Annotated in this window: 111 protein-coding genes, 3 tRNA genes and 5 pseudogenes (1 of these 119 running past the window's edge); 39 read left to right on the top strand and 80 right to left on the bottom strand. The window is 59.0% G+C overall.

Translation table 11 applies throughout. The features are described from left to right. A protein-coding gene (dapE, locus tag MHK04_RS06455) for a succinyl-diaminopimelate desuccinylase (protein ID WP_239208049.1) crosses the window boundary here: on the bottom strand, positions 1-17 show its beginning. It extends 1,072 nt beyond the left edge of the window; only the first 17 of its 1,089 coding nucleotides appear in the window; it begins with the start codon at positions 15-17; its stop codon lies off the left edge, out of view. A gap of 89 nt (positions 18-106) precedes the next feature. Between dapE and MHK04_RS06450 the strand changes: the two genes are divergently transcribed. From MHK04_RS06450 to MHK04_RS06440, 3 genes are all read left to right on the top strand, one after another. Then, complete coding sequence (locus MHK04_RS06450; protein WP_239208048.1) at positions 107-1,465, top strand: amino acid permease; 1,359 nt, start codon at positions 107-109, stop codon at positions 1,463-1,465. Between the two features lie 17 nt (positions 1,466-1,482). After that, a complete protein-coding gene (gene dapD, locus MHK04_RS06445; protein ID WP_239208047.1) occupies positions 1,483-2,454 on the top strand; it encodes a 2,3,4,5-tetrahydropyridine-2,6-dicarboxylate N-succinyltransferase in 972 nt (323 codons plus the stop codon). A gap of 99 nt (positions 2,455-2,553) precedes the next feature. After that, positions 2,554-3,885: an amino acid permease gene (locus MHK04_RS06440; protein WP_239227024.1), complete on the top strand. Its 1,332-nt coding sequence runs from the start codon at positions 2,554-2,556 to the stop codon at positions 3,883-3,885. A 349-nt stretch (positions 3,886-4,234) separates the two neighbouring features. Here MHK04_RS06440 and trpS read toward each other — a convergent pair whose 3' ends face one another. From trpS to MHK04_RS06420, 4 genes are all read right to left on the bottom strand, one after another. After that, positions 4,235-5,248, bottom strand: coding sequence for a tryptophan--tRNA ligase (gene trpS / locus MHK04_RS06435; RefSeq protein WP_239208118.1), 1,014 nt, complete (start codon positions 5,246-5,248; stop codon positions 4,235-4,237). Between the two features lie 166 nt (positions 5,249-5,414). Next, positions 5,415-5,990: a recombinase family protein gene (locus MHK04_RS06430; protein ID WP_239208119.1), complete on the bottom strand. Its 576-nt coding sequence runs from the start codon at positions 5,988-5,990 to the stop codon at positions 5,415-5,417. Beyond that, complete coding sequence (locus tag MHK04_RS06425) at positions 5,990-6,253, bottom strand: hypothetical protein (RefSeq protein WP_239208120.1); 264 nt, start codon at positions 6,251-6,253, stop codon at positions 5,990-5,992. Before MHK04_RS06425 ends, MHK04_RS06430 begins: the two co-directional genes overlap by 1 nt. Before the next feature lie 132 nt (positions 6,254-6,385). Beyond that, positions 6,386-7,195 (bottom strand): pentapeptide repeat-containing protein, encoded by an 810-nt coding sequence (locus MHK04_RS06420; RefSeq protein ID WP_239208121.1) that lies wholly within the window; start codon positions 7,193-7,195, stop codon positions 6,386-6,388. Positions 7,196-7,267: 72 nt separating this feature from the next. On the opposite strand from MHK04_RS06420, the gene MHK04_RS06415 reads away from it, so the two are divergent. After that, complete coding sequence (locus MHK04_RS06415; protein WP_239208122.1) at positions 7,268-7,567, top strand: hypothetical protein; 300 nt, start codon at positions 7,268-7,270, stop codon at positions 7,565-7,567. 95 nt (positions 7,568-7,662) lie between these two features. On the opposite strand, the pseudogene MHK04_RS06410 reads toward MHK04_RS06415, so the two are convergent. After that, a pseudogene (locus MHK04_RS06410) lies at positions 7,663-8,959 on the bottom strand (IS3 family transposase). Positions 8,960-9,088: 129 nt separating this feature from the next. Between MHK04_RS06410 and MHK04_RS06405 the strand changes: the two are divergent. The 3 genes and pseudogenes from MHK04_RS06405 (at position 9,089) to MHK04_RS06395 (ending at position 14,109) form a co-directional block, all read left to right on the top strand. Further along, positions 9,089-10,236: pseudogene (locus MHK04_RS06405) on the top strand (putative PEP-binding protein). A 140-nt stretch (positions 10,237-10,376) separates the two neighbouring features. Next, complete coding sequence (locus MHK04_RS06400) at positions 10,377-11,945, top strand: YfcC family protein (RefSeq protein WP_239208123.1); 1,569 nt, start codon at positions 10,377-10,379, stop codon at positions 11,943-11,945. A gap of 955 nt (positions 11,946-12,900) precedes the next feature. Then, a complete protein-coding gene (locus MHK04_RS06395; RefSeq protein WP_239208124.1) occupies positions 12,901-14,109 on the top strand; it encodes an IS110 family RNA-guided transposase in 1,209 nt (402 codons plus the stop codon). A 258-nt stretch (positions 14,110-14,367) separates the two neighbouring features. On the opposite strand, the gene arcC is transcribed toward MHK04_RS06395, so the two are convergent. The 10 genes and pseudogenes from arcC to MHK04_RS06345 form a co-directional block, all read right to left on the bottom strand. After that, complete coding sequence (gene arcC / locus MHK04_RS06390; protein ID WP_239208125.1) at positions 14,368-15,306, bottom strand: carbamate kinase; 939 nt, start codon at positions 15,304-15,306, stop codon at positions 14,368-14,370. Positions 15,307-15,322: 16 nt separating this feature from the next. Then, entirely contained in the window at positions 15,323-16,318 is a 996-nt protein-coding gene (gene argF / locus MHK04_RS06385) for an ornithine carbamoyltransferase (protein ID WP_239208126.1), read from the bottom strand. 117 nt (positions 16,319-16,435) lie between these two features. Next, positions 16,436-17,722 (bottom strand): dihydroorotase, encoded by a 1,287-nt coding sequence (locus tag MHK04_RS06380; RefSeq protein ID WP_239208127.1) that lies wholly within the window; start codon positions 17,720-17,722, stop codon positions 16,436-16,438. 24 nt (positions 17,723-17,746) lie between these two features. After that, positions 17,747-18,682, bottom strand: coding sequence for an aspartate carbamoyltransferase catalytic subunit (locus MHK04_RS06375; protein WP_239208128.1), 936 nt, complete (start codon positions 18,680-18,682; stop codon positions 17,747-17,749). A 5-nt stretch (positions 18,683-18,687) separates the two neighbouring features. Beyond that, positions 18,688-19,245, bottom strand: coding sequence for a bifunctional pyr operon transcriptional regulator/uracil phosphoribosyltransferase PyrR (pyrR, locus tag MHK04_RS06370; protein WP_239208176.1), 558 nt, complete (start codon positions 19,243-19,245; stop codon positions 18,688-18,690). 95 nt (positions 19,246-19,340) lie between these two features. Beyond that, positions 19,341-20,637: pseudogene (locus tag MHK04_RS06365) on the bottom strand (IS3 family transposase). 428 nt (positions 20,638-21,065) lie between these two features. Continuing rightward, the gene (locus tag MHK04_RS06360) at positions 21,066-22,130 is read right to left on the bottom strand and encodes a PDDEXK family nuclease (protein ID WP_239208129.1); all 1,065 of its coding nucleotides are present in this window, start codon (positions 22,128-22,130) and stop codon (positions 21,066-21,068) included. A 73-nt stretch (positions 22,131-22,203) separates the two neighbouring features. Continuing rightward, positions 22,204-23,019: a TIGR02391 family protein gene (locus MHK04_RS06355; RefSeq protein ID WP_239208130.1), complete on the bottom strand. Its 816-nt coding sequence runs from the start codon at positions 23,017-23,019 to the stop codon at positions 22,204-22,206. Positions 23,020-23,665: 646 nt separating this feature from the next. Next, the gene (locus MHK04_RS06350; RefSeq protein WP_375545487.1) at positions 23,666-25,168 is read right to left on the bottom strand and encodes a recombinase family protein; all 1,503 of its coding nucleotides are present in this window, start codon (positions 25,166-25,168) and stop codon (positions 23,666-23,668) included. Beyond that, the gene (locus tag MHK04_RS06345) at positions 25,147-26,520 is read right to left on the bottom strand and encodes a cell division protein FtsK (protein WP_239208132.1); all 1,374 of its coding nucleotides are present in this window, start codon (positions 26,518-26,520) and stop codon (positions 25,147-25,149) included. The genes MHK04_RS06350 and MHK04_RS06345 overlap by 22 nt, the downstream gene beginning before the upstream one ends. 151 nt (positions 26,521-26,671) lie before the next feature. Here MHK04_RS06345 and eccD point away from each other — a divergent pair, with 151 nt between their 5' ends. Then, positions 26,672-28,099 (top strand): type VII secretion integral membrane protein EccD, encoded by a 1,428-nt coding sequence (gene eccD, locus MHK04_RS06340; RefSeq protein WP_023020599.1) that lies wholly within the window; start codon positions 26,672-26,674, stop codon positions 28,097-28,099. Continuing rightward, positions 28,096-29,295, top strand: coding sequence for a S8 family serine peptidase (locus MHK04_RS06335; RefSeq protein WP_239208133.1), 1,200 nt, complete (start codon positions 28,096-28,098; stop codon positions 29,293-29,295). Before eccD ends, MHK04_RS06335 begins: the two co-directional genes overlap by 4 nt. Here the strand turns inward: MHK04_RS06335 and eccB are convergent. The 12 genes from eccB to secY form a co-directional block, all read right to left on the bottom strand. Then, positions 29,285-30,571 carry a type VII secretion protein EccB gene (gene eccB / locus MHK04_RS06330; protein ID WP_239208134.1) on the bottom strand — a complete coding sequence of 429 codons (1,287 nt, stop codon included), beginning with the start codon at positions 30,569-30,571 and terminating at the stop codon, positions 29,285-29,287. The genes MHK04_RS06335 and eccB overlap by 11 nt on opposite strands. A 75-nt stretch (positions 30,572-30,646) precedes the next feature. Beyond that, complete coding sequence (gene truA / locus MHK04_RS06325; protein ID WP_408922461.1) at positions 30,647-31,528, bottom strand: tRNA pseudouridine(38-40) synthase TruA; 882 nt, start codon at positions 31,526-31,528, stop codon at positions 30,647-30,649. A gap of 147 nt (positions 31,529-31,675) precedes the next feature. Further along, positions 31,676-32,173, bottom strand: coding sequence for a 50S ribosomal protein L17 (gene rplQ / locus MHK04_RS06320; RefSeq protein WP_023020595.1), 498 nt, complete (start codon positions 32,171-32,173; stop codon positions 31,676-31,678). A 72-nt stretch (positions 32,174-32,245) separates the two neighbouring features. After that, entirely contained in the window at positions 32,246-33,256 is a 1,011-nt protein-coding gene (locus MHK04_RS06315) for a DNA-directed RNA polymerase subunit alpha (protein ID WP_005322760.1), read from the bottom strand. Positions 33,257-33,370: 114 nt separating this feature from the next. Beyond that, complete coding sequence (gene rpsD, locus MHK04_RS06310; protein ID WP_005322762.1) at positions 33,371-33,976, bottom strand: 30S ribosomal protein S4; 606 nt, start codon at positions 33,974-33,976, stop codon at positions 33,371-33,373. 21 nt (positions 33,977-33,997) lie between these two features. Continuing rightward, positions 33,998-34,402: a 30S ribosomal protein S11 gene (gene rpsK / locus MHK04_RS06305; protein WP_005322764.1), complete on the bottom strand. Its 405-nt coding sequence runs from the start codon at positions 34,400-34,402 to the stop codon at positions 33,998-34,000. A gap of 3 nt (positions 34,403-34,405) precedes the next feature. After that, a complete protein-coding gene (gene rpsM / locus MHK04_RS06300; RefSeq protein WP_005322765.1) occupies positions 34,406-34,774 on the bottom strand; it encodes a 30S ribosomal protein S13 in 369 nt (122 codons plus the stop codon). A 183-nt stretch (positions 34,775-34,957) separates the two neighbouring features. Next, positions 34,958-35,176, bottom strand: a complete 219-nt coding sequence (gene infA, locus MHK04_RS06295; RefSeq protein WP_004566852.1) for a translation initiation factor IF-1 — start codon at positions 35,174-35,176, stop codon at positions 34,958-34,960. 300 nt (positions 35,177-35,476) lie between these two features. Further along, complete coding sequence (locus MHK04_RS06290; RefSeq protein ID WP_239208136.1) at positions 35,477-36,328, bottom strand: L,D-transpeptidase; 852 nt, start codon at positions 36,326-36,328, stop codon at positions 35,477-35,479. A gap of 65 nt (positions 36,329-36,393) precedes the next feature. Continuing rightward, positions 36,394-37,188: a type I methionyl aminopeptidase gene (map, locus tag MHK04_RS06285; protein WP_239208137.1), complete on the bottom strand. Its 795-nt coding sequence runs from the start codon at positions 37,186-37,188 to the stop codon at positions 36,394-36,396. A 2-nt stretch (positions 37,189-37,190) separates the two neighbouring features. Then, complete coding sequence (locus MHK04_RS06280; protein WP_023020592.1) at positions 37,191-37,736, bottom strand: adenylate kinase; 546 nt, start codon at positions 37,734-37,736, stop codon at positions 37,191-37,193. Further along, positions 37,736-39,061 carry a preprotein translocase subunit SecY gene (gene secY, locus MHK04_RS06275; RefSeq protein WP_049360584.1) on the bottom strand — a complete coding sequence of 442 codons (1,326 nt, stop codon included), beginning with the start codon at positions 39,059-39,061 and terminating at the stop codon, positions 37,736-37,738. Before secY ends, MHK04_RS06280 begins: the two co-directional genes overlap by 1 nt. A 376-nt stretch (positions 39,062-39,437) precedes the next feature. Here secY and MHK04_RS06270 point away from each other — a divergent pair, with 376 nt between their 5' ends. Together MHK04_RS06270 and MHK04_RS06265 are read left to right on the top strand one after the other, a co-directional pair. Next, positions 39,438-40,745 (top strand): class I SAM-dependent methyltransferase, encoded by a 1,308-nt coding sequence (locus tag MHK04_RS06270; RefSeq protein WP_239208138.1) that lies wholly within the window; start codon positions 39,438-39,440, stop codon positions 40,743-40,745. An 11-nt stretch (positions 40,746-40,756) separates the two neighbouring features. Beyond that, positions 40,757-42,259: an FAD-binding oxidoreductase gene (locus tag MHK04_RS06265; protein WP_239208139.1), complete on the top strand. Its 1,503-nt coding sequence runs from the start codon at positions 40,757-40,759 to the stop codon at positions 42,257-42,259. A 108-nt stretch (positions 42,260-42,367) separates the two neighbouring features. On the opposite strand, the gene MHK04_RS06260 is transcribed toward MHK04_RS06265, so the two are convergent. From MHK04_RS06260 to rpsH, 7 genes are all read right to left on the bottom strand, one after another. Next, positions 42,368-42,856, bottom strand: coding sequence for a hypothetical protein (locus tag MHK04_RS06260; RefSeq protein WP_023020588.1), 489 nt, complete (start codon positions 42,854-42,856; stop codon positions 42,368-42,370). A 239-nt stretch (positions 42,857-43,095) separates the two neighbouring features. Further along, the gene (gene rplO / locus MHK04_RS06255; protein WP_005322777.1) at positions 43,096-43,542 is read right to left on the bottom strand and encodes a 50S ribosomal protein L15; all 447 of its coding nucleotides are present in this window, start codon (positions 43,540-43,542) and stop codon (positions 43,096-43,098) included. Positions 43,543-43,545: 3 nt separating this feature from the next. Then, a complete protein-coding gene (rpmD, locus tag MHK04_RS06250; RefSeq protein WP_023020587.1) occupies positions 43,546-43,731 on the bottom strand; it encodes a 50S ribosomal protein L30 in 186 nt (61 codons plus the stop codon). A gap of 3 nt (positions 43,732-43,734) precedes the next feature. Then, positions 43,735-44,358 (bottom strand): 30S ribosomal protein S5, encoded by a 624-nt coding sequence (rpsE, locus tag MHK04_RS06245; RefSeq protein ID WP_023020586.1) that lies wholly within the window; start codon positions 44,356-44,358, stop codon positions 43,735-43,737. 40 nt (positions 44,359-44,398) lie between these two features. Beyond that, positions 44,399-44,800: a 50S ribosomal protein L18 gene (gene rplR / locus MHK04_RS06240; RefSeq protein WP_005322788.1), complete on the bottom strand. Its 402-nt coding sequence runs from the start codon at positions 44,798-44,800 to the stop codon at positions 44,399-44,401. A gap of 3 nt (positions 44,801-44,803) precedes the next feature. Continuing rightward, positions 44,804-45,340, bottom strand: a complete 537-nt coding sequence (rplF, locus tag MHK04_RS06235; protein ID WP_023020585.1) for a 50S ribosomal protein L6 — start codon at positions 45,338-45,340, stop codon at positions 44,804-44,806. Between the two features lie 15 nt (positions 45,341-45,355). Continuing rightward, entirely contained in the window at positions 45,356-45,739 is a 384-nt protein-coding gene (rpsH, locus tag MHK04_RS06230; protein WP_005322799.1) for a 30S ribosomal protein S8, read from the bottom strand. Between the two features lie 355 nt (positions 45,740-46,094). Between rpsH and MHK04_RS06225 the strand changes: the two genes are divergently transcribed. Next, entirely contained in the window at positions 46,095-46,343 is a 249-nt protein-coding gene (locus tag MHK04_RS06225; protein WP_049358612.1) for a DUF6457 domain-containing protein, read from the top strand. Further along, positions 46,343-47,161, top strand: a complete 819-nt coding sequence (fdhD, locus tag MHK04_RS06220; RefSeq protein ID WP_239208140.1) for a formate dehydrogenase accessory sulfurtransferase FdhD — start codon at positions 46,343-46,345, stop codon at positions 47,159-47,161. The genes MHK04_RS06225 and fdhD overlap by 1 nt, the downstream gene beginning before the upstream one ends. On the opposite strand, the gene MHK04_RS06215 is transcribed toward fdhD, so the two are convergent. Then, positions 47,158-47,943, bottom strand: a complete 786-nt coding sequence (locus MHK04_RS06215; RefSeq protein ID WP_239208141.1) for a formate/nitrite transporter family protein — start codon at positions 47,941-47,943, stop codon at positions 47,158-47,160. The two genes, fdhD and MHK04_RS06215, sit on opposite strands and share 4 nt — an antisense overlap. Before the next feature lie 390 nt (positions 47,944-48,333). On the opposite strand from MHK04_RS06215, the gene MHK04_RS06210 reads away from it, so the two are divergent. Then, positions 48,334-48,681, top strand: coding sequence for a hypothetical protein (locus MHK04_RS06210; protein WP_239208142.1), 348 nt, complete (start codon positions 48,334-48,336; stop codon positions 48,679-48,681). 47 nt (positions 48,682-48,728) lie between these two features. Next, on the top strand, positions 48,729-48,965 hold the full coding sequence (locus MHK04_RS06205; RefSeq protein ID WP_239208143.1) for a hypothetical protein: 237 nt from the start codon (positions 48,729-48,731) through the stop codon (positions 48,963-48,965). Between the two features lie 110 nt (positions 48,966-49,075). On the opposite strand, the gene rplE is transcribed toward MHK04_RS06205, so the two are convergent. Genes rplE through rplN form a run of 3 tightly spaced genes read right to left on the bottom strand, consistent with a single transcriptional unit; the run spans position 49,076 to position 50,317 of the window. Further along, positions 49,076-49,627: a 50S ribosomal protein L5 gene (rplE, locus tag MHK04_RS06200; protein ID WP_023020566.1), complete on the bottom strand. Its 552-nt coding sequence runs from the start codon at positions 49,625-49,627 to the stop codon at positions 49,076-49,078. A 2-nt stretch (positions 49,628-49,629) separates the two neighbouring features. Next, positions 49,630-49,944 (bottom strand): 50S ribosomal protein L24, encoded by a 315-nt coding sequence (rplX, locus tag MHK04_RS06195; RefSeq protein ID WP_023027809.1) that lies wholly within the window; start codon positions 49,942-49,944, stop codon positions 49,630-49,632. 4 nt (positions 49,945-49,948) lie between these two features. Next, the gene (gene rplN, locus MHK04_RS06190; RefSeq protein ID WP_049378875.1) at positions 49,949-50,317 is read right to left on the bottom strand and encodes a 50S ribosomal protein L14; all 369 of its coding nucleotides are present in this window, start codon (positions 50,315-50,317) and stop codon (positions 49,949-49,951) included. 530 nt (positions 50,318-50,847) lie between these two features. Here rplN and MHK04_RS06185 point away from each other — a divergent pair. Continuing rightward, positions 50,848-51,765, top strand: coding sequence for a hypothetical protein (locus MHK04_RS06185; RefSeq protein ID WP_239208144.1), 918 nt, complete (start codon positions 50,848-50,850; stop codon positions 51,763-51,765). Between the two features lie 218 nt (positions 51,766-51,983). Here the strand turns inward: MHK04_RS06185 and MHK04_RS06180 are convergent. Continuing rightward, positions 51,984-54,031: pseudogene (locus MHK04_RS06180) on the bottom strand (sucrose-specific PTS transporter subunit IIBC). A 133-nt stretch (positions 54,032-54,164) separates the two neighbouring features. Beyond that, a complete protein-coding gene (locus MHK04_RS06175; protein ID WP_239208145.1) occupies positions 54,165-55,373 on the bottom strand; it encodes a glycoside hydrolase family 32 protein in 1,209 nt (402 codons plus the stop codon). 20 nt (positions 55,374-55,393) lie between these two features. Between MHK04_RS06175 and MHK04_RS06170 the strand changes: the two genes are divergently transcribed. Together MHK04_RS06170 and MHK04_RS06165 are read left to right on the top strand one after the other, a co-directional pair. Further along, positions 55,394-56,353 (top strand): carbohydrate kinase family protein, encoded by a 960-nt coding sequence (locus MHK04_RS06170; protein ID WP_239208146.1) that lies wholly within the window; start codon positions 55,394-55,396, stop codon positions 56,351-56,353. After that, on the top strand, positions 56,275-56,667 hold the full coding sequence (locus MHK04_RS06165; protein ID WP_239208147.1) for a multidrug transporter: 393 nt from the start codon (positions 56,275-56,277) through the stop codon (positions 56,665-56,667). Before MHK04_RS06170 ends, MHK04_RS06165 begins: the two co-directional genes overlap by 79 nt. 36 nt (positions 56,668-56,703) lie before the next feature. On the opposite strand, the gene MHK04_RS06160 is transcribed toward MHK04_RS06165, so the two are convergent. The 4 genes from MHK04_RS06160 to MHK04_RS06145 form a co-directional block, all read right to left on the bottom strand. Then, entirely contained in the window at positions 56,704-57,546 is an 843-nt protein-coding gene (locus MHK04_RS06160) for an ABC transporter ATP-binding protein (protein WP_239208177.1), read from the bottom strand. Positions 57,547-57,631: 85 nt separating this feature from the next. Next, positions 57,632-58,666: a FecCD family ABC transporter permease gene (locus MHK04_RS06155; RefSeq protein ID WP_239208148.1), complete on the bottom strand. Its 1,035-nt coding sequence runs from the start codon at positions 58,664-58,666 to the stop codon at positions 57,632-57,634. 3 nt (positions 58,667-58,669) lie between these two features. Next, complete coding sequence (locus MHK04_RS06150) at positions 58,670-59,767, bottom strand: FecCD family ABC transporter permease (protein ID WP_239208149.1); 1,098 nt, start codon at positions 59,765-59,767, stop codon at positions 58,670-58,672. Further along, positions 59,768-60,715: an ABC transporter substrate-binding protein gene (locus MHK04_RS06145; protein ID WP_239208150.1), complete on the bottom strand. Its 948-nt coding sequence runs from the start codon at positions 60,713-60,715 to the stop codon at positions 59,768-59,770. A gap of 100 nt (positions 60,716-60,815) precedes the next feature. On the opposite strand from MHK04_RS06145, the gene MHK04_RS06140 reads away from it, so the two are divergent. Continuing rightward, entirely contained in the window at positions 60,816-61,637 is an 822-nt protein-coding gene (locus tag MHK04_RS06140; protein ID WP_239208151.1) for a siderophore-interacting protein, read from the top strand. A 72-nt stretch (positions 61,638-61,709) separates the two neighbouring features. Here the strand turns inward: MHK04_RS06140 and rpsQ are convergent, their stop codons facing one another. From rpsQ to rpsJ, 11 genes are read right to left on the bottom strand one after another with little or no spacing between them, the layout of a single operon-like run. Next, on the bottom strand, positions 61,710-62,018 hold the full coding sequence (rpsQ, locus tag MHK04_RS06135; protein WP_023020554.1) for a 30S ribosomal protein S17: 309 nt from the start codon (positions 62,016-62,018) through the stop codon (positions 61,710-61,712). A gap of 2 nt (positions 62,019-62,020) precedes the next feature. After that, a complete protein-coding gene (gene rpmC, locus MHK04_RS06130; RefSeq protein WP_005322842.1) occupies positions 62,021-62,251 on the bottom strand; it encodes a 50S ribosomal protein L29 in 231 nt (76 codons plus the stop codon). Then, on the bottom strand, positions 62,251-62,667 hold the full coding sequence (gene rplP / locus MHK04_RS06125) for a 50S ribosomal protein L16 (RefSeq protein ID WP_023020553.1): 417 nt from the start codon (positions 62,665-62,667) through the stop codon (positions 62,251-62,253). Before rplP ends, rpmC begins: the two co-directional genes overlap by 1 nt. A gap of 3 nt (positions 62,668-62,670) precedes the next feature. After that, positions 62,671-63,414 carry a 30S ribosomal protein S3 gene (gene rpsC / locus MHK04_RS06120; protein WP_023027807.1) on the bottom strand — a complete coding sequence of 248 codons (744 nt, stop codon included), beginning with the start codon at positions 63,412-63,414 and terminating at the stop codon, positions 62,671-62,673. Further along, positions 63,414-63,776: a 50S ribosomal protein L22 gene (gene rplV, locus MHK04_RS06115; protein ID WP_005276938.1), complete on the bottom strand. Its 363-nt coding sequence runs from the start codon at positions 63,774-63,776 to the stop codon at positions 63,414-63,416. Before rplV ends, rpsC begins: the two co-directional genes overlap by 1 nt. 3 nt (positions 63,777-63,779) lie before the next feature. Then, positions 63,780-64,058, bottom strand: a complete 279-nt coding sequence (gene rpsS, locus MHK04_RS06110; RefSeq protein WP_005276936.1) for a 30S ribosomal protein S19 — start codon at positions 64,056-64,058, stop codon at positions 63,780-63,782. A gap of 13 nt (positions 64,059-64,071) precedes the next feature. Further along, complete coding sequence (gene rplB / locus MHK04_RS06105; protein WP_023020551.1) at positions 64,072-64,908, bottom strand: 50S ribosomal protein L2; 837 nt, start codon at positions 64,906-64,908, stop codon at positions 64,072-64,074. Positions 64,909-64,943: 35 nt separating this feature from the next. Next, entirely contained in the window at positions 64,944-65,246 is a 303-nt protein-coding gene (gene rplW / locus MHK04_RS06100; protein ID WP_023020550.1) for a 50S ribosomal protein L23, read from the bottom strand. Then, entirely contained in the window at positions 65,246-65,899 is a 654-nt protein-coding gene (gene rplD / locus MHK04_RS06095; protein WP_005322847.1) for a 50S ribosomal protein L4, read from the bottom strand. The genes rplW and rplD overlap by 1 nt, the downstream gene beginning before the upstream one ends. Then, a complete protein-coding gene (rplC, locus tag MHK04_RS06090; RefSeq protein ID WP_023020549.1) occupies positions 65,896-66,552 on the bottom strand; it encodes a 50S ribosomal protein L3 in 657 nt (218 codons plus the stop codon). The genes rplD and rplC overlap by 4 nt, the downstream gene beginning before the upstream one ends. 23 nt (positions 66,553-66,575) lie before the next feature. Continuing rightward, positions 66,576-66,881 carry a 30S ribosomal protein S10 gene (rpsJ, locus tag MHK04_RS06085; protein ID WP_003848085.1) on the bottom strand — a complete coding sequence of 102 codons (306 nt, stop codon included), beginning with the start codon at positions 66,879-66,881 and terminating at the stop codon, positions 66,576-66,578. Between the two features lie 719 nt (positions 66,882-67,600). On the opposite strand from rpsJ, the gene MHK04_RS06080 reads away from it, so the two are divergent. From MHK04_RS06080 to amaP, 6 genes are read left to right on the top strand one after another with little or no spacing between them, the layout of a single operon-like run. Then, positions 67,601-68,080, top strand: coding sequence for an Asp23/Gls24 family envelope stress response protein (locus MHK04_RS06080; protein ID WP_023020548.1), 480 nt, complete (start codon positions 67,601-67,603; stop codon positions 68,078-68,080). 5 nt (positions 68,081-68,085) lie between these two features. Then, positions 68,086-68,433, top strand: a complete 348-nt coding sequence (locus tag MHK04_RS06075; protein WP_239208152.1) for a hypothetical protein — start codon at positions 68,086-68,088, stop codon at positions 68,431-68,433. A 2-nt stretch (positions 68,434-68,435) separates the two neighbouring features. After that, the gene (locus MHK04_RS06070; RefSeq protein ID WP_023020546.1) at positions 68,436-68,630 is read left to right on the top strand and encodes a DUF2273 domain-containing protein; all 195 of its coding nucleotides are present in this window, start codon (positions 68,436-68,438) and stop codon (positions 68,628-68,630) included. After that, positions 68,630-69,595, top strand: a complete 966-nt coding sequence (locus MHK04_RS06065; RefSeq protein ID WP_239208153.1) for an Asp23/Gls24 family envelope stress response protein — start codon at positions 68,630-68,632, stop codon at positions 69,593-69,595. Before MHK04_RS06070 ends, MHK04_RS06065 begins: the two co-directional genes overlap by 1 nt. Then, entirely contained in the window at positions 69,588-70,154 is a 567-nt protein-coding gene (locus MHK04_RS06060; protein WP_239208154.1) for a DUF6286 domain-containing protein, read from the top strand. Before MHK04_RS06065 ends, MHK04_RS06060 begins: the two co-directional genes overlap by 8 nt. Continuing rightward, the gene (gene amaP / locus MHK04_RS06055) at positions 70,147-70,722 is read left to right on the top strand and encodes an alkaline shock response membrane anchor protein AmaP (protein WP_239208155.1); all 576 of its coding nucleotides are present in this window, start codon (positions 70,147-70,149) and stop codon (positions 70,720-70,722) included. The genes MHK04_RS06060 and amaP overlap by 8 nt, the downstream gene beginning before the upstream one ends. Here amaP and MHK04_RS06050 read toward each other — a convergent pair. Continuing rightward, positions 70,711-71,409, bottom strand: a complete 699-nt coding sequence (locus MHK04_RS06050; RefSeq protein ID WP_239208156.1) for a hypothetical protein — start codon at positions 71,407-71,409, stop codon at positions 70,711-70,713. The two genes, amaP and MHK04_RS06050, sit on opposite strands and share 12 nt — an antisense overlap. 332 nt (positions 71,410-71,741) lie before the next feature. On the opposite strand from MHK04_RS06050, the gene MHK04_RS06045 reads away from it, so the two are divergent. From MHK04_RS06045 to MHK04_RS06030, 4 genes are all read left to right on the top strand, one after another. Then, positions 71,742-72,725 carry an ABC transporter permease gene (locus tag MHK04_RS06045; protein ID WP_086589068.1) on the top strand — a complete coding sequence of 328 codons (984 nt, stop codon included), beginning with the start codon at positions 71,742-71,744 and terminating at the stop codon, positions 72,723-72,725. Further along, positions 72,726-73,718 (top strand): ABC transporter permease, encoded by a 993-nt coding sequence (locus tag MHK04_RS06040; RefSeq protein WP_239204665.1) that lies wholly within the window; start codon positions 72,726-72,728, stop codon positions 73,716-73,718. Continuing rightward, positions 73,715-75,619, top strand: a complete 1,905-nt coding sequence (locus MHK04_RS06035) for a dipeptide ABC transporter ATP-binding protein (protein ID WP_239208157.1) — start codon at positions 73,715-73,717, stop codon at positions 75,617-75,619. Before MHK04_RS06040 ends, MHK04_RS06035 begins: the two co-directional genes overlap by 4 nt. Positions 75,620-75,728: 109 nt before the next feature. Next, positions 75,729-77,423 (top strand): ABC transporter family substrate-binding protein, encoded by a 1,695-nt coding sequence (locus MHK04_RS06030; RefSeq protein ID WP_239208158.1) that lies wholly within the window; start codon positions 75,729-75,731, stop codon positions 77,421-77,423. A 230-nt stretch (positions 77,424-77,653) separates the two neighbouring features. On the opposite strand, the gene tuf is transcribed toward MHK04_RS06030, so the two are convergent. The 15 genes from tuf to rplJ all read right to left on the bottom strand — a co-directional run bounded on the left by tuf (position 77,654) and on the right by rplJ (position 97,254). Next, the gene (gene tuf, locus MHK04_RS06025) at positions 77,654-78,844 is read right to left on the bottom strand and encodes an elongation factor Tu (protein WP_023020538.1); all 1,191 of its coding nucleotides are present in this window, start codon (positions 78,842-78,844) and stop codon (positions 77,654-77,656) included. Between the two features lie 392 nt (positions 78,845-79,236). Next, positions 79,237-81,366 carry an elongation factor G gene (gene fusA, locus MHK04_RS06020; protein ID WP_239208159.1) on the bottom strand — a complete coding sequence of 710 codons (2,130 nt, stop codon included), beginning with the start codon at positions 81,364-81,366 and terminating at the stop codon, positions 79,237-79,239. A 322-nt stretch (positions 81,367-81,688) separates the two neighbouring features. Further along, positions 81,689-82,156, bottom strand: a complete 468-nt coding sequence (gene rpsG, locus MHK04_RS06015; RefSeq protein ID WP_005322865.1) for a 30S ribosomal protein S7 — start codon at positions 82,154-82,156, stop codon at positions 81,689-81,691. A 6-nt stretch (positions 82,157-82,162) separates the two neighbouring features. Beyond that, the gene (gene rpsL / locus MHK04_RS06010; RefSeq protein WP_005322866.1) at positions 82,163-82,534 is read right to left on the bottom strand and encodes a 30S ribosomal protein S12; all 372 of its coding nucleotides are present in this window, start codon (positions 82,532-82,534) and stop codon (positions 82,163-82,165) included. A 232-nt stretch (positions 82,535-82,766) separates the two neighbouring features. Continuing rightward, positions 82,767-83,318 carry a nucleoside/nucleotide kinase family protein gene (locus MHK04_RS06005; protein WP_023027806.1) on the bottom strand — a complete coding sequence of 184 codons (552 nt, stop codon included), beginning with the start codon at positions 83,316-83,318 and terminating at the stop codon, positions 82,767-82,769. 26 nt (positions 83,319-83,344) lie between these two features. Further along, positions 83,345-84,115 (bottom strand): energy-coupling factor transporter transmembrane component T family protein, encoded by a 771-nt coding sequence (locus MHK04_RS06000; protein WP_239208160.1) that lies wholly within the window; start codon positions 84,113-84,115, stop codon positions 83,345-83,347. After that, the gene (locus tag MHK04_RS05995; RefSeq protein WP_239208161.1) at positions 84,108-85,535 is read right to left on the bottom strand and encodes an ABC transporter ATP-binding protein; all 1,428 of its coding nucleotides are present in this window, start codon (positions 85,533-85,535) and stop codon (positions 84,108-84,110) included. The genes MHK04_RS06000 and MHK04_RS05995 overlap by 8 nt, the downstream gene beginning before the upstream one ends. Positions 85,536-85,549: 14 nt before the next feature. Then, positions 85,550-86,161, bottom strand: a complete 612-nt coding sequence (locus MHK04_RS05990) for an ECF transporter S component (RefSeq protein WP_239208162.1) — start codon at positions 86,159-86,161, stop codon at positions 85,550-85,552. A 291-nt stretch (positions 86,162-86,452) separates the two neighbouring features. Further along, a complete protein-coding gene (locus MHK04_RS05985; protein WP_023020532.1) occupies positions 86,453-90,448 on the bottom strand; it encodes a DNA-directed RNA polymerase subunit beta' in 3,996 nt (1,331 codons plus the stop codon). Between the two features lie 107 nt (positions 90,449-90,555). Then, positions 90,556-94,050 (bottom strand): DNA-directed RNA polymerase subunit beta, encoded by a 3,495-nt coding sequence (gene rpoB / locus MHK04_RS05980; RefSeq protein ID WP_200288281.1) that lies wholly within the window; start codon positions 94,048-94,050, stop codon positions 90,556-90,558. 383 nt (positions 94,051-94,433) lie between these two features. Then, positions 94,434-95,450, bottom strand: a complete 1,017-nt coding sequence (pgfA, locus tag MHK04_RS05975; RefSeq protein WP_239204677.1) for a cell envelope lipid trafficking protein PgfA — start codon at positions 95,448-95,450, stop codon at positions 94,434-94,436. Positions 95,451-95,522: 72 nt separating this feature from the next. Then, on the bottom strand, positions 95,523-95,855 hold the full coding sequence (locus MHK04_RS05970; protein WP_023020529.1) for a HigA family addiction module antitoxin: 333 nt from the start codon (positions 95,853-95,855) through the stop codon (positions 95,523-95,525). After that, the gene (locus MHK04_RS05965; RefSeq protein ID WP_200288284.1) at positions 95,830-96,111 is read right to left on the bottom strand and encodes a type II toxin-antitoxin system RelE/ParE family toxin; all 282 of its coding nucleotides are present in this window, start codon (positions 96,109-96,111) and stop codon (positions 95,830-95,832) included. Before MHK04_RS05965 ends, MHK04_RS05970 begins: the two co-directional genes overlap by 26 nt. A 143-nt stretch (positions 96,112-96,254) precedes the next feature. Beyond that, the gene (rplL, locus tag MHK04_RS05960) at positions 96,255-96,644 is read right to left on the bottom strand and encodes a 50S ribosomal protein L7/L12 (RefSeq protein WP_005322882.1); all 390 of its coding nucleotides are present in this window, start codon (positions 96,642-96,644) and stop codon (positions 96,255-96,257) included. 88 nt (positions 96,645-96,732) lie between these two features. After that, entirely contained in the window at positions 96,733-97,254 is a 522-nt protein-coding gene (gene rplJ / locus MHK04_RS05955; RefSeq protein WP_239208163.1) for a 50S ribosomal protein L10, read from the bottom strand. Between the two features lie 313 nt (positions 97,255-97,567). Between rplJ and MHK04_RS05950 the strand changes: the two genes are divergently transcribed. From MHK04_RS05950 to MHK04_RS05935, 4 genes are read left to right on the top strand one after another with little or no spacing between them, the layout of a single operon-like run. Further along, entirely contained in the window at positions 97,568-98,872 is a 1,305-nt protein-coding gene (locus MHK04_RS05950; RefSeq protein ID WP_239208164.1) for a cryptochrome/photolyase family protein, read from the top strand. Between the two features lie 32 nt (positions 98,873-98,904). Beyond that, positions 98,905-99,921, top strand: coding sequence for a pyridoxal-phosphate dependent enzyme (locus MHK04_RS05945; protein ID WP_239208165.1), 1,017 nt, complete (start codon positions 98,905-98,907; stop codon positions 99,919-99,921). After that, entirely contained in the window at positions 99,918-101,219 is a 1,302-nt protein-coding gene (locus MHK04_RS05940) for an FAD/NAD(P)-binding protein (RefSeq protein ID WP_239208166.1), read from the top strand. The genes MHK04_RS05945 and MHK04_RS05940 overlap by 4 nt, the downstream gene beginning before the upstream one ends. After that, positions 101,216-102,604 (top strand): type III PLP-dependent enzyme domain-containing protein, encoded by a 1,389-nt coding sequence (locus MHK04_RS05935; RefSeq protein WP_239208167.1) that lies wholly within the window; start codon positions 101,216-101,218, stop codon positions 102,602-102,604. The genes MHK04_RS05940 and MHK04_RS05935 overlap by 4 nt, the downstream gene beginning before the upstream one ends. Positions 102,605-102,689: 85 nt before the next feature. Here the strand turns inward: MHK04_RS05935 and rplA are convergent, their stop codons facing one another. From rplA to MHK04_RS05900, 7 genes are all read right to left on the bottom strand, one after another. Beyond that, positions 102,690-103,394, bottom strand: a complete 705-nt coding sequence (gene rplA / locus MHK04_RS05930; protein ID WP_005322897.1) for a 50S ribosomal protein L1 — start codon at positions 103,392-103,394, stop codon at positions 102,690-102,692. A 68-nt stretch (positions 103,395-103,462) separates the two neighbouring features. Further along, positions 103,463-103,906: a 50S ribosomal protein L11 gene (rplK, locus tag MHK04_RS05925; protein WP_005327961.1), complete on the bottom strand. Its 444-nt coding sequence runs from the start codon at positions 103,904-103,906 to the stop codon at positions 103,463-103,465. A 172-nt stretch (positions 103,907-104,078) separates the two neighbouring features. Next, positions 104,079-105,017 carry a transcription termination/antitermination protein NusG gene (nusG, locus tag MHK04_RS05920; protein WP_023020523.1) on the bottom strand — a complete coding sequence of 313 codons (939 nt, stop codon included), beginning with the start codon at positions 105,015-105,017 and terminating at the stop codon, positions 104,079-104,081. 126 nt (positions 105,018-105,143) lie between these two features. After that, entirely contained in the window at positions 105,144-105,476 is a 333-nt protein-coding gene (gene secE / locus MHK04_RS05915; protein ID WP_023020522.1) for a preprotein translocase subunit SecE, read from the bottom strand. 223 nt (positions 105,477-105,699) lie between these two features. Next, a tRNA-Trp gene (locus MHK04_RS05910) sits at positions 105,700-105,772 on the bottom strand. Between the two features lie 139 nt (positions 105,773-105,911). Further along, positions 105,912-105,983 (bottom strand) — tRNA-Met (locus tag MHK04_RS05905). 37 nt (positions 105,984-106,020) lie between these two features. Further along, a tRNA-Thr gene (locus tag MHK04_RS05900) sits at positions 106,021-106,096 on the bottom strand. A 164-nt stretch (positions 106,097-106,260) separates the two neighbouring features. Between MHK04_RS05900 and MHK04_RS05895 the strand changes: the two genes are divergently transcribed. The 5 genes from MHK04_RS05895 (at position 106,261) to MHK04_RS05875 (ending at position 111,651) form a co-directional block, all read left to right on the top strand. After that, complete coding sequence (locus MHK04_RS05895; RefSeq protein WP_239208168.1) at positions 106,261-107,217, top strand: sugar-binding transcriptional regulator; 957 nt, start codon at positions 106,261-106,263, stop codon at positions 107,215-107,217. Positions 107,218-107,303: 86 nt separating this feature from the next. Next, positions 107,304-108,029, top strand: coding sequence for a purine-nucleoside phosphorylase (deoD, locus tag MHK04_RS05890; RefSeq protein ID WP_239208169.1), 726 nt, complete (start codon positions 107,304-107,306; stop codon positions 108,027-108,029). A gap of 93 nt (positions 108,030-108,122) precedes the next feature. Continuing rightward, entirely contained in the window at positions 108,123-109,412 is a 1,290-nt protein-coding gene (locus tag MHK04_RS05885) for an MFS transporter (RefSeq protein WP_411350902.1), read from the top strand. A gap of 10 nt (positions 109,413-109,422) precedes the next feature. Beyond that, entirely contained in the window at positions 109,423-110,070 is a 648-nt protein-coding gene (gene deoC / locus MHK04_RS05880) for a deoxyribose-phosphate aldolase (RefSeq protein WP_239208171.1), read from the top strand. 3 nt (positions 110,071-110,073) lie between these two features. Continuing rightward, a complete protein-coding gene (locus MHK04_RS05875) occupies positions 110,074-111,651 on the top strand; it encodes a phospho-sugar mutase (RefSeq protein WP_239208172.1) in 1,578 nt (525 codons plus the stop codon). On the opposite strand, the gene MHK04_RS05870 is transcribed toward MHK04_RS05875, so the two are convergent. Further along, complete coding sequence (locus MHK04_RS05870; protein WP_239208173.1) at positions 111,648-112,232, bottom strand: hypothetical protein; 585 nt, start codon at positions 112,230-112,232, stop codon at positions 111,648-111,650. The two genes, MHK04_RS05875 and MHK04_RS05870, sit on opposite strands and share 4 nt — an antisense overlap. 713 nt (positions 112,233-112,945) lie before the next feature. Between MHK04_RS05870 and MHK04_RS05865 the strand changes: the two are divergent. Next, positions 112,946-113,327: pseudogene (locus MHK04_RS05865) on the top strand (IS30 family transposase); the annotation flags it as partial.

Raw genomic sequence — 113,327 nt, 5'->3', positions numbered from 1 at the left:
TATAGATCTAAAGTCACAAAGCGCCATGCTAGCGCCCCGCGTAGCTCCCCGCATTGTGTAAAGTTCACTTCACTGTAAATATTTCGTCCTCCCTAAGGTGATAACAATGGCCGAAACCGCTCAATTGAAATCCCGTCATCTCACGATGACGGGCCTTGGCTCTGCCGTGGGCGCCGGCCTCTTCCTCGGCGTAGGCCTCGGCATCCAGATTTCCGGCACCTCCGTGCTCATTTCCTATGCCGTGGCCGGCGCGCTCATTGCGCTAGTGATGTGGATGCTCGGTGAGATGGCCGCCGCCCGCCCCTCTTTGGGGTCATTTTCCACCTACGCCGGTCAGGCCTTCGGACACTGGGCACGCTTTACCATGGGATGGATTTATTGGTTCATGCTAATCATGGTCATGGGCGCCGAAATCACCGGGGCGGCCGCCATCATCTCCAGCTGGTTCGATATCGACCCGTGGATTCCGGCACTTATCGCCGTGGCATTCTTCGCAGTGGTCAATTTCGCGGCCGTGGGCGGATTTGGCGAGTTTGAGTTCTGGTTCGCCATCATCAAGGTCGGCGTCATTGTCGCCTTCCTTGCCATAGGCGTGCTCATGGCGCTGAGCATCCTGCCCGGCATGGATCTCTCCTTGGCCGGGACCAATTTCACCGCTAATTTCCTGCCCAATGGCATGCCCGGCTTCGCCGCCGGATTGCTAGCCGTGGCCTTTGCCTTCGGCGGTATCGAATTGGTTACTATCGCGGCGGCCGAATCCGAGGACCCAGCACATAACGTGGCCACCGCGGTCCGCGCCATTATCGTGCGCATCATGATCTTCTACATCGGCTCCATCGTGGTTATCACCATGGCGCTGCCCTTTAGCTCCATCCAGGACGCCGACGTAGCCGCCGATTCCCCCTTCACCCTCGTGCTTGGGGCCGCCAAGATTCCCTTCGCGTCCGGTTTCATGGAAGCGATTATCGCCTTGGCGCTGCTCTCCGCCTTCAACGCGCAGATCTACGCCACTTCCCGCTTGGTCTTTGACATGGCTAAGGATCACTGCGCCCCAGGATTCTTCCTCAAGCAAAATCGCGCTGGCTCCCCCATCAACGCGGTCATTTTGTCCATGGTCTTCGCCTTCGCTTCGGTAGGCCTGCAGTTTTGGAACCCTCCGGGGCTCCTAGCATTTCTCTTCAATGCAGTGGGCGGGTGTCTGCTGGTCATCTGGTCCTTCATCGTGGCTTCCTTTATCAAGCTGCATCCCCAAATGCGCGGCAATGGCGAGTTGACCGATCTGCGTGTGCCCGGCTTTCCCTGGCTGCCGTGGGTCACGGCCGCGGCGCTGGGCGGGCTCACCCTGCTCATGCTCTTTGACCCAGATGCACGCAACCAGGTCATCTCGGTACTCATCCTCGCTGCGATACTCGTCGTCTTGTCCTTCGTACTACCCACCGGCCAGCGCGCAGAGACGCGGAGGTAGTTGCTAAGCTAGCGGGCATGACTTCTGCATCCGCACGTGGCCTGGCAACCATTACCCATGACGGCACCGTCTTGGACGTCTGGTTCCCAGCCGTTTATACCGATAAGACCGTAGAGACCACCGAGACCAAGCGCTTGGAGGAGGTCCCTCAGCAGTTCTCCGCGCTGGCAGGCCCGGACGAGGAGCGCGGCGTGGCCCGCGTTGCCGTCGAGACCTCCATCAAAGATCTGGATGACGCCCCCGTCGATACCTACGATGCTTACCTGCGCCTGCACCTCCTTTCTCACCGCGCGGTCAAGCCGCACGGCCTGAATATGGATGGCATCTTCGGCCACCTCAATAACGTGGTTTGGACTAACTATGGCCCCTGCGCCGTCTCCGATTTCCAGATGGTGCGCGGCCGCCTTGCCTCCCGCGGCCCGGTCGTTGTCTACTCCGTTGATAAATTCCCGCGCATGGTGGACTACGTTGTGCCGTCTGGCGTTCGCATTGGCGACGCGGACCGCGTGCGCTTGGGCGCCCACCTTGCTGAGGGAACCACCGTCATGCATGAGGGCTTTGTGAACTTCAACGCCGGCACCTTGGGCGCCTCCATGGTGGAGGGCCGCATCTCCGCGGGCGTCGTCGTGGGCGATGGCTCCGATATCGGCGGCGGCGCGTCCATCATGGGCACCTTGTCCGGCGGCGGCAAGGAGGTCATCTCCATCGGCGAGCGTTGCCTGCTCGGCGCCAACTCCGGCATTGGCATTTCGCTTGGCGACGACGCCGTGGTCGAAGCCGGCCTCTACGTCACCGCCGGCACCAAGGTCACCGTCTTTGGCAAGGTCGCGGAAGCACTGGGCGTTGATAATGGCGAGAACGTCAAGGGTTCCCAACTCTCCGGTGCCTCCGGCATGCTGCTGCGCCGCAACTCCGTCTCCGGTGCGGTTGAGGCCGTGGAGTGGAAGGCCGAGGCCGTCGCGCTGAACGACGAGCTGCACAAGAATTAATACCCCCGATTCCTATAGACCAATCGGGGAAAATATGATGGAGGAGTGACTGATAACTCCTCCTCCCTCGGTTCTGGTCTGAAGGTCCGCCACCTAACCATGATGGGGCTTGGCTCCACCATCGGTGCCGGGCTATTCCTCGGCACCGGCGTCGGTATCTCCGCCGCTGGGCCCGCCGTGCTCCTCGCCTATATCATCGCCGGCTTCCTGGCCATTTTGGTGATGCAGATGCTGGGCGAGATGGGCACCGTTATCCCCGCCTCCGGCTCTTTTTCCGAATATGCCGAACATGGCATCGGCCGCTGGGCGGGCTTTACCCAGGGCTGGATTTATTGGCTAGCCACCGTCGCCGTACTCGGCGCCGAAATCACCGGCGCGGCCGGATTCATTGGCTCCTGGTTCGACGTCTCGCCGTGGATCCCCGCAGCTATCTGCGTGGTCCTCTTCGGCGTCATCAACCTGCTGCGCGTGCGTAGTTTCGGCGAATTCGAGTATTGGTTCGCGCTTATCAAGGTCGTCGTCATCGTGGCCTTCCTCATCATCGGCGTGCTGCTCATCCTGGGCCTCCTGCCTGGCCATTCTTTCATCGGCACCTCCGTCTTCCTCGAGGACGGCTTCATGCCCAATGGCCTCGGCGGCGTCGCGGCCGGCCTTTTGGCCGTAGCCTTCGCCTTCGGCGGCATCGAAGTCGTCGCCATCGCCTCTGCCGAATCCGAGGACCCCGAAAAATCCCTGGTCAACGCCGTGCGCTCCACCATCTTGCGCATCTCCGTGTTCTACTTGGGCTCCGTTCTCGTCATCACGTTCCTTCTGCCTTATTCCATCTTGGGAGGTGCCTCCACGGCCGCAGAATCGCCCTTCACCATGGTCCTCGAGCGCGCCGGCATCCCGGGTGCGGCCGGCATCATGGAGGTTGTCATCGTCCTTGCGTTGCTTTCCGCTTTCAATTCGCAGATCTACGCCTCCTCTCGCATGATGCACTCGCTGGCCTCCCGTGGCGAGGCTCCACGCATCTTCACCACCACCAATAAAGACGGCGTACCCACCACCGCTATTGCCCTGTCCGTCCTACTCTCGGCCGTCATGGTGGTGCTCAACTACGCCGATACAGGTTGGCTTCTTACCTTCATGCTCAATGCCGCCGGCGCCTCCCTGCTCATCGTGTGGGTATTCATCGCCGTCAGCCAGCTGCGCCTGCGCCGTCAGCTCGAAGCACTCCATCCCCTTCCCATCCGCATGTGGGCCTTCCCCTACCTGACTTGGTTCGCCCTCGCGCTCTTTGCGGCCATCGCGGTGCTCATGCTTACCGACGCCACCGCCCGCAGCCAACTCCTCTCCGCCGCTGCTATGTTTATAGTGCTTGCTATCGCTGGGGTTATCAATTCCAAAGCTCGAGGGCTCTCCCCATCGTCTACGCTTCCTCTGGGCTGATTAGGTCATGACGGATTACCAGTTATAAGAAGACTCGTATTAGACGATCTAAGGTGCCGAAATACATGCTCCGGCTGTGATTCTTCTCGAAGGATACAGTGATGCGTAGCCAACGGTACGGAGCGGAATATCCAGGGTAAGGCATAAATGAAGTGTTTTCCTTGGGGACCTTCCTCAAGCCAGGGAAACAGCGCAATTAAACGTATTGGGCTGTTTATATGGATAATTCTGACGAATCAGCGTCAGGTTTCAGGGCCAAGACTTTAGTCTTGCCCGCATTGCACTAACGCGGGCAAGCCCTACCCACCAATGTGCTTGAGAACAAGCAGGATCGATCTTTGTGGGTAATCTACCGAAAGAATCCCACTTTGCTATAGACGGCGTCGACAAGCGGCTGTGCAATCTCCTGCGCAGTCTCTGCCCCCTTGGCCAGGATGCGCTCGAGCTCGCCGCGGTCCGCCATCAACTCGTCATAGCGCGCCTTGAGCGGAGTGGTAAATTCCTGCAGCGCCTCGGCGGTATCCACCTTGAGGTGGCCATAGCCCTGGCCGGCGTATTTCTCCACCAAGGAATCGATGGACTCCCCCGTCAGCGCGGACTGGATGACCAACAGGTTGGAAACACCCGGCTGGTTGTCGCGGTCGAAGGCCACCGAGCCCAAATCATCCGTCACGGCGGACTTGATGCGCTTGGCCGAAGTCTTTGGCGCATCAAGCAGGTTGACCAAGCCCTTCGGGTTGGCGCCAGACTTGGACATCTTGGACGTCGGCTCCTGCAGGTCATAAATCTTTGCCGCACCCTCTGGGATGAACGGCTCCGGAACCTTGAAGGTCTCGCCGTACTTATTATTAAAGCGCTCGGCCAGGTTACGAGTCATTTCCATGTGTTGGCGCTGATCCTCACCCACCGGCACATAATCCGGCGAGTAAAGCAAAATATCGGCGGCCATAAGGATTGGGTAGGTAAATAGGCCCACCGAGGTACGGTCCGAGCCCTGCTTGGCGGACTTATCCTTGAACTGGGTCATGCGGGAGGCCTCACCAAAGCCGGTCAGGCACTGCAAAACCCAGGTCAGCTCCGCGTGAGCGGGCACGTGAGACTGTACGAAGAGCGTGGACTTTTCCGGGTCGATGCCTAGGGCAATGAGTTGGGCGGCACCCGCGATGGTGCGGTTGCGCAGCTCCTCGGGATTTTGCTCCACGGTAATCGCGTGCAGGTCCGGAATGAAATAGAAGGCATCATAGCTGTCCTGCAGGTCAATCCACTGCTTGAGCGCTCCTAGGTAATTACCCAGGTGATAGGAATCAGCGGTGGGTTGGATGCCGGACAGGACACGGGAAACAGTCGAATTCTTTGAAACCATGTCTTTTACATTATGTTCCAATGTGAATGCTCGAAACCCTTTTACTATGTGTGTCTAGGATCTGCTGTCTTTATCTTGGTCGGTTCTACGAGATAGCCTCGCGCTGCTAAGGAGAAGAAGACCTTCTGCCAGGATCTTTTAGTCCCATCTGATATGCTGCGCGGACTTAGGCGTTTTTCAACGCCCGATACACCGTAGGACGGGTAACCTCAAACTCTCGCGCGAGTGCTGCCTTTGACTCCCCTGCCAGTACGCGCCGCTTAATCTCTACTACTTGCTCTGGGGTTAGGGCGGGTTTGCGGCCTTTGTACTTGCCGGCCTTTTTCGCCAACGCAATCCCCTCCGCCTGGCGTTCGCGGATAATGGCCCGCTCAAACTCCGCAAACGAACCCAAAATACCCAACATAAGATCCGCGCGTGGGTCACTAGTGTCCTTCGAGAAGGATAGGTTCTCGTGCAGGAAGGTAACGGTCACGCCTTTGTCTGTGAGTTCGTCGACAATACCGCGCAGATCGGTTAGTGAGCGGGCGAGGCGGTCGATCGATGAGACGACGAGTTCGTCACCGTCGCGCACATAGGCCATGCACTCGCCAAGCCCAGGACGCTCTGTCTTAGTGCGGCCGGAAATCTTGTCCTCAAAGAATCGGTCAATACTTCCAGACGTGGACAGTAGTTCTTTCTGGCGCTGATTATTCTGCTCTACCGTTGAAACACGGATATATCCCACCCGCTGCCCACGCATTAGTCTTCACCCCGCGAAGGTTTAAAAGCCACGTTCTCCTGGTCGATGACCGCATCACGATACGACTCGATTGCATCCGAGAGAGCATAAAGCTGGACACCGTCGAGACCATCGGCGTCAGCAAGCAAGGCTTGTACAATCCTGCCCAACGCCTGCTGCCCCGACGACAACCCACCATGCAGATCTTTTACCCGCGCCAACGCGGGCACAGAATCAATATGACTTTCAATATGGAAACCATCGGACGACAACACCACAATCACCACTTTCTGTATAGATACGGCCTAGACCCCGCTATACATGTGTAAAACAATGGCAGAATTTACCTTATTTTACATGTAACTTACCGGCATAAATACACGTAACAATAGGGTGTACCTAATCGGACTTTTATACTATGGTTCGGGGTCTTCCTCCTTAGTGAAAGTCGCACCTAAATCTTGTAAGCGTTGTTTCTGTTGTGGAGTCAACGCCAAGTTATCCTCTGGAAGAATGGTCTCGTGCAAAGTTGCAGTTTCAAGAATTGAAAGGTCTGTAGGAGTTCCCGATAGGTCCGCGTTGCTTAGATCCGCACCACGCAAATCGGCACCCCCTAATTGTGCTAGTTCAAGGATTGCACCTTGTAGATTCGCGTTTCTTAGATTCGCGCCGTCAAACTTCGCCTCTATTAAAACTGCGTTGCTTAAGTCTGCCCCTTCGAGGTTTGCTCCACTAAAGTTTGCACAATTAAGCCAAAGACCACTCAAATTTTGTTCCTTTAGGTCAAAGTCTTTAAAAGGCAGTTCAGGAATGGAAGGGTCTGGTTTATCTGTGGAAGATTTCGTAGTGGGCGTACCAGGGGTAAATATGGTCCCGTCAGCTGTTAGACAATGGGGTGATAGGTTAGCTGACGTCGCAACTTGAGCCCGATCTCGAACGTATCGCAGATTTTCGAGTCGCTCTGCTGTGTCTGCCTGATTGTTAGAGTCCCAAATCTGCGTCACCATAAAAATGGATCCCACCACTGTGGAGGCAATGAATGGTATTCCAATGTCGCGGAGCCATTCGGAGCGGGCAGGCGAAGCAGAACTTGTGCTTTGGGTGACTTCTTTTTCCTGTTCGGTATGGCTCTCTATAGAGGGGTTCCTATCTGGTGCATCTTGTTCTTTCGGAGAAGCGTCTTTTGGTGTGTTTTCTTCGTTAGGTGTATTTTTGCCATAATCCATTCATAAAGAATATGTATAATGTCGGGGTTTAGCACGCGTTGTCGTTGGTCGGAGGTTAAGGGGGGTAAAGGAATGGCTGACATTATTCATGAAGCCCAGGACACGCACCTGTGCGCGTTGTTTATTGGGGCGCACGGGGAGACTGGAGACTACAAGTACGCACTAGACGCCGCCAACAGTGCCGCCAAGCACCTACAGGTAATACAAGCGGAGTTGCCTGCCACTTCCCCACTGGCCCGCGACGCCGGCACACTCGCCAAGTTCGTACGCGCAGCACAGAGGAATCTGTCCCAACAACGGCCCGCAGATAACCCAGACGAACTTCTAGACTTAGCCACCAGCCTCAAAGAACGGCTGGAAGCTACACACTAAAGGAAACTCCCCTAGTGCTTCTCGTCGTTGGAAGCACTAGGGGAGAAGCCACCTGCGGGGGTGAACTGGCCCCCGAAAGTTGGACTGGTTTAACTCTAGGTGGTTAGGACTTCAAGGGTCTGATTTCGATATTGCATCGGGGTCAGGCCCTTGAGTCGTTGTTGGATGCGTTCGGTGTTGTACCACTGGATGTAGTCGTCGATCGCCTGGTTGAACTCTGCGACGGTGTCGAAGACTTCTCCGTGGTACATCTCGGTTTTCAAGTGGCCGAAGAAGTTCTCCATGACCGCGTTGTCGTAGCAGTTAGCTTTACGCGACATCGACTGAACACCGCCGTTGTCATGAATGAGGTTGCGCCAGGACGAATGCTGGTACTGGAAACCTTGATCGGTGTGCATCATCCACCCAGTCTCAGGCGCACACATTTTAATCGTCTGAGTTAAAGCATCGGCGGTAAAGGCTGTCGACGGTGATGTAGCCACGGTGTGGGCAACGATTGAACGGTCGAACAGATCCATCACCGGTGACAGGTAGACTTTGCGGCCTGCGATCCTGAGCTCGGTGACGTCGCTGACAAAGACGGTGTTTGGCTTATCTGGGGTGAACTTGCGGTCAAGTGTGTTCTCGGCAATGTGGCTGATCGTCCCGTTGTAGGAAACATATGGCCTGCGCTGGCGGACCTTGGCTCGAAGCCCCAACTCGCACATGAGTTTGTAGACGAGCTTGTGGTTGACCACCCACCCCTGGTTGCGCAGGTCAAGTAGCACTCGCCTGTAGCCGTAGCGATGCTTGTTACGTTCGAAGCTTTCCCGGATCGCGTCTTTGAGCGCAGCGTGCTTGTCCGGCTCGCTGAGTCGTTTCTGGTGGTAGAAGAACGTCGATCTCGGCATGCCTGCCGCATCCAAAAGGTATTGCAGACGATGCTGTGACTTGAGGATGACAATCGCCTGGACTTTCAGGCGCGTCCCTGATTCCTCAAGTCTCGCAATTTTTTTAAGTAAGCGTTTTCCGCTTCCAACCGTGCGATCTGGCGACGCAGCTTGTCCTCCTCCGTGAGCAGCTTCGGCGCGGCCAAACCTTTAGGCCTGCCTTTCGGCTTCGGTTTTAACGCGTCATCGCCACCTTTACGCCATTTCCACGACCACTGGCTGACTAGCTGCTCTGATGACAGGCCAAATTCACGCGCGAGATCCATCGCTGTCTCACCAGCAAGGTGGCGTTGGACAACTTCCTTCTTGATTTCGAACGAATACTGCTGCTTAGTCGGTTTCTCCACGAGACATAGCCTGCCATGCAGCGTAAACCGACGATAGAGCATACGGACGGCGTATTTGGAGACATCAAGAGCAGTGGCAGCAGCCTTAAAGCCCATGCCTTGCTCAAAAAGTTCAACCAACTGCTCGCGCTGATGCTCACTCAGCGAACTTCGAGCTCTCAATGAAAACTACCCCCCCCCACTAGTCGGTAACTGATTTTCTCAGTCCAACTAATGGGGAGCAGTTCACCCTCGACCGCCCCTCGATCCTCGTCGCCGCGGACCTTGCCCCCGCGGAAACCGCCACCCTGGACCCGGCCCGGGTCCTCGGCATCGTCACCGAGGCCGGCGGCGCGACCTCCCACACCGCGATCCTCGCCGCCCAGCTGGGCATCCCTGCCGTGGTGCAGGCCAAAGGTATCCTCGGGGTCGCACCCGGGAGCTTTGTAGCTATCGACGGCACCTCAGGCGACGTCATCATCACCCCCAGCGACACTGACACCGCCGCCCTGGCCGAGCGGTCGCGCCGCCGCGCGGCTGCTTTGGCGGGCTCCACGGGCTCGGCGGAGCACAACCACAGGGTGACGCTGCTGGCCAACATCGGCACCGTCGCAGACGCCGCCGCAGCGTCCGGCCTGGACCTGGAGGGCTGCGGCCTGCTCCGCACCGAGTTCCTCTTCGTGGACCGGGAGAGCGCGCCGACCGTGACGGAGCAGGCGGAGATGTATGCGGGCGTGCTCAGGCGTTCGGGCGCCGCCGCGTGGTGGTGCGCACCCTGGACGCCGGCGCCGACAAGCCGCTGCGCTTCGCCGACCTCGGCGCGGAGCCCAACCCCGCCCTTGGCCGCCGCGGGCTGCGCCTCTCCATGGCGCGCGAGGCGGTCGACGGCTGCGACCTGTGGGTCATGGCCCCTATGGTGGCCACGCAGGAGGAGGCCGAGTGGTTTGTGCGCCGCGCCCGCTCCTTCGGCCTGCCCCAGGTCGGCGTGATGGTGGAGACCCCGGCCGCTGCCTTGACCACCGAACAGCTCCTGGGTGCGGCGGACTTCGCCTCCATCGGCACGAACGACCTGTCCCAGTACACGATGGCCGCCGACCGCATGCAGGGCGAGCTCGTCCCGCTGCTGTCCGTGTGGCAACCCGCCGTGCTCGCTATGATCCGCGCCGCCGCCGAGGGTGGCTGGGCCGCCGGCAAGCCAGTCGGGGTGTGCGGGGAGGCGGGCGGGGACCCGCTTGCAGCTCTGGTGTTGGTGGGGCTCGGGGTGGCGTCGCTAAGCATGGCCCCCTCCAAAATCGGGCCGGTGCGGGCCGCGCTCCGCGGGCACGACCTGGATACGTGCCGCGAGATGGCGCGCCGGGCCCTCGCCGCGCCCACGGCGGCGCAGGCCCGCGACGCAGCGCACGATCTACTCTGATATCCGAGGGCAATTGCTGTAAGAATAATCACCCTCTCGCGGTGCCTGTGGCGCATGGTGGCGGGTTTACACTTATTCCTGTACCGACCACTCGCCTGGGACATTCGCCCCGGGCACCTAGCCAGGGAAGGACTAACACCGTGACCACGGCAGCTCCCCAACAACAGGCCCCTGAGAAGAAGAAGAAGAAGAAGTTCGAGTTCCCGTCGGCCTTCACCATTCTCTTTTTCCTCACCGTCATCGCGGTGCTCTGTACCTGGTGGGTGTCAGCCGGCTCCTACTCCAAGGTGGAGTACAACGAGGGCGCCAGCGACCTCGTCGTCACCGCGCCGAGCGGCGAAACCAGCGACATGCCCGCCACCCAGGAAACCCTGGACCAGCTGGGCGTGCCGATCAACATCGACAGCTTCACCGGCGGGGACATCACCAAACCCGTCTCCATCCCCGGCACCTACGAGCACGTTGACCCGCACCACGCCGGCTTTATGGACATCCCGCTCAGCATGGTGCACGGCACCATCGAGGGCGTGGACATCATCGTGTTCATCCTGGTGCTCGGCGGCCTCATCGGCGTAGTGCGCGCAACCGGGGCGTTCGAATCCGGCTTGTTCGCGCTGACCAAGAAGACGAAGGGCCGCGAGTTCATTCTCGTCGCCGCGGTGTCGATCCTCATGGTGATGGGCGGCTCCTTCTGCGGCCTCGAGGAGGAGGCGGTGGCGTTTTACCCCATCCTCGCCCCCATCTTCATCTCGCTCGGCTTCGACGCGATCGTTGTGGTTGGCTCGGTGTTCCTCGCCGGCTCCATCGGCTCGGCATTCTCCACCATCAACCCGTTCTCGGTCATCATCGCCTCCAACTCCGCGGGCATTAAGTTCACCGAGGGTATCGGCTGGCGTGCCGCCGGCGCGGTGGTGGGCGCGATCGTGGTGATTACCTACCTGTACTGGTACGCCAAGAAGATTAAGAAGGACCCCTCGGCCTCCATCGCCTACGAGGACCGCGAGAAGTTCAACGCGCAGTGGCAGCTCGACACCGCGGAGGAGGACATCCGGTCGTTCGACCTGAAGCAGAAGGTCATCCTGATCCTCTTCGCCGCGGCCTTCCCCATCATGGTGTGGGGCGTGATGAGCCAGGGCTGGTGGTTCCCCACCATGGCAGCGTCCTTCCTCATCATCACGATCATCATCATGATCCTGTCGCTGTTTGGCAAGCACAAGCTCAGCGAGGGCGAGGTAGTTGAGGCCTTCTCGCAGGGCGCTTCCGAGATGGTGGGCGTGGCCCTGATCATCGGCCTCGCCCGCGGCATCAACTTGGTCCTCAACGAGGGCATGATCTCCGACACCATGCTCGACGCCGCCACCCGCCTCGTCTCCGGCATGCACGGCCCCGTGTTCATCCTGATGCTGATGGTGGTGTTCTTCTTCCTCGGCTTCGTGGTGCCCTCGTCCTCCGGCCTCGCCGTGCTGGCGATGCCGATCATAGCCCCGCTCGCGGACTCCGTGGGCATCCCCCGCTTCATCGCCGTGTCCGCCTACAACTGGGGCCAGTACGCGATGCTCTTCATCGCCCCGACCGGCCTGGTTATGGCCACGCTGCAGATGCTGCATATCAAGTACTCCCACTGGTTGAAGTTCGTCTGGCCGATGGTGGTGTTCATGTTCGTCTTCGGCGGCGCGATGCTTGTCGCGCAGGTGCTCATCTACAGCTAGGGCCGGCGCCCTCCCCCCGCCCTCGGCGGGGCAAGGAGTGGTTCACGGAGACGTACCGGCTACCGTCGCCGTAGATGAAGTGGAGGTGCGACGCCTCCCGAACGATGCGCAGGTAGCCGTCCGTCACCAGTGAATGGCACGCGGAACACAGGGGCAGCAGATCCTCCAGATCTGTGTGGCCCCGTTTTCCCATTCCTTAACGTGGTGGACCTCGATGAAGCGCGCGTGCGTGCACCCCGGCGCTCGGCACGCCGATGTTGTTGGGCAAGTAGGCGTGGCCAGGGTGGTTTTCGGGGTGGCGCGGGCGATGTGAACGATGCCCGTCAGCGCCTGCACCAGCTTCCGGCCGATCGGCAGACCGTACCCGGATACCGTCTGCCGCGGAGCGCACGCCGCCTCCGCCGCCCAGTAGCTCGTCGACGCCGTTGTACGCGATCTCCCCGATCTTTAACGCCGCCGGTAGTACCCGGGTTGCTTCTCGACGTCCTCCCCGCCGGTCTCGCCGTACGCGGTCAGCGCAATCTCGAGCTCGTGGTAGCCCAGCTCCCGCTCGTTGGCATTATAAAAATGCTTCCCACAGGCTTTCTATCAGCGGAAACGGCGCCTATAACGTGCGTGTTTTTGCCTATTACGTTGTTGGCAGTTCCGCTTGAAGGAACTCAGGATTCGTACTCCTAGCCCCATGCTGGGGCAGGCTATGTTTATCTGCGTTCCTTCTGCCTTGGGGCAGTGGAACTAGTCGCTGGCTTCGGTATGGCTTGTTTTCGTCCCTGTCTGAAAATGATCCGGGGGGTGATGCCGCCGAAGGCAGCGACATACTCCAGACTGCTAATAGGAACCTGACCCGCACAGAATGTGCGAGGTCTCAAAGTAATGTGGATGCCAGCGTGAAGTATGTCCGACCACCAGCGATGAAATAAGTCCCATACTCATTCAATTCGCTAGGAGGTCTAGCATGACCTACGACTATGTCATCGGCATGGACGTCGGCAAATACTTTCACCACGCTTGCGTCTTAGACATCGACGGCACCCAGGTGCTATCTAAGCGCATCAACCAAAACGAAAAATCCTTGCGCACGCTGTTTTCAACGTTCAGCGCACACGACCACAGGATCCTTGTCGTCGTGGACCAGCCAAATAACATTGGTCGACTAACTGTCGCGGTTGCCCAGGATATCGGAATCGACGTGCGCTACCTTCCCGGTTTGGCTATGCGTCAAATCTCACGCATCCACGCTGGCAATGCCAAAACTGATATCCGGGACGCCTATATCATTGCCCACGCTGCAAAGAACCTTCCGGAGTCCCTCCGCAGCGTCGACCGTGTCGAAGAAGCTTTCCTCCAATTGAAGGTCCTCAACGTTATCGACGAAGACTTAGCGCGGTCCTACACCAGGCTTATCAATCAGATTCGAAGTGCACTAGTAGGCTGCTACCCGCAATTCGAACAGGCCCTTCGCGGTCAGATAATCCACCGCAAGTGGGTTCTGCACCTACTTGCACGCTACGGCGGACCGACCAAGATAAAACGCCTCGGAAAAGCCAAGGCAGCTGCCTTTGCTCGACGATATAAGGCACGCAATCCCGAATCTGTCCTCGATGCCATATTCGCTGCTATCTCTGAGCAAACAGTCACCATTGCAGGTGCACACTATGCCGAAATGGGCATAGCAATGTCGGCGAAAGACGCACTCTTAAAACTCGAACATCGCAAACAAATCGAGCAGGAAGTCATCGAGCTCATCAACGACATCCCCCACACTCAAATCCTGCTATCCATGCCAGGAATCGGACCAAAGACGGCAGCACAAATTCTCATGACCGCTGGCGATATGTCCGACTTTCCGTCAGCTGGGCACTTGGTCTCTTACGCTGGTTTATCGCCCCGAACGAATCAGTCCGGAACCTCGATCATGTCGAACTCACTGAACCGTGCCGGCAATAAAAAATTAAAGAACGCCCTATGGCAATCATCTTTTGCATCCATCAGATTCCACGAGCGTTCCCGGCAATTTTATGAACGAAAGCGCCGTGATGGCAAGAGCCACAACGCAGCAGTAGTAGCACTAGCCCGCAGACGACTCAACGTCCTCTACGCCATGATGCGCAACCACCAGTGCTACCGCGATCCCGCCTTACAACAGGAAGGAATCGCAGCCTAAACACCAAGAACGAAACAGCCGACTGGGAAAACCCAGTCGGCTAGCAGGCATGCCCGAAAACCACACAACCAAACAACCCCGCAGAGAGAATCCGCCCCCGATTTCTCCACCCTCGAGGTTGACAACCTATATAGGAACACCCCCTCCGCGCCTCAAACCTCCGCATTGCGGACAAGTTGGTGCGCGCCAACTATTTGGCCACGAAAAACGGGGCGCGGAACCTTTCCAAGTTCCGCGCCCCGCGATTGGGCGGCGGGCTTAGCTCTTGATGGAGGTGCCCACGGTGCCGTTCAGGGCCTCGCCGGCATTCTCCAGCGAGGTGATGATGGCGGTCCGCCCGGCGCCGCCCTCGACGTAGGAGACGCACGCCTCCACCTTGGGCAGCATGGAGCCGGGGGCGAACTGGCCGTCCGCCATGTGCTGCTTGGCCTCGTCGACGGCGATCTCGGTCAGGTCGCGCTGCTCGGACGTGTTGAAGTTGACTGCCACGTTCGCCACGGCCGTGAGGATGATCAGGTGGCTCGCGCCAACTTGGTCAGCCATGATCGCGGCGGAGCGGTCCTTGTCAATCACGGCGGGCACGCCCTCGAAGCCGCCGCCGTCGCGGCGGACAACGGGGATGCCGCCGCCGCCGGTGGAGATAACCACTGCGCCTGCGTTGACGAGCGAGGTGATGGCCTCGCCCTCGACGATCTCCGTCGGCTGCGGCGATGCCACAACCCAGCGCCAGCCGCGGCCGGAGTCCTCCACGTACGTCTCGCCGGTCTCCTCCATGAGGCGCTTCGCGTCCTCCTCGGAGTAGAAGGAGCCGACGGGTTTGTTCGGGTTGTTGAAGGCCGGGTCATCGGCCTGAACTAGTGTCTGGGTGATCAGCGACGCCACGGGCTTGGCAATGTCCCGCTTGTGGAGCTCGTTTTCCAGCGCCTGCTGCAGGTGGTAGCCGATGTAGCCCTGGCTCATGGCGGAGCACTCGGGGAACGGGATCTCCGGCGTGCCGCCGACCTTCTCGGCCGAATTGTCGGTGGCAACCTTGATCATGCCCACCTGGGGGCCGTTGCCGTGGGTGATGATCACCTCGTGGCCGCCTTCGATGAGGTCGACCAGCGCGGTGGCGGTGCCCTGGATCAGCTCGAGCTGCTCCTGGGGCGAGTTGCCCAAGGCGTTCCCGCCGAGGGCGACAACCAAACGGTGTCCCATGTCGATTCTGATTCTCCTAGCTGAGGGTGGCGTACATGACGGACTTGATGGTGTGCATGCGGTTCTCGGCCTCGTCGAAAACCTTGGACTGCGCGGACTCGAAGACCTCGTCGGAGACCTCCATCTCGGACACGCCGAACTTCTCGGCGATGTCGGCGCCGATGGTGGTCTTCGTGTCGTGGAAGGAGGGCAGGCAGTGCATGAAGATGGCGTCGTCGGCGGCCTTGGCCATGACGTCCTTGGTCACGCGGTAGGGCTCGAGGAGCTTGATGCGGGACTCCCAGATGTCGTCGGGCTCGCCCATGGACACCCAGATGTCGGTGTAGATCACGTGCGCGCCGGTGGCGGCCGCGTCCACGTCCTCGGTCAGGGTAACGGAGCCGCCGTTCTCAGCGGCAATCTCCTTGCACTGCTCCACCAGCTCGGCCTCGGGCATCTGCTCCTGCGGGCCGCAGGCGACGAAGTCCAGGCCCAGCTTGGCGCAGACGACCATGAGCGAGTTGGCCACGTTGTTCTGGGCGTCGCCCATGAACACGAACTTGAGGCCCTTGAGGCCCTGCGGGAAGTTCTCCTCCACCGTGAGCATGTCCGCGATCATCTGGGTGGGGTGGAACTCCGTGGTCAGGCCGTTCCACACCGGCACGCCGGCGTTGGCGGCCAGGTCCTCGACGATCTCCTGGGCGAAGCCGCGGTACTCGATGCCGTCGTACATCCGGCCGAGCACGCGGGCGGTGTCCTCGATGGATTCCTTCTTGCCCATCTGCGAGGAGCCCGGGTCCAGGTAGGTCACGCCCATGCCCAGGTCCATGCCGGCGACCTCGAAGGCGCAGCGGGTGCGGGTGGAGGTCTTCTCAAAGAGCAGGACGATGTTCTTGCCCTCAAGGTAGTGGTGCGGGGTGCCGGTGAGCTTCAGATTCTTGAACTCTTTGGAGAGCTTGATCAGGTAGCGGATTTCATCGGGGGTGAAGTCTAGTAGCTTGGTGAAGTTGCGGCCGCTAAGGCTGACAGGCATTGGAAACTCCTTTTCGCGTTGGGTAGAGGACAGTGGGAATTCCGTCCACTGTCAATGGTAACGCCGGGGCGGCTGCTTGTTCTATGCCCAACGCGTATGAGAATTATCACTGTTTGCTTATCGACGATCCCCAGCGAACGTCACCTCGCCCCGCAACACCGTCGCGGCGACGCGGGTGCTAAAGGTGTGGCCGCGGTACGGCGTGTTGCTGGACTTGGAGGCGAAGCCGGCCTCGTCCACCGCCCACGTGTCGTCCTCGTTGACCAGGGTCAGGTTGGCCGGCTCGCCCTCGGCGATGGGCCGGCCCTGGTCGGCGAGGCGGGTGATCTCGGCGGGACGCTCGGACATGACCTTGGCCACCCAGCGCCAGTCGGCGAGGCCGCCCTTGACAAAGATCTCGGCGATGATGGCCAGGGAGGTCTCCAGGCCCAGCATGCCGGGGCGGGCGAGCTCGAACTCGCATGCCTTGTCCTCGGGGGTGTGGGGTGCGTGGTCGGTGGCGACGACGTCCACGGTGCCGTCGAGAAGCGCCCTGCGCAACGCCTCCACATCGGTCTCCTCGCGCAGCGGCGGGTTTACGCGGTAGGTGCCGTCGTAGGTGTCCAGCAGGTCGTCGGAGAGCAGGAGGTGGTGCGGGGTCACCTCGGCGGTGATGTCCGCGCCCTGCTGCTTGCCCCATGCGATCAGCTCGACGGAGCCGGCGGTGGAGGCGTGGCAGAAGTGGACGCGGCCGTGGTAGTCGCGGGCAAGCAGGATGTCGCGGGCCACGATGGACTCCTCGGCGACGCGTGGCCAGCCGCCCAGGCCGAGGCGGCCAGCGTTCTCGCCCTCGTGGGCGCTGGCCCCCTCGGTCAGGCGCGGCTCCTCGCAGTGCTGGGCCAGCAACACGTCGGTACCGCGGGCGTACTCGATGGCGCGGCGCATGACGCGCGGGTTGTCAACGCACTTGCCGTCGTCGGAGAACATGCGCACCTTGGCCTCGGAGCGGGCCATGAGGCCGAACTCGGTGAGCGTCTCGCCCTCTAGGCCCTTGGTAACGGCGCCCACCGGGTGCACGTCGCACAGGCCCACCTGCTGGCCCTTGTGCCAGATGGCCTCGGAGATCACCGGGGAATCGTTCACCGGGGTGGTGTTCGCCATGGCGAACACGGCAGTGAACCCGCCGCGCGCGGCGGCGCGGGAGCCGGTCTCGATGGTCTCGGCGTCTTCGCCGCCGGGCTCGCGCAGGTGCACGTGCATGTCCACCAGGCCCGGCAGGAGCACGGCGCCCTTGCCGTCGAGCGTGGAATCCGCCTGGGCGTCCGCGCCCGCGTTGACGGAGGCGATCACGCCGTTTTCCACCAGCACGTTAACCGGCTCGCCCTCGCCGTAGGGGCGGACGTTGGTGATGAGCAGGGAAGTCATAAAAGTCGTCCTTTCGCGGCCCGGTTAGGCCAGATCCTCGTTGGCAAGAAGGGTGTAGAGCACGGCCATGCGGGCGTGCACGCCGGTGGTCACCTGCTGCAGCACGGTGGACTTGTCCTGGTCCGGCACCACGTAGTCCATCTCCATGCCGCGCAGCATCGGGCCGGGGTGCATGACAATCGCGCCGGGCTTCATCGCGGCGGAGCGCTCCTCGTTCATGCCGAAGAGCGCGGAGTACTCGTGGTTGGACGGGAAGAAGCCGCCCAGCATGCGCTCGGCCTGCACGCGCAGCATCATCACCACGTCCGCGTCGGGCAGTTCCGCGTCGAAGTCGGCGGAGGTGCGCACCGGCCAGTTCTCCACGCCCACCGGCAACAGGGTCGGCGGCGCCACGAGCACCACCTCCGCGCCGAGGGTGGACAACAGGTCCACGTTGGAGCGCACCACGCGCGAGTGCAGGCAGTCGCCGCAGATGACAACCTTCTTGCCGGCCACGTCCCCGATGCGCGAGCGCATGGTCACCGCGTCCAGCAGGGCCTGGGTGGGGTGCTGGTGGCGGCCGTCGCCGGCGTTGATCACGCTCGGGCCCTTGCCGCCCGGGGCGACAACCTCGGCCAGGTGCTGGGGCGCGCCGGAGAGCGGGTGGCGGATGATGATCGCGTCGGCGCCCAGCGCCTTCAGCGTCAGACCCGTGTCCCGCAGGGACTCGCCCTTCTTTACCGAGGAGGTGGAGGCGGCGATGTTCATCATGTTGGCCGACAGTGCCTTGCCCGCGGCCTCGAAGGAGGAGCGGGTGCGCGTGGAGTTCTCGTAGAAGAGGTTGAACACCATGCGGCCGCGCAGCGTGGGCAGCTGGGGCACAGAGCGGCCCTCGAGCGACTCGCGGAAGCGGTCGGCGGTGTCCATTAGGGCGACGATCTCGTCCTTGGACAGGTCAGAAATGCTCAGGAGGTGCTTCACGCTTCTTACGCTTCCTTTCGAGTGAGGATGACCGAGTCGCTGCCGTCAATCTCTTCCAGCAGCACAGCGACCTTTTCTTCGGTGGAGGTGGGCAGGTTCTTGCCCACGTAGTCCGCCCGAATTGGCAGCTCGCGGTGGCCGCGGTCCATCAGGACCGCCAGCTGGATGCGCGCGGGGCGGCCCAGGTCGCGCAGGCTGTCGAGCGCGGCGCGGATGGTGCGGCCGGAGTACAGCACGTCGTCCACCAGCACAACGGTGGCGCCGTCGATCCCCTCGTCGGGGATGGAGGTGGGCTGCAGCGCGCGGTGCGGGCGTCCGCGCAGGTCATCACGGTAAAGTGTGGTGTCAAGAGAGCCGGAGGGGATCGTCTTTCCCCCGTACTGCTCGATCTTGGTGGCGAGGCGCTTCGCCAAGGGAACGCCGCCGGAGGGGATTCCCAGGAGGACAACGCGGTCAGCGTCCGCGGTCTTTTCAATGATCTGGTGCGAAATGCGGTCGAGCGTGCGGTTGATATCCGCAGCGTCCATGAGTTCTCTCATTATTCTGCTCCTTCTCCGCGTCAGTGCGCGGTCCTTAAAGGATCTGTTGTGGCACCCTTTCGGGCTGAGGGAAACGGTAGCACAATGAACTGGCCCCCGAAAGTTGGACTGGTTTAACTCTAGGTGGTTAGGACTTCAAGGGTCTGATTTCGATATTGCATCGGGGTCAGGCCCTTGAGTCGTTGTTGGATGCGTTCGGTGTTGTACCACTGGATGTAGTCGTCGATCGCCTGGTTGAACTCTGCGACGGTGTCGAAGACTTCTCCGTGGTACATCTCGGTTTTCAAGTGGCCGAAGAAGTTCTCCATGACCGCGTTGTCGTAGCAGTTAGCTTTACGCGACATCGACTGAACACCGCCGTTGTCATGAATGAGGTTGCGCCAGGACGAATGCTGGTACTGGAAACCTTGATCGGTGTGCATCATCCACCCAGTCTCAGGCGCACACATTTTAATCGTCTGAGTTAAAGCATCGGCGGTAAAGGCTGTCGACGGTGATGTAGCCACGGTGTGGGCAACGATTGAACGGTCGAACAGATCCATCACCGGTGACAGGTAGACTTTGCGGCCTGCGATCCTGAGCTCGGTGACGTCGCTGACAAAGACGGTGTTTGGCTTATCTGGGGTGAACTTGCGGTCAAGTGTGTTCTCGGCAATGTGGCTGATCGTCCCGTTGTAGGAAACATATGGCCTGCGCTGGCGGACCTTGGCTCGAAGCCCCAACTCGCACATGAGTTTGTAGACGAGCTTGTGGTTGACCACCCACCCCTGGTTGCGCAGGTCAAGTAGCACTCGCCTGTAGCCGTAGCGATGCTTGTTACGTTCGAAGCTTTCCCGGATCGCGTCTTTGAGCGCAGCGTGCTTGTCCGGCTCGCTGAGTCGTTTCTGGTGGTAGAAGAACGTCGATCTCGGCATGCCTGCCGCATCCAAAAGGTATTGCAGACGATGCTGTGACTTGAGGATGACAATCGCCTGGACTTTCAGGCGCGTCCCTGATTCCTCAAGTCTCGCAATTTTTTTAAGTAAGCGTTTTCCGCTTCCAACCGTGCGATCTGGCGACGCAGCTTGTCCTCCTCCGTGAGCAGCTTCGGCGCGGCCAAACCTTTAGGCCTGCCTTTCGGCTTCGGTTTTAACGCGTCATCGCCACCTTTACGCCATTTCCACGACCACTGGCTGACTAGCTGCTCTGATGACAGGCCAAATTCACGCGCGAGATCCATCGCTGTCTCACCAGCAAGGTGGCGTTGGACAACTTCCTTCTTGATTTCGAACGAATACTGCTGCTTAGTCGGTTTCTCCACGAGACATAGCCTGCCATGCAGCGTAAACCGACGATAGAGCATACGGACGGCGTATTTGGAGACATCAAGAGCAGTGGCAGCAGCCTTAAAGCCCATGCCTTGCTCAAAAAGTTCAACCAACTGCTCGCGCTGATGCTCACTCAGCGAACTTCGAGCTCTCAATGAAAACTACCCCCCCACTAGTCGGTAACTGATTTTCTCAGTCCAACTAATGGGGAGCAGTTCAGGGATTGTGGCTTTTTTATTTTCCTTCCGTCCGACTATGCGCCGGGGGAAGCGCGTTGCGGACACTCAAAACCATACCGCCTTACAGGGCGCCCGCAACCGGAGTAATAACTAGGTAAAAGAAAGGTATACCCAAAAAATACAACAGCCCCTAGTACAAGGCTAGAGTTCGTAACAACAGGTCCTCAGGTTAGGGGTGAGGAACCGTTGTCTATGTAGCCCGGCTCCATTTCACAGACTATGTGTACGTCGGACGTATTTCTGTTAGTCACATGATCGCGCGCCTTAGTTCTGGGAACATGAGGCACCTGAGGACGCCCTATATCTCCAGGTCGGATGAGGCTCGCTCTGCCACCAAGGCAAGGTTTTCGCCCTGATAGAACCATGCGGTGGTGGCGGCAAAGTTCCCCCTAGGTACTCCTGCCCGTTTAAACAACTCGTTACTGAGCCTAGTTGCTGTCCATTCTTGTTCCGGTTCAACGCCCCACTTAAATGGCTTTTGTGAGTGCGAATTCCACGTGAATTTCTGCCGAGCAGGATCCTGGTTCAGCCATGCCTTTAAAGTGGACACACTTTCTTGATTGACCTGGCCAGAAGGATCAAAATCAAGTGAGGCTCCGTGAGGAATCAGATCATGGTCTAGAATCCTCGACACTGATCGACGGCGTCTTGTCTTCTGTTGTTCCTTCGCGGCGGTCACCCGGGGTGACTGGGCCCGAAGACGAAGCTGACTGATGTCTTCTACTGGGAATGCACGGTTGAAGCTGACAACTAGATTTGCAACAGTTTCTCCAGTAGGCACAGTGAAAAGATGATACTGGTGACACTCGATCGTCAGATCCGGGGCGACCTCATTGAGCCACTGCACGGTGGTCAAGACCTGAGCCGGAAACTCCGGAGCCACCAGCATGATTTTAGGGAGCGCGAAAGCCAACTCTTCATCAAATTCGTCATCGACCTCCAGGAAGCTTTCCAACTCCTCCTTCGCCTGGACTTCTGTCATCCGATCGGTGGGTTGGAACTGCTTGTTGTACCAGGCAGCATGCTCTTGGGCGAGGACGTCAAGGGTGAAACTCGATGCTAACGCAGCGTAAGTCAAGGCCTGGAGATGTACCGTTTTGTCCTTGACTCGCTTGAGCTCAATGACGACCAGCTCACCGGAATCTGACAACCCGACAATATCGGGGCGTTCCAAGGCCGAGCCTTCTTCGGAAGCCCAGCGGTTGAACTGGGTCGTGACGATCTTCATCTTCGGGTCGATTACCTCGGGGTGGTGAACGATCCACGCCTCAAGATCGGTGACCTCACCCAGGCCTTGTTCAATCATGCTCGTCTGTTCGCATACCATCGAGGATTTACCATCGACTTGCAAGAGTTTTACCATACTGCCAATCTAGAGGAGGGTTGTCGCCCATGCATATTGCCTCAGGGGTAGCGGTAATTCGACCATCCGCAGCTTAGGCTTGACCCTTCAGCCAGCTCCTGTCGATGACCCGGTGTGCATAGGAAATCATCGCCATGGCGTCGAGGAAATCTTGTTCCTTTTCTTCCGATCTCAGACGTGCACGATGGGCATGATCGTTACGAAGATGTCCGTAGATTCCGTTGAGTAGATGGATGAATCCGAAATGCTCCGCCTCATCTGCCGGGCTGGAGAAATCGTTTATGAATCGTGGCCCAGGGTTATTGCGTGTACCGAACACGTACTGAGTGAGCTTCTCTCCGTCAAGCGCGCATTCTGCGGGCCGGATACGTTCTATCAGTGACTTCGTCGCCTCGGTTACGGCATGGAACATCGACTGATTGATCAGTTCTTCTTCACAAAATCTCAGTGCCTCTGCATGAGTGCCACGCAAGACAAGCTTCTCTTTTAACCGCCTGGTCAGGGCGTCGGCGCCGATGACGCCTTCAAGTGCAGGGACAATGTGTCCCTCGTCGGTGACGCTGAACTTATAGGTGCGAAGGATTGTGTCGACGTCGGAGATGATCCGTTGACGCTTCTGGGGCTCCTTCAAAAACCGAGCTGGAGCTAGAGCCTCCGAGACAAAACGTGCCAGTGGCCCACTCGACTGAGCGAATTGTTGCTCGTTCATCAATGCGTGGTAGGCGATATCAGTCTTGGAGACAAAATCCTTGATCATCGTGATACCAGCCGCGGCGAAAGCGTTATGCATCTCCGTAGCTGAGATTCCCTCCCATCCGGCTACGAGTGCCTTGCAGAGCGCGCGGGTCAGAGTAGGGTTAGCAACGGGAAGGTTATTTGCAGAAGACATTCTTCAAATTTAGCCAGTGCGCCTGCAGTGGGTGTCCATGAAAAAGGATGACCCCATAGAATATTCGCTACAGTGAAAATTCATTCGTTCCTGTTTGTGCGTCGCTCACCACTTGTAGGACTCGCTGGGGTCATATCCCTGATTACGTAAGTACTCATCAAGCTGACCCTGTACATCTTTTCGCTCTTGAAGCTTCCGAGGCTAAATCCACTCATATCGGCGTCATCGGGAACGCGAAAGATCATGCCGATTCCAAATGCATGGACGCTAATATGTGCCATTCTAGGGCTCCTATCGCTTCTTAGAAGATCGATCATACAGGCGATATTGGCACACGGAGTGTTCAACGAGATGACCCACCACAGCTCCAAGAACCCTTCTTCACGTGTAAAGGTCGACCCTCAATGTGGTACCTCTGCACGTATCTACTAACACTATTCCTGAGTCTATTTGGGTGTAACCCAATTAAAAATTAACGATCTCGGACAGTTAAGATATTCTTTCCAGCGCTCGACATGCGAGGCTGCGAGAGTTGTGTCTAATTTTTCCCAAAACGCTACGGTTGAGCGGTGCCGCCCCCGAGGAACATGGACAGATTGGTTGCTAGCTCTCGCAGCACTCCCTCGTAGAAGCGCTTCACAGACAGCTACTGTAGCCAGGTGATCTTCACGCGGTGCGGGTCGAATTTCTTAGCGCCAGGCTTGCCAGGCAGGATGTGAATTTCCATTAGCAGCCGAGTCAGCCGTCGCTTATCCTCAACAGAGGCACCGCCCCACCACTCGGCAAAGTCCGGCACGTCAGCAAGTTCTACAGCAAGGGGGTCAGCAGCATGACTGGTCGTTAATTCACGCATTTTTCCATCAAGACCTGCAATCTGAGCTTCAATTTTCTTTGACATTCGCACGAATGTTGGCATGTCAATCTCTTCATCGATAGCAGAATTTTCAATCTGCTCACGCTTGGCCAACAACGCGTTTCGCCGTCCTGAAAGTTCTAGGAGTCGTTCGGTAAGGGTGTTGTTCTCTGGCGCCAAGGCCTTACGCAACGCATCCACGGCGTCAGGTTGCTCCATACGTTTAAGAATGACAGCTTCGATAAGATCATCAACCTCAGCACCGATAGAGACATGGGTACCGCCCGGCTCAGAGCGCTTGCAGGTATAGAAACGACGAGGTTTACCATCCTTGTTCTTCCGACTACGCGAATACATCGGTTCTCCGCAGGTGCAGGTCAGGACAGAAGCGAGAAAATAGCGCGGTGCGTTACCGCTATGTGAGAGCCGCCGCGACGGGTCGCGCAAGATTGCATCGAGCTTTTCACCTGTAACCTCGTCGATAATCGCAGACCAGTTGCCTTTACCAATGATTTTGCGATCTTTAACAAGACGTTTCCCCGTATCCGGGTCAGTTGGGTTGAACGTACTCAAGCCGCGCACGCGTGGATTGAGTAAAATGTCTCGCAGCGTTGGCGCCGACATAGGCCTGCCTGAAGTCGCAGTAAGACTGCGTGCATGAAAGACCTCGCGCACGGTTTCGCGCAGAGTCTTTCCAGCAATGACCATCGCGGCGGCGTCGAGAATAGCCTTGGCCTCTTCGTCGATGATGGTCTCAGCGTCAGCCTCGTAGCCGAACATACGCCGCCCGCCTGTCTTAGGCCGCCCTGTCCGAGCCCGGTCTTCGTAGGCAGCTCGAATACGTGCAGCACGATCAATAGACTCCTGCTCAGCAATCAGACCAAGAATCACGATAGTGAGCCGCGATGCAGGGTCTGAAGGGTCAATGTTGTAGCCACGGTTCGCTTTGACGGTGACGTTGTGCTTCTCGCACAACTCAAAGAGCGCCAGTGTGTCTTTGGTGCGACGGGTCAGCCTGTCGAGTGCGTAGACGTAAACAACGTCAATCTCGCGGTTCTCGATGGCGTGAATAAGCTTGTTGTAATCAGGGCGAGGGTCGCCAGAGAAGGCGGAGATGTTGTTGTCCACGTAGGTGGCGACCACCTTAGCCTCGTCAGCCTCAGCGTGCTTAGTGGCGAGGTGAATTTGCCGCTTCACACCGGCTTCTTCCTGCTTATCCAACGAAATACGTGCGTAAATCGCCGCACGCTGTGCTGTAGTCGCTGTCATACGCCCTATCGTACCCCAAACCCACATTCCTTATTGCCGCTGCCGGTCGCGCCGATGCACAGGCCATGCGGGCCCATGCCACCGTGGGCAGATTCCTTAAGATCCACCGTGACGGGTTGGCCGACCGTATCGATGCCGATGGGCACCATGAGGCGCGCCGAGCCTTCTCGGCCATGCCACATGCCGCTGGCCGCTAGTTCTTCCACGTCGCGATAGCCTAAAAGGCCCATGAGGTCACTTCCATGGCGGCCAGAGGTGCTATCGGGCCGGCGAAAGGAAGCCATGCTGCGCGCAAGCAATGTCGCAGCGGCCACGCTCATTCCATCGGGAGCCCCTAGTTCTTCCACCCCGGCTGCGGTGACTACCTGCAAGTGCTCCCCTGCCACCAGGCTTAGGCCTTCGTGCTCGGCACGTACCCCCAGCGCCGAGGACGGCGCCCCTGCGACCTCGATGATGGTGGTGTAAGAATCATCGTGGAAAAAATCCTCGGTGCCCGTAGTCAGCACGCCATCGACAATGAGGATGCGAAAGCGTGCCTTCTCCGGCGTGCGAGCGTGGGGCAGCCACTTTAGCCATTCCCACGGCCCACCACGAGCCTCGATGCCGCAAGCTTCTGGGCCATGCGCCAATGCCATCTGGAGGACCATAGCGCGCACCATATCGCGGGCGGGATCCGCAGGCTCTTCACCTCGCGTCGACGCCGTACCGGAAACAGAAAGAAAGCGAAAAGCCTGCAATTGAATAACCACCGGCATATCGGGCACGGTACCCACCGCTTTGATGGTCTGGCGCATGCTCACTGCGCACACTGGGTCTAAGTCCTCGGTGGCTCCAGAATCCGGCACGTTGATGGGAGTGCACAGCGTGGTAGGCCCAGTTCCTACGCGTACCTCGAGGGCGTCTGAGTCATCGGGGCCGCGCTCCCACATGCGACGCGAGCCTATCAGCGCGCTAAGCTCTTCCGGTGCGGGGTGGCGATAGTTCTCATGTGCGCGCTGCGCAGAAGCGTTGCATAGGGCCTTTTCCCGTAAGGCTTTGATGTGGCGCAGGTAGGTGCGTCGGGTTTCATCAGGATCCTGCCCGCTGTTATTGGGCCCAAACATCATCGCCATGCTCGCCAGCATCATCAGCGGAAACATCAAGGCCATCGGGCTTATCTGCCGGGAATCTCCCGCACCAAGCACCATAAGGGCGACCATGCCAAGCATCGCCGCAATCATCACCACCGGAAGGAGCAGCCGCACCAGCGGTACCGGTTGTGGGCGTACTGCCTCTGGGACCTCCTCGGCCTCAATGCTCCCGGTGGGCAGCGGCGGTGCAGCATCCCGCAATGGCATGGTCAACGGCTCAATTACACGGGTATCCCCGATCCCAAGCATGCTTAGGTAACCTCCCCCGAGCCACGCGCCAGCGCCCTTAGCCCCCTGCCAAGATTCCTCGCGCTGCGGTGGACACGTCGCCACTAGTAAGCCACAATATGTGGCATTGGGCAAGGGGGACGCCCACAATCCATTGACTTTCGGGGGAATAATGACTACTGCTACAGCGCACCACCTGCGCCTTACCATCCGCATTCACGCCGGTACATTCCACAAAGAGGCGGACGTGGCACTACCGTTGAGTTCCAGCGTGGGCGAGCTTTTGGCTGAAATCACGGACTTAGTGGATGCGCCCACGATTTCCGAGCCCTGGCGCGCCAGTACTGTTTCTGGCCGCGCTATCGATCTCACCGCCCCGCTGGCCGCCACTCCACTTACCGAAGGCGCCATCCTGGTTATTAGTCCGCGCGAGCGCCGCCCTGCGCCGGTGATTCGAGATGCAGCAGAATCGCTTGCCGCCGCGGCCGAGGAGGATACTACCGCTGCCCTTCCTGTTGTTTGGGCGTGGGGAGGGCTACTTGCCGCCTTCGCTTTGCTCTGGGTTAGCACCCTTCCCCTTGCGGCGTGGGCGGCGCTGGCCGCAGGAGCGCTTTTGCTCGCCCTGTGGATCCGTGTCCTGTCGCTGGTGCACCTTAGCTTGGTGGCCAGCATGGCGTGCGGCTGGGTGATAATTTCGCCCTCGCTGGATGAGGCGCCGTTTGCCGCATTTACCGCCTGTTTCACCCTGCTCATCGTGCTACTTGCTTGCCACGTCACCGGGTTAAGCACGGTTCGCACCAGCTCTGCGGCACTCACTGTCTCGGCTCTCATCTTCATCGCAGCATTGGGGTATCTGCTGCCCGGACCAAGGGCAGGGCTACACGCCAGCCACGGTACGGCGGCCGCTGCCTGTGTCATCATCGCCGGCATTATTATGCTGGCCACTGCCCCTGCATTGAGCATTGCTACTGCTGGCCTCAAGGTTCCGCAGCTGCCCACGGCCGGCCAAGATCTTGCGGTATCCGATGCTAGCCAGCCGGATGTCGATAGCCGCGCGTGCCGCGCCAGCAGCGCCTACGAGGGAATGTGCTGCGGCCTGTCACTCTGTCTTATTCCGGCGCTCATCGCTCTCTCGTTTACAGGCAGTGGTCCGGCTCTATCACCGACCCATGGCGCGCCTGATTCTCTCACCGAGTACATTTCGGTGCTTTTTGGAACAGAGGGCTCCGGCGCGGGCTTCGTCCAAGCACTCTGTGTTACTTCCGCGGGTGCCGTAATGATGCACGCCTCCCGGCACGGTCGTGCGCTAGCCAGTTGGGCACTCATGGTTTTGGCAATTGCCGCGTGCCTGGCTACTTGTCTCTGTGCCACCCACGCGATAGTAGATTCCGGGCTTGCACATGCTTGGGCACCGGCCTTGATTTCCGGTCTCGTTCTCATCGCTATGATTAGCGCCCCGCTGTGGGCGTCCAAGGTGGCGGGGCTAGAGCCCACCACCATCGCTTGGTTTGAGCGCATCGAATCCCTAGCTATTGCCGCCAGCTTGCCACTCGCCGCCCACCTAACCGGCGTTTTCATGCTCATCAGGGGTATCGGATGATGCGCAGTCTACCTACTACATTGTGGATAAGCCCGGCGCTTCTTGCTTGCGTAGCTGTGGCAATACTTCCCGTTACCTTAGGTGCTGCGGCATTAGTAACCGCTCCCGATGCGACCGCGCGTGAACCGGACCGCGAATGCGCAATCGCGCATTCCTCACCGCTTTCGCCCCAACCTAGCGAGGATCAGCTCAACTACCGCGCCCGTCTGCACTCCTTTGCCACCGGGGAGGGCGTAAAGGTTGCCGTTATCGATACCGGCGTGGCTACCCACGATCAGCTGCGGCACCTCAGCGGTGGCGCGGACCTTATCGCGCCGGAGGAACCGGAGCCGCACCGCGACTGCGACCTGCACGGCACCGTCGTAGCCGGTATCATCGCCGGCCACGATATCGGTATCGCGCCACGGGCGGAAATCTACGCTGTGCGCCAAACCAGCGCGCATTATCGCCAAGAGCGAGAAGACAATACCACCGGCTCGCTAGATACCTTGGCCCAAGCGATTGATGACGCCGCCGATGCCGGCGCCCGCATCATCAATATCTCCGTTGTTTCTTGCGTCCCGCCGGATGTGGCCGCCCAGGTGGATACTTCCCGGTTGGACGGTGCTTTAGCACATGCGGAAGAATCTGGATCCGTGGTAATTGCCGCATCCGGCAACGCTTCTTCCGGTAGCTGCGAGATGGGTGACCGAGTATTTCCAGCGGATTCGCCCACAGTGCTCTCAGTAAGCGCCCAAGCGGATTCGCACGAGCTCGCTGACTACTCTCTGACTTCGGCGGATGGCCCACAACTGGCCGCGCAAGGATTTGTACCACTCGCGCTCAATCCCGCCGGCGGATGGGCCGACGGCAAAGAGGGTACGGACGGCACGTCACAATTTCACGGCACCTCCTTTGCCGCGCCGGTAGTCAGCGGCACGGCAGCCCTACTGGCGCAGCGTTTCCCCGATGACAGCCCGGCCGCCCTGCGTAAACGCTTAGAAGACGCCGCGGAGCCGGGACACGGATTCGTCGACCCGCTCACGGTGCTCACCCACGTGGAATCATCCACGCTCGGAGATACCCGAGCAATGGCTATCCGCCCCGCCGAAAAGAGCACATCACGCGCACCTATGCACAGTGCATGGGCACTCGGCGGGTTGGCGTTGGCGCTAGCCGCGTGGGCAACGTGGCGCGGGCTGTGGTCTAAGAGCTGACCTGCAGCGCCTGCTCCCGGCTAAGCGCCGAGCCTTCCGGCAGCAAACGCAGAATCTCCCAGGGCACCCGCGCGCCTACACCAGTGCCCAGCGCCTCTAAGGTCTCTTTATCCTTGACCTCGTGCCGCTGACCCGTCGGTGCAACCACGTGGTAGCCATGACCGCTATCTACTCCTACGCCTCCGCCGTTGAGACCACCAAAGCGCTGCGCCACCGTCTCACCAGCCAAGGCTACGGTACCCGCTTGGGCAGGTACCACTTCCCCGCCGCCCTCATTACTCGCACACATCCAACCATCGTCTGGGCTCACAAAGCGGAAAGTGGTGGAGGGAAGGTTGAGGTTTAAGGGGACGTCGGCAAGCGCAGCAATCTCCTGGGCCGTGGATGTCGCCGTCTTGGCGCCTAATCCAATAAGCATCTGCGCCTGCGTGGGCGTAAGCTCGGCGACGCCATCGGGTGTGCGCGCCCATAGGCCCTGGCCTGTGTCTACGACCTCCGGCGGCTGCGCCGGAAAATTCAGCGGAGGCAACTCCGCAAAAGCATTGAGCAGCTCAGGCGGCATGGGCCAGGCGTGGGTGCCGTCGTCCACACCAATCGCGCGACGCACCACACGCCCCTGGGTGCTAGAGGGATCAGGCAACGCCACCCGGCCGTCCTGAGTAATAAGCCACTGCGTGCCTTCGGTCTCCACCAATGCGGCGCGCTCCGGCCCCAGGCCTTCCTGGTCGGGCTCGGCAAGCACGATGACCTCTTGTGCAGCAACCTGGTGGCCGCCGATGCTAGTCGGGTTTTCCGCCCCTGAGTACTCCTCTTTACCTGCCAAACAGGCCGCCCAGCGCTGCTGCGGAGTCTCGCTGGCAGCCGCAAGGTACCCCGGGGCATCCGCGATCCCTACCGGGGACCCCAGAAGCGCGTCGTGCAGGTGTTCATCCCCTATCGCCTGAGCCTCGGCAGCCTGACCAGCGATAATGCGCGCAGACGCCAGGTTAAAGACTGGGTGGTAGGTATCATTGACATCCACAAATAGCTGGCCCTGCTCCGAGCGCACTACGGGCGCATCGCCCGGTTGCGGGCTCGGTTGCAGCCATGCGAGCATGCCAGAGCCCACCGCGAGGAAGGCTATGCCCACTCCGCCGAAAAGCAGGGCTTTGCGCCGCCTTGCCAAAGGATCATGAATCATCCTGATATCGCCCAATACGAGCCCGTGCTCGACGCGGCGGCGCAGAAATTTATGCCCCGAAACTTGGGCCTTAGTAGTAGGCAGCGGACGTGCCATGATTTTCCCCCGAAAAGTCTGTGTACACCCAGCACACAGGCTATCCCAGGTGGGCTCCCACCGCCACCTGGAAAGCTAGTCGGCGCTGCGCCGTTCCCGAGTAGCCTCGGCGCGAGCGGCCATCTGATCCGCCGCCGGGTAATCTACGGCCACCAGAGAAAGCCCTTTCGCCGGAGCCACGGGGATGCTGGAGGAGCGTTTGGTCTCGTGGAGCAGCGCTGCGGCGAAGTCGGCATCGCGGCGCCCCTCCCCTACACGCAGGCAGCACCCCACCAAGGACCTAACCATCGACCAGCAAAACGCATCGGCGCTCACGCGGGCCTCGAAGAGCTCTGGTTCCTCAGGCGTTGAAATATCCCGCCAGGAGAACTCTTGCAGCTCACGAATGGTCGTGGCATTCGGCTTAGCTTTGCAGAAGGCCGCGAAGTCATGCAGGCCTACCAACGCGGTGGCGGCCTCCTGCATGGCATCGATATCCACTGGCTTTATCCACTCGGCGGTATCCCGCGCACGCGTCGGCAAAGCGCCCCGCGGGCTGGTAGTAATCCGGTATACATAATGCCTGCGCAACGCCGAGAAACGCGCATCAAAGCCCGCGGGCGCAAACTCGCAGCTATGTACCCGCACGTCTTCAGGCAAAAGCTTTGCTAACCGACGCACCAGCTTCCCCGGTTCCCCCGCCACTGAGCGCTGCTCCAGCATCTCTTTGGGAACGTCCACGTGGGCAACCTGGCCACGCGCATGGACCCCGGCGTCCGTCCGGCCGGCGACCGTTAGCGGTACCTTTGCGCGGGCAATCATCGCGAGTGTTTCTTCCAGCACGCCTTGCACGGTGCGCAGACCGCCTTTTTGCTTCGCCCAGCCGTGGAAATCCGTTCCGTCATAGGCCAAGTCCAAGCGCAGGCGCACGAACCCGTCTGCCGGCCCTTCTGCGGTGGTAGATGCTGCAACAGTCATGGTGGGACTCATGCTACCGGAGGCACTTTCCTCGACCAGAGCCGGGCCCAGCTCCCCGTGCACCGTTCGGAAGAGTCCAGAAATAAAAAGCCGCCGCCCTCCCACAAGTGGGAAAGGCGGCGGCAAAGCGCTAAGGCCGAAGGGGAACTACTTCTCCTCGGACTCCTCAGCTGCGGTCTCCTCAGCAGGTGCCTCGGTTTCTGCAGCCTCGTCTGCCTTAGCTTCCTCAGCCTCGGCGGCCTTAGAAGCGGCAGCGCGGGTAGCGCGGTTAGCCTCGGAGGTCACGGTCTCCTCAAGAACGAGGGAGATCTGGGACATCGGGGCATTGTCACCGGTGCGGTTGTCCAGCTTGATGGTGCGGGTGTAGCCACCCTCACGGTTCTCAAACTTCGGTGCGACCTCGTCGAACAGGTAGGAAACGACATCCTTGCGTGGGATGAGCTTCAGCACTGCGCGGCGGTCAGCAACGGTGCCGGACTTAGCCTTGGTGATGATCTTTTCGATGTACGGGCGAAGAACCTTCGCCTTAGCATCGGTGGTCTTGATAGCGCCGTGCTCGATCAGGCTGGCTGCCAGGTTGCTCAGCATGTGAGCCTGCTGCTTGGCGGAGCCGCCGAGACGGGCACCCTTCTTAGGGGTTGGCATTGTGTACTCCTCGTATGCGGTAAAAGTTGAGCGCGCGGCAATTAGGTAATTGCCGCAAGTCAGCGGGGTTCTTTACTCGGAATCCTCAGCAGCCGGGTCCTTGAAGTCACCGGTTTCTGCGTCGTAGCCCTCGAGCTGGGTCGGGTCAAAGTCCTCAGGGGTGTCCTTGAGAGCCAGGCCCAGGTTAGCCAGCTTGATCTTTACCTCATTGATCGACTTCTGGCCGAAGTTGCGGATATCCAGCAGGTCGGACTCGGTGCATTCAGCGAGCTCGCCCACGGTGTGGATCTCCTGACGCTTCAGGCAGTTATAAGAGCGGACGGAGAAGTTCAGGTCCTCGATCGGCATGCCATAAGCAGCGATGTACTCGGTCTCCTGCGGGGAGGGTCCGATCTCGATGCCTTCGGCAGCGTTGTTCAGCTCGCGAGCCAGGCCGAAAAGCTCAACCAGGGTGCCACCGGCGGAAGCCAGTGCATCGCGTGCGGAGATCGAGTTCTTGGTTTCGACGTCGATGGTCAGCTTGTCGAAGTCGGTGCGCTGCTCAACACGAGTTGCCTCGACCTTATAAGAGACCTTCAGAACCGGGGAGTAAATCTGGTCGACCGGGATACGGCCGATCTCACCGGAGGTAGGAGCGGCTGGGACGTAACCACGGCCGCGCTCGACGACGAGCTCAATGTCCAGCTTGGCGGTGTCATTCAGGGAAGCGATGTGCAGATCCGGGTTGTGGATCTCCACGCCAGCCGGCGGCTGGATATCGCCCGCGGTGACATCGCCCGGGCCCTCCTTGCTCAGGTACATAACTACCGGCTCATCAGAGTCGGAAGAAAGCACCATGCTCTTGATGTTCAAGATGATCTCAGAAACGTCTTCTTTCACACCGTTGATGGTGGTGAACTCGTGGAGAACACCATCGATCTTGATGGAGGTTACTGCTGCACCCGGAATGGAAGACAGCAGGGTACGACGCAGCGAGTTACCGAGGGTGTAGCCAAAGCCCGGCTCGAGCGGTTCGATGACGAACTTGGAACGAGACGAGTCGATGAATTCCTCGGTGAGTTGAGGACGCTGGGAAATGAGCATTGCAATTCTCCTTTTCGGCGACCGCTATTTGACGCCGGTAGAGGGGTAAAAATCTTCGGGTTCGAAGATTCCTGGTTCTCCGCCAGGCCATTAAAGGCCTCGCGGAATAACAGTTTACTTCGAGTAAAGCTCGACGATGAGCTGCTCCTGCAGCGGAATGTCGATCTGAGCGCGCTCGGGCAGCTGGTGCACGAGGATGCGCAGGGTATCAGGAACAACCTGCAGCCATGCCGGTACGTTGGCATCGATGAGGGCGTCCTGAGCATCTTCGAACCATTCCATCTTCTTGGAGCGGTCACGGACATCGATGATGTCGTACTGGGTGACCTTGTAGGAAGGAACGTTGATGTTCTTGCCGTTCACGGTGAAGTGACCGTGGGAGACAAGCTGGCGAGCCTGGCGGCGGGTGCGTGCCAGACCTGCACGGTAAACTACGTTGTCCAGGCGGGACTCGAGCAGGATAACCAGGTTATCGCCGGTCTTGCCCGGGAGGCGGTTAGCCTCTGCGTAGTAGCGACGGAACTGACGCTCCAGCACACCGTAGGTGTACTTTGCCTTCTGCTTCTCCTGGAGCTGCAGCAGGTACTCAGATTCCTTGATGCGGTTGCGGCCAGCCTGTCCCGGTGGGTACGGGCGGCGCTCGAATGCCATATCTCCGCCGACCAAGTCGACGCGAAGACGGCGGGATACGCGGGTAGCGGGGCCAGTGTAACGAGCCATTTTCTTACCTCTTCCTTTCCCTTAAACCTTGCGGCGCTTGGTCGGACGGCAGCCGTTGTGCGGCTGTGGGGTGGCATCCGTGATCGAGGAAACCTCGAGGCCTGCGGCCTGCAGGGAACGGATGGCGGTCTCACGGCCGGAGCCCGGACCCTTGACGAATACGTCAACCTTCTTCATGCCGTGATCCATTGCCTTGCGTGCAGCGTTCTCAGCTGCCATCTGAGCGGCGAACGGAGTGGACTTACGGGAACCCTTGAAGCCAACGTGGCCGGAGGATGCCCAGGAAATAACAGCACCGGTCTGATCGGTGATCGAGACGATGGTGTTATTGAAGGTGGACTTGATATATGCGTGGCCGAGAGCCACATTCTTCTTTACGACGCGACGGCCGGAACGGCGCGCGCCGGAACGAGTCTTTGGAGGCATGAATTACTTCTTCTTTCCTGCGATCGTCTTCTTCGGACCCTTACGAGTGCGCGCATTGGTCTTGGTGCGCTGGCCACGTACAGGCAGGCCACGACGGTGGCGCAGACCCTTGTAGCTACCGATTTCAATCTTGCGGCGGATATCAGCCTGAACCTGACGGCGGAGGTCACCCTCAACCTTCCAGGTAGCCTCAATTGCGTCACGGAGCGCCGACAGCTGGTCATCATCCAGGTTGTCAGTGCGCAGGTCAGGAGAAATGCCAGTCTTTTCTAGCAGTTCCTTGGCACGGGTTGGACCGATGCCGTAGATGTAGGTGAGAGCGACCTCCATACGCTTATTGCGTGGGAGGTCAACACCAGCTAGACGTGCCATATGGCGTGTCCTTTCGGGTTGTTACGGCGGTTTTCTCCCCATCCGTCCCACTCCATGCAACGCTTCGCCCGGACCGTGCCGGGAATCCTTGGGTTACTTACCAGTGTGGGCTCAGGCCACCGTAGCCTGAGGTGGACAGGGTGAACCTACAGGTTCACCCTTGGGTGAGGAGGCTTACAGTTTTTACTTGTAGCGGTAGACGATGCGTCCACGGGTCAGGTCATAAGGAGACAGCTCTACAACCACGCGGTCCTCTGGGAGGATGCGAATGTAGTGCTGACGCATCTTGCCAGAAATATGTGCAAGAACCTTGTGTCCATTGTCGAGCTCGACACGGAACATTGCGTTGGGCAAAGGCTCGATAATGCGGCCTTCTACCTCGATTGCGCCTTCCTTAGCCATAACCTCTACTTTTCTGGCGACGGACAAGTGTGCCGTCACCTGCATGTTTGTTGTCTACTGCGGTGGCGTATCCGCGCCAGCCTCACTGACGCTATACACCGACTTAACAGCATACGCTGCAGCGACACGATTTCCAAACCAGTGCGCTTTTCGACGTCCCATAATGGACTTCCCCGCTGCCCTACCCTTGTGCCCACGGTCAGAGTTCTTAAGACTTGCAGATCAAAGAAATCCCCCAACACCGGCCCCCTTCTCGGGGAACCAGCGCGGGGGAATCAATGAGCGCAGTGGCGGGAGGTTTTAGTAAATGAATACCTTATCGCCGACCTGCACGTTATCCCAGTAACGCTTTGCAGCGTCCGGCGGCAGGTGTACGCAACCATTGGAGTCAACGGCCGGGTCATCCAGGTGGAAGGCGTGGCCATTGTTGGTGAAGTAGATGGAGTACGGCATCGGCGCGTTATTGAACTCGCGGGAGATTTCGTGCTCTACCTTGCGGGTGACGTGGAAGGTGCCGCGTGGGGTTTCCTGACCTTGCATGCCAGCCGACATTGCCGGGGAAACATAGGAGACCTTTCCACCGTCCTGCAGCCAGGTGCGGCGACCGTTCAAGTCAACACACACCTTGGCATCCGCTGGGCACGGACCACGGTCAAACTCGTTAGCGCGGCGTTGTGCTTCCGCCTTGCGTGCGGCAGCCTCGGAGCGAGCCTTCTCAGCGGCAACGCGCTCGGCATTAGCGCGGGCCGCAGCCTCGCGAGCCTTGCGTGCTTCCTCATTCTTCTGAGCAATCAGACCCGGGAAGAGGAATTCAACGGCGCCATCCACCGCAGTCTGAACGCTAGGAACCAGCTCAGGAGAGAACTTCTCCGACTGGTCCAAAATCTGGTTGCGGGTGTTCCACGCCTGCTCGCGGGTCTGGCCGTAGAAATTATCCAGCTGTGCCTTTGCATCAGCGGTGAGCCTATCTAGGCCGGACTGAGAAGAGAGCTGTGCGAGGTCAGAGTTTGCCTTGGAGCGGAGCTGATCCAGGTTAGGAACCTCCTGGGCAGTAGCGGCAGGAGCCGCAACGGTGGCACTCAAGGCCATCACGCTAGCGACTGCGGGCGCTGCGACCGTGGCACGGAACTTGCGGAAGCTAAATTTAGACATAGCTGTGAGTATAACCTTTCGGGGGGTATCTGCCTAGTACAACAGGCAATATTGGGGAATATATGTCAGTAGCGACGGGTGAGAATACGGGGACCATCGGCGGTGGCGGCCACCGTATGCTCCCAGTGGGCGGCAAAGGAACCATCGAGGGTAACGACCGTCCAGTCATCCTCCAAGACGGCGGAATCCTCTGTGCCCAAAGTTAGCATGGGTTCGATGGCCAGTACGGAACCTTCCTGAATCAGCGGGCCGCGTCCGGGCCGGCCTTCGTTAGCTAGGTAGGGATCCTCATGCATGGTGCGGCCAATTCCGTGTCCGCCGTAGCCATCGACGATAAAAAGCTCCACACCGAATTTGTCCTCGGCACGGCGGGTGGCTTGCTCTAAGGCATGGGAGACATCGGTAAGCAGATTGCCCGGAACCATAGCTTGCATGCCTTCCATAAGGACCCACTCGGTGGCCTTATTGAGGGCCTCGACATCTGAATCGAGCTTGCCCACGGCGAAGGACCATGCGCTATCGCCGACCCAGCCGTCGAGCGTGGCCCCACAATCAATGGAAACTAGGTCACCTTCGGCGAGGACGGTTTCCTGGTCTGGGATTCCGTGGACGATGACATCATTAACCGAAGCGCAAATGGAGCCCGGGAAGCCCTCGTAGCCCTTAAAAGTGGGATATGCCCCGGCATCGCGAATGGTCTGCTCGGCCACTGCATCTAGCTCGAGGGTAGATACGCCAGACGCCGCAGCAGCGCGGACTTCCTGCAGTGCCTTGCCGACGATCTCGCCGGCGGCCTGCATGGCGTCTAACTCACCCGGGGTGCGGGCGGGGATGCGCTTACTGCGGCGTCGAAAAGCCATGCTTACTTACCCAGTGCTTCCATCGCACGGGCGTTGATTTCCTCCACGGTACCTTCGGCCTTGATGGGGATAATGGCATCGCCGTAGTGTTCAATGAGCGGGAAGGTCTCCTCACGGTATACACCGAGACGGGTGCGAATGGTCTCCTCGTTATCGTCGGCGCGGCCGCGAGCCATCATGCGCTCGACAACTACGTCCTCAGATACTTCGAAGTTGAGCACGCCGTCGAGCTTTTCGCCCTTCTTGGACAGCAGCTCTTCCAGGATGTCTGCTTGCTCGGTAGTACGAGGGAAACCGTCCAGCAGGAAGCCATTCTTGGCATCGTCCTGGTTGAGGCGATCCTCGACCATACGAGCGGTGACGTCGGTAGGTACCAGCTTGCCTGCGTCGATATAAGACTTTGCTTCCACACCCAGCGGGGTGCCTTCGCCAATATTGGCGCGGAAGAGATCGCCGGTGGAGATGTGCGGAACGTTCAGCTTCTCGCTGAGGATAGCTGCCTGGGTGCCCTTGCCGGCACCGGGAGGGCCTAGAAGTACAAGACGCATTACTTAAGTAGTCCTTCGTAGTTGGATTGCAGTAGCTGGGACTCGATCTGCTTGACCGTAGTCAAAGCGACAGAGACCATAATCAGGATGGCCGTACCGCCAAAGGCGGAGGTACCGCTGGCAGAAGCGCGGCCCACACCGAGATCCAAGAGGATATTCGGCAAAATGGCGATAACTGCCAAGTACAGGGCGCCCACGCACAGCAGACGGTTCATCACATAACCAAGGTACTCCGCGGTCGGACGGCCCGGGCGGATACCCGGAATGAAGCCACCATACTTCTTCATATTATCCGCCTGCTCTGCCGGATCGTACTGAACCGAAACGTAGAAATAAGCGAAGAAGATAGTCAGCACGAAGTACAGCACGATGTACTGCCAGGACGATGGCGCCTGCAGGTGTGCGATGACATTGCGCTGCCACCAGTTATCGGGGGTACCGGCGGAGCCAGAGTTCACGATCTGGGTAATGAGCACCGGCATGTAGATAAGGGAGGAGGCAAAGATGACCGGAATAACGCCGGCCTGGTTGACCTTCAGCGGCAGGTAGGTAGAGGAACCACCGTACTGACGGCGGCCAACCATGCGCTTGGCGTACTGGACCGGGATACGGCGCTGGCCCTGCTCGATGAAGGTGATGCCCACAACGAGGACAACCAAGCCAGCAACGACCATGGCAAAGACGAGGCCACCGTTATTCTGCAAAATGCTGACACCATCGGTAGGCAGGCGGGTTGCAATGCCGGCGAAGATGAGCAGGGACATACCGTTACCAATGCCCTTTTCGGTGATGAGCTCGCCCATCCACATCACCAGCACGGCGCCCGACGTCATGGTGATTACCAGGACGATGAGGGTAAAGAAGTTACGGTCTTCTGCCAAGACCTGTACGCCCTGGCCCAGCAGCTGCTCGCGGTCTGCCAGTGCGACGATGCCGGAGGATTGTAGCAACGCCAACGCTAAGGTCAGGTAGCGAGTGTACTGGGTCATCTTGGCCTGACCGGACTGGCCTTCCTTCTTCAATTCCTCGAAGCGGGGAATGACCACGGTCAACAGCTGCACGATAATCGAGGCCGTAATGTACGGCATGATGCCGATGGCGAAGATCGACAGCTGCAGCAATGCGCCACCCGAGAAGAGATTAATGACGGAGTAAAGGTCTCCGGACTGCTCGGTCAGCTGGCGCAAGCGGCCAGCAATTGACGCATAGTCAACACCCGGGGACGGGATCTGTGCGCCGACGCGGTACGCAATGACCATCACGATGGTGAAAATGATCTTCTTACGTAGGTCGGCATCCTTAAAAGCCTGGATAATGGCGGACACTACAAAATCCTCCTGGCCTACCGCTGCCGAACGCGAAATCTAGGGAGGGTTTCGCGCTCATACACGGAGGTGGAAACTCATCTGCCCCTAGGAAACCGCACCCCTTAAGCCGGACGGCTAAGGGGAATTTTAGGCTTCTTTCAGGGACGGTTGAACACTTATGACCCCACAACCCTACCAGCCTTGTCCCCCATAGCCACATTAATACCCAATAGTGTGACCATCATTGCTTGTTCTTTCGCACGTTTTGCCTTCGGGGTTTACCATGAGGGGGTATTGCACACATGCAATCCCCTAGTAAAGTCTCCGACCTCACAGCCCCATGAGCCACGAGGCCGTTATTGGTGTGAACCAACTATTTTCGAAAGAAGTACTTATGAAAAAGAAATTCACGCCGATGACCGTAGCTGAGATCATCGACGTATTTGTCCCTAGCCCCAATCCCTTCCGCTGGGAAGCCTTCGACGGATCCGCGACCGGACCGGAGGATGCCCAGTACAAGGTGACTATTAACAGCCTTGAAGGCTTGTCTTTTATAGCCACCCATCCCGGCGATGTGGGATTCGCCCGCGCCTATGTCACCGACGGCATCACGGTCCACGGCGATCACCCAGCCCACCCCTATGGCATCTTCGACGCCCTACATGCCATGTACGACAAGTTTGAAAAGCCGGATGCGAAGACACTGGCGCGCGTGGTGCGCTCGCTGGCGTCCATGGGCGCCTTCCAGATCCAGCCTGTTCCCGAGGTAGAGCGTGCCTCTTGGCTGCGCCGCAAGCTACACGACGGCCTATCCAAGCACTCGAAGCAGCGCGATGCTGATGTCATTTCTGATCACTACGACGTGGGCAATGACTTTTATGAGCTCTTCTTGGGCGATTCGATGACCTATACCTGCGCCTACTACCCTTCCCCAGACGCCACCTTGGAGGAAGCGCAGGAGAATAAATACCGCCTCATCTTCGACAAGCTGCGCCTCCAGGAGGGCGACCGCCACTTGGACGTGGGCTGTGGCTGGGGCGGCATGGTGCGCTACGCGGCGCGCCGCGGCGTGAAGTCCATTGGCGTCACCCTATCCAAGGAACAGGCCGAGTGGGGCCAGCGCAAGATTGAGGAGGAAGGCCTCCAAGACTTGGCGGAAGTACGCTTCATGGATTACCGCGATATCACCGAAGAGGGCTTCGATGCTATCTCCGCCATCGGCATTATCGAGCACATCGGTGTAAAGAATTACGATGACTTCTTCAAGTTCCTCCATGGCAAGTTGAAGGTGGGCGGCCTGATGCTCAACCACAACATCACCTACCCGGATAACCACAAGACGCCCAAGGGCGGCTTCATTGACCGCTATATCTTCCCGGACGGCGAGCTCACCGGCTCCGGCAATGTCACCAAGGCGATGCAAGATAATGGCTTCGAAGTCATCCACACCGAGTCCCTCCGGTTTGATTACATGCGCACGCTGCATGACTGGTGCGAGAACCTGAAGGACAATTGGGACGAGGCCTGCGCAACCGTGGGCCTACCCACCGCTCGCCTCTACGGCATTTATATGGCCGGATCCGAATGGGGCTTTGAGCGCAATATCATCAACCTTTATCACTTCCTCGGCGTCAAGCTGGGCGAGGCCGGCTCCCGCGCCGGTGTGCCTGAGCGCCGCTGGTGGGAAGATAGCCGCTTTTAAGGAGGGGTGCCATGACTCTCATTGATAATCTGCGCGAACGCCTCGCCGCTGCCCAACCGCGACCGGTGGATGCCATGCCCATTGAGCCGGTGGGATGGACGGCGCACCAAGAGGGCGTCGACAAGCTGCTGGCGAGTTTCCGTGCTGTCCCGGCCGGAAAGCGCGTGCGCCTAGCCAAGAAGACCTCCAATCTCTTCCGTAGCCGCAGCGAGGCGCAGGAAGGCCTCGACGTATCCGGCCTTAGCGGCGTCATTGAGGTCGATCCAGTTGCCCGCACGGCCGATGTGCAGGGCATGTGCACCTATGAGGACCTCGTGGATGCCACCCTGGCCCATGGCCTCATGCCCTTCGTCGTACCGCAGCTTAAGACCATTACTTTGGGCGGTGCGGTTACTGGCATGGGCGTGGAATCCACGAGCTTTCGCAATGGCTTGCCGCACGAGTCCGTCCTCGAGATGGACGTGCTTACCGGCACGGGTGAGATCCTTACCTGCTCCCGCGAGCAGAATGTGGATCTCTTCCGTCTCTTCCCCAACTCCTATGGCTCGCTGGGCTATGCGGTGCGCCTGAAGATCGAGTTAGAGCCCGTGCCCGCCTATGTGGAATTGCGCGAGGAGCGTTTCCACACCGTGGAGGAGGCGAGCCGCGTGCTTGCCGACGTCGCCTCTTCCCACACGCACCGCGGCGAGCCCGTCCATGGCCTCGACGGCGTGGTCTTCTCCGAGGACGAGGCCTACCTCGTCTTCGCCCGCTTTACCGACGAGGAGGGCCCAACCTCCGATTACACGCGGGACAAGATTTACTACCGCAGCCTCCAGCACGCCTCTGACATCCGGCGCGACCGCCTGACCATCCGCGACTATATCTGGCGCTGGGATACCGACTGGTTCTGGTGCTCGCGCGCCTTTGGCGCGCAGAACCCGAAGGTGCGCAAGGTGTGGCCGCGCGAATTGCGCCGCAGTTCTTTTTATTGGAAATTGGTCCGGCTCGACCGCAAATACGAGCTGGAATATAACTTCATCAAAAAGCCCCACGGCAAGCCACGTGCTGAACGCGTGGTCCAAGATATCGAGGTCACTCCAGAAAACCTGCCGGAATTCCTCCATTGGTTCTTTAATGCTTCCGATATCCAGCCGGTGTGGCTCTGTCCAATCCGACTTCGCGATGGCGTGGAAGAGCTAGTAGGCACCGGCGACCTCGCCTCTAACTCGAGCGACCCCTGGCCGCTCTACCCGCTTCGCCCCGGGCAGACCTGGGTCAATGTTGGCTTTTGGTCCGGCGTAGAAGGCGACCACGTCGACCCTTCCGCCCCGAATAATGGCGCTTTCAACCGCGTCATTGAATCCAAGGTCAACGAGCTTGGCGGACACAAGTCCCTCTACTCCGAAGCCTTCTATTCCCGGGAAAAATTCGAAGAACTCTACGGTGGCAACCTTCCCGCCACCATCAAAGCGGTTACCGATCCGGATGACCGCTTCCCTGGCCTGTACGAAAAAACCGTAGACGAGGCCTAGGCCTTCCCTCCCCCGCGCCTACCCTGGTTGGAAAAGCATAAAGGGTGGAACGCCCTCCCCGAGCGTTCCACCCTCCTTTTCGTCCCGAAGTCTTGGGACACTCGCGCTTTAGTAGGCCGCGGTGATGTTGTCGTAGCCGTTGATCTTCAGGGCGTCCATGACGCGCTGCACAGCTGCCTCATCCTTCTCCGGGTTATAGGTCTCCGGGAAGGTCAGGTGAGCAGAGTGGTCATCCTTAAACTCGATGTTCATGAACTCGTGGCCGGCCTCCTGGGTAGCTAGGGCCAGCTCACGCTGCACGGCCAGCTTACCGCTCTGCAGGTTGCCACCGTTGAACCCTGGATCGACCTCTTCGGCACCCTCTGCGTCACCGTTGATGACGTCTTCCTTGTCACCGGTGATACGGCCCTTCTCAGCGTGAGCGCCGGGCTGCTGGTCCTGAGCGTTCTGCTCGCCAACTTCGGCAGGCGCGGTCTGAGTGGTCTCAGCAGGATCCGGCTGGGAGAGCTGTTCCTGGGCGTCGACTGGGCCGGTAGAGCCGGCAAATGGCATGATGGCAGCGACTGCGGTTGCGAGCAGCGAAGAAATAGACGACATAAGAGTCTCCTTAACGGTAGATGATTTTCAACTAAGATTGACTTTAACACTCATGAATATATATCGCCATACCGGCAACCTTATTTATTAATAAAGGTTTCCTGTCAGCTATTTCCAGCACCAATTGTGTCCATAACCAAGGTACTGTGCTCTATACCGGCACCAGGGCGCTTACCAAACGAAATCATCCCCCTGCTCCGCTGGTGCGGAGAGGGGGACGAAAATCTACTTGAAAGAGATTACTTGGTGTTGGCGGATCCGCCAGCAGCCTCGATCTTCTCTACAGCAGACTTGGAGAACTTATCAGCGGTGACGTTCAACTTAACGTTGATGTCGCCGTTGCCCAGAACCTTGACCGGCTTATTAGCGCGGACCAGGCCAGCAGCTGCGATGTCAGCAACGGTGATGTCGCCGCCATCTGCGAACTTCTCAGCCAGGTCAGCAACGTTGACTACCTGGTACTCAACGTGGTTCGGGTTCTTGAAGCCCTTCAACTTAGGCAGACGCATGTGGATCGGCATCTGGCCACCCTCGAAAGCAGCGGAAACCTGCTTACGAGCACCGGTGCCCTTGGTACCGCGACCAGCGGTCTTACCCTTGGATGCCTCACCGCGGCCAACGCGGGTCTTAGGCTTATTTGCTCCTGCGGTTGGGCGCAGGTCGTGCAGCTTGATGATATCAGCCATGGTTTACTCCCCTGCCACTTCTTCGACGGTGACCAGGTGGCGAACCTTGTGAACCATACCGCGAACGATCGGGGTGTCCTGCTTAACTACGGACTGACCGATGCGCTTGAGGCCGAGGGCCTCAATGTTCTTGCGGTGGTTCGGCTTGGTGCCCACCAGGCCCTTTACCTGTGTAATCTTCAGAGCCATTGCTTATGCCTCCTGACCTGCGCGCTTGCGCAGCATACGGGCCGGGGTGACCTCTTCGATGGACTTGCCACGACGTGCGGCAACCTCTTCAGGGCGGACCAGCTGCTTGAGGCCGTCCACGGTAGCGCGGACGACGTTGAGTGCATTGTCGGAGCCCAGGGACTTCGACAGGATGTCCTGCACGCCAGCGCATTCAAGCACTGGACGAGCAGCACCACCGGCGATAACACCGGTACCAGGTGCGGCAGGCTTCATCATAACGATGCCAGCTGCGTCGCGACCCTCAACCGGGTGGGTGATGGTGCCGGCAATCATCGGAACGCGGAAGAAGTTCTTGCGAGCCTCTTCAGCACCCTTCTGGATTGCGGCCGGGACTTCCTTGGCCTTGCCGTAGCCAACGCCAACCTGACCCTGGCCGTCACCAACGACGACGAGAGCGGTGAAGGACATGTTGCGGCCACCCTTAACGGTCTTGGAGACGCGGTTGATGGTCACAACGCGCTCGATGTACTTATCGCGCTCGTTGTCCTGGTGGTTACGACGATCGTTGCGGCGGCCGTTGCCACCGCGGTTGTTCTTGTTGTTCTCGGCGGAGCGTCCGCCGTCACGCTGTTCACGGTCCGACATTAGGCGTTCCTTCCGTTGATGTTTCCGTTGACGATGATCATTAGAACTTCAGACCACCTTCACGTGCGGCGTCAGCCAGCGCAGCGACGCGGCCGTGGTACTTGTAGCCTGCGCGGTCAAATACGACGTGCTCGATGCCAGCGGCCTTTGCGCGCTCGGCAACCAGCTCGCCTACCTTGGCAGCCTTGGCCTTCTTATCGCCCTCGAGTGCACGAACGTCCGCCTCCATGGAGGATGCGGAGACCAGGGTGTGGCCTGCCAGGTCATCGATGACCTGGACGTGCATGTGACGTGAGGAGCGGTGAAGAACCAGGCGCGGTGCCTCAGGGGTGCCGCGCAGGGTCTTACGGATACGGAAGTGACGGCGTGCGCGTGCTTCGCGACGACGGGAGGAGATGTCCTTGCCGACTGGAGTGCGCTTGGTGTTTTCAGTGTTTGCCATTGCTTACTTACCCGTCTTTCCGACCTTGCGACGGATCTGCTCGCCTTCGTAGCGAATACCCTTGCCCTTATAAGGATCGTCCTTACGCAGACGACGGATATTAGCGGCGATCTGTCCGACTAGTTGCTTGTCAATACCGGTAATGGACAGCTTGGTTGCGCCGTCCACTGCGAAGGTAATTCCCTCCGGAGCCTCGATGAGGATCGGGTGGGAGTAGCCCAGGCTGAATTCCAGGTCCTTGCCCTTCTGCTGGACACGGTAGCCGACACCGAAGATTTCCATCTTGATGGTGTAGCCCTCGGTCACGCCGATAACGGCGTTGTTCAGCAGGGAGCGGGACAGACCGTGCAGAGCACGGTGCTTGCGGTGGTCATCAGGGCGGGAGACGGACAGTACGCCGTCTTCCAGGTTGATGGCGATTGGCTCTGGAACGTTAACGCTCTGGGTACCCTTTGGGCCCTTCACCTCAACGTCTTGGCCGTTGATCTTGATTTCGACGCCGTTTGGCACGGCGATTGGTGCTAGACCGACTCGAGACATGTGTCAAACCTCCCTTTACCAGACGTAGGCGAGAACTTCTCCGCCTACGCCCTTCTCCTCAGCCTGACGGTCAGTCAGCACGCCGTGGGACGTGGAAATAATAGCCACGCCCAGGCCGCCCAAGACCTGTGGCAGTTCGGTGGACTTTGCGTACACACGCAGACCCGGCTTAGACACGCGACGCAGGCCAGACAGGGAGCGCTCGCGGTTGTTGTACTTCAGCTCGAGGGACAGGGTGTGGCCCTCGACGGTGTAGTCAGCGATGTAGCCTTCCTGCTTCAAGATGTCGGCAATATTTGCCTTCAGCTTGGAGGTAGGCATCGACACGGTGTCATGGTGCGCATTACTTGCGTTGCGCACACGCGACAGCATGTCGGCAATAGGATCAGTCATAGTCATATGAGTGACCGTGTACCTTTCTCGTTGCGGTTCCCGTGCTCACCAAAGCGTTCTCCGTGTGATTTCGGGCTACTCACGCTCCCCACGGTCAGTACCGTGAGGCGCTCGCCACCCTTTGATTCAGACAACGGTCCGCTATCTACGGCGAGGGGCCTACAACAAAGTTGATGTTCAGTTCTTGCAACGGCTCGGCGCTTTCTGCAGCTCAGCGTGCCAAAATTCGCAATGATCGAGGCAAGCCGAAGCCTCGGCGCAAGCACGAGGTACTATGCTACGCCATAGCCTGGGGTTTTCCAAATAGTCCCGCCCAGTCATTAGAGTCAAGACCAGCACGAACATAAACAAGGAGATGGCTATGACCCAAACGCATGAGGACCCCCTCCAATCCGCCCACGAGTGGCTGGAAGAAGCCGCCCGTCACCTTGGCCTCGATCCACAAGAGGCAACCGCGCTCACCCGGGAAATCCTGGACTTAACCAAAGACGTTGCACATAATCGCTCCCGCCCGGCGGCCCCGCTTACGGCCTTCCTCGTCGGCCTCGCTTCTAGCGATGTAGACGAAGCACGTAGCAATATTGACACCCTAAAGCAGGTGCTGCAGTAGTGGCCGGCCGCAAGAATTCCACCTTCGCCGTCACCAAGGTCCGTTTGGGAGAAAGCCTGCAGGTTGATACCCGCGCCGATACTGTCGCCGGCGAGGAGCCCCTGGAAATCCGCGTGGGCGGCCAGACCATTACTACCACCATGCGCACTCCCGGCCATGACATCGAGCTGGCGCACGGTTTCTTGCATTCGGAAGGCCATATTGCCTCGCTTGGCGACGTCACGGAGGCCCGCTACTGCGCCGGCTCCACCGTCGACGGAATGAATACTTATAATTTGCTCGACGTCGATCTAGCGAAAAAGAATGTGCTGGACCTAAGTGATCTGCGCCTGACCACCACAACCTCCGCCTGCGGCGTCTGCGGCACCTCCTCTATCGAGGCATTAATCAAGCAGACGCGTTACCCGATTCCCCACGTGCCGGTGGATCCCTATGTCGTATCCAAGCTGCCCGAAGCACTTCGCGCCGAACAGAAGCAATTTAAAAAGACCGGCGGCATTCACGCCGCCGGTGCCTTCACCTTGGCCGGTGAACCGGTTGTCATCCGCGAAGACATCGGCCGGCACAATGCCGCCGATAAGGTCATCGGTCACCTTCTGCTAGAAGATCGACTGCCTTCTGACGATCTCATTTTGGTAATGAGCTCGCGCGCCAGCTTTGAGCTCGTCCAAAAAGCGGCGATGGCCGGCTTCGGAATGCTGGTTGCCGTCAGCGCCGCCTCCTCCCTAGCGGTGGAAACGGCCCGCGAGACCGGCATGGCGCTCGTGGGATTTGCTCGCGGCGACCGCTTTAATGTGTATTCCGGCGAGCTCGCCTAGTCGCGGTAGGCCTCTGGGCCGCGGTTGAGCCACGAGTACACTCCGCCAACCAATAGGCCGCCGCCAATGAAGTTGCCGATCCACACCAGGATCCAATTGAGCGCCACGTTGCCAACAGTCAGGGTTGCCGGCACTGGGTCGGAAGCGAAGAGCGTGATGCTAAACAGGCAGAAGTTCGCAATAACGTGTTCCAGCCCCAACGCCACGAAGGCGCCGATAATCGGGATAATCACGAAGAACTTCGAAGCCGCGTCCTTGGCAAAAATGGCTCCCACGATACCCATATTGACCACGAAGTTCGCGGCAATTGCCTCTACCACCATGCCTTGCGGGGACTTGGTGAGCTTGCCTTCAGAAACCGTCACCAAAAGGTGCGAGGGATCTAGGTCAGCGAACTTGGCAGACATCGCCATAATGGCGGCAAAAATGATCGCGCCCACCAGGTTGAAAATGGTGGTGATAAGCAGCAGGTACAGGGCCTTGCCCCACGTCACGTGCTTATTGCTGGCGGCATAGACCATGTACATCATGTTGCCGGTAGCCAGATCGGCCCCCAAGAGCAGAATGGCGAAGAGGCCTACGCCGAAAAATAGGGCGAAAGCCACGGAGCCCATTCCCGGCGCAACGCCGTTGACGGCCTGGCCTACCACACCGGCAAAGGCGGTACCGATGCACAGGTACACACCCGCCAAGGTAGCGCGAACCGCAAAGCGAGCGAAGGATTCATCTAATAAGGTGACCTTCTTGACGGCCGCCGCCTTGGCGGCATCATTGAGAGACATTTCTACCTCATTAATTAGAGAGAATTAAATCCTTCTAATCTTATCCTGACCACCTGATTCCGCGTCAATTCCGGGTAAGCATGCCCCTGCGTTGTAAGCTAGAGCTTTCCTATTACCCGTAATTTCTCTTCGGAGGTCGCATGGATTCCCAACCCCGGCCGCGGAGGGGAACCGAATCGGCTGCCCACTAACGGACGCCGGAGCGTTCCATCGCGATCCGACCGCACAAATGCTGATCGCCAGTGGCGCCAGACCGAAACGCGCACCCGCCAACAACAGCGCCGCCGCCCACCACGCCTCATTGAGGACACCTCACTTCCCCGCCACCGTCGCAAACCCACCCTGTGGGAGCGAATCAAAAAGGTATGGAAGTCCTCCGGCATCCTTCGCGTGGTTATCGGCATCGTTGCTACCGTGTTACTCGCCAGCACAATCAACCGCGTGGTCAACCCACCAGAGGGTCTAGAGACCAATGAGGTCACCGCAGAAGAGGCACCTGCCATCGATCCTTCACCTGCAGTCGAGCTCTTCATCCCAGCTATTGAGGTCCATGCCGATTTTCAGGACGGCTCCTGCCTCGTAGCCAACGGTGCCATCAATCCGGATTCCATGAATAAGGCCTGCACCTACACTGCCGAAGACCGCCATTATTCACTGCCGGCCACGACGGCTCAAGACATCGTGGTCATCGCCAGCCATACCGGTGTGGGCGTACCGGGCGTGTTTAATAATCTCTAGATGGCTCCACGAACGAGCAAAAGGTCCATCTGGGAGACAAGCTCTACGTGCGCACGCAGAATTCCGGCCAGAACTGGCTCATCTATACCGGTACCGACTTACACGACCCAGATAAACAGGGGCTTTCTGACGACGCTTCTATTTGGGGCGAGGGCCCCATGCCCGGCCGTTTTCTCACCATCAGTTGCATTCAACCTGCCAACCCTTTGGAGCCGGGAGTGCGCAACGCGGTCGTCGGCCGGCATTATGAGGGCACTACGCACACCGAGACCGAAAGCGCCTAAGCCGCACTGGCAGGAGCCAGCGCCTTCGCCCCGTGGAATTCGAAGCGCTCGGTAAAACTAGAAAATCCCAACGCCCCTTTCCGGGGAGTTGGGATGTCTTAGCGCTCTATTTACTTGAACGGGAAGCCAAGCTCGCGCAGGAGCTTGCGCCCCTCGTCGTCGTTAGTAGCGGTGGTAACGACGGTGATGTCCATACCACGAGGGCGGTCGATCTTGTCGATGTCGATCTCGTAGAACATGGACTGCTCGGACAGGCCGAAGGTGTAGTTGCCGTGGCCGTCGAACTGCTGATCAGACAGACCGCGGAAATCACGAATACGTGGCAGCGCGATGGTCAGCAGGCGGTCTAGGAACTCCCACATGCGGTCGCCGCGCAGGGTAACGCGTGCGCCAATGGGCATGCCCTCACGAAGCTTGAAGTTCGCGATGGACTTCTTAGCGCGACGCAACTGCGGCTTCTGACCGGTAATAGCGGTCAGATCCTCGAGTGCGCCGTTGATGACCTTGGAGTCACGTGCGGCTTCGCCAACACCCATGTTGACAACAACCTTGGTGACACCAGGGATCTGCATGACGTTGTCGTACTTGAACTCGTCATTCAGGGTCTTGCGGATTTCCTCGCGGTAGCGAGTCTTCAGACGCGGGGTGTAGTTCTCGCTCATTTTTAGATGTCCTTCCCGTTGCTACGCGCGATACGGACCTTCTTGCCGTTCTCGTCGAAACGGTAGCCCACGCGGGTCGGGTTGCCTTCGGAGTCAACGATCGCAACGTTGGACACGTGGATCGGTGCTTCCTGGGTAACGATTCCGCCGGACTCGGCGCCACGCTCGGCAGCAGAGTTTGCGACGTGCTTCTTGATGCGGTTAACGCCCTCTACGAGGACCTTGTCACGCTTTGGGTATGCCTCGATGACCTTGCCCTTCGCGCCCTTATCTGGGCCCGAAATGACGATCACCATATCTCCCTTATGGATCTTCATAAGACTAGATCACCTCCGGTGCGAGAGAAACGATCTTCATGAAACGCTTGTCACGAAGTTCGCGAGCAACCGGTCCGAAGATACGGGTACCACGAGGCTCGCTATCGCCCTTGAGAACAACTGCAGCGTTCTCGTCAAAGCGAATGTAGGAGCCGTCTGGACGACGGGTTTCCTTCTTCGCGCGGACGATAACTGCCTTTACAATGTCGCCTTCCTTGACGTTGCCACCTGGGACAGCGTCCTTGACAGTCGCGACGATGACGTCGCCGATGCCAGCGGAGCGTCGGACAGAGCCGCCGAGAACGCGGATGCACAGCAGTTCACGTGCACCAGAGTTGTCGGCGACGCGCAGACGCGATTCTTGCTGAATCACTATGGGTCTCCTGACCTGGATTGATGTGCGGTAAGATTTCCGTCCTTGCCGCACGCGGTCTACAAACTTGCGATGCTCAAGCCTTGACAACGGACTGTGCCGAAGGGTCTCGGACCGGCGGTTCGGAAACGCACCACTACGGGCCGACCAGCTTTTGCAACCTATACATTCAACCACACGCCAGCGCCCATACCAAAACGCCGCTTAGTGATTACCGACGCCCCCCTACCTCCACATATATTTCCGTCAGTACACCCACTTACCCCTCGGCCTCTTATTTCGAATACTACGACACGCATAGGCTCCAAAATCATCGCCACAATCTGCACATATGAACCACACTTTAACAACGCTCAGTGCAAAGTCCATCGCGCAGCCATTCTAATGGTTTGATCTTTCACTGCTGTAACGCATGAGAATTTCAGTTAACTTCTGATTTTCATGCAACAACTGCAAATTCTGTGACTACTGGTATTTGCCCGCGAAAGACGTTTCTTTGCTCTTTCCCATATTTCCCGAAGGAGAAACACATGAAGCGTTTGCCACAGACCCTGACTGCTGCTGTACTGACCGGCGCACTCGCCTTTGGCGGCGCAGCTATTGCACAGGCTCAGATGCCACTACCGGCTTCCATCGAGACCAATGGCATTACCTACGACAAGCAGCCCGACGGCAGCTACGCACCACGCAACCGCTTTGAGAACCCAGCCGGCGAGGACACCGTACCTACCCTCACTGAGGATCAAGCTCGCGCCATCTGGGAGCGTCAGCAGTCAAAGGATGGTGAAAGCGCTGATCCTGAGACCCCTGGAAACGAGACTGACACTGAAGGCACAGCCGACGCCGAGGGTACTGACTCCGAGAGCTCCAACAAAGAAGGTATCCCTGCTCCAGCTACGAAGAAGGACGCCGAGGGCAACGAGTGGTACCAGAGCCTGAAGGATCCGAAGGTTTACGTCAACGACCCAGCTCTGGTGAATGAAGAGATCACCGACGAGATGCGCAATTCTTACGCTGAGGCGTTCCTGTCTGAGGATTCGAAGCCTGAATTCGACAAGAATAAGCTGGCTTGGTTGGCACTGCCAGCTGCACTGATCATCGGTGGCATCACCTGGTACCTTTCCCAGGACGGCAAGACCTACGTCAAGGACGAGGCACGCAAGAACCAGGAACCGACCGCTGAGGAAAAGGCTGCTTCCGAGCAGATGCTGAACGCTAACAAGGACGAAGTTATCGCCCAGGTCGGTCAGCTCGCTAAGGGCGACGCTGCCCAGGCTGAGGTTCCTTCCGCACTATCTGCCCCGGCAACTGGCGAATCTGCAGACTCCGCACGTGGTATGTCCGCTGAGACCGGCTCCAACTCCGTTGCACAGGCTCTGGCTGCTCTGGCCGTAGCTGCAATGGTTGCTGCTGGCGCTTTCACCGCACGCCGCAAGTTCTTCGCTTAAGCAAGAGCCTCCCTACTAGATAGGAAACTGAATTGAGACTTGCTGCGTCGGTCGGGCTTCGGTCCGGACGGCGCAGCTTTTTGCTGTGGACTCCCTGGTGCATCGCAATTCGCTTGGGCTCCAAATGAGCTTTTGGCCATGGGGACACAGTTGTTTCTAATACGCCAACGGCCGAACTGGGAAGAAGTATCTCTCAGTTCGGCCTTTGTTCTTTAGAGCTAGCTGGTTGTACTGGAAGGCTCGTCAGTGGATGCAGGTGTAGCTGCATGGCCAGTGGTCGGTGTGGATGCTGGCTCGGGCTTGGGATCCACGGTGAAGATATCGGTACCGGAGCCAATAAGTTCGCCGGGGCGGAAGGCCTCAGTAGGGATGACCGGGCCGGTCTTCTTCGAATTCGAGACAACCACCGGAGTGGTCACGGGAAGGCCGGCGGCCTTGATAGCGTCGATATCGAATTCGGCGAGGATATCGCCCCGCTTGACCTCATCGCCCTTGGTGACGTGGGAGGTGAAGTGCTCACCCTTGAGGTTTACCGTATCGAATCCGATATGCATGAGGATATCGATGTTGCCCACCACTGAGTCCTTGGCACGAATGGCATAGGCATGGTGGGAGGGAAAGTAACGGTGATTTTGCCGTCGGCAGGCGCAACCAGCTTGCCCACGGTGGGCTCGATTGCCACGCCCTGGCCTAGCTTGCCACCGGCAAACATAGGATCGCTGACCTGAGACAGTGGCACGGCGGTGCCCTCCAGTGGGGAGAAGATGGTGCAGGCATCGTCGGCAGCTACCGCGGCTGGGGTAGCAGCGACAGCCTGAGCTTCGGCTGCGGGAGGATTGACCTCGTCCGGATCGATGGAGCCATTCTTCCGAATGAGCACGCGGCCGTAGAGGTACGCGCCCACAAAGGCAATCACGAAGGAGATGACACCACACAGGAGGAAGGTCGGCACAAAGCGGGGGACGGAGACGAAACCGATGAAGCCGGCGGCGCCGAGGGCATCGGCAAGCACGCCAAAGATGGCGATGAAGGCAGAAGAAATGGCGGAAGCCGCCATACCGATATAAAACGGCCAGCGCAAGCGGAGGTTCACGCCGAAGATAGCGGGCTCAGTAATACCGAACAGGGCAGAAATGCCGGAGGCACCGGCCAGCCCTTTGAGCTTTTCGGAGCGGGCCAGGAAGTATACGGCGAGCGCGACACCACCTTGGGCGATATTGGCCATGGAGGCAATCGGGAAGATAAAGGAACCGCCCTCGTTCCACAACATCGTCTCAATCGGCGGGAAGGATTGGTGCAAGCCGGTAATCACAATCGGCGAATAAACAAGGCCGAAGAGGAAACCGGCCACTGGACCGGCAAAGTCATAGAGGTTAGCTAGTCCCATGCCAAGCCACTCGCCGGCCGTGCGCAGGATGGGCCCCAGGCCCATAAAGGTTAAGAAACCGGTAATGAGCAGCGTGAGCAGCGGGGTAAGCATGAAGTCCACCGTGCCCTTGAGGTGCTTGTGCAGGAATTTCTCCAAGGTGGCGAGGATCCACGAAATCACCAAGATAGGAAGGATGGAACCTTGGTAGCCGGCCTGGGCGACGTCGAAGCCAAAGATATTCCAATAGGACATCTCGCCGCTTTCAATCGCTTCAGCCACGTTGTAGCCGCTGACCAAATCCGGCATGACCATCGCCATAGCCATACCGGCGCCAAGGAACTCGTTGCCACCAAAGCGCTTCGTCGCGGTAAAGCCGACGAGGATGGGCAGAAAGGCGAACGGCGCGGCGGCGAGCAAATTAACTAGCCCGGCAAAGCCTTCCCACGCCGGGAACATCTCGATGACGGATTTATCGCCAAACAGGCCTTCGGCCGTCAAGACGTTATTGAGAGCCATGAGCAAACCGCCGCCCAATAGGATGGGGATGAGCGGCACGAAGATATCCGCCAAGACTTTGACGGCTCGGCTAAACCAGTTGCCGGATTCAGCAGCGATGTCTTTTAGACGGTCGGTGGATACGGCCACGTCCTTGGAAATCAGGTTGGTCATTTCCTGGAAGACGATATTGACGTCACCAGGGCCGACGATGACCTGGAACATGCCGCCAGCCTCAAAGGTGCCCTTGAGATCGGGGTCATTATCCAGCGCGGCGGTATCCACCTTGTCCGAATCTTGTAGCACCATGCGCAGGCGCGTGGCGCAGTGCGCGAGTGCGATGATGTTGTCTTCGCCGCCGAGCGCCTTAAGCGTGCGGGCGGCTACTTCCTTGTGGTCCATAGATGAGCCCTTCAGTGTAATGGATCACATCCTGATACCGGACGTGACTACATATGTCCATTACAGCTGGAATTCGGGCCTAAGTCCACACATTCGGGCGGAGTGTTGGCAACTTCACCGGTGATAGGTACACCTACCCGCGCGGTTCCCACCCCTGCCACGGTGACTCGCCAAACACCGCGAACGAAGCAGCAATCCGACCACCCCCGGCATAGACCTCAACGGCGCAGCCATCCGCAATCAAGCGCATCTCACCATCCGGGCAGTCGATGGGTTCTCCGCCATTAAAGGAAATGGTCCCGTCGCGTTGGGTGACGCGGAAAGCTTCATCCCCGACGGCGTCGATAAGAGCAAAGGAACCTTCGCCCTTGATATCGATGGTGGAGCCAAAGCCTTCGGGCCCGTGGGTCTCCGGCAAGGCAGACCACAGCGGCTCTTGGTGCAAGTAGTCACCCTCAAGCCAGATGCGGCGTGGCAGGGTCAAGGTGTGCACCCAGCCTTGCGTCGGAGTGTCATCCTGGGCGGGCATGCCCATCCACCCCAGCAGGATGCCGTCCTCGGTAGCCTGCGGCGCATAAAACTGGGTGCCGTGATCCAAGAGTGTAAAGCCGCGCTCAATGTGAAAATCCAACCCTTCGAGCGTGCCCACGACATAGCCGCAGCGGTCCGTTTCTGCTTGCGGGCAAAAGATGAGTACCTGCTTGTCCCCTAGCGTGAGGAGATTAGGGCACTCCCACATATATCCGCCCGGCAGCTGGGAAGGATCATCGAAAACAATCTCGCTCTGAAAGTCCCACTGCGCTAAGTCCTGGGAGCGGTAGAGAACAATGGTGCCGCGTTCATCTTCGGTTTGGGCCCCGATGACCATCCGCCAACCGTCACCGTCGCGGGTGATCTGTGGGTCACGGAAGTGGCCCGTATAACCCCCCGGGGAGTCCGGGATGAGGGGGTTATTCTCATCGCGGAGATAGATGCCGCCTTCAGGGCCCGAAGGGTCGAGGGCGCGCACGCGGTTCTGCGAGGGAATGCGGCGGCCGTCTTGTTTCAGGTTGCCTGTATAAAACAGCCAGACATCGGTGCCATCGACCACCGCGCCGCCCGAATAGCATCCATCCTTGTCATAGGGCAGATCCGGGTATAAGGCATCCGGGTGGTGTTGCCATGGCGTGGGCGCGGAAACACGTGTGGTCGCATGGCCCCAGCCGGTGCGCTTGGGCTGGCGCGGGAAGGCAGGGTCATGCTGGTAGTAAACATGCAAGGTATCACCGTCTACAAAGACACCATTGGGATCATTGAGGCGGCCTTGTGGTGGGGCAAGGTGAAAATTGGGCCGGTAGTTCATATCACCGATACTATGAAAATATGACTATTCATGTGTGCGGTGAAGGGCTCGTGGACCTCGTTCCAGTAGCCCCTGGCAGCTTGAACGACCACACCCCGGCGCTGGGCGGCGGGCCATTTAACGTGGCCATCGCTGCCGCGAGACTGGGGGCGGACGTAGAGTTCCAGTCCCGCCTTTCTACCGATGGATTTGGCCAGGAACTCGTTGGCCACCTTGAGGCAGAAGGCGTGACCACCACCCACCTGCAGCGTGGCGATGAGCCCACCACGCTAGCCGTCACGACCATCCATGAGGACGGCTCCGCTTCCTATAACTTCTATATCGAGGGCACCGCCGACCGCTTGGTTGAGCCACAATTGGTTCCGGCCGATATCGCGTGCTTTGGCACGGTCTCCCTTGCCCTTGAACCTGGCGCCTCCCGCTATGCGCAACTATTGAAGGATTTCGCCGCACAAGGTACCTTGGTCGCCCTCGATCCGAATATCCGCCCGTTCTACGCCACCCAGGAGCACCGAGAATTCCTAGCGGACCTGCTCCCCCACGTCACTGTGCTCAAGCTTTCCGACGAGGAGGTGGAATTCCTCGGCACCGACCTCATTTCCCAGGTCCCCGTCGTCGTAATTACCCGCGGCAGGGAGGGCCTTAGCGTTCAGGCCGGTGACACCGCACTACAGGTGCCGGCCGCAAAGGTCACCGTCGCCGACACCATTGGCGCCGGCGATACCATCATGGCCGCATTGTTGACCCAGATTGATGAGCGCGGGCTCGACGCCACCGCTTTGTCTGAACTAGGAACTGCGGAGTGGAAGGAAATCCTGTCCTTCGCCGCGGCCGCCGCAGGGATCACCGTTTCACGCAAAGGTGCTAACCCACCACGGCGTGAGGAAGTAGAGTCAGCGCTATGCCCTACACCAAGCGCACCCTGTGGCTGCACTCCGCGCTCTTTATCCTCGCGTTTCTCGCGTTTATCCTGCCCGTAGTCTTTGGCACCTCCGCTCTACTTCCTGTTTGGTTGACCGGCGGGCTGAGTTTGGGGCTTGCGGCTTGCACGCTTGTCGACGCCGCCTATAAGTTCTTCGCCCCCACCTCCCCACGTAGCCTCCGCCTGCTCTCCGGGCTTGCCGGCCTCGTGCTGCTCATCGGCTGGGGCATCTGGGTCTATATCTACGGCAATATGGCGGCCGTCGGCACAGGATCTTATCGAATCGGCACCTTTTTGCTCGGCGCAGGAAGTGTGCTCAATCTTTTTGTAGTGGCAATTTCCTTTCTAGATATACAAAGAAAGGTCAACTAGAGCGTCTGGGCAATAGCCACAATTGGCAGGTTTCCACTAATGCGCCGCTACGACGCGGCGGGGAACAATGATGGGGGCATCGCCCAGCGGATCCTCCCAGGCTTCAGCCTCGATGCCATAGGCCTGCGCCAAGACCTGCGGGGACAGCGCTTGTTTCGGCGCCCCGCGCGCGATAATTTTTCCGGCTTTCATCACCACCATGGAATCAGAATAGTGGCCCGCCAGCATGAGATCGTGCAGGACTACAACCACTGTTTTGCCCGCCTGCGCTTGTGCGCGTGCCAACTCCAGCATGCGCATGGCATGGGCGGGGTCGAGAAAGGTTGTGGGTTCGTCGAGAAGCAGCACAGGCGTATCTTGTGCCAGTGCCAACGCCAGCCAGACGCGTTGGCGCTGCCCACCCGATAGCGAAGCGATATCACGATCGAGGAAGTCCACAATGTCGGTAGCCTCGCAGGCCTGCGCGATAATCTCCCGATCCGTAGCGGAAAGGCCGCGCATCCTCCCCTGATAGGGATGACGCCCGCGCGCGACCAACTCGCCTACCCGCAGCCCATCGGGGGCCACGGGGTGCTGTGGCAGCAGCGCCACCTGCTGCGCGGCATCCTTCGCGGACAGCGCATGTAGGTCAGCTTCCCCGACCATGACGCTGCCCTGCCGCGGGGCCAGGATTTTCGAGAGGGTTTTCAGCAGCGTGGACTTGCCGCAGCCATTGGGCCCAATGAGCGTGGTGACTTCGCCGGCGCGGGCGTGCAGATCGACGCCGGCAAGGATATCCTCGCCATCCTTATATCCCGCATGAATGCCGGTGGCGTGGAGGCTACACCGAGGCTTCGCGCTCGTGGGCTGTTTAGGCTGATTAGGCCGATTATTCGTCATATCTTTTCCTTCATCCACGTCTGACTGTCTAGCACCATCGGGCGCTGTGTTTGTCCGTTTCCCCCGCTGTGCCGCGGCGCAACGATTAGCTGCGCCCGGCCGCATTCCACACCACTATCACCAAGGCGCAGCCGCCGATGACCGAGGAAACCGCACCCACCGGCGCGTTTACCGGGATAGCGCCAGCGATGACGGCGCACACGGTAAGCAACGCCGCGCCCGCGGCTGCCGATGCCAGCGGCGATGGTGTGGGGGTGCGCGCCACCATCCGCGCCAGGTGCGGCGCTAGCAGCGCGATAAACCCAATGGGTCCCACCACCGAGACCACCACGGCGCTGATACCGGTTGCCGCAATAAGCAGCAGGGCGCGCTGGCGGGAAATATTCACGCCCAGGGTGGTTGCGGAGGAATCATCGTGGGCAAGCAGCGGCAACTCCCGCGCGCACCAGATGCCTATAGCGAGAAACGGCGCTAATGCCACCAGCAGGGGGAGGATGACCTCCATGCGCACAAATCCAGTCGATCCCGCAAGCCACGTTTGCGCCTCCGCAGCGCGCAGGACCTGGGCGCTGCGCATCAAATACGCCACGATGGCCTGAAACATCAGAGATAAGGCAATACCGACGATGACGATGCGGTTGCTCGTACCGATGCCACCAAGGGCGGCGAGGAGGAGGACAACGAGGAGGGCGCCGATCGTCGCCAAGCATGCCCGCCACCAAAACTCCGGGATGCCCTCAGCGAAACTGGGGCGCGAATGCACGGTGCCCAGGACCACCAGCACCGATGCCCCGCCGGTAACGCCTAAAATATCCGGCGAGGCGAGCGGGTTGCGGGCCATGGTTTGCGTCCAAGAACCGGCCAGGCCGAGGGCGGTGCCCACGATGACGGTGGCGATAGCAACCGGCAGGCGCAAGTCCCACACCACCCTGATGTGGCTCTCGCTGCCGCCGCCGGTGAGAACATCGATGACTTGACGTGGGCTCAGTTCCACGGAACCTTGCCCCAACAATACTAAGTACGCGATAAGGGCGATAAGGATAAATGCCAACGTGGAAGCGAACACGCGCGCGTGCCGGCGGCGTTGCTGCGCTTGTAAAATAGTGCTGATTGCGGCCATGCGTTATTGCCCCCACGCTCTGCCCACGCCGCGGTGGGCACCCCAAATGAGGAAGGGTGCACCCACTATCGCGAGGACGATGGACATCTCCAGCTCCGAGCTGCCCACAATGAGGCGGCCAATGATATCAGCAGCAAGCACGGCACAACCGCCTAAGAGCGCGGAGGGCAAAAGCATGGTAGCAACGCTAGGGCCCACCACCCGCCGCACGATGTGGGGAATGGCAAAACCGACGAAGGCAATGGGACCCGTTGCCGCCGTTGCACTGCCGGCCAGCACCACGACGCTGAGCGCCGCGCCCACCCGCGCGGTGGTGGGTGATCCGCCCAAGGCGAGGGAGGACTCCTCCCCCATAGCCAAAAGGTCGAGGGGTCTGGCCGCCATCGCCGCGCACGCTAGGCCGAGAACAAGCCCTATGCCCGCGATCGCGACGTCTTCTGGGCCGCGGCCAAAGGTGGAGCCGATGGTCCACCGCCGCATGCTATCGAGGACGTCCGTGGAATAAAGGCCGATGATCATCGCGCCCGATCCCAAGGCGGCGGAGACTCCGGCACCTACCAGAATGAGCGTCAGGGGATCCTGAAACCGCCGCGATACGGCTAAGACCAGCAGCGTGGTAATACCCGCGCCAGCGAGCGCGAGGGTAGTCCGCATACCGGTGGAGGTAGCAATGCCGATGGCCGTGCCTATGGCAACAAAGAATGACGCACCCGCGGTAACGCCAATAAACCCTGGATCCGCCAGCGGGTTTCGGGTCCACGATTGCGCCAGTACACCGGCCACAGCAAGGGCCGCGCCGGCGAAATAAGCCAGGAAGGTGCGCGGCATGCGCAGGTTCCACACGATATCGTGGATATCCTGCTCCCCTGCTCCGTGCAGGGCTGCGATGACCTCCCCGGGCGGAATCGAGCGGGATCCTAGTGCCAAGGACGCCGCCGCCAACACCAGGCTGGCGAGGATGAGGGCAACAAGGAGCAGCTTGTGACTCTGTGCCCGCGTCATTACCGGTGCGGCGGCGCCGGTGGCGGTGGCGGTGGCGGCAGGACTATCTGCGGTGTTATCCGTCTGGATTTTTTGGCCGACTTTCGTGGTTGCTGACAATTACAGCTTCTCTTCAAACTTATCTACTGCCCAGGGAATCGTCACCGGGTTCGGCATACTCATGGCATTACCGGTATCCGTATCCAGGTAGCGCACGCGACCGTCCTTGACAACGTCGAGGCCTTGGAAGGTCTTATCCTTCTTCAAGGCTTCGGAGGAACCGTTGTAGTCCAGGACAAAGAGGTAATCAACCTGGTTAAGCTTTGCGTAATTTTCTGGGGCAATGTCAACAAAGAAGCTGCTGCCATCGCCCTGCAAGGCATCGGGGATCTCCATGCCAAGATCCTCGATGAACTGTCCGCGCCCGTCCTCCTCGGTGTAGAGGCCAATTTTGCCATCATAAGGCATGACGATGGCCGCAGATTTATCCTGCAATTCCGTGTGCTCGCGGCGGAATTTCTCGAAGGCCTTTTCGGTGTCATCGATAAGCTTATCGCCTTCGTCTTCCTTACCCACCGCGTCTGCGATGGTTTCTACCTGCTTTTCCCAGGGCACCTGCCAGTCTTCATAGCCATCTGGCTTGATGGTGGTAGGCGCGATGTCTTCCAGGGATTCCTTCGTATGCGCATCGACGGCTTGGTTCACCGCAATGATCTGGGTGGGGTCTGCCGCAGTGATCTGCTCAAAGGTATCCGCGGTGAATCCGGTTGCGGTGTTATAAATCACCTCAGGTTTTGCTTCGCCTAAAAGCTCCTCTGCCCAGGGGCCGACGCCGGAGGGGTCGCCATCGCCCTCAGCACCCCACGGTGCCACCGTCACGGGAGTAATCCCCAGGGCAAGCAGCGTGTCGGCGTCACCCAGGCCCAGGCTAGCCACGCGCTGCTCGCTGGAAGCGTCAGTAGCCTTAGCCGTTTCATCGCCTTCACCACGGGAGCAGCCTCCTAACGCTACGGCTCCGGCAGAAAGCACTGCTACTGCACCCAAACTACGACGGCCGAGAATCTTCACCAGACTAACCCTTTCAAGAAGGAGGAAAATAACTTTGCTTACCCTATACCGCAAAGAGTTATTTAGGCAAGCCTTAGCTTATTATGACTATATTAGATGCATGAACTCTTCCCCACAATCGGCCACGATGCGTCAGCACGAACTCATCCCCGTTATTCTGACCGCTAATATACGGATCCGGCCGCGCCTGCACCGCCTGACGTTTTATGCCGAGGCATTCCGGACATACACCCTCTCCGGACCCGATGAATTCTTTGGACTCGTCATGCCACAAGCCGGACAGGAATTTAGGCCCTTCCCCGTCGACGGCATAAACCTCCGCTCGGCGGTAAGCGCGATTTGCGAGGAGAGACGGCCGGACCTGCGCTGGTATACCATCCGCGCGCTCCATTCAGAGGAGGCCACAGTCGATGTCGACGTGGTCACCCACGGCGATTCCGGACCTGGTTCGCGGTGGATTCGCCGCGCACGAGCCGGCGATACGGCGGGATTCTTTACGTGCAACGACTTGTGGCGACCAACCGAGGCAGCACAACTTCTAGTCGCCGACGCATCCGCCCTGCCCGCCCTGCGGCACATCTTGGCCTACCAAGAAACCCATAACCCGGCGACGCTTCGAGCCACCGATGTTATGGCCGTGGTAACCAGCGAGGACGAGGTAGAGCCGGGCCTTGCAACTCGGTGGGAGACGAGCGTCCGCAGCTTGCGCATCATTCATACCCGACCGCGTCAGGAGGCGGATGCTGTCGTAGCCGCTCTAAGAGCGGACTATGCCCGTGCGCTGGAGCCGGGGTACGTGTGGGCTTCCGGCGAGGGGGAGCTAGCAAAGAGCGTACGAGGCCTCGCGGTGAATGAGTGGGGCCTGGATACCACCGCCGTCACGTGGGTTCCCTACTGGTTTTATGGACGGGCCCGACCGTAGCGAAGCCTTAAAACGGCGAAGGCCCCTACCCCGAACCATAAGATTCGGAGCAGGGGCTGCGCTGGCTAGTTTTTACTTAGCCTTCTCGATGATCTCAACGAGACGGAAGTGCTTGTCCTTGGACAGCGGGCGGGTCTCAGCGATGCGTACGAGATCGCCGATGCCTGCGGTTTCTTCCTCGTCGTGCGCCTTAACCTTCTTGTTAGAACGCATGATCTTGCCGTACAGGGCGTGCTGCTTGCGGTCTTCCAGCTCGACAACGATGGTCTTGTTCATCTTGTCGGAAACTACATAGCCGGTGCGAACCTTAGGAGCGCCCTTGACCTTCTCCTTCTTCGGAGTAGGTGCCTTCTTGGAATCAGTCACGTTAGCCTCACTCATGATTAAGCCTCAGCTCCCGGAGCAACGGACAGGCCCAGCTCGCGCTCGCGCAGAACGGTGTAGATGCGGGCAATGTCGCGCTTAACCGTGCCGATGCGGCGGTTGTTGGTCAGCTGGCCGGTGGCCTTCTGGAAGCGAAGGTTGAACAGTTCTTCCTTCGCATCCTTCAGGCGGGACTGCAGCTCAGCATTGTCGAGCTCACGGAACTCGTGGGCGGGGGTACCGGTTGCCATTAGAACTGGTCCTCCTTCTTGATGATACGGACCTTGCAAGGAAGCTTCTGGCCAGCGCGGCGCAGAGCCTCAATTGCAACGGCATCGTTCGGATAGCTCATCTCGAAAAGTACGCGGCCCGGCTTAACGTTAGCCACCCACTTCTCAACCGGGCCCTTACCGGAACCCATACGAACGCCGAGCGGCTTCTGGGTCAACGGACGGTCCGGGAAGATGTTGATCCACACCTTGCCACCACGCTTGACGTGGCGGTTGATGGCAATACGTGCGGCCTCAATCTGACGGTTGGTGATGTACGCCGGCTCGAGAGCCTGGATAGCGTAATCGCCGAAGTTGATGCGGTTACCGCCCTTGGACACGCCGCGACGGTTCGGGCGGTGCTGACGGCGGTACTTAACACGCTTAGGAATCAGCATGGATTAGCCCTCCTGCTTCTGCTGTGCACGCTGGCGGCGCTGGCCACCGCGGCGGGAGCGACCATTGCGGTCACGGCCACGGCCCTGTGCCGGAGCGTTCAGTTCGGACTCGCGTACGCCACCGACGACGTCACCCTTGTAGATCCACACCTTGATGCCAATGCGGCCGAAGGTGGTGTGGGCCTCTGCGGTGCCGTAATCGATTTCGGCGCGAAGAGTGTGCAGCGGAACGCGACCCTCGTGGTAGCGCTCAACGCGGGACATTTCAGCACCACCCAGGCGGCCGGACAGCAGAATCTTGATGCCCTTAACCTGTGGCTGGCGCATAGCGGACTGGATAGCCTTGCGCATTGCACGACGGAATGCGACGCGGTTAACCAGCTGCTCCGCGATGGAGTGAGCAACCAGGGTTGCGTTTGCGTCTACCTGCTTGACCTCGAGGATGTTGAGGGCAACCATCTTGCCGGTGAGCTTTTCCAGCTCGCGGCGGATACGGTCAGCCTCAGCACCGCGGCGGCCAATCACGATGCCCGGGCGGGCAGTGTGAATGTCGACGCGGACGCGGTCGCGGGTGCGCTCGATAACGACGTCGGCAATGCCGGCGCGCTCGAGGCCCTTGTTGAGGTAGTTACGAATCTTGATGTCTTCGGCTACGTAGTTCGCGTAGTCCTTATCGGCGAACCAGTGGGTCTTCCAGTCGGAAGTGATGCCCAAACGTAGGCCGTGAGGATGGATCTTCTGGCCCATTACTTGGCCCCTTCCTGCTGGCTTTCGACCACCACGGTGATGTGGCTGGTGCGCTTACGAATCATGAATGCACGACCCTGTGCACGCGGCTGGAAACGACGCATGGTCGGACCCTCGTTGGCATAAGCCTCGGAGATGACCAGGGTGCGTGGGTCGAGGCCGAAGTTGTTCTCAGCGTTAGCGGCTGCAGAAGCAACGACCTTAGCAACTGGCTTGGAAGCACCCTGCGGTGCGTACTTCAGGATAGCCAGGGCTTCGCTTACGGACTTGCCGCGGACCAGATCGAGCACGCGACGTGCCTTCATCGGGGTGACGCGGACGTAGCGGGCCGTGGCGGATGCGGAGGTGATGGTCTCACTCATCGCTTATCGACGTCCCTTCTTGTCATCCTTGACGTGACCCTTAAAGGTCTTGGTTGGTGCAAACTCGCCCAGCTTGTGGCCGACCATGGAGTCCTCGATGAAAACCGGCACGTGCTTGCGGCCGTCGTGGACGGCGAAGGTGTGACCGATGAAATCGGGGAGAATGGTCGAGCGGCGAGACCAGGTCTTGATGACCTGCTTGGTGCCTGCATCGTTCTGAGCATCCACCTTGTTGAGGAGGTGCTCATCGACGAACGGGCCCTTCTTAAGGCTGCGTGGCATTGTTTACCTCCTCTTAGCGCTTCTTGTTCGGGCGACGACGGCGCACGATCATGTTGTTGGAGTAACGGTTCGGGTTGCGGGTGCGACCCTCCTTGTGACCCCATGGGGACACAGGGTGGCGACCACCCGAGGTCTTACCCTCACCACCACCGTGTGGGTGGTCAACCGGGTTCATAACGACACCGCGGACGGTCGGGCGAACGCCCTTCCAACGCATACGGCCGGCCTTGCCCCAGCGGATGTTCATCTGCTCGGCATTGCCAACCTCACCAACGGTGGCGCGGCAGCGGATATCCACACGGCGGATTTCGGAAGACGGCATACGCAGAACTGCGTACTTGCCTTCCTTACCCAGCAGCTGAATGGAAGCACCAGCGGAGCGAGCCAGCTTAGCGCCAGCGCCCGGCTTGAGCTCAACAGCGTGGATGGTAGAACCGGTCGGGATATTACGCAGAGGCAGGTTGTTGCCAACCTTGATATCTGCATTCGGGCCGGACTCTACGATGGTGCCCTGCTTCAGGCCTTTAGGGGCGATGATGTAGCGCTTCTCGCCATCAACGTAGTGAAGCAGTGCAATGTTTGCGGTGCGGTTCGGGTCGTACTCGATGTGAGCGACCTTTGCCGGGATGCCGTCCTTGTCGTTACGACGGAAGTCGATCAGACGGTAACGGCGCTTGTGGCCACCGCCGATGTGGCGGGTGGTAATGCGGCCGTAGTTGTTACGGCCACCAGTCTTGCTCAGCGGGCGCAGCAGGGACTTCTCCGGAGTAGAACGAGTGATCTCGTCAAACTCAGAAACGGAGGATGCGCGGCGACCCGGAGTTGTCGGCTTGTACTTACGAATAGCCATAATTCTTCCTTTTCCTTTCGGCTCTCCGGTGACGCTTAAGCGCCGCCGCCGAAGACGTCGATGGAGTCGCTGCCTTCACGGAGCGTCACATATGCACGCTTGGTGGACTTACGCTGGCCGTAACCGGTGCGGGTGCGCTTACGCTTGCCTGCACGGTTCACGGTGTTCACGGAGTCGACCTTGACGTCAAAGATCTGCTCTACGGCATCTTTAATCTGGGACTTATTGGAGTCCGTGGAGACGTAGAACGTGTACACGTTCTGCTCCATCAGACCGTAGGACTTCTCGGATACAACCGGGGCGATGATGATATCGCGTGGGTTAGAAATCTTAGCCATTAGTTCTCCTCCTTATCCGCGCCGGTTGCGCGGTTGATGAAGGTGTGTAGCGCCTCAACGGAGAACACAACGTCATCGGAGTAGAGAACGTCGTAGGTGTTGAGCTGGCCAGCGTCCAGGATCTGAACGTTAGGCAGGTTATTAGCGCTACGACGAGCGTTGATGTCCTCGCGGCCGATGACCAGGAGCACGTTCTTGCGCTCGGTCAGGGACTCGAGGAAGGCCTTAGCCGACTTGGTGGACGGCTTCTGGCCCGGTACGAGCTCTTCGATGACGTGGATGCGCTCGTTGCGAGCACGGTCAGACAGTGCACCGAAGAGAGCAGCCTTGATCATCTTCTTAGGGGTGCGCTGTGCGTAGTCGCGCGGCTGTGGGCCATGGACGGTGCCGCCACCGGTGTAATGCGGTGCGCGGATGGAGCCCTGGCGTGCACGGCCGGTGCCCTTCTGACGGAAAGGCTTGCGACCACCACCGCGGACATCGCCGCGGGTCTTGGTTGCGTGGGTGCCCTGGCGTGCAGCAGCAAGCTGAGCGTTAACAACCTGGTGCATCAGAGCAATGGATGCCTCGGTGTCAAAGATTTCAGCAGGCAGGTCTACAGAGCCGTTGGTCTTACCCTCGGAAGTGTGGACGTCTAGCTTGAGGTTGCTCATGCGTGTGCACCGCCCTTCACTGCGGTCTTAACGGTGACGAGGCCGCCGCGCGCACCAGGGATAGCACCCTTGATGAGCAGCAGGTTGGACTCGGCATCGATTTTCTGAATCTTCAGGTTCTGGGTGGTCACGCGGTCCTGGCCCATACGGCCAGCCATGCGCTTGCCCTTGAAGACGCGGCCCGGGGTAGCAGCGCCGCCGATGCCACCAACGCGGCGGTGAGCGGCCTGGTTACCGTGAGCTGCGCCCTGGCCTGCGAAGCCGTGGCGCTTCATGGCACCAGCGTAGCCGTGGCCCTTGGTCTTGCCGGTGACGTCAACGAAGGTGATGCCCTCGAAGATGTCAACCTTGACCTCTTGGCCAACCTCATAAGCAGAGGTGTCGTCCATGCGGATTTCCGCAACGTGACGGCGTGGGGTTACGCCAGCCTTCTTGAAGTGACCACCAACCGGCTTATTTGCCTTGCGTGGGTCGATTTCGCCAAAGGCGATCTGGATGGCGCTGTAGCCATCGGTTTCGGGGGTGCGAATCTGGGTGACAACGCATGGCCCTGCCTCGACGACGGTAACCGGTACAACGCGGTTGTCCTCGTCGAAGACCTGGGTCATGCCGAGCTTCTTGCCCAGAATGCCCTTGATCTCGTTTTCACTCATTATTTGTTCTCCACCAAAGTCGCTTACTGGATGTTCACGTCGACGCTTGCCGGAAGATCGATGCGCATAAGAGCATCAACGGTCTTCGGGGTTGGGTCGAGAATGTCGATCAGGCGCTTGTGAGTGCGCATCTCGAAGTGCTCGCGAGAGTCCTTGTACTTGTGCGGAGAACGAATAACTGCGTATACGTTCTTCTCGGTTGGGAGCGGCACTGGGCCGACTACACGAGCACCGGTACGGGTAACGGTCTCGACGATCTTCTTTGCAGAAGCGTCGATAGCCTCGTGGTCATAGGCCTTCAGCCGAATGCGGATTTTTTGTCCCGCCACGCTTATCCTCTTCCTCGCTTCCCCACTTTCACATTCCCGGCGTTTCCGGGGCGTGAAGCGGTGGGAAATTGCTTCTCGATTTCTCTATAACGTTGTCCGGGCTTGGGGGCCTGACACAACGCCAGTGGTCTGACTGTCATGACGACCAAGAGTTGCGGTACATGGCAAGTGCCAGAACGCAGTGCTCTCGACGGGGTACAAGACCCGTAGTCAAAGTATTGTGAAGAGGACGGTTTTCACGCATTACACGTGGAGAGTGTCCAATTCGTCTACTGCCGCTGTTTATTTGCCATGCCCCTTCTCCGGTCCATCTTCTCGGGGTGTCACTGCTCTAACGCGGACCTAGCCCGATCGGATGACCTTCCAGTCAATGTTTCAAGTTCCCCTGAAACATGGCGACAACGAAGGTGTCATGTTCGCTTTACCAGCTCAGCGTCTCCCCGAGACTGCGCTTGACGACGTCCGTCGCTCGCACCACATCTCGGTTCTCGCTGCCCTGTTAAAGCAACCTTTGTATTTAAGCATGTTGGTCTGCGGTTTTTCAAGCCGCGTATTAAACCGTGCCAAAAATCACGTTTTGGAAAATTTTGTTGCCTCGCACCCCACACTCGGCTGAGAAGTATCTAAACTCGGAAGCAATGGCTGTGGACTCTTTGTCCTGCCTAGATAGTTGAATATCGCGTTCATGCGTTACCCAATAAAGAAAGGCTCACTCGCCCATGTCTGAAAACAAGACCCCTGCACAAAACTCTGACAACCAGGTTCCCGCTTCCGAGGAGCGCGAGGTCAATAACAACCTGGAAACCCAATACGGCACCACCACCATCGATGATGTCGTGGTCTCCAAGATTGCCGGCATCGCAGCCCGCGAGGTTTCCGGCGTGGATTCATTGGGTGGCGGCGGCGCCCGCATGATCGGCAATATTCGCGAGTCCTTCGGTGCTTCCGAGGACGTCCGCCAGGGCGTAGACGTAGAGGTAGCAGAAGGCTCCGCCCGCATCGAGATTGCAATCACGGCTGAGTACGGCGTGGCCATCCACGAGCTCGCTGAGGCTATCCGCCGCAACATCATGAATGCTGTAGAGCGCATGACTGGCCTGAGCGTCGAGCGCGTCAACGTTGTTGTTCACGATGTCAAGCTGCCGAAAGATGAGTCCGAGTCTGAAGACCAGGCTGCTTTGAACCAGGGTCAGGCCTAAGCCCAATGCCTGAGCCCCGAGCACATTTCGAGCTCGAGGTAAGCCACGCCCGCGCTATTGCACAGGCCGTCACGAAGGTCCGCGGCGTCGCTGCACTCGACGGCGGTTCGTTCGGTTCGGTGAGTTTGTACCTCCCAGGCGAGCGCATCGTCGGTATGCGGCGACCCAATCCGCGCGATGATCGCCACCTGCAGATCAACATCCGAGTCGATATCAGCGCGGCGCCGGACCTTTATGCCTTGGCAGAAGACATCCGGTCCGCCGCACGAGGGGCATGTCCCGAACTGCAGCGCATTGACGTTGAGTTTTCTGACGCAGTAGATGGCTTATCCGCTGCTCCATCGAAGGAATAGATATGAAAAATTACACCACTTTGGGCATCATTTCCGGCCTTATTCTTGCCTTCTTTTTGCACCTAGGCTGGGGTCCTACCCTGCTCGCCGTACTCCTTGCTGCCATTGGCGGAATCGTGGGAGCACACTTTGATGGCCGTATCGATCTCACCTCGGTGTGGAATGGCCTCATTGGCAAGGAGAAAGGCCAAGGTTAATGACAGATAGTTCCACTCAGGGCCACACGCGTATCTCGCTGCGGACCATGGAACACATCGTTACCGCCGCGATCGCTAGCGTCCCCGGCACCAAGGCCATAGAGGCCAAGCTAGCGGGCATCGGCGGCCGCGGTTTTCCACGGGTCTCGGTCCAGATGGACTCGGAGCGCGAGGTAGCGGCCGTCAACGCCACTATCGGCGTGGTGTGGCCCTCGCCGGTTACTACGGTGGCGGAGCATACCCGCGCCGCCATTTCAGAAGCCATCGCGGCACATACCGGTTATTCCACTACACGCGTTAATGTCACCGTTGGCGGTTCCGTTCCGGGCAATCGGGTAACAGCGGCAGAAGTGGAGCAGCGCCAGGTTGCTGCTGCCGTCGCGCCGCACATCACGCCCTCGCCGGTCTGGCAGCCGGTCACTGCCGAGTCGGTCAACGTACGCAGCATTGCCACACCGCAGAAAACACCGGTGCGCAGCGTCACTGCCCCGGACTCCGACATCGCGGTGCGGTCCGTAAACACTCCGCGCGAGGCTGAGGTACGCAGTGTCTCTGCTGATCTCCCTGACCACCACCTGCGCGAAATCTCTTCCCCAGGTGAACATGCGCTGCGGCCTCTCAAAGAGCCTAAGCCGGTACACGTTCACAGCGTGGCGGCACCGCGCCCAGCCAAGCTGGTCCCCAGCGGACAGGTTCGCCCGCTGTCGCGAAAAGTACAGGTATCAGCTCCTCGGCCGCAGCCGCTGCGTGATATCGAGATCCGCCACGAGTGGACACCGCGCCGCGTGCAGACCCCTAAGTCCACGCCTGTGCGAAAGGTAAAAGCCCCTCGACCACAAGCACTCAAACGTATTGAGGTCACCCCGGCCAACCCTCGCCCACTGCACGTGGATGTGCCACGGCCGGAGCCGTTGCGCGCCATTTCCATAAACCCCTACCGCCCACAAGGAGGCAACCATGGCTGAACAGCACATGCCTGAACACTTTGGGCAGCAGCCGAAGGCGTCTCCAGCGGCGCGATCGTGGGCTGTGATTCTAGGGCTTCTTCTGATCGCCGCGGGCGTCGTCGGCGTGCGCGAGACGTGGCTTGTAGGTTCTGGTTCCGATGCCCAATCGTGGGTACAGCCAGTACTTAACCTCATCGCCACTGAACAGCTGCAGACCTGGATGATTTGGGCCGGTGTCGCATCCATCATCGTCGGCCTTATCTTCCTATTTGCAACGCTAAAGACGCGCCGCACAACGCACCTGCAGCTGGCTTCCGATACCGCGTCCATGTGGATGCGGCCGGTAGATATCGCTCGCCTATCTTCGGCGACTGCTCGCCGCGTGCCGGGCGTTGCCTCCGCACAGACCTCAGCGGATAAAAAGACCGCTAAGGTCACCGTCAATGGTGATACCGACGATGCCGAGCTGCAGGGCCGAGTAGAGACCGCGGTTACGCAGTGCCTGGCGCACTTAAAGAATCCGCCACAGGTCACCGTAGCTGTAGAAAAGATTCCGGAGTTGGATAACAATGTCTAGAAAACTTGCTACTTTTGACCGTATCCTGCTCGGCCTGCTGGGAATAATCCTCGTCGCTTTGGGCGTGTGGCCCATCCTTATCCACTTCAATGTGGAGTTTGCCAAGTACTTAGCCCTGTGGGTGGACCACGATGCGTGGAAGACGTTGGCGGACAATGACTGGTGGGTCTGGGCGCTGGCCGGTGGTTCCGCACTACTGCTTATCGTAGGCCTGTGGCTCGTGGTAGCTAACCTGCGCCACCGTCGCTTTAATAACGTGGAGTCTGCATCGTCTAATGACAAGGGATCTATCACGACGTCGATGAACGCTATTGCCGGTGCTGTGGCCCAGCATCTGGATGGAATTAAGGGCGTCGAGCACGTGGAGCGGCTCGTGGCTTATGACCGTGCCCGCCCTACCCTGCAGTACACGGTCACGGCCAATCCGGATACCCCGGTGGAGCGCCTTACTGGCGCCGTGGAGACCAATGAACGCGATTTCCGCGCGGCTTTCCCGGACGCGGATTTGGACACCATTTATAAACTGCAATTCAGCAAGGTTGGGCCTCTGAAGGACCTATCCGAATAGCGGGTTCGGGGTCTCTGCCACTAGGACCTCTTCAATGGCCCCCAAACGGGCCGATTCGCCGCCCCCGAGGATCACTTCCAGTTCCTCTCCGGGGCGGCATTTTTCTATTCGCTGCCAAGAATAATCCTGGCGAGTAACGCGGCGATTTTCCTTGGCAAATAGGTGTAACCCATGGTCAAGAACGCCAATGGCCCCGGAGAGGCGAAGAACAAAGACGAAATCGCCTAACTCCTGCCGCTTCAGGCCCTTGAGGTCTGGGCGCTTGGTGCTCAACCGCATGAGGCTGGTAACCACGCCAAAGCGGTGCTCGAAGCCTTCTGTATCACGAATGGTAAAAGGCCGGCCGGGCCCGGTTGGGCGAATGGAATCATATGCCCATACCACGGGTTGAGCTTGTGGACGGCGCACGATGACGTGGGTGGGGGTGGCGGTAATGCGGTTAGTGGGGGCTTCGGCAAGCACCAGCCACTCCCCTTCCGCAATGCGTCCGTTATCCAAGGGCAGAAGCGGTGGATGCACGGCCGCTTGTCGCTGCAACTCCGCTACCAGCTCCGCATCGCTCGCACCCCAACCGATGCCCCGATTAGCCAGCATGGCAAAGAAGGTGGCGAGGCTGAGGTCGGGTTGGCCTTCCCAGGCGCGACGGAGGGACTCAAGAGTGGGATCGATGCGGGTGGGGTCATCCATATCCGCCAAGACTACCCAGCGCCGGCGACAGGCAAGCGGTCGGGGCGCGGGCGAAGATATTCACCCCCGAGTTAATTTCATTCAATTAAATAAATACTATAAGTGTTCAACAATCGCGAACGTCATATCCCCTGTTCATCGGCGCTTTATTGCACTATTTTCCCACCTCGCCACCTCCGCCAATACCTATCACGTTAAAGGGGATTTATATCACGGGGCTAATTCGATTGTGTCCCGCACAACAGATTATTAAATTGGTCACATACAACGATTCGCTCGTTGGAACCACATTTACATCCCGTTTCCTGCTTAACCACGCACGGAGAATCTCTATGACTAAATATCTGATCAAAAAGACCTTGGGCTGGTTACTCATGATCTTTTTGGCTACCAACCTCGCCTATCTCTTGGCGGCCAACTTCCTGGACCCACGGTCCAATTACATCGGCCGCCGCCCGCCGCTTTCGGCGGAGGAAATCAATAACCTTCTTGAGCCCTATAACCTCAGCCCCGATACCCCGCTAGTGCAACGCTGGTGGACGTGGCTGACCAATATCCTCACCAAATGGGACTGGGGCCAATCTCCAGTGGGCGAGGTGGTGAACTCAGAAATTAGCTACCGCATCTGGGTCTCCGCGCAGCTGCTCTTGCTTTCTACTATTTTGTCCATCCTCATCGGCGTGGCCGTGGGTGTTTATACTGCTTCGCGCCAGTACAAGACCGGCGACCGCATCTGGCAAGGCATTTCCATCATCGCAATGAATACCCACGTGGTGGTCGCTTCTATCGCTGTGGTGTGGGGCGCGCTCAAAATCAACGAGCTCACCGGAAAGAAAATTTTCTATGTCGTCGGCTCCCACTCGCTGGATGTGGAAGGCTTCTTCCCCAAGCTAATGGACTCCGCGCAGCACTTAGTTCTTCCTACTATTTCGCTGGTTTTCATTAGCTACGCCAGCTATCACATGACCCAGCGCACCTTGTTGCTGGATAACTTGGATGCAGACTATGTACGCACCGCTCGCGCAAAGGGATTGACCCGCCAGCAAGCCATTCGCAAGCACGCGCTGCGCACCTCCATCATTCCAGTAGCTACCTCGGTGGCCTTTTCCATTCCGGGTATTTTCACCGGTGCGGTGATGACTGAACGCATCTTTGGCTGGAACGGCATGGGCCAGTACTTCATCGAAACCATTAGCAAGAACGACGTCAACGGTGCAGCAGCCGTCGCCGCCTTTGGCGCCGCCATGACAGCCATTTCCGCGGTATTGGCGGACGTGGTCGTCGTTGCGCTTGATCCACGAGTGAGGGTGAGTTAAATGACCCCATCTAAAGACCGCAACTATTTCAAGCAGGAACCGCGCGGGGAAATCACCGCGCACAGCGAGGTCGCAACCGGGGACCCCTTCTCCCCGGCCGAGGCCGAGCAAGTAGCCACCTTAGAGCAGATGCCGCGTGGCACTTCGCGTTACAAGCTCTACCTGCGCCGCTTTTTCCGCAATAAGCTCGCTACCCTAGGCCTTATCATCCTGGTCTTTTTGATGCTGGCAGCCCTCTTCGGCGGCTTCTTTGCCAAGTGGGACTATACCGAGCCGGACTTCCTCGCCTTGTCGGAGCCGCCGAGCCCCGAGCACTGGTTCGGCACGAATGATACCGGCAATGATCTCTACGCCCAGACCATTCACGGCTTGGGAAGGTCGCTGACCATTGCCATCGTGGTATCACTGGCCACCTTGGTCATCTCCGCTTTTGTCGGATCGGCCGCGGCCCTGTGGGGCGGTGTAGCCGAAAAGGCGGTGCTGGCGGTCATCCACTTTTTGCTGTCCATCCCTACCTTCTTGCTCATTGCGCTGGTGGTAGCGGATTCTGGTGGCGACTGGAAGCTACTCATCGTAGTCCTCATTGTCTTTGGCTGGATGTACCAAGCCCGCGTGATTTGGTCTTTGGCACTTACGGTGCGCGAGCAAGACTATGTCCGCGCAGCTAGCTACATGGGTGTTTCCAAGTTGCGGACCATCGTGCGCCACGTCATCCCAAATATTGGCTCGCTTCTTATCATCCAATTCGTCTTCGGCGTGGTGGGCACCGTGGGCTCCGAGACGGCCCTATCCTTCCTGGGCTTGGGCGTCAAGCTTCCCGACGTCTCCCTTGGCACCCTCCTGCAGGGCGGCACCGCCGCCGTGCAGTCCTCCCCGTGGCTGTTCTACTTCCCTGCTGCAACCCTGACCTTGCTCACCGTGTCCATGGCCTTCATCGGCGATGGCCTGCGCGATGCGCTCGACCCCAACTCGAATTCCGGAGGCAAAGCATGACCTCGCCTGTCTTGTCCGTCAAAGACCTGCGCGTTAACTTCCCGTCCGAAGCCGGATCCGTCTCCGCGGTCCGCGGCGTAGATTTTGATCTCTACCCTGGCCGCACACTCGGCATCGTGGGTGAATCCGGATCCGGTAAATCAGTAACCTCTATGTCCATCATGGGCCTGCTGCCGGACTATGCAAAGATCACTGGATCCGTGAAATTCGAAGGCCGCGAGCTGCTCGGCCTGAGCGATAAGCAGATGTCTGAGATCCGCGGCAACGGCATTGGAATGATCTTCCAAGACCCGCTCTCCGCGCTCACCCCGGTTTTCGATATTGGATCGCAGTTAGTGGAAGCAATCCAGGCCCATAGGGACGTCGGCAAAAAGCAGGCACTCAAAGAGGCTACGGAGTTGCTCGATCTCGTGGGCATCCCCGATCCGCACCTGCGGTTGAAGTCCTTCCCACACGAGTTCTCGGGCGGCATGCGCCAGCGCGTGGTTATTGCCATTGCGATTGCGAATAATCCGCGCGTGCTCATCGCGGATGAGCCCACGACCGCATTGGATGTGACCATTCAGGCGCAGATCCTGGACGTCATCAAGCTCGCGCAGCGCGAAACCGGCGCCGCGACCATCATGATCACCCATGACATGGGCGTGGTGGCAGAAACGGCCGATGATGTCATGGTCATGTACGCCGGCCGCCCCGTGGAGCGCGGCGATGTGGATACCATCTTCTCCCAGCCCCGCATGCCTTATACCGTGGGCCTGCTCGGCTCCACGCCGCGCCCTGACGTATCGGCCGAAGAACCACTCACACCCATCGTGGGCAGCCCACCAGTGCTGGTCGATCTCAAGCAGCGCTGCCAATTTGCCCCGCGCTGCCCCGTGGCGCAACCCGCCTGCTCCGAAGGCGAGCCACCGCTGAGCCTGCTGGACGATGCCCCGGGCCACGAGAGCGCCTGCCTGCGCGCACCCGAAATCCGCGACCGCAAAATCGGCGGCGATCTCATGTTCAAACCGCCACAGCTGGCCGATGATGTCATGGCTGGTATACCCCGCGATGAGCGCCCCACGACCCTAGAAGTCACGGATCTGCGCAAAGAATTCCCGCTCACCAAGGGCGCACTGGTCAAGCGCCGCGTCGGAACGGTCAAGGCAGTAGACGGTCTCACCTTTGATCTCCGCAAGGGTGAATGCATGGCCATCGTGGGCGAATCCGGCTGCGGCAAGACCACCACCCTGCTGGAAATCATGGATCTCAAACCCGAACATGGCGCTGTAGTGCTCAACGGGAAAGACGCGGCCGGGATGAGTAACTCCGAGCGCCGCGCGGCCCGCAAGGACATCCAAATTGTCTTCCAGGACCCGATGAGCTCGCTCAACCCGCGTCTTACGGTTCGCGAGGTCATTGCCGAACCTCTCAATTCCCTCGGCTTTGATGGCGACGTGGACGCCCGCATCAATGAGCTCATGGGCCTGGTCGGCCTTGATTCCTCCCAGCTTGACCGCTTTCCTAGCCACTTCTCCGGCGGGCAGCGCCAGCGCATCGGCCTTGCCCGCGCATTGGCTACCAACCCCTCGGTTTTGGTGTTGGACGAACCCGTCTCCGCGCTCGATGTCTCCATCCAGGCTGGTGTCATCAACTTGCTTGAAGATCTGAAGCGAAAGCTGGGGCTGTCCTACCTCTTCGTGGCCCATGATCTTTCGGTGGTACGCCACCTCTCCGATAGGTTGGCCGTCATGTATAAGGGACAATTTGTGGAATCCGGGCCGACCGACGAGGTCTTCGAAAACCCCCAAGCGGATTACACCAAGAAGCTACTGGAAGCTATTCCGATTCCAGATCCGGAGGCCGCCCGCAGGCGACGCAACCCCGATCCGGCCGATACAACCCCAATTTCTCGAAAGTGACCCGCCGCACAGAAACCGTTCTATATAGTTGACCTCACACCTAGAAGGATGTGGCGGCTGCCCCGCTTCCACATCTTTCACTTTCCTCTCACTCAAGGAGAACCCGATTATGCACAAGTTCACTCGCTTCCGGATCGCTACCGTAGCCACCCTTTCCGCCGCAGCCCTCGCGCTCACCGGCTGTGCCGCCAACTCGGGCGGAGGCTCTAATAAGGCCGTAGGCGGCCTCGACATCGAGGTCAATCCAGCCGGCGACTATAACGAAAAATCCCGCGACGAGCTCAAGGACGACGGTGAACTCACCCTCCCCATCGGCGAACTGACCGAGCAGCAAAACACCTTCCATGCCAATATGGTCACCGATACCCGCACGGTATGGGGTTGGTACAACCCACAGCTGGCACTTTACGACGGCGAGGGAAACTACACCCCAAACCCCGACTACATCGACGAGGCCAAGGAAGACAAGAAGGGCAGGAACACCGTCGTCACCTACAAGATCAACAAAGACGCCACCTTCAACGACGGCACGCCCATCGATTGGAAGGCCTTTGAGAATACCTGGCGTTTTAACAACGGCAAGGACGAGGACGTCCAGGTAAACTCCACCGACGGCTACGAGCGCATCACCTCCGTGGAAGAGGGAGCTACCGACAAGGACGTGGTCATCACCTTCGATGGCCCCTACCCGTGGTGGCAGGGTCTCTTCAACGAAGTACTCCACCCCGCTATTGATGGCCCAGAAAAGTTTGACAAGGCCTACCTGGGCAAGCTGAATCCGCAGTACGGCGCTGGACCATTCAAAGTAGAAAACGTGGACTTCAAGGGTGGCACCCTAAGCCTCGTACCGAACGAAAAGTGGTGGGGCGACAAGCCAAAGCTCAAGAAGGCAAGCTTCCGCGTCATGGAATCCCAGGCCACTATCAACGCCTTCCAAGCCGGGGAAATCGATGCGGCTGGCGTGGCCGATAAGAACAGCCTCACCATTGCTGGAGAAATGGGCGAGGACATCGATATCCGCGCAGCATTGCGCCCTGCCAATGTCATCCTCACCCTCAATTCCAAGGCGCCACAGCTCAAGGATGAGGACGTGCGCCACGCCGTCTTCTCCGCCATCGACCGCGATCAGCTGGCCAAAATCCGCTATAACGGCCTCGGCTATGAAGAAGAGATGCCGGGCTCGCTTACCCTCTATTCCACCCAGAAGGGCTACAAGGACAATATCAAGGACGTCATCAAGTTTGACCCCGAGCAATCTAAGAAGCTGCTCGAGGATGCCGGATATCAACAAGGTGATGACGGAATCTATGCTAAAGACGGCGAAAAACTATCCCTGCGCTATATCCTCATCGGCGACGATGAGGTATCCAAGTCCCTTGCCGCCGCAATTCAAAAGATGCTCAAGGACGTCGGCGTTGACCTCAAGATTGAAGAGCGCCCCTCTTCCGAGTTCTCCAAGGTAACCTCTGAGCGAGACTTCGATCTCTTCCTGTCCGCCTTTGCTTCCTCCGACCCCTTCGGAGTCGCCTACTTTGGCCAGACCTACGCCAGCGATTCCACACTAAATATGTCCAGCACTGGCACCAAGGAATTTGATAAGAAGATTGAAGAGCTGCAGAAGCTTCCTACCAAGGACGAACAAATCGACCGTGTCAATGAGCTCGAATCGGAGGCCTTCGGCCACTACGGTATCCTCCCCTTCGCCAACGGTCCGCAAATGGTCGGCGTAAAGAAGGGCCTGGCCAACTACGGTGCCAACGGCTTCGCCATCCTCCCCAAGGAAGACATCGGCTGGGAAAAGTAGCAACTCCCTGCACACCTAAAAGCGCAATGCGCTGAAGCCTCCCGCAGCATCAATCAAACAGGATGCAGCGGGAGGCCTCTTTTATAGGCCAGCACCGCCCGGCCAAGGCAGCAACGGCTATTGCCGACGCTCGTGCATCGCGGAGAAAGTGGGTTAAGGATCAAAAAATCCGCCCCACCGAAAGTGAAGCGGATTTTTTATAGCTCTACTGAGCGGTTACTAGGTATCGACTAGTCGATAACCTTGGTAACGCGGCCAGCGCCGACGGTGCGGGAGCCTTCGCGGATAGCGAAGCGCAGGCCCTCGTCCATAGCGACCGGCTGGATGAGCTCAACGGACATCTCAACGTTGTCGCCAGGCATAACCATCTCGGTGCCCTCTGGCAGGTGAACAACACCGGTAACGTCCGTGGTACGGAAGTAGAACTGCGGACGGTAGTTGTTCATGAACGGGGTGTGGCGGCCGCCCTCTTCCTTCTTCAGGACGTAGACGGAACCCTCGAACTTGGTGTGCGGGGTGTAAGCGCCCGGCTTGATAACAACCTGGCCACGCTCAACGTCCTCACGCTTGGTACCACGCAGAAGCAGACCACAGTTGTCGCCAGCCTCGGTGTAGTCCATCATCTTGCGGAACATCTCGATACCGGTAACGGTGGTGGTCTGGGACTTCTCCTGGATACCGATGATCTCAACGTCCTCGTTGACGTTCAGACGGCCACGCTCAACACGGCCGGTAACAACGGTGCCGCGGCCGGTAATGGTGAAGATGTCCTCGATAGGCATCAGGAACGGCTGGTCGGTAGCGCGCTCCGGATCCGGGATAGCGTTGTCGCAGGCTTCCATCAGTTCAACGACGGACTGTACCCACTTGTCATCGCCCTCGAGAGCCTTCAGAGCGGAGATGTGAACGATAGGAGCTTCCTCATCGTAGTCCTGCTCTGCGAGCAGCTCACGGATCTCCATCTCAACGAGCTCGATGATTTCCTCATCATCAACCATGTCGCACTTGTTCAGTGCAACGAGGATGTAAGGAACGCCAACCTGGCGAGCAAGCAGAACGTGCTCGCGGGTCTGCGGCATCGGGCCATCGGTTGCAGCAACAACCAGGATAGCGCCGTCCATCTGAGCAGCGCCGGTAATCATGTTCTTGATGTAGTCGGCGTGGCCCGGAGCGTCAACGTGTGCGTAGTGGCGCTTCGGGGTGGAGTACTCAACGTGGGAGATGTTGATGGTAATACCGCGCTCCTTCTCCTCAGGAGCCTTGTCGATCATGTCGAACGCGAATGCCTGGTTCTCCTCAGGGTACTGGTCAGCCAGAACCTTGGTGATCGCTGCGGTGGTGGTGGTCTTGCCGTGGTCGACGTGTCCGATGGTGCCGATGTTCACATGCGGCTTCGTACGCTCGAACTTCTCCTTTGCCACTGTATGTCCTCCTGGACTATATGGTGGCTACGACCTTCGCAGCCACGTGGTTGACAGTTGTCATTGGCACCCGACCCACAGTATGTGGGGCAAAGCGCTAATGACGCTTTCTTTACGTGCCAGTTACACGATCCTAGATTTATGCCACGGTTTTTTCAAACCGCCGTTATAGGAGGTAACCCCGCGAAATATCGCGGCCATTTCCCTCGACAAGAATCTTCTAAAAAGGATCCTGGGAGGGTAACGGCCGGCTCAATTCACAACCTAGATGGTTAAGCTGCAAACTCAGCCCGCCGCTACCCTGGCCCAGTTGTCCCGCTCCGCGGCGGGTCTGGCATCTACTGGCGAAGATTACCAGCCCGGACAAACCGCGGGTGGAGCGGGGCTACTGCTTAGTTAGCGCTGCCGGTGCGCTCCTCGATGATCTCCTGTGCAACGGAGGATGGAACCTCTGCGTAGGAATCGAAGACCATGGTGAAGTTTGCGCGGCCAGCGGTGGAAGAACGCAGGTCACCGATGTAACCGAACATCTCGGACAGCGGCACCTTAGCCTTAACGACCTTCGCGCCGGAACGGTCCTCCATAGCGAAGACCTGGCCACGACGGGAGGAGATGTCACCGTTAACGGTGCCCATGTACTCCTCAGGGGTGACAACCTCAACGGCCATCATCGGCTCCAGCAGAACTGGCTTTGCCTTGGCCATTGCTTCCTTGAAGACCTGGGAGCCGGCCAGCTTGAAGGCCATCTCGGAGGAGTCGACGTCGTGGTAAGCGCCGTCTTCCAGGGTGGCCTTGATGTTAACCATCGGGAAGCCTGCCAGGTAGCCGTACTGCATTGCGTCCTGGATACCAGCGTCAACGGAAGGAATGTATTCCTTCGGAACGCGGCCACCAGTGACGGCATTCTCGAATGCGTAAGTTGCGGACTCGCCCTCTTCCAAGGTCTCTGGGTCCGGGTTGTACGGCTCGATGGTGCAGATAACCTTTGCGAACTGACCGGAACCACCGGTCTGCTTCTTGTGGGTATACTCCATGGACTCAACCTTCTTACGGATGGTCTCACGGTAAGCAACCTGCGGGTTACCGATGTTCGCCTCAACCTTGAACTCGCGCTTCATGCGGTCAACAAGAACGTCGAGGTGGAGCTCGCCCATGCCGCCGATAACGGTCTGGCCGGTCTCCTCATCCAGCTCGACGGTGAAGGTTGGGTCCTCAGCTGCGAGCTTCTGGATAGCGGTACCCAGCTTCTCCTGGTCAGCCTTGGTCTTCGGCTCGATGGAAACCTTGATAACCGGATCCGGGAAGTCCATGGACTCGAGGATGATCTGGTTATCCTTGTCACACAGGGTGTCACCGGTGGTGGTCTCTTTCAGACCGATAACAGCATAAATGTTACCGGCGTCTGCCTGCTCAACAGGGTTTTCCTTGTTGGCGTGCATCTGGAAGAGCTTACCGATGCGCTCCTTCTTACCCTTGGTGGAGTTCATAACCTCGGTACCCGGGGTGACCTGGCCGGAGTAGACGCGGGTGAAGGTGAGCTGGCCAAAGAATGGGTGAGCAGCAATCTTGAATGCCAGTGCGGAGAACGGGGACTCAACGGAAGGCTTACGGGTAAGCTCCTTGTCCTCGTTTCCTACCTCGTGGCCGATAACCTCGCCGACGTCCAGCGGGCTTGGCAGGAAGTCAACCACAGCGTCGAGCAGTGGCTGCACGCCCTTGTTGCGGTAGGCGGTACCGCAGTAAACTGGGTAGACCTCGGAGTTGATGGTGAGCTTACGGATGCCGGCCTTGAGCTCGTCAATGGTCAGCTCCTCGCCGCCGAAGTACTTCTCCATGAGTTCTTCGTCGGACTCAGCAACGGTCTCAACCAGCTTCTCGCGGTATTCTTCCGCCTTGTCCTTGAGGTCCTCTGGGATTTCCTCGTAGGTAGGCTCAGCGCCGGTCTCGACCTTGCCACGCCAGGTGATTGCCTGCATATTCAGCAGGTCGACAACGCCGTCGAAGTCATCCTCAGCGCCGATAGGCAGCTGCATAACCAGCGGCTTAGCGCCCAAGCGGTCAATGATGGTCTGAACGGTGAAGTAGAAGTCAGCGCCCAGCTTGTCCATCTTGTTAACGAAGCAGATACGCGGAACGTCGTACTTAGCAGCCTGACGCCACACCTGCTCGGACTGCGGCTCAACGCCTTCCTTGCCGTCGAAGACTGCGACGGCGCCGTCGAGAACACGCAGGGAACGCTCAACCTCAACGGTGAAGTCAACGTGACCCGGGGTGTCGATGATATTGATCTGGTTGTTATCCCAGAAGCAGGTCACGGCAGCGGAGGTAATGGTGATGCCGCGCTCCTTCTCCTGCTCCATCCAGTCAGTGGTGGACGCACCGTCGTGGGTCTCGCCCACCTTACGGTTGATACCGGTGTAGAAGAGAATACGCTCGGTGGTCGTCGTCTTACCAGCATCGATGTGGGCCATGATGCCGATGTTGCGGACCTTGTTCAGGTCCTTAAGCACTTCTTGTGCCACGTTTATACCCCAACTTAATAGTCGTCGACGCCGTGACCAGGTTTCTGGCTATGACGCCTGCATGGATAAGGTCTTTTAATTTTTGCCACTATTGGCCGTCCTAGGTGCACGCATGCGCCTAGACTTCCATCGCTTCAGTGTACTGGACACTCCACGATGTCGCTGGACTGGGCAGGCATGCTGCCCAGAAATCACACCCATTAGGGCAAAAAATGGCCCAAGCAAGAGATATGTAGTTTTGTGTCGCCGCCGGAGAAAACCTGCCGACAGCCAGCGCGAAACTTTCTTCTCGTTGCTTGGGCCATTGAAATGAGTGCTGAAATTACCAGCGGTAGTGGGCGAAGGCGCGGTTAGCCTCAGCCATCTTGTGAGTATCCTCACGACGCTTAACGGAAGCGCCGAGGCCGTTGGAGGCATCCAGAATCTCGTTTGCGAGACGCTCAATCATGGAGTTCTCGCGACGCTGGCGGGTGAAGGTCACCATCCAGCGCAGTGCCAGGGTGTTTGCACGGTCAGGGCGAACCTCAACCGGCACCTGGTAGGTAGCGCCACCGACACGGCGGGAGCGAACCTCAAGGTCTGGGCGGATATTGCCCAGTGCCTTCTCCAGGGTGCCAACCGGATCGGTACCGGTCTTCTCGCGGCAAGCCTCGAGAGCGCCATAGACGATACGCTCTGCGGTGGACTTCTTGCCGTCCTGGAGGATCTTGTTGACGAGCATGGTTACCTGCTCGGAGTTGTATACCGGGTCCTTGACTACAGGACGCTTCGGAGCAGCATTCTTACGCATTGTTTATTACTGTCCCTTCTTTGCGCCGTAACGGGAACGTGCCTGCTTACGGTCCTTGACACCCTGGGTATCCAGAGCGCCGCGGATGATCTTGTAACGAACACCAGGAAGGTCCTTCACACGGCCGCCGCGAACGAGGACCATGGAGTGCTCCTGCAGGTTGTGGCCCTCGCCCGGAATGTAGGCGGAAACCTCAATACCGGTGGTCAGGCGAACACGAGCAACCTTACGCAGTGCGGAGTTCGGCTTCTTAGGAGTGGTGGTGTACACGCGGGTGCATACACCGCGACGCTGCGGGGACCCCTTCAGCGCAGCGGTGGAAACCTCTTTACGCTTATCGTGGCGGCCCTTGCGGACCAGCTGCTGAATAGTTGGCATTTAACAGTCTTTCTGTCGAATTGCACCAATACCGAAGGAAAAGAACCAAACATGCAAAAATGGACGCTCTTTCCCGGGGCGCTGCCGCATGTCCAGAACTCTTCCCAAGGTCGGTGCCTTGTTAAGGATCAGACTCTTCACCGCGCGCCAGCAAGGCACGCATAGTGAACTGCCGTTTAGACTAGCAAACCGATCACGCTTTATACAAAACGCGAACGGCACCTTCTTCCTACTAGGACCATTCCCAAACTAAATCAGCCTCAGCAGCCTTGGTGGCAAAGTAGTCCTTTTCCTGTGCTTCCCAGGTTTCAAACCACTGCTCGTAGTCGGGCTCGCGGGCGATGGCGCGTTCGCGGCGTTGGTCTCGGGGGCCGTCGATAAGCACGCTAACTACCGTTCCCCTCTCCTTTGCGGCTGCGATATTGGCCGGGGTTACGGAGCCGACCCCTTCCACGATGAGATCATCGCGCACGTCGAGGCTAGCCCAGTCTCCAGGGCTGTCCGCCTCCCAATCCCAGCGCCAATAGCCGGGATTCATGGTGCGCAATACCTGTTCTGCCACCATGTCAGAGCCCTTGTCTAGGCCGTGCCAGCCGGGGTAGAACTCATCGAGGTGTACCACGCGCCAGTTGGTGCGCTCGGCCAGCGCGGCGGAAGTCCAGGTTTTTCCGGCACCCGAAGGGCCGTCGATAAGCACGGTCACTGGCTTGAAGGCACGCTTTCTGGCTGCCGCCAGCTTGACGACGTCCTCTAAAAGGCGCTCTTGTTGGCTATCAAAGTCCATGGTCGCTCAATCACTGCTTTCGCGGTTTATAGGCCGAAGAATCTCCAGGCCCCAGTGAGTACCGAAACTACCACCGGTACAAAAGCGAGGACAGTACCTATGGCCATAATCCACCCATCGCGGGCGTGCAGCCGGGAGGGACGCGCCCACGTACGTGCCCCTCCTCCGGGTGGGGTGCGCCCAAATCCGCGCGCCTCCATGGCCGTCGCCAGCTTGCCACCGCGGCGCAGCGCGATGACCAATAGCCCGAAGGACATAGTAAGCAGGTGCTTCAGCTTGCCGACGTCGGTCAGCCCCCTCGCCCTGCGCGCCATCCCCAGCGACTGCCAATCGGATTGAAAGAGCGTCATCATGCGCACACCGGCCACTGCACCAATGACAAAGCGCGATGGTAGCTTCAGGATCTGCGAGAGAGCATCACCCAGCTCCGTAGGGTCGATATCACGGGCGAGCACCACCATGGGCAAAGCCACGGCGAAGACGCGCAGCGTAATAGCGATTGCCAGGGTGAGGGAATTTTCAGTGACATGAATAAGCCACCAGTGGAAGTATTCGGTGCCGCTGGGCTCACCATAAAGCAGCATGGAAACGCCGGAAATCGGGGCAACCAAGAAAAGGAACCACCCGGCTTTAAAGACCCTCGCCCACGATACCCCACATAACGGGGCGAAAATCAGGGTGAGCGCCAATGATACCGCTGCCGAAACCCAGTCAATAGATGCCAAAATGGGAGTGACCCAGATAAACATCATAAACACTCGTGTCAGCGGATTGGCTTCGCGCAAAAGGTTAGGCACTATCCACCTCCACATGATGATCCCCTAGAGCCTGGATAAACAAAGGATCGTGGGTGATGGAGGCAACGGTGGTACCACCATCGGCAAGCTCGCGTAGCAAGCGCACCAGCTCCACAAAGGTTTGCGGATCTTGTCCAAAAGTAGGCTCGTCAAGAAGTACTACCTCAGGTGACGTTACCAACGCAGTAGCTACCGAAAGGCGGCGCTTCTCGCCTCCCGAAAGCGTGAAGGGATTAGCCTCCAAAAGGTGCTCCAGGCGCAGGGAATCCACCAATTGGGCTATGCGCTCTTCTGGCGGTTTTACTCGCATGACCTTTGGCGCGACGCGCAGCTCTTCCGCTACGGTGCGCGAAACGAACTGGTGCTCCGGGTTTTGGAATACGAATCCAATGCGGTCTGCCAGCTCTCGAGACTCCCACCGAATCGGTGGCCCCTTCACGCCACGGCGCACATAGTCTGCCACTCCGATCTCGCCGGAGATGGCCGGCAGCAAGCCCGCCATGGTCATCAACCATGTCGATTTTCCTGCACCATTAGGACCTGTAATCACAGTCGAAGCGCCCGCCGGCAGAGAAATCGTGCGCGGTGGGCCGAAGCGAGTAACCAAATCCTTACTCCAGAGCGCAGCGTCTCCTTCCCTAGCTGCGCCATCACCCAACTCGCGCGCCTGCGGGAGCTCTTCGACACGGCGGCGTCGTGCTATCTGCTCAAAGGGACCATCGGCCACGATGCGCCCATGCGCAATTTCCACGGCACGGTCAAGCAATCCTTCCCACGCCGTATGCTGGTGTTCTACCACCACAAGGGTAGCCCCAGTCTCTTCTACCATTGCAGAAACGGCCCGAACCACATCGCGGGCGCCGGCAGGGTCAAGATTGGCTGTGGGCTCATCAAGCAGCACCACACCGGCACCCATAGCGATTACACCCGCTAAAGCAAGGCGTTGCTTTTGCCCACCAGACAGGCGCTCGGTGGGAAAATCCATATCCACGAACGGGCCGACCAGATCCTTGGCCGCGGCTACGCGGCGCCAAATCTCTTCCCTCGGATACGCTAGGTTCTCGCAGCCGAAGGCAATATCGTCTCCCACCCGAGCTGAGATAACCTGCGAATCCGGGTCTTGTAATACCAGCCCTACGGGAATGGAATGTCCCGGTTCTTCCACTGCGCCAGTGGAATCTTCCAAGAGGATCTCTCCGGTGCGGGTTCCCTCTTCATCGGAACCCAGTACCCCGGCTATAGCAGCTAGGAAGGTGGATTTTCCGGATCCAGAGTCGCCGCAAAGCAATACCCGCTCGCCCGGTTCAATAACCAGGTCAATATCAGCTAACGCTGGCTGGGTGCGCCCGGCATGCGTCCAGCCAAAACCGCGGGCGGTAATTTTTGTGGACCTTCCCGCCAGAGTGGAAAAGTCAGTCACAGTGCCAATACGCCCTAAGCGCGCTGTTCGCGGCCTGCGGCGAAACGATCCAAAGCGCCTGTCTTCGCTAGCGCCTTCACCACGAAAAAGCCCAAAGCACCGGCGAGGATCGCACCGGAGATAGTCAGCGTAACCAAATAAATCATTTGGAACTCGAAGGAGCGAGCCAAGTTACCGGAAAGGAATAGCTCGAGAATAAAAGCACCCCAGCCAGCCGCCATGCCGGCTAATACCGAAACTCCAAAGCCAAACCTGCGGTACAGGAAGATAGCCAGGATGATTTCCACGCCTAGCCCTTGTGCCAAGCCGGAATACAGGGTTTCAATGCCCCACTGGGAACCCAGCACTGCGGACACAGTGGCCGCTAGGACCTCAACGTATACAGCTGCACCTGGCTTGCGGATGATAAGGCCACCCAGCACGCCACCAATGAGCCAAATGCCGGTGGCTATACCGCCCAAACCCGGGGTAATAGCATCCATACCTTGGAACCAGGCATAGCCCACTGCGTTCCAACCCAAGAATACGAAGCCGCAAGCTACACCCAGAACAGATGCAACCACGATATCGACCACGCGCCAATTCAAACTGCGCTTCGGGGCAGCGGACGCACGTGTAGTAGACATAATTTTCCTCCCTCTCGCCGGCATTATCCGGATCAGGTTCTACGGTTCACCGCGCATGTGGCGGCATCTCAGCCAGTCTCGGCTACACAATGGCAGCTGACCAGCACCCGTGATGTGTGCATTTTTCAACTACTTAGGCAGCGCTCCCCTAAAGGCGCCTTGCCAAAAGCTGCATTCATACTAGCAGAGCAGTTTAGCGGTACGCCCTAAACATGGAAACAGCCCCGCCTTCCTGTCATTCAGAAAGGCGGGGCCATCAATATCCCGCGTTAACGCAGATTCAGCTGCACCCTAGAAAGTGAAGTCCTCATCCAGCGGCACGGAGGCACCGGTGAACTCACCGAAGCCGTCATCGCCATAGATGGAATCGCCGTAAGTCGGAATCGAGTATGCAGCGTTGCGCGCAGCCTCGGTCGGCTTGACGGAAATATTGCGGTAGCGGGAAATACCGGTACCGGCCGGGATGAGCTTACCGATAATCACGTTCTCCTTGAGACCGATGAGCTTATCGGAGCGCTTGTTAATAGCAGCGTCGGTAAGCACGCGAGTGGTCTCCTGGAAGGATGCAGCGGACAGCCAGGACTCGGTAGCCAAGGAAGCCTTGGTAATACCCATGATCTCCGAGCGCAGCTGAGCCGGCTCGCCACCTTCTGCAACCTGAGCAGCATTGAGCTGCTTAGCCTCAGAAAGGTCGATAAGGTTACCCGGCAACAAGTCCGTAGTACCCGCATCAATGACGGTACCGCGGCGCAGCATCTGGCGGATGATGATCTCGATGTGCTTATCGTGGATAGCCACACCCTGGGTACGGTACACAGCCTGCACCTCGTTGATGAGGTGCTGCTCCACGCCACGGCGGCCGAGGACCTCGAGCACGTCGTGTGGGTCAGCCGCACCGCGCATCAGGCGGTCACCGGTCTCGACGTGGTCGCCGTCCTTGAGGGAACGCTCGATCATCGCATCCGGGTTGGACTCCATCGGGCGACGGACCTGAGCCAGGCCCTGACGCTTGGAGAGCTTCTCATAGACCACATCATCAGAACCGTCATCCGGGGTGATGGTCAGGGTCCAGAAGTTGCCCTCATCGGACAGGGATACGGTGCCGTCAACGGAAGCGATAGGAGCGCGGTTCTTCGGGTTACGGGCCTCGAAAAGCTCCTGAACACGCGGGAGACCGCCGGTAATATCGCCACCGACACCACCCTGGTGGAACGTACGCATGGTCAGCTGGGTGCCCGGCTCACCAATGGACTGTGCCGCCACGATGCCGACGGCCTCGCCGATATCGACCAGCTGGCCGGAAGCCATGGACTTGCCGTAGCACTTGGCACACACGCCAGCCGGGGTCTGGCAGGTCAGCACGGAGCGAACCTTGACCTCAGTAACCTTGGCGTCCAACAGCTTCTGGGTGAGTTCCTCGGTGAGGTCGGAGCCGGCCTCGGCCACGACCTCGCCATTGTCGTCCTTGACATCGGTCGCGAGAACGCGGCCGGATGCGGAGGTCTCCCACAGCTCGGAGAGAACCACCTTGTCGCCGGAAACCTCGCCGATGGGGACGCGAACGCCCTGGCGGGTGCCACAGTCCTCTTCGCGGACGATGACGTCCTGGGCCACGTCCACCAGACGACGGGTGAGGTAGCCGGAGTCAGCGGTACGCAGCGCGGTATCGGCCAGACCCTTACGGGAACCGTGGGAGTTGTTGAAGTACTCCAGCACGGACAGGCCTTCACGGAAGGAGGTCTTAATCGGACGGGTGATGTAATCACCGTGCGAGTTCACAACCATGCCCTTCATACCGGCCAGCGTCCAGATCTGACGCATGTTACCGGCCGCACCAGACTTCACAATCATCGGAATCGGGTTGTGGTCCGGGTACATGTTCTCGACGGCCTCACCGACGGTATCGGTAGCGTCCTTCCACAGCTCAACCAGGCGATCGTAGCGCTCACGCTCGGTCAGAGCACCCTGCTCCCAGTACTTACGCTCGATGCGCTCTGCTTCCTTCTCATAAGACTCAAGGATCTCGGTCTTATTCGGCAGAACCAGAACGTCAGACATGGTGATGGTCACGCCGGAACGGGTTGCCCAGTAGAAGCCGGCATCCTTCATGTTGTCCAGCACCTGAGCCACGGTGATCATCGGGTACTTATTGGCCAAGTCATTAACCACGTCACCGATGAGGACCTTGTTGCCAGAGCCGCCGCCCTTACGGACCATGATGCCCTCGAGGTACGGGTAGTTCCATGGCAACAACTCGTTGAACATGACGCGGCCAATGGTGGTGTAGCCCATCCATGCCTGGCCCTTGGTCCAGCCATCCGGGAACTGCTCCTCCTCGATCTCCTTCGGCGGGCGAAGGTGATCGATGCGGACCTTGATCGGGGCCTGCAGGCCAACGGTGCCGCGGTCATAGGCCATGAGGGCCTCGGCGTAGGAGGAGTAAACGCCGGTTGCTGGCTTGTCCTCTTCTGCCTCGCGGAAGCGGCCGTTGCCACCGATCTCGTCCTCGGACTTGTCCATCGTCAGGTAGTACAGGCCGGTAACCATATCCAGACGCGGCATAGCCAGTGGCTTACCGGATGCCGGGGACAGAATGTTATTGGACGCCAGCATCAAGACGCGGGCCTCAGCCTGTGCCTCAGCGGACAGCGGCAGGTGGACTGCCATCTGGTCACCGTCGAAGTCGGCGTTGAACGCCTCACAAGCCAGCGGGTGCAGCTGAATAGCCTTACCCTCAACCAGCTTCGGCTCGAAGGCCTGAATGCCCAGGCGGTGCAGCGTAGGTGCACGGTTGAGCATCACAGGGTGCTCAGAAATGGCCTGCTCCAGCACGTCCCACACCTCTGGGCGCTGGCGCTCAACCATGCGCTTGGCGGACTTGATGTTCTGGGCATAGTCGTTTTCTACCAAGCGCTTCATGACGAACGGCTTGAATAGCTCGAGCGCCATGAGCTTCGGCAGACCACACTCGTGCAGCTTCAGCTGCGGGCCGACAATAATAACGGAACGGCCGGAGTAGTCCACGCGCTTACCCAGCAAGTTCTGGCGGAAACGGCCCTGCTTGCCCTTGAGCAAGTCAGACAGAGACTTCAGCGGACGGTTGCCCGGGCCGGTAACCGGACGGCCGCGGCGGCCGTTATCGAAGAGCGCGTCCACAGACTCCTGCAGCATGCGCTTCTCGTTGTTCACGATGATCTCTGGAGCGCCCAGGTCGATCATGCGCTTCAAACGGTTATTGCGGTTGATCACGCGGCGGTAGAGGTCATTCAGGTCGGAGGTAGCAAAGCGGCCACCGTCCAGCTGCACCATTGGGCGCAGCTCTGGCGGGATAACCGGGATGGCATCCAACACCATGCCGGCCGGATCGTTGCCGGAGCGCAGGAAGGCAGCAACGACCTTCAGGCGCTTGAGAGCACGCATCTTCTTCTGGCCCTTGCCGTTGTTGATGATCTCGCGCAGCTCCTCGGCCTCAGCCTCGAGGTCGAAGTTGCGGACCAGGGTCTGGATAGCTTCTGCGCCCATGCCGCCGGTGAAGTAATCCTCGTAGCGGTCAACCAGCTCTTCGTAGATGGTCTCATCGATGATCATCTGCTTTGGAGCCAGCTTGATGAAGGTATTCCAGATTTCATCCAGGCGGGCGATTTCGCGCTCGCCACGCTCGCGGATGTGCTGCATTTCCTTATCGGCAGCGTTCTTTACCTTCTTACGGGCATCGGCCTTGGCACCGGCTGCTTCCAGCTCAGCCAGGTCAGACTCCAGCTTGGAGGCGCGTTCTGCGATCTCGGACTCGGTATCGTCCTCAACGTCCTTCTTCTCCAGGAGCATTTCTGCTTCCAGGGTGGACTGGTCGTTGTGGCGAGCCTCTTCATCCACGGAGGTGATGATATTGGCGGCGAAGTAAATGATGCGCTCGAGATCCTTCGGAGCCAAGTCCAGCAGGTAGCCCAAGCGGGAAGGAACGCCCTTGAAGTACCAGATGTGGGTTACCGGAGCGGCCAGCTCAATGTGGCCCATGCGCTCACGGCGAACCTTGGACTTGGTGACCTCAACGCCACAGCGCTCACAGATGATGCCCTTGTAGCGGACGCGCTTGTACTTACCACAAGCGCACTCCCAGTCACGGGTGGGGCCGAAGATGCGCTCACAGAAGAGGCCGTCCTTCTCCGGCTTCAGAGTGCGGTAGTTAATGGTCTCAGGCTTTTTGACCTCGCCCTTGGACCAGCGACGAATATCGTCTGCGGTGGCCAGACCGATGCGGAGCTCGTCGAAGAGATTTACGTCAAACACGTAATGTCTCCCTTTCATCCTCGTTGTCGAGGAATTGATGGCTTTGTATGAATGAAACGTTTATGCCCTACCACGGGGACTTACCCCGTGGTGGACCAAGAAACTAATTAGGCGATGTCAGCGGAAGAACCCTCATCGCGGGACAGGTTAATGCCAAGCGATGGGCTATCCATGTCATCGTCATCAGAGCCAGACAGCTCCATCGGCGTGCCGTCGGTGGAAAGAACTTCCACGTTCAAGCACAGGGACTGCAGCTCCTTGAGCAACACCTTGAAGGACTCAGGGATGCCCGGATCTGGAATATTGTCGCCCTTAACAATGGCTTCGTAGACCTTCACGCGGCCGACGACGTCATCGGACTTGATGGTCAGCAGCTCCTGCAGGGTGTAGGCAGCGCCGTATGCCTGCATTGCCCACACCTCCATCTCGCCGAAGCGCTGGCCACCGAACTGGGCCTTACCACCCAGCGGCTGCTGGGTAATCATGGAGTAAGGACCGGTGGAACGGGCGTGAATCTTCTCATCGACCAAGTGGTGCAGCTTGAGCATGTACATGTAGCCAACCGAAATTGGGTACTTGTACGGTTCGCCCGAGCGGCCGTCGAAAAGCGTGGCCTTGCCGTGCTCATCCACCAGCACATCGCCGTCGCGGTTAGGACGGGAGGAAGCCAGCAGGCGCTCGATCTCGTGATTGGTAGCACCGTCGAAGACCGGGGTCGCGGTCAAGGAATCCGCAGGAACGTCATAGAGCTCCTCCGGCAGGGTCTTGAGCAGCTCGGCGTTCTTCGGATCCTCGGTGTCAACCTTCCAGCCGGCGTGTGCCAACCAGCCCAGGTGAACCTCGAGGACCTGGCCGATGTTCATACGACGTGGCACACCGTGGGTGTTCAGCAGGATGTCTACCGGGGTGCCGTCTTCCATGAACGGCATATCCTCTGGCGGCAGAATCTTGCCCACAACACCCTTGTTGCCGTGGCGGCCGGCCATCTTATCGCCGTCCTGGATCTTGCGCTTCTGGGCCACGTAGACGCGAATCATCTCGTTGACGCCAGGGGCCAGATCGTCATCATCATCGCGGGAGAAGCGGGCAACGCCAATGACCTTGCCTACCTCACCGTGCGGCACCTTCATGGAGGTATCGCGAACCTCACGGGCCTTCTCACCGAAGATGGCGCGCAGCAGGCGCTCCTCCGGGGTCAGCTCGGTCTCGCCCTTAGGGGTGACCTTACCCACCAGGATGTCACCGGCGCGGACGTCCGCACCGATGCGGATGATGCCGCGCTCGTCCAAATCGCTCAAGACGTCTTCCGAAACGTTCGGAATTTCGCGGGTGATTTCCTCAGCGCCCAGCTTGGTATCGCGAGCATCGATTTCGTGCTCCTCGATGTGGACGGAGGTCAAGATATCCTCTTCCACGATGCGCTGGTTGAGGATGATGGCGTCCTCGTAGTTGTGGCCTTCCCACGGCATGAAGGCAACCAGCAGGTTGCGGCCGAGGGACATCTCACCATTGTGGGTACCAGGACCATCGGCCAGAACCTGGCCGGCCTCTACGCGCTCGCCCATAGAAACCAGCGGGGTCTGGTTGTAGTTGGTGCCCTGGTTAGTGCGCTCGAACTTACGCAGGATGTAGGTATCGCGCTGGCCCTCATCATCCATGATGGTGATGACATCAGCGGTGACGTTTTCTACCACACCGGCCTTCGGGGTGATAACAACGTCGCCAGCGTCATAAGCAGCGCGCTGCTCCATGCCGGTACCTACCAGCGGAGCCTCGGAGCGAACCAGCGGCACGGCCTGCTTCTGCATGTTCGCACCCATCAGGGCACGGTTAGCATCGTCGTGCTCCAAGAACGGAATCATGGCGGTACCCACGGACACCATCTGGCGCGGGGACACGTCAACGTAGTCCACACCAGAGGCATCGGTAAGTCCGATATCGCCGTCCTTCAGACGGACCTCAATACGCTCGCCGGTGAGGTTGCCTTCTGCATCCTGCTCAACCTCAGCCTGAGCAATAGCAAAGCGATCCTCTTCATCGGCGGTGAGGTACTCCACCTGGTCGGTAATCTTGCCGTCCACAACCTTGCGGTACGGGGTCTCAATAAAGCCAAAGGCATTCACGCGGGCATAGGAAGCCAGCGCGCCAATCAGGCCAATGTTCGGACCCTCAGGAGTCTCAATCGGGCACATGCGGCCGTAGTGAGAAGCGTGAACGTCTCGCACCTCAATGCCGGCGCGCTCCCGGGACAGACCGCCCGGGCCCAGCGCGGACAGGCGGCGCTTGTGGGTCAGGCCGGACAGCGAGTTGTTGTGGTCCATGAACTGGGACAGCTGCGAGGTGCCGAAGAACTCGCGGATAGCAGCAGAGACCGGGCGCACGTTAATCAGGGAGGTCGGAGTGATGGACTCCGCGTCCTGGGTGGTCATGCGCTCGCGCACAACGCGCTCCATGCGGGACAGGCCCACGCGGACCTGATTCTGGATGAGCTCACCTACGGTGCGCAGGCGGCGGTTACCAAAGTGGTCGATGTCATCCGTGTGCAAGGAGATCATCTCGCCGTTTGGCGCCTTCATCTCGCGCTCGCCTACGTGCAGGCGGACCAGGTACTCGAGGGTGACGGCAATGTCTTCCTCGGTCAGGGTCATCAGACCATCGTGGTCGCCGCCCAGGCCCAGCTTGCGGTTGACCTTATAGCGGCCGACCTTTGCCAGGTCGTAACGCTTCGCACGGAAGAAGGAGTTATCCAGCAAGGACTGTGCCAATTCACGGGTTGGCTGCTCGCCTGGGCGCTGCTTACGGTAAATCTCCAGCAATGCCTCATCGGTATTTGCCACGCCATCAGATTCCAGGGTGGACATCATAAGCTCGGAAAAGCCGAAGCGATCCTTGATCTGCTCCTCGCTCCAGCCCAGTGCCTTAAGCAGCACGGTAACCGGCTGGCGGCGCTTGCGGTCAATGCGCACGCCGACGGTATCGCGCTTGTCGACGTCGAACTCCAACCACGCACCGCGGGAAGGAATAACCTTCACGGAGTGCAGCGGACGCTCGGTGGACTTATCGATCGAGCGATCGAAGTACACGCCCGGGGAGCGCACCAGCTGAGAGACGACGACGCGCTCGGTACCGTTCACGATGAACGTGCCCATATCCGTCATCATCGGGAAATCGCCGATGAAAACGGTCTGCGACTTAATCTCTTGGGTGTCGTTATTGATAAACTCTGCGGTCACGTACAGCGGCGCGGAGTAGTTGATGTCCTTTTCCTTGCACTCATCCACGGTGTTTTTCACCGGTTCAAAGCGCGGCTCCGACAAGGACAGGGACATATTGCCCGAGTAGTCCTCAATCGGCGAGAGCTCTTCGAGGATGTCCTCGAGGCCGCTCGTTACGCGGGCATCGTCGCCACGCGCAGCCTGCTCGCGCTCGCGCCATTCCGGCGAGCCGACGAGCCAAGCAAAAGAATCAAGTTGTACGTCAAGGAGACCCGGCAGGGCGATGGGCTCGCTAATTTTTGCAAACGAGTATCGCTTCGGGGCTCCGGGGATATTGGCCACTGACTTGGTCTGGCGGGAGACTGCCAAGATGGGTCCTTCCAGCACCTCACGCGGATTGCCTGCTCGCCCTGGCCGACGAGCCGCAAAACCGCTGGTAATTCTAGCATTCGGTCTGCTGTGGAGTGTCTGGGTTCAGAATGCACAAAATCACCTTGTCAAGTCGGTTTTGCCATCACCGGCCTGAAAGGCTAAATGTGCACCGAAGATCCAGATTCCAGCGCAACGAAATAGCTTATAGGAAAAGACCTGTCATGTAAAGACACACCACAATTGGGGCGTGTCGCTACCACGCTAGGGGCAAGCTCGTGCTCGCCGCGGCGCTAACGCGTCCATGCCACGACTATGTGCGCGACAACCAGTGAGCACCCTACCACTAAAATCTCTCTATACCGCAACCCTGCCGGCGATTGAGGCTCCTAGCTGCTCTTTTAGCGGCTCACCGGCACCGCGCTTCCACCGTTGTGCGCGTGGTGGCCACGCCGGCGGGCATGCTTATTCTTTCCGCCAAATAAACCCAGCGCACCGATGATTCCTAGTAATGCAAGCAGCGCGCCTACCCCAATGACTATCCAGCGGACAATCTCCGCCACGCGATCGCGCGGGAATTCTGCGGCTTCCTTCAGCAGCTCTTTTTGGTCCTCTTCGGAGGTAGAACCATCAAAGACGAAGGCACGCACGCGGCCCACACCTTCGCGGTCTGCGTAGTAGTCATCGATGTCTACATCCATACCCACCACGAGTCCGGTTTGTTGGTCTACATAGAAGTCACGGTTCCCGGAGTGGGTCAAATACCCCTGTTCCTCGCCGCCGCCCTCCTTGGGCAGGCTGGTGGTATTCCCATCGGCTGCATAAAGCTGCGCTACGTTCGTCGGCTCAATTTCTTGGTGATAACGGTAGACCGTACGGCCATCCATCGTGGTTTCTTCTTCAAAGACTGCATCGACGGCCTTGCGCAGCGTCGGGTCAAAGACTGGATAATTGGTCTTTTCGGCATCCGCGGGGAACTTGAGCCAGTAGCCGTCTATGGTCACCGTGTCTGATGGAGTCGCGAGCGTATGGCTCAACGAGGCCTCCCCCATAGCTTCACCACTCAGGCGGTCCACCGGGTAGGTCCACACCTGGGCCTGGCTCAAGTCGTTTAAGCCTTCGCCCTCGCCGCGCATACGCGTCTCACCGATGCGCACGGTAGCCTTCTCTTCGTCCGAGGGCTCTTGGATATCCATGTTGATCTGGTAAGTCATGGGGCCTGAATACGGCGTGGAACCATCCTTGGACAATTGCTGGGAATCCGCGGAATCATCGTGCAATGTCCAGGTGCTGTTTTTCAGGTTCAGCGGCAGCCGCGGGGAAAAATCCAAAAATGCCGGCGCCACAACACCAGCGGCGATCAACGCGACACCGAAGCCTAGGAGCAGGACGGAAAAAATGCGGGACTTGGGCAGCATGGGGGCTAATTCTACAGCCCTTGGCGGAAATTCCTGGTTTCTACAGGCCACCCCGCCGTGCCGGATTGATTTCTAAGCAGTGTGCTTATTCCAAGCAACGATACTGCTAGTATCCGTGGTTTGGCGCGCGCACCAAAGATCAAACTCTTCCTGCAGTCCCAGCCAAAACTCCGCCGAATTGCCAAAATAGGCAGAGAGACGAAGCGCCATTTCCGCACTAATCCCAATGCGTCCACGGACCAGCTTTGAAATTTGGGATTTGGAGCTAAAAATATCCCTGGCTAAGCGGTATTGAGTAAGTCCGAGCGGCTCCAGAAACTCCTCGCGCAGAACCTCCCCAGGGTGTGGAACGGATATGATATCCGAAGCTTCCTCTCCCTCATTTGTGATAATCGATGAAGTCAACGTCCACAGCTCCTTTCCCTGTCCATCGAAAGACTACTCTCCACTGCGCGTTAACGCGGATGGAATAAAATCCGTCCCATTGCCCTTTCAGCCTCTCCAAACGATTTGCTGGTGGAATCCTTAAATCAGCTAGGGAAACGGACCGGTCAATCATGATGAGTTTGCGGCGCAGGATCTTCCGCAGTTCAGGAGGTACATACTTTGGCGCCTTACCATCTGTGTGAAAGCGCTCTAAGCTATCCCTCCTAAACTCCACAACGCCATGGTGTCATACTTTGACACTATTGGCCATTGCTGCACTCCACGCACTACGCTCGCAAACACAAAACGAGGAAATCCCCAGCTCCCACCGCGTGCAGCGGTAGAAGTGGGGATTTAAAAGCGGAAAGCTCAGTGAAATTACTTGAGCTCGACGGAAGCGCCAGCCTCTTCCAGCTTGGTCTTAGCAGCCTCAGCGTCGTCCTTGGAAGCGCCCTCGAGGATAGCCTTAGGAGCACCCTCGACCATTTCCTTAGCTTCCTTCAGGCCCAGGCCGGAGACGATCTCGCGGACAGCCTTAATAACGCCAATCTTCTTAGCGCCAGCGTCGGTCAGAACGACGTCGAACTCGGTCTTCTCCTCAGCGGCACCAGCGCCGCCCTCAGCCGGAGCGCCAGCTGCAACAGCAGCAACCGGAGCAGCAGCCTCAACGTCGAATACCTCTTCAAATTCCTTAACGAACTCGGACAGTTCGATGAGTGTCATTTCCTTGAAAGCTTCAATGAGCTCGTCCTTGGTGAGCTTAGCCATGATGGCAAGTCCTTTCTGTGTTGTGTGAGCGCTGCACCTACATTAGGCAACGCGCACGGTGTTGTAATTGTGCGTCTTTTGTGACGACTTAAGCTTCTGCTTCCTTCTTGTCCTGCAGGGCTGCGACGGTACGTACAGCCTTGGTTGCAGGAACGTTGAAGAGAGCGGCTGCCTTCGCCATAGAACCCTTCATAGCGCCAGCCAGCTTTGCGAGGGTGGTCTCGCGGTTGTCCAGCTTGGCGATGGCCTCAACCTGGTCGGCAGACAGTGCGTTGCCGTCCATGTAGCCACCCTTGATGATGAGTGCCTTGTTGTCATCAGCGAACTTGGTGATGACCTTCGCAGCATCCACTGCCTCACCCTTGATGAACGCAATTGCGGTCGGGCCAGTCAGCAAATCATCAAGACCTTCGATGCCAGCTTCCTTGGCAGCGATCTTGAAAAGGGTGTTCTTGGCGACGGAGTATTCAACGTCAAATCCCAGATCGTTACGCAGCTCCTGCAGCTGGGATACGGTCAGGCCGCGGTACTCGGTCAATACAACAGAGTTAGCGCCAGCCAGCTTCTCCTTCAGCTCTGCCAGGTCTGCAGTGTTCTTTGGGTTTGCCATTGTCTCTCGCCTCCTTCCAAAACATCTCTTTTATTATTCCGCCGGGACCTTCCTTATTTCGGTTACCCGAAATAACAAAAGCCCCGTGCAAGAGCACAGGGCGCGCGACATAAGAGAATGCCGCGAATAATCGCAAAGTGTCTCCTGCGTGGGCCGCCTCCTAGGATGGAGAACCTTCGATCCAAATGGATGACCAACGGTCTTCGGTGAACTTTGACTCGGCCTGAAGCGGCCGTTCAAACTTCGTGGAAAACACTACCTTCCCACCCACGGTTTCTCCAAATCCCCGTTTTCGCCGCGTAGGATAGCCGACATGACCTGCCTGATGTGGTTTCGCGATGACCTGCGCCTACACGATAACCAGGCCCTTCGCCGCGCGGCCGAAGCCGCCTCGCTTGCAGGCGTTCCCTTGGTCGCCGTCGTGCTCGACGAGCCGGCCTATCCGGGTACCCGCCCATTGGGCGGCGCCACCACGTGGTGGCGCGAGCGCTCCCTTTATGCCCTTGCACACGACCTCGCCGAGCACGGCGTGGAGCTCCTTCGCGTCGCCGGTGATGCCCGCGTGGAAATCCCCCGCCTAGCCGCCGAACTCGGCGCCACTACCGTCACGTGGACGCGCCGCTACCACGGCCCGCTGCGCGAGGTCGATGCCGCCGTCAAGGAAACCTTGACCGCTCGAGGCATTACCGCCACCTCCGCGCCCGGTTTTACCTTGGTAGAGCCCTGGGAGGTTACCAATGGCCAGGGCCAGCCCTATAAAGTCTTTACCCCCTTCTCCAAGGCCGCGTCCTCCCAAGTGGCAGGCGATGAGCCGGAGGGGGTGCCGGAGATGGGGGCGTCGGCAAGCATTGCGTGCTCTTGGCCCAAGCCCACCGAGCCAGCGTGGGCCGCATCCCTGGCCGAGCACTGGACGCCCGGGGAAGCCGGTGCGCGAGAGCGCCTGGCGCAGCTGGACTTGGCCAACTACGCCGAGGAGCGCGATATCCCTGCGCTTAATGCCACCTCCCTACTCTCGCCGCACCTGCGCTTCGGCGAGGTCTCGCCGCGGGAAGTATGGTTCGCCGCGGCCGAGGAGCCGGAGTGCGCCAAATTCCACTCCGAGCTACTGTGGCGCGACTTTGCCTGGCACCGCCTCTACCACCTGCCCAACCTTGCTACCGAAAACGTACGGGAAAAATTCGACCGCTTCGATTGGTCCTGGGATGACCCACGCCTGACAGACTGGCAGTCCGGTACCACGGGCATCGCGCTTGTCGACGCCGGAATGCGCGAGCTTTGGGCCACCGGCTATATGCACAACCGCGTACGAATGGTGGTGGGATCTTTCCTCACCAAGAACCTCGGTATCCACTGGCGCCTAGGCGAAGAATGGTTCTGGGATACGTTGGTAGATGCCGATGCCGCCTCCAACCCCTTCAATTGGCAGTGGGTGGCTGGCTGTGGCGATGACGCCGCACCATTTTTCCGCATCTTCAACCCCGAAACCCAGGCCAAGCGCTTCGACCCCGACGGCGAATATGTGCGCCGCTGGGCACCCGCGCTGTCTGGCCCACCCATAGTGGACCTAAAGGAATCGCGCCAAGCCGCCCTCGACGCCTATGCGGAGATCAAGGACTAGGTCGGCGGAAGAGGCAGAAATAAAGGTCTACCATGGGGCCAATGATGAGCCCTAGGATTCATTCTCAAGCGCACCCGCCCATCGGCAATACCCCACTCATGCGAGTGGAGGCGATCAATCCTCGGCCGGATGTCCACCTCTATCTCAAACTCGAACAGTTCAACCTTGGCGGCTCTGCAAAAGACCGTACCGCCCGAGCACTAATCCAGTCGGCCCTTGCCGCCGGCGATATCCGCCCAGGGTCGACGTTGGTGGAATCTTCCTCCGGCAACCTGGGCATGGCTCTAGCTCGCCAAGCCCCGCTGCAGGGAATGAAGTTCCACTGCGTGGTGGATCCGCGCGTCAATGCCTCCACGGTGGCCACCATGCGGGCCTATGGCGCACACGTGGAATTGCTCGACCACCCAGATCCCGAAACCGGCGATTGGCTCACCGCCCGCCGCACCCGCGTGGCCGAGCTATTGGAAGAGATCCCCGATTCTTTCAACCTCAACCAGTATTCCAATGAAGCCGCCTTCCACGCCCACGCGGAGGGCACTATGACTGAGATCCTGGATCAACTCGGGCAGGCACCCAGCCATGTGCTCGTGGCTATGAGTACCACCGGAACCCTTGGCGGCTGTGTCCGCAAACTTTCCGAGGTGGGAGCCAGTACCCAAACAATCGGCGTTGATGCAGAGGGCTCCGTACTTTTCGGCGGTGAGCGTGGCACCCGCATGCTGCCCGGCTATGGCGCAGGTATCGTGACCGACCTATCCACCAAATTTTCGCCCTCCTCCGTCGAGCGGGTCCCCGATCTCGAGGCCATCGTGGCCGCCCGCAGGCTCGCCCGGGCCGAGGGTTTGCTGCCGGGTGCTTCCGGCGGTGCTGTTATCGCAGCCTTCCAGCGCCTCGCCCCCTCCCTGCCGGCGGGGGCGGAGGTGGTTGCCGTGCTACACGACGCCGGCCAGCCTTACTTAGACACTATCTATAACGATTCCTGGGTGTGCGAAAACTTCGGCATTTCACCTGCCGAACTTGCCGCGCGCAGCGAAGGGACGGCGCAGTGACTTCCGCTAAGCCTGCCCGACGCATTGCCATCATCGGAGGCGGTCCGCGCGGTCTCTGGGCCGTAGAGGAACTCATCGAGCGCGCCCGCATCCCCATCGATGTCACGGTCTTCGACCCGTATCCGGCCGGTTCAGGCGCTGTCTACCGCCCGCAGCAGCCGCCCCACTGGCGCCTCAACGTCAACTGCGCCATCGTCACCACCGCCCACGATAATTTCAACGCATGGCGGGCCCGCCGCGGTGGGGACACCACCGATGCCTTCCCACCGCGCGCCGAAGTGGGCCAATTCCTCGCCGATACCTGGTCCGCCGCATTGCAGCGCGCGCCGGCGCACGTTGGCATCCGCCACCTGCCGCACCGCGTGAGCGAAGTGAGTAATGACGGAGAAGGCTTCGTGGTCGACGGCACCCCCTTCGACGACGTCCTGGTCTGCACCGGACACGACCATCTCCATGCTGGTTCCTTGGTCCACGAAACTTCGCGTGTGCCCGTCACCGGTCTCTATTTCGGCGCCGACCTCCCTAGCGCTCCACGGCGAATCGGCGTGCGCGGTGCCGCCTTAAGCTTTATCGATGTATGCCTGCTTTATGGCGATACCGCCGAGGTCATTTATCCGGTTAGCCGCAGCGGGCGATTTATGGAGGTAAAGCCCTCTCCGGAGGCACCGCTGCCGGAGGTTTCGACGCGGTGGCGGCAGGCCTGTGCGCACATCACTAACGCCGCAGATTTGCGCGAGATCCTCATCGGGGCCGCAGCCGAGTTCGGTGACTTCTCTAGTGCGGAACTAGCAGCCGTTATTGATGGTCAGGATTTCACTGGCGCTGCGCTCGCTGAGCTCGAGGCTTCCCTCCGTGCGGTCGAGGGTACTGGTCCCCTGACTCCGGCCACGGCCGTGGGCGCGGCTTTTCGTGGGGTCTTCCAAGACTGCGTCGATTGGCACCAGGCACACGGCCCAATGCCCGGGTTCCGCGAGCTCTCACGCACCCTTGAGCGGGTGGCCTTCGGCCCACCACCGGTCACAGCCAGGCGTCTGCTCGAGCTCATCCACTCCGGGGTGGTGGATACCCAGTATCTAGGCACTCCTGAGCAGATAGATTCCTGGCGGGAGAAGGGCGGCGTGGACCTGCTTATCGACGCCACTGTGGCTCCCCAAGCCACCCCCTCCCCCTTCCATAACGTTCCTGGTGTGGTGGAAATTGGCCGCATGAATGAGCTCTCCCTGCCCGGGCATGACTCTCTTAACCGTTTAGTACACGATGACATCCCCCGCTGGGCGGAGAAAGTAGGAAACCCATGACCACCCCTCCCGTTGCCCCACTGCCGGTCCATGGCACCGTCCCGCTGCGTGCCCGATGGGAGCAGTGGATGCAAGAGCTCGTGAAGAACCCGCAAGAAGTTAGCGCACTCACCTCGCGCTATGGTTCTCCGGTAAACGTGCTTAATCCCGCGCCACTGCGCCACAATGCCCAAGAGCTACTAGACGCCGGTGCTTCCCACGACGTGAAAACTCGGGTATTTTTCGCCCGCAAAGCCAATAAGGCGCTGTGCTTTGTCGACGCCGCTCGCGAGAGTGGACTCGGCGTGGATGTAGCCAGTGAGAACGAGCTACGCCAAGTGCTCGAGCGCGATGTAGCCCCAGAGCGCATCATCCTCAGCGCTGCTATCAAAAGCGATGGTTTGCTCCGCCTCGCGATTTCGCGTGGCGTTACTATATCGTGCGATTCTCGCGCAGAATGCGGCCGCATCGCCGCCATCGCCCGAGCTTTAGAAACTACCGCCCGCGTGGCACCGCGCCTTGCTCCAGATCCAGATGATTTACCACCGACCCGCTTCGGGGAAAGGCTACCTGCATGGCAGAAAGCGGAGTGGCCCACGGAGCTTCGTGCCGTGGGTGTCCACGTCCACCTGCATGGCTATAGCGAGGCGGATCGCCGCACCGCCCTTGCAGAGGCCATTGCTCTAGTCGAGCACCTACGCGCAATGAACCAACCCGCTAATTTCATCGATATCGGCGGCGGCGTGCCCATGAGCTATTTAGAATCCCGCGAGCAGTGGGAAAACTACACAGCGCGTATCTCTGCGCAACGCGCTGGTACCGGTGACCCCTTTACCTGGAAATCGGATCCGCTCTCCAATACTTACCCATTCTGGCAGGAACCGACGCGCGGTCAGTGGCTGAACCAACTTCTCTCCGGTGAGGTCCCCGGCTACGGCAACGCCGGTGGTGCCCTGCGAGAGCGGGACATCGCCCTCCATCTAGAACCGGGCCGCAGCCTCCTCGACGGCTGTGGTGTCATCCTCGCCGAGGTGAGCTTTCTCAAAGAACGTTCTGATGGCCTGCCCCTTATCGGTGTGGCGATGAATCGCACGCAGTGCCGGACCGCCGCGGATGACATCCTGCTAGACCCCCTCCTCGTGCCTACAGTCGGTTCAGCAAAGGAGGTCTCCCGCGAGCGACGTACCGGCTTTGTAGTCGGTGCCTACTGCATTGAAGACGAGGTGATTCTGCGCCGCGAACTGGACTTCCCAGCGGGCATTGCCGTAGGAGATACCCTCGCCATTCCCAACACGGCCGGATATTTTATGCACATCCTCGAGTCTGCTTCGCACCAGATTCCCTTGGCTCGAAACGTCTACTACGACGGCGGCGAATGGGTGCCAGACGATATTGACGCCACATAACTACTAGTGGCTCGAGATATAGAAAAAGGGCTTCGAGGAATTGCCTCTAAGCCCTTTAACCTTAAACGCAGTACGTGATAACTGCTTAAGCGGTGTAATCCTTGACCACGGAACCGTCAACCGGGATGCCCGGGCCGGAGGTGGTGGAGATGGTAGCGCGCTTGATGTAGATGCCCTTAGCGGAAGAAGGCTTCAGGCGCTGGATCTCATCCATGAGGGCGCCGTAGTTCTCAGCCAGCTTCTCAGCATCGAAGGAAGCCTTACCGATGATGGCGTGCAGGTTAGCAGCCTTATCAACGCGGAAGGAGATCTTGCCGCCCTTAACCTCAGAGATTGCCTTAGCAACGTCTGCGGTAACGGTGCCGGTCTTCGGGTTCGGCATCAAACCACGCGGGCCCAAGACGCGGGCAACGCGGCCAACCTTGGCCATCTGATCCGGGGTAGCGATAGCAACGTCGAAGTCGATGTTGCCCTCGTTGATCTGCTCGATCAATTCAGCGGTGCCGACGATATCAGCGCCAGCTTCCTGAGCGGCGGTAGCCTTCTCGCCTTCTGCGAAGACAGCAACGCGAACGTCCTTACCGGTGCCGTTAGGCAGGGAAACGGTGCCGCGAACCAGCTGGTCAGCCTTGCGCGGGTCAACGCCCAAACGGAAAACAACATCAACGGTGGCGTCGAAGTTCTTGGAGGAGGTCTCCTTAGCCAGCTTGGTGGCCTCGATCGGACGGTACAGGCGGGACTTATCTACCAGTTCCGCAGCGGCCTTATAAGCCTTAGACTTGGTGCTCATTTAACAATTCCTTTTCTGGATTGGTGTGGTGTTCGGCGGGCCGTAGCTGGCCCTACCACATAAAGTTTTTACTTCTCCGGTGCGCCATCAACGGTGATGCCCATGGAGCGGGCGGTACCGGCGATGATGCGAGCGCCGTTCTCGATGTCACGTGCGTTCAGGTCCGCAAACTTGGTCTCTGCGATTTCCTTGCACTGGTCCCAAGACACAGAGCCGACCTTGTCGGTGTGTGGAACGCCGGAGCCCTTCTTGATGCCAGCGGCCTTCAGCAGCAGCTTGGCTGCCGGCGGGGTCTTCAGCTTGAAGTCGAAGGAACGGTCCTCGTAGACGGTGATCTCAACCGGAACCACGTTGCCACGCTGGTTCTCGGTAGCGGCGTTATAAGCCTTGCAGAATTCCATGATGTTGACGCCGTGGGCACCGAGTGCTGGGCCAACTGGCGGTGCCGGGTTAGCGGCGCCTGCCTCGATCTGCAGCTTGATGAAGCCAGATACCTTCTTCTTAGGAGCCATCGAATTACCTCTTTCCTGTGTTACCGGGATAGCCGCCACGATGAATAACGGGATCCCGTCCGGATGCTCACCTTCAGTGGGCCACCGGAGGATGAAACGTTTTTCTTATACGCACGCCAAAGGCGCACGGCGTTCCAGTTTAGAACACCGTGCGCCCTGCACAAAATCACTTTTAGGAGATGCGCTCGATCTCGGTCGGCGACAACTCCACTGGGGTCTCGCGACCAAAGATGGATACCAAGCCCTGCATCTTGCCGGTCTCTGGGTCGATCTCGGAAATAGTGGCGGAGACTGCGGCCAGCGGGCCGGACAGGATGGTCACTGCCTCGCCTACCTCGAAGTCGTGGGCGTACTTCTTTGCCACTTCCTTTTCTGGCATGGCCACGACCTGCTCGCCCTCAGCCTCATTCGGGGCGGCATCGCCCTTGGTGGACGGTGCTTCGTTCGGCATCAGGAATTTAGCCACATCGCGGGTCTTCACTGGGGTGGCGTTGCCCTCGTTACCCACGAAGGAGGTTACACCAGGGGTTTCGCGGATGACGGACCAAGCGGCGTCATTGAGTTCGGCGCGGACGAGGACGTAGCCCGGCAGCAGCTTGCGCTTCACAATCTTCTTCTTGCCGTCCTTGTTCTCGAGCACCTGCTCAATAGGAACGACAACCTCAAAGATAGAGTCCTCCACCTCAAGGGTCTGGGCACGCATGTCCAGATTGGTCTTTACCTTGTTTTCGTAGCCGGAGTAGCACTGAATGATGTACCACTGGCCCGGCTGCTTCTTCAGCTCGCGGGTAAACGCACGCAGGCGCTTGCGGTAGGCGGCGTCTTCGGACTCATCCTCGCCAGCCTCTGGAGCTGCGGCCTCTGCCGCGCCCTCGGCGTCGGCCGCTGCCGATTCCGATTCCGCTCCCGGTGCCTCGGCTGCCTCCGCAGACTCACCTGCAGCGTCGGTGGACTCTGCTGCTTCTTCTACTGCGGGCGCGCTTGGGGTAGCGTCCTCCTGCTGTGCTTCTTCAACGGAGCTAGCGTGCTCTGCCGCCTGCTCCTGCACGTTGGCCTGCATAGCCTCCTCTAGGGAGGTGCCTACGGTTTCGACGTTATTCTCGTCGCTCATGATTCTTACTCCAAAAATTCCTCGGCGCGTTGCGTAGGACTAGCCTACCCGCCCGCGTATGGGCAAAAAGTATCCCGCCGTTCCTTCAGTGGAAACAGCGGGATAAAAGATTATGCGGCTATCTTACTAATCAGAGAGAACCTGCTCAACTCCGAGACCGGCCAGAGCGTCCACACCCCACACCAAAACGGTCATGACGATGAGGAAGGCAAAGGTAATGAGGGTGTACTGCAGCATCTCCTTAGCGGTCGGCCACACCACTTTCTTCATCTCAGTTGCCACCTCGCCAGGGAAAGCGGCTACGCCACCACCTGGGGTGTCATCGTGATTCTTATCCTCTACGCGGACGACGTGCTTATCGGCGTAGTCCGCGGAGGACGTGGTAGCCGCACCAGAGAGCTGACGCTTACCGGTCGGGCGCGGTGCACCCGAATTCTTCGGCTGCTGCTCATCGCTCACAGCTAACCCTCCTTGGGAACTAAATCTAATAGGGCGCTTAACGCGCACCTCCATAACTTTGTCAACCCTAGCAAAGCTTGCACTGCATGAAAAGCTGACCACCGCATTTATAAGACGTGGCCTTGGATACATTGGGCGAGCACAGCGGCGAGCAAGGCTCGACCGGGAAAATATGGCATGAACAAACCCCGCCACCTGAAATCAAGTGACGGGGTTTACTGTGCAGGGGCGACAGGACTCGAACCTGCAACCTACGGTTTTGGAGACCGTTGCGCTACCAATTGCGCCACGCCCCTATTCTTTTATCTCTTAATGCCTCAGCATCAAGCGTTGAAGACCTTACCAGAGCCATAGTTCCAATCTGAAACCAGGCGGGTCTGCAAAGCCTTCAGCGCGGTAATAAAAAAGCGCCCTGCGGGCGCCTTTCTTTCCCGGTAGCGATGGCGAGAATTGAACTCGCGACACAGCGATTATGAGTCGCTTGCTCTACCACTGAGCTACACCGCCATATTCACCTTGGGGAATTTCTTCCTCCGAACATGAATGGAGCCCCCTGACAGAATCGAACTGTCGACCTTTTCCTTACCATGGAAACGCTCTGCCGACTGAGCTAAGGGGGCACATCCTAGCGTTGAACACATCGCTATTTCGTTGTGCTCTCCGTTGCGGACTCCAATAATCTAACCCGCTTGCAACGTTTTACACAAATCGCCACGTCAGAGCGCAAAAATGGGAAGCTTTTATGACACCTTATCGCGCATGTGAATGTGCTTGAATGAAAGGCATGTTGGATCAGAAGGATGCCCAGTCCATTGACGCCGCAAAGTTGTACTACAACTCCGGCTTCTCTCAGGCCGAGGTTGCCCATCATCTTGGGGTTTCCCGGCCCACGGTGTCCAAGTTGCTCAGCCACGCCTCCGCGCGCGGCTTTGTCACCATCAGCATTGCCGATCCGCGGGAGCAATCCGATGAACTAGTGGGCCAACTACGCCAACGCTTTGCGCTTGCCGACGTCCGCGTGACCACCACCCCACCCGGCGGTTCTCCCCTAGCAGACCTGGGCAGCGCCGGCGCCGCCCTCCTGGAAGAACTCATTGAGGATGGCACCAGCGTCGGCCTCTCTTGGGGCGAGACGATGTCCGCCGTCGCTTCTCACCTGCGGCGACAGCCACGGGAAGGCGTAGAGATTGTACAACTAAAAGGTGGCCACTCACACACGGAGCGATCCACTAAAGACTTCTACACCCTGCAGGCCTTTGCCCACGCCTTCAATGCCGAGGCCCACCTTTTACCGCTGCCGGGCATCTTCGATTCCGCGGAGGCCAAGCAGTGGGTGGAGCGCGATAGGCATATTGGGCAGATTTTGCATAAGGGGGCATCGGTAAGCGTGGCGGTCTTTACGGTGGGCTCGGCCGAGCAGGAATCTTTAGCTTTCAACCTGGGCTATCTGACCGCGGCCGAGAAACAGCAGATTGCAGACAATGCTGTGGGTGATGTGTGCTCGCGCTTCTTCGACGCCTGCGGGGAAGTAGCCTGCCCGGCCGTAGACGCCCGCACCGTGGGCATCAGCCTCGCAGACTTGGCCACGCGCCCCACCCGGGTGCTGGTAGCTGGCGGCGCATCTAAGGCGCGGGCCATATGGGTGGCGCTGCGCAAGGGATTGGCTACCCATCTGGTCACAGATCAGGCCACCGCGCGCAAGCTCGTGGACTGGGCTAGTGAGGCCTCCCACAAATGTTGAACAATTGTAAATTGCGTCATTGACATGGGTTCCTGCGGGGTTAAGCTAAGTGTGTAAAATCCCCCCACACACCGAGGAGCGAAGCTATGTCCGCTACCGATATTGCCACCCCACACATCAACCCGCAGGGCGCGCCCATTGCAGAAACCATCTTGCTGCCCGGCGACCCACTACGCGCACAATTCATCGCCGAAAACTTCCTGTCAGACACCGTCCAGTTCAACGGCGTGCGCAATATGCTGGGGTTTACCGGAACCTATAAAGGCAACCCCGTTTCGGTCATGGGCACCGGCATGGGTATTCCCTCCATCGGCATCTACTCCTGGGAGCTCATCCACAACTACGGCGTAAAGAAGCTCATCCGCGTCGGTTCCATCGGCGCTATGCAAGAAGACATCGAGCTGCACGATGTCATCGTCGCCTCCTCCGCCTCCACCGATTCCAATTTCTTGAGCCAGTACAACCTGCCGGGCAGCTACGCTCCGACCGCCTCGTGGAAGCTCCTCAAGGCTTTGGTGGATGAATCCGAGAAGCAGCAGGCACACATTCACGTGGGCAATATCTTGAGCTCGGATATCTTTTATAACTTTGACCAATCCGTCAACGAACGCTGGGCGCACATGGGCGTGCTCGGCGTCGAGATGGAATCCGCAGCGCTTTATGCCACCGCGGCCGAAGCCGGCGTCGACGCGCTGGGGCTTTTCACCGTATCCGACAACCTCGTGCACGGTACCAAGCTTTCTGCCGAAGAGCGTCAAACCGCCTTCCGCACCATGATTGAACTCGCGCTGCCGCTTAACGCGCTCGACTAAAAGGACGCCTTCCCCGTGACTTCTTCTACTACTTCTGCTTCCCCGCAGGACAAGCGGCCAGGCTCCGCGGTAAACCCCAAGGTTGCCGTCCCCATCCTGCTCTTCGTCTTCGTCTTCTCATTGGTTATTGATAACGGCTTTAAGACGATGACCATGCCGATTGCCCAGGCGCTCGACCTTTCCGTTAAGACCGCCTCCCTGCAGGCTTCCCTCGCCGGCGTCATCATCGGCATCGGCGCCGTGGTCTATGCCGCGCTGGCGGATTCCATTTCCATCCGCAAGCTCATGCTCACCGGCGTCGTCCTCATTGCCGTGGGATCGATCTTAGCCTTCGCCTTTTCTAGCTTCTGGCCCATGGTGCTGGCCGGTCGCCTCATTCAAACCGCCGGCCTCGCCGCCGCGGAGACGCTTTATGTCATTTACGTGACCAAGCACTTAAGCGAGGCCGATCAAAAGACCTACCTGGGCTTTTCCACCGCCGCCTTCCAGGCCGGCCTGCTCATCGGCGCGTTGACCTCTGGCTTTATTTCCACCTATGTCTCGTGGACGGCGATGTTCCTTATCCCGCTCATCCTCATTCTGACCATCCCGCCGATTATCAAGCTGGTGCCAGAAGATGAGGCCGTGGAGGGACACCTCGATGTGCTCGGCCTATTTTTCATCGCCGTCTTTGCCACAGGCCTGACCTTATTCATGCAGGAGTTCAACTGGGTATATCTCATCGTGGCTGTCCTCGGCGTGGTGGGCTTTGCCTACCACATCAGCCACGCTAAATATCCCGTGGTCACCCCGGAGTTTTTCACCAACGGCCGCTACGTGTGGACCATCCTCATGGTCTTCTTCGTCTATTCCACCCAGATGGGCTTCATCTTCTTGCTGCCTTTTGCGGCGCATGACCTGCACGGCATGAATATCGATAAAGCCTCCCTGTTGATGATCCCGGGCTATATCTGCGCCATCCTCATCGGCATCTTCTCCGGAAAGATCGGCACCGTTTTATCCTCCCGCGCCACCATCTACACCGCCTTCGCCTTAGTTGCCGGCGCACTGGTGATGGCCGCGCTTTTTGTGCAACTCCACGTCGCTATTCTCATCGCAGCCATCGTGGCCTTCGCCTCCGGCTTTTCACTGATGTACGCGCCGCTGGTTAATACCGCGCTGCGCAATATCAGCGCCGTCAAGTCCGGCATCGCCATTGGTTTTTATAACCTGACCATCAATATCGCCATCCCGCTGGGCATTGCCTATACCGCCAAGCTGCAGGACCTCGCCAGCTATAACACCGTGCTGTGGATCCTGGCCGCCGTGGCTGCTATTGGCATTGCCCTATACGTAGTTTCTGACCTCAAGATGGCCCGTTCCGAATCCCGCCCAGCCCGTTAAGGAGAAAATTATGACTTCCCGCACCGACGTTGCATCCATCATCGATCACACCCTGCTCAAGCCGGAGGCCACCCCGGAACAATTCCGCGCCCTGGTAAATGAGGCAGCCGAGCTGGGCACCTACTCCGTATGCGTTTCCCCCTCCGCCTTGCCCATCGAGGTTCCTGACTCCCTGCACATTGCCACCGTCGTCGGCTTTCCCTCCGGTGCCGTAAAGCCGGAGATCAAGGCCGCTGAGGCAGCCCGCGCGGTTGCCGATGGCGCCGAAGAGGTGGACATGGTCATCAATATCCCGCTAGCCATTGAGGGCCGCGCCGAGGATCTGCAGGCCGAAATCCAGGCCGTGCGCGATGCCATCCCGGGCAAGGTTCTCAAGGTCATCATTGAATCCGCCGCGCTTTCCGAAGACGCCATTGTCCTCGCCTGCAAGGCCGCTGCAGCCGCCCAGGCGGACTTTGTCAAGACCTCCACTGGTTTCCACCCGGCCGGCGGTGCCTCTGTACATGCCGTAAAGCTCATGCGCGAGACCGTAGGCGATAAGTTAGGCGTGAAAGCCTCTGGCGGCATCCGTACCGCACAGGACGCCCTAGCCATGATTGAGGCTGGCGCGACCCGCTTGGGCCTGTCCTCCTCCGCCAAGATCCTCGAGGAGCTCTAGTCCATGTCGAACGCCGCCGTAGATTATGACTACGCCCGTACGTGGGCCGAGCACGACCCTGATCCGGATACAGCCCGCCGGGTAAACACCTGGATTGAGGAGGGCAATACCGCTGAGCTCGCCTCCGCCTTCGCCGGCCCCCTGGCCTTTGGCACCGCGGGCCTGCGCGCCGCCGTGGGCCCAGGTGAGTCCCGCATGAACCGCGCCGTGGTCATCCGCACCACCTACGGGCTCATCACATGGCTCAAGCAGCAGGTCGATACCCCAGTCGTGGCCATTGGTTGCGATGCCCGCCACGGCTCCGCGCAGTTCCAACGCGATGCGGCGCAGGTCATCTCCGCAGCTGGCGGCCGAGCCCTGGTTTTGCCCGCACAAAACCCCACCCCGCTGACCGCTTTCACGGTACGCAAGCTCAAGGCAGATGCTGGCATCATGGTTACCGCCTCGCATAATCCGCCGGCCGATAATGGCTACAAGGTGTACTTGGGCGGCCGCATCGCCACCGGCCCTGCGGAAGGCGTGCAACTTATCTCGCCCGCCGATGCCGAAATCGCGGAAGCCATCGCCGCGGCACCTCATGCCGATGAAATCCCGCTTTCTGCGGCGAATGTCGAGAACGTCGATACCCGCGCCGACTACCTCGACCGCGCGGCACAACTCGTAGGCGAAAGCTCCGATGTCACCATCGCGCTCACGGCCATGCACGGCGTTGGTGCTGCCTTGGGCAAAGAACTTCTCACCCGCTGTGGCTTCCGCGTCTCGCTAGTTCCTGAGCAGGCCCAACCGGATCCGGATTTCCCCACCGTCTCCTTCCCCAACCCGGAAGAGCCCGGCGCCCTTGATCTGGGTATCCGCCACGCTGAGGAGATCGGCGCCGATATCCTTATCGCTTATGACCCCGATGCGGACCGCTGCGCCGCCGCCGTGCCCACTGCTTCTGGCTCCTGGCGCCAGCTCACCGGCGATGAAACCGGTGCCCTTTTGGGCGACTATCTGGCCCGCCGCGGGGCGACCGGCAATTTTGCCAATTCCCTCGTCTCCTCCCGCCTGCTCGGGCGCATCGCCGCGCACTACGGCCTCGGCCACGAGGAGACACTGACCGGCTTCAAGTGGATCGCACGAACCCCGGATCTCGCCTTTGGCTACGAGGAAGCCATTGGATTCTGCCCCGATCCCACCGCTGTCCGTGACAAGGACGGCATGGCTACCTCCGTAGTGCTCGCCAGCCTCGCTGCCGAGTGCAAGGCCGCAGGAACCACCCTGCTGGAGCGCTTGGAGGGCATCTACGCCACCGTCGGGGCCCTGTATACCCAACCGCTGACCTTCCGCGTAGATGACCTCAGCATCATCGCCCAAGCGATGGATAAGGTCGCATCTACCCCGCCCACCGAACTGGCTGGCTCGCCCGTGGCGAAGGTAGAGAAATTCGCCCAAGGCTCCAAGTTCTTCACGGACAACGATGACCGCGTCATCGTTCGCCCCTCCGGCACGGAACCGAAGCTCAAGTGCTACCTCGAGTCCCCCGACGCCGACCGCCTCGATGCTATTGCGGCCGACCTGCGCGCCTACTTCGAGATTTAAACCCCTCCCCGCTCCACGCTCTCTAACTGGTCCTTCTGAGATTGCTTAGGGCCAATGAGGGTGCGGACTAGTGGGCTTGCTGCCGCCAGGCCCACCGCCGCAGTACCAACTATCGATTCCGGTGGGTCAAAAAGAACGAGTATCGCCGGTATAAGGATGAGCGCGCCGAAAATGACACCTACGGCCGTAAAGAGCCGTACTTTTGATTCAAATATCGCGTACTCGAAAGATTCTGCTGTAACTTTCCTATCGAGGACAATATCTGCATGAGCGCCCTCCATAATCCGATCGCCTGCGCCCGGCTGAATGTCATTGTGCTGTTTGATTATCTGTGGATGCGGAGTTGGCCCCTGATGCGCCCACACAGCAATTTGGTCGTCAAGGTTAGAAAGTCTATTTACGCCAGGGAGCGCTCCTCCAACTGGTGGGAAATCGCTGCGTTTATTTTGCGGTGCGCCCGATAACTGCGAGTCCGATTGCGCAGATGCGCTTGCTGCGCTGCCTGCGCTACTCGCTGGCTTTGAAATAGGTGAATCTCGTTTACCCCGTCCAGCATCGTTCGGATCTTCTTCATATCCCATATCCTATCGCTAAACCTCATACCTTCATCTCTACAGTGACTTTCTGTGACTGATGGTGTGGCTACCGAGCACGCCTGTTTGTACACAGCACCTTAGGAAGGTGTAGTTTGCTGGTCCTGAAGGCCAAAATGAGAGGAGTTAAAGATTACAGAACCCCGCCATTCATCCTTAACAGTTCTGCTAAAGATTGCAGTTGGTATTTCATCATTGCTCTGCCTCGGCTATTTCATTGGCGGTTTGAATGCGGTATACGTTGCCAAGGCCCTGGCGGGATCGGATTCCACCTCATTGCCGGATATTTCTCGTAGGTTAGGAAATGGATTTTTCTACTTCACGGCCGCTGGGATATTCCTAGCTGTATCCCTCATCGGTGCCTATGCGGTGTTCCACAGGGCTCAAAGCTCCCGCAGACAGGAGTCCTGCCGGTAGCACCCGTCTCACGCTTGATTTCTAGTGGTCGTGGAAACACCTGACATGGGTTAGGTGATTGTGTGGAGTCGAAATGGGTTCCGGATTCTGTTGTTGTGGCGCGGTTTGCGTCGTTGGTTCGGGCTGGTAGTTCAATACGGGCGGCTGCTGGGGTGGTTGGTTTAGCGCGTTCGGTGGCGTATCGGCTTGCTGGTGAGTTGGACTTGCCGCGCAAGCGCCGCAGGACTACTAGCTCGGATGACAGTCAGGAAATAGCTCGCCTGTGGCTGGAAGGTGTGGCACCGATGGATATTGCGCGCCAGCTTTCTATAGGCTCTTCTCCGGTGTACCGCATCGGTATTGAGCTTGGTTTGTGGAAGCGCAATCCATATGGCCGCAAAGCTGCGGCCACAACTGGCCGATGTAGCTATCTGCAACTGCGTGCGAATGCTTTAGGGCGCAAAGATGCAGCTTTAGCCTGTGGCATTCATCCGCGTAATGCTGCTGATATAGACAAAGGTGTCATTAAGCTTTCTACCGGGCGTGTGCCTTTTGTCCCGGCTGGCCCGGATGTGGCGCTGTATAACAGGCTTATGCAGGTAATTGAGTACGTTGATGGTCGCCAAGCAGTTCCAGTCCAGGTTATTCCGCAACAGCGTATCGATAGGCGTATTTCTTCGCGCTACT

The sequence above is a fragment of the Corynebacterium nasorum genome (genome assembly GCF_022345765.1).
Classification (GTDB): Bacteria; Actinomycetota; Actinomycetes; order Mycobacteriales; family Mycobacteriaceae; genus Corynebacterium; species Corynebacterium kefirresidentii.
This window is presented reverse-complemented; position numbering and strand designations above follow the sequence as displayed.

What these genes read in the sequence shown, in the direction of transcription:
- MHK04_RS06035 (WP_239208157.1), top strand. Translation starts at nt 73,715, where the DNA reads ATGACCTCGCCTGTCTTGTCCGTCAAAGACCTGCGCGTTAACTTCCCG.
- rpsG (WP_005322865.1), bottom strand. Translation starts at nt 82,156, where the DNA reads ATGCGTAAGAATGCTGCTCCGAAGCGTCCTGTAGTCAAGGACCCGGTA.
- MHK04_RS06165 (WP_239208147.1), top strand. Translation starts at nt 56,275, where the DNA reads ATGCCCTACACCAAGCGCACCCTGTGGCTGCACTCCGCGCTCTTTATC.
- MHK04_RS06335 (WP_239208133.1), top strand. Translation starts at nt 28,096, where the DNA reads ATGATGCGCAGTCTACCTACTACATTGTGGATAAGCCCGGCGCTTCTT.
- arcC (WP_239208125.1), bottom strand. Translation starts at nt 15,306, where the DNA reads ATGGGACACCGTTTGGTTGTCGCCCTCGGCGGGAACGCCTTGGGCAAC.
- MHK04_RS06395 (WP_239208124.1), top strand. Translation starts at nt 12,901, where the DNA reads ATGACCTACGACTATGTCATCGGCATGGACGTCGGCAAATACTTTCAC.
- MHK04_RS06420 (WP_239208121.1), bottom strand. Translation starts at nt 7,195, where the DNA reads ATGGATTATGGCAAAAATACACCTAACGAAGAAAACACACCAAAAGAC.
- rplF (WP_023020585.1), bottom strand. Translation starts at nt 45,340, where the DNA reads ATGTCTCGAGTCGGTCTAGCACCAATCGCCGTGCCAAACGGCGTCGAA.
- rpsH (WP_005322799.1), bottom strand. Translation starts at nt 45,739, where the DNA reads ATGACTATGACTGATCCTATTGCCGACATGCTGTCGCGTGTGCGCAAC.
- rplA (WP_005322897.1), bottom strand. Translation starts at nt 103,394, where the DNA reads ATGAGCACCAAGTCTAAGGCTTATAAGGCCGCTGCGGAACTGGTAGAT.
- MHK04_RS06450 (WP_239208048.1), top strand. Translation starts at nt 107, where the DNA reads ATGGCCGAAACCGCTCAATTGAAATCCCGTCATCTCACGATGACGGGC.
- rplO (WP_005322777.1), bottom strand. Translation starts at nt 43,542, where the DNA reads ATGGCTGATATCATCAAGCTGCACGACCTGCGCCCAACCGCAGGAGCA.
- truA (WP_408922461.1), bottom strand. Translation starts at nt 31,528, where the DNA reads ATGACTGTTGCAGCATCTACCACCGCAGAAGGGCCGGCAGACGGGTTC.
- rplC (WP_023020549.1), bottom strand. Translation starts at nt 66,552, where the DNA reads ATGAGTGAAAACGAGATCAAGGGCATTCTGGGCAAGAAGCTCGGCATG.
- MHK04_RS06045 (WP_086589068.1), top strand. Translation starts at nt 71,742, where the DNA reads ATGACTAAATATCTGATCAAAAAGACCTTGGGCTGGTTACTCATGATC.
- amaP (WP_239208155.1), top strand. Translation starts at nt 70,147, where the DNA reads ATGTCTAGAAAACTTGCTACTTTTGACCGTATCCTGCTCGGCCTGCTG.
- eccD (WP_023020599.1), top strand. Translation starts at nt 26,672, where the DNA reads ATGACTACTGCTACAGCGCACCACCTGCGCCTTACCATCCGCATTCAC.
- rplE (WP_023020566.1), bottom strand. Translation starts at nt 49,627, where the DNA reads ATGAGCGAGAACTACACCCCGCGTCTGAAGACTCGCTACCGCGAGGAA.
- MHK04_RS06070 (WP_023020546.1), top strand. Translation starts at nt 68,436, where the DNA reads ATGAAAAATTACACCACTTTGGGCATCATTTCCGGCCTTATTCTTGCC.
- deoC (WP_239208171.1), top strand. Translation starts at nt 109,423, where the DNA reads ATGACTTCCCGCACCGACGTTGCATCCATCATCGATCACACCCTGCTC.
- eccB (WP_239208134.1), bottom strand. Translation starts at nt 30,571, where the DNA reads ATGGCACGTCCGCTGCCTACTACTAAGGCCCAAGTTTCGGGGCATAAA.
- MHK04_RS06415 (WP_239208122.1), top strand. Translation starts at nt 7,268, where the DNA reads ATGGCTGACATTATTCATGAAGCCCAGGACACGCACCTGTGCGCGTTG.
- rplJ (WP_239208163.1), bottom strand. Translation starts at nt 97,254, where the DNA reads ATGGCAAACCCAAAGAACACTGCAGACCTGGCAGAGCTGAAGGAGAAG.
- MHK04_RS05990 (WP_239208162.1), bottom strand. Translation starts at nt 86,161, where the DNA reads ATGTCTACTACACGTGCGTCCGCTGCCCCGAAGCGCAGTTTGAATTGG.
- rpsC (WP_023027807.1), bottom strand. Translation starts at nt 63,414, where the DNA reads ATGGGCCAGAAGATCCATCCTCACGGCCTACGTTTGGGCATCACTTCC.
- rplL (WP_005322882.1), bottom strand. Translation starts at nt 96,644, where the DNA reads ATGGCTAAGCTCACCAAGGACGAGCTCATTGAAGCTTTCAAGGAAATG.
- nusG (WP_023020523.1), bottom strand. Translation starts at nt 105,017, where the DNA reads ATGAGCGACGAGAATAACGTCGAAACCGTAGGCACCTCCCTAGAGGAG.
- MHK04_RS05935 (WP_239208167.1), top strand. Translation starts at nt 101,216, where the DNA reads ATGACCACCCCTCCCGTTGCCCCACTGCCGGTCCATGGCACCGTCCCG.
- MHK04_RS06060 (WP_239208154.1), top strand. Translation starts at nt 69,588, where the DNA reads ATGGCTGAACAGCACATGCCTGAACACTTTGGGCAGCAGCCGAAGGCG.
- MHK04_RS06290 (WP_239208136.1), bottom strand. Translation starts at nt 36,328, where the DNA reads ATGTCTAAATTTAGCTTCCGCAAGTTCCGTGCCACGGTCGCAGCGCCC.
- rpsD (WP_005322762.1), bottom strand. Translation starts at nt 33,976, where the DNA reads ATGGCTCGTTACACTGGCCCCGCTACCCGCGTATCCCGCCGTCTTCGC.
- MHK04_RS05945 (WP_239208165.1), top strand. Translation starts at nt 98,905, where the DNA reads ATGGGGCCAATGATGAGCCCTAGGATTCATTCTCAAGCGCACCCGCCC.
- MHK04_RS06005 (WP_023027806.1), bottom strand. Translation starts at nt 83,318, where the DNA reads ATGGACTTTGATAGCCAACAAGAGCGCCTTTTAGAGGACGTCGTCAAG.
- rplV (WP_005276938.1), bottom strand. Translation starts at nt 63,776, where the DNA reads ATGAGTGAGACCATCACCTCCGCATCCGCCACGGCCCGCTACGTCCGC.
- rplR (WP_005322788.1), bottom strand. Translation starts at nt 44,800, where the DNA reads ATGGCAAACACTGAAAACACCAAGCGCACTCCAGTCGGCAAGGACATC.
- MHK04_RS05875 (WP_239208172.1), top strand. Translation starts at nt 110,074, where the DNA reads ATGTCGAACGCCGCCGTAGATTATGACTACGCCCGTACGTGGGCCGAG.
- rplX (WP_023027809.1), bottom strand. Translation starts at nt 49,944, where the DNA reads ATGAAGATCCATAAGGGAGATATGGTGATCGTCATTTCGGGCCCAGAT.
- MHK04_RS06075 (WP_239208152.1), top strand. Translation starts at nt 68,086, where the DNA reads ATGCCTGAGCCCCGAGCACATTTCGAGCTCGAGGTAAGCCACGCCCGC.
- MHK04_RS05870 (WP_239208173.1), bottom strand. Translation starts at nt 112,232, where the DNA reads ATGGGATATGAAGAAGATCCGAACGATGCTGGACGGGGTAAACGAGAT.
- MHK04_RS06350 (WP_375545487.1), bottom strand. Translation starts at nt 25,168, where the DNA reads ATGTGGGTTTGGGGTACGATAGGGCGTATGACAGCGACTACAGCACAG.
- MHK04_RS06265 (WP_239208139.1), top strand. Translation starts at nt 40,757, where the DNA reads ATGACTCTCATTGATAATCTGCGCGAACGCCTCGCCGCTGCCCAACCG.
- argF (WP_239208126.1), bottom strand. Translation starts at nt 16,318, where the DNA reads ATGCCTGTCAGCCTTAGCGGCCGCAACTTCACCAAGCTACTAGACTTC.
- pgfA (WP_239204677.1), bottom strand. Translation starts at nt 95,450, where the DNA reads ATGCTGCCCAAGTCCCGCATTTTTTCCGTCCTGCTCCTAGGCTTCGGT.
- MHK04_RS05895 (WP_239208168.1), top strand. Translation starts at nt 106,261, where the DNA reads ATGTTGGATCAGAAGGATGCCCAGTCCATTGACGCCGCAAAGTTGTAC.
- rpsK (WP_005322764.1), bottom strand. Translation starts at nt 34,402, where the DNA reads ATGCCTCCAAAGACTCGTTCCGGCGCGCGCCGTTCCGGCCGTCGCGTC.
- MHK04_RS06315 (WP_005322760.1), bottom strand. Translation starts at nt 33,256, where the DNA reads ATGCTCATTTCCCAGCGTCCTCAACTCACCGAGGAATTCATCGACTCG.
- MHK04_RS06360 (WP_239208129.1), bottom strand. Translation starts at nt 22,130, where the DNA reads ATGGTAAAACTCTTGCAAGTCGATGGTAAATCCTCGATGGTATGCGAA.
- MHK04_RS06155 (WP_239208148.1), bottom strand. Translation starts at nt 58,666, where the DNA reads ATGGCCGCAATCAGCACTATTTTACAAGCGCAGCAACGCCGCCGGCAC.
- trpS (WP_239208118.1), bottom strand. Translation starts at nt 5,248, where the DNA reads ATGGTTTCAAAGAATTCGACTGTTTCCCGTGTCCTGTCCGGCATCCAA.
- MHK04_RS06225 (WP_049358612.1), top strand. Translation starts at nt 46,095, where the DNA reads ATGACCCAAACGCATGAGGACCCCCTCCAATCCGCCCACGAGTGGCTG.
- rpmC (WP_005322842.1), bottom strand. Translation starts at nt 62,251, where the DNA reads ATGGCAACCGGTACCCCCGCCCACGAGTTCCGTGAGCTCGACAATGCT.
- deoD (WP_239208169.1), top strand. Translation starts at nt 107,304, where the DNA reads ATGTCCGCTACCGATATTGCCACCCCACACATCAACCCGCAGGGCGCG.
- MHK04_RS06280 (WP_023020592.1), bottom strand. Translation starts at nt 37,736, where the DNA reads ATGCGTCTTGTACTTCTAGGCCCTCCCGGTGCCGGCAAGGGCACCCAG.
- rpsM (WP_005322765.1), bottom strand. Translation starts at nt 34,774, where the DNA reads ATGGCACGTCTAGCTGGTGTTGACCTCCCACGCAATAAGCGTATGGAG.
- MHK04_RS06065 (WP_239208153.1), top strand. Translation starts at nt 68,630, where the DNA reads ATGACAGATAGTTCCACTCAGGGCCACACGCGTATCTCGCTGCGGACC.
- MHK04_RS06170 (WP_239208146.1), top strand. Translation starts at nt 55,394, where the DNA reads ATGACTATTCATGTGTGCGGTGAAGGGCTCGTGGACCTCGTTCCAGTA.
- rplB (WP_023020551.1), bottom strand. Translation starts at nt 64,908, where the DNA reads ATGGCTATTCGTAAGTACAAGCCGACAACTCCGGGTCGCCGCGCATCC.
- rplD (WP_005322847.1), bottom strand. Translation starts at nt 65,899, where the DNA reads ATGAGCAACCTCAAGCTAGACGTCCACACTTCCGAGGGTAAGACCAAC.
- MHK04_RS06380 (WP_239208127.1), bottom strand. Translation starts at nt 17,722, where the DNA reads ATGACTTCCCTGCTCATCACCAACGTCCGCCCCTACGGCGAGGGCGAG.
- rpsQ (WP_023020554.1), bottom strand. Translation starts at nt 62,018, where the DNA reads ATGAGTGAGGCTAACGTGACTGATTCCAAGAAGGCACCTACTCCGAAG.
- rplP (WP_023020553.1), bottom strand. Translation starts at nt 62,667, where the DNA reads ATGCTGATTCCTAAGCGTGTTAAGTACCGCCGTCAGCACCGCCCGAAC.
- rplW (WP_023020550.1), bottom strand. Translation starts at nt 65,246, where the DNA reads ATGGCTAAGATTTCTAACCCACGCGATATCATCATCGCCCCGGTTGTA.
- MHK04_RS06185 (WP_239208144.1), top strand. Translation starts at nt 50,848, where the DNA reads ATGAAGCGTTTGCCACAGACCCTGACTGCTGCTGTACTGACCGGCGCA.
- MHK04_RS06440 (WP_239227024.1), top strand. Translation starts at nt 2,554, where the DNA reads ATGATGGGGCTTGGCTCCACCATCGGTGCCGGGCTATTCCTCGGCACC.
- rplQ (WP_023020595.1), bottom strand. Translation starts at nt 32,173, where the DNA reads ATGCCAACCCCTAAGAAGGGTGCCCGTCTCGGCGGCTCCGCCAAGCAG.
- MHK04_RS06215 (WP_239208141.1), bottom strand. Translation starts at nt 47,943, where the DNA reads ATGTCTCTCAATGATGCCGCCAAGGCGGCGGCCGTCAAGAAGGTCACC.
- MHK04_RS06355 (WP_239208130.1), bottom strand. Translation starts at nt 23,019, where the DNA reads ATGTCTTCTGCAAATAACCTTCCCGTTGCTAACCCTACTCTGACCCGC.
- MHK04_RS06270 (WP_239208138.1), top strand. Translation starts at nt 39,438, where the DNA reads ATGAAAAAGAAATTCACGCCGATGACCGTAGCTGAGATCATCGACGTA.
- dapD (WP_239208047.1), top strand. Translation starts at nt 1,483, where the DNA reads ATGACTTCTGCATCCGCACGTGGCCTGGCAACCATTACCCATGACGGC.
- MHK04_RS06030 (WP_239208158.1), top strand. Translation starts at nt 75,729, where the DNA reads ATGCACAAGTTCACTCGCTTCCGGATCGCTACCGTAGCCACCCTTTCC.
- rpsS (WP_005276936.1), bottom strand. Translation starts at nt 64,058, where the DNA reads ATGCCACGCAGCCTTAAGAAGGGCCCGTTCGTCGATGAGCACCTCCTC.
- MHK04_RS06050 (WP_239208156.1), bottom strand. Translation starts at nt 71,409, where the DNA reads ATGGATGACCCCACCCGCATCGATCCCACTCTTGAGTCCCTCCGTCGC.
- MHK04_RS05950 (WP_239208164.1), top strand. Translation starts at nt 97,568, where the DNA reads ATGACCTGCCTGATGTGGTTTCGCGATGACCTGCGCCTACACGATAAC.
- map (WP_239208137.1), bottom strand. Translation starts at nt 37,188, where the DNA reads ATGGCTTTTCGACGCCGCAGTAAGCGCATCCCCGCCCGCACCCCGGGT.
- rpsE (WP_023020586.1), bottom strand. Translation starts at nt 44,358, where the DNA reads ATGTCGGACCGTGAACAGCGTGACGGCGGACGCTCCGCCGAGAACAAC.
- MHK04_RS06140 (WP_239208151.1), top strand. Translation starts at nt 60,816, where the DNA reads ATGAACTCTTCCCCACAATCGGCCACGATGCGTCAGCACGAACTCATC.
- MHK04_RS06175 (WP_239208145.1), bottom strand. Translation starts at nt 55,373, where the DNA reads ATGAACTACCGGCCCAATTTTCACCTTGCCCCACCACAAGGCCGCCTC.
- MHK04_RS06040 (WP_239204665.1), top strand. Translation starts at nt 72,726, where the DNA reads ATGACCCCATCTAAAGACCGCAACTATTTCAAGCAGGAACCGCGCGGG.
- MHK04_RS06260 (WP_023020588.1), bottom strand. Translation starts at nt 42,856, where the DNA reads ATGTCGTCTATTTCTTCGCTGCTCGCAACCGCAGTCGCTGCCATCATG.
- MHK04_RS06430 (WP_239208119.1), bottom strand. Translation starts at nt 5,990, where the DNA reads ATGCGTGGGCAGCGGGTGGGATATATCCGTGTTTCAACGGTAGAGCAG.
- infA (WP_004566852.1), bottom strand. Translation starts at nt 35,176, where the DNA reads ATGGCTAAGGAAGGCGCAATCGAGGTAGAAGGCCGCATTATCGAGCCT.
- MHK04_RS06080 (WP_023020548.1), top strand. Translation starts at nt 67,601, where the DNA reads ATGTCTGAAAACAAGACCCCTGCACAAAACTCTGACAACCAGGTTCCC.
- rplK (WP_005327961.1), bottom strand. Translation starts at nt 103,906, where the DNA reads ATGGCTCCTAAGAAGAAGGTATCTGGCTTCATCAAGCTGCAGATCGAG.
- rpmD (WP_023020587.1), bottom strand. Translation starts at nt 43,731, where the DNA reads ATGGCTCTGAAGATTACACAGGTAAAGGGCCTGGTGGGCACCAAGCCG.
- MHK04_RS06345 (WP_239208132.1), bottom strand. Translation starts at nt 26,520, where the DNA reads ATGCTTGGGATCGGGGATACCCGTGTAATTGAGCCGTTGACCATGCCA.
- rpsL (WP_005322866.1), bottom strand. Translation starts at nt 82,534, where the DNA reads ATGCCAACTATTCAGCAGCTGGTCCGCAAGGGCCGCCACGATAAGCGT.
- MHK04_RS06160 (WP_239208177.1), bottom strand. Translation starts at nt 57,546, where the DNA reads ATGACGAATAATCGGCCTAATCAGCCTAAACAGCCCACGAGCGCGAAG.